The organism is Candidatus Krumholzibacteriia bacterium, assembly GCA_029865265.1.
GTDB lineage: Bacteria > Krumholzibacteriota > Krumholzibacteriia > WVZY01 > JAKEHA01 > JAKEHA01.
Window position 1 is genome coordinate 1 of record JAOUHG010000012.1, and the last position, 94,483, is coordinate 94,483.

73 protein-coding genes and 6 tRNA genes are annotated in these 94,483 nt (G+C 66.9%); 68 read left to right on the plus strand and 11 right to left on the minus strand.

Annotated elements, in window-relative coordinates:
• Positions 1 to 115: 115 nt before the first annotated feature.
• Positions 116 to 835: a hypothetical protein gene (locus tag OEX18_07535; GenBank protein MDH4337119.1), complete on the plus strand. Its 720-nt coding sequence runs from the start codon at positions 116 to 118 to the stop codon at positions 833 to 835.
• A 15-nt stretch (positions 836 to 850) separates the two neighbouring features.
• On the opposite strand, the gene OEX18_07540 is transcribed toward OEX18_07535, so the two are convergent.
• The 3 genes from OEX18_07540 to OEX18_07550 all read right to left on the minus strand — a co-directional run bounded on the left by OEX18_07540 (position 851) and on the right by OEX18_07550 (position 4,221).
• Positions 851 to 2,026 (minus strand): tetratricopeptide repeat protein, encoded by a 1,176-nt coding sequence (locus OEX18_07540; GenBank protein MDH4337120.1) that lies wholly within the window; start codon positions 2,024 to 2,026, stop codon positions 851 to 853.
• 91 nt (positions 2,027 to 2,117) lie between these two features.
• Complete coding sequence (locus OEX18_07545; GenBank protein MDH4337121.1) at positions 2,118 to 2,849, minus strand: slipin family protein; 732 nt, start codon at positions 2,847 to 2,849, stop codon at positions 2,118 to 2,120.
• Between the two features lie 49 nt (positions 2,850 to 2,898).
• Entirely contained in the window at positions 2,899 to 4,221 is a 1,323-nt protein-coding gene (locus OEX18_07550) for a nodulation protein NfeD (protein MDH4337122.1), read from the minus strand.
• 234 nt (positions 4,222 to 4,455) lie between these two features.
• Here OEX18_07550 and OEX18_07555 point away from each other — a divergent pair, with 234 nt between their 5' ends.
• Complete coding sequence (locus tag OEX18_07555) at positions 4,456 to 4,941, plus strand: HNH endonuclease (protein MDH4337123.1); 486 nt, start codon at positions 4,456 to 4,458, stop codon at positions 4,939 to 4,941.
• Between the two features lie 20 nt (positions 4,942 to 4,961).
• Here the strand turns inward: OEX18_07555 and OEX18_07560 are convergent.
• Positions 4,962 to 5,048 (minus strand) — tRNA-Leu (locus OEX18_07560).
• 96 nt (positions 5,049 to 5,144) lie between these two features.
• On the opposite strand from OEX18_07560, the gene OEX18_07565 reads away from it, so the two are divergent.
• The 10 genes from OEX18_07565 (at position 5,145) to OEX18_07610 (ending at position 15,743) form a co-directional block, all read left to right on the plus strand.
• Positions 5,145 to 5,220: transfer RNA gene (locus OEX18_07565), tRNA-Ala, on the plus strand.
• A 108-nt stretch (positions 5,221 to 5,328) separates the two neighbouring features.
• Positions 5,329 to 6,771 carry a putative sugar nucleotidyl transferase gene (locus OEX18_07570; GenBank protein MDH4337124.1) on the plus strand — a complete coding sequence of 481 codons (1,443 nt, stop codon included), beginning with the start codon at positions 5,329 to 5,331 and terminating at the stop codon, positions 6,769 to 6,771.
• A 628-nt stretch (positions 6,772 to 7,399) separates the two neighbouring features.
• Complete coding sequence (locus tag OEX18_07575) at positions 7,400 to 7,684, plus strand: integration host factor subunit beta (protein ID MDH4337125.1); 285 nt, start codon at positions 7,400 to 7,402, stop codon at positions 7,682 to 7,684.
• Between the two features lie 186 nt (positions 7,685 to 7,870).
• Positions 7,871 to 8,224: a PilZ domain-containing protein gene (locus tag OEX18_07580; protein MDH4337126.1), complete on the plus strand. Its 354-nt coding sequence runs from the start codon at positions 7,871 to 7,873 to the stop codon at positions 8,222 to 8,224.
• A 231-nt stretch (positions 8,225 to 8,455) separates the two neighbouring features.
• The gene (locus OEX18_07585; GenBank protein ID MDH4337127.1) at positions 8,456 to 10,084 is read left to right on the plus strand and encodes an ATP-binding protein; all 1,629 of its coding nucleotides are present in this window, start codon (positions 8,456 to 8,458) and stop codon (positions 10,082 to 10,084) included.
• A gap of 12 nt (positions 10,085 to 10,096) precedes the next feature.
• Entirely contained in the window at positions 10,097 to 11,500 is a 1,404-nt protein-coding gene (locus tag OEX18_07590) for a sigma-54 dependent transcriptional regulator (GenBank protein ID MDH4337128.1), read from the plus strand.
• Between the two features lie 175 nt (positions 11,501 to 11,675).
• A complete protein-coding gene (locus tag OEX18_07595) occupies positions 11,676 to 12,476 on the plus strand; it encodes an ATP-binding protein (protein ID MDH4337129.1) in 801 nt (266 codons plus the stop codon).
• Positions 12,467 to 13,039, plus strand: a complete 573-nt coding sequence (locus OEX18_07600; GenBank protein ID MDH4337130.1) for a hypothetical protein — start codon at positions 12,467 to 12,469, stop codon at positions 13,037 to 13,039. Before OEX18_07595 ends, OEX18_07600 begins: the two co-directional genes overlap by 10 nt.
• Before the next feature lie 74 nt (positions 13,040 to 13,113).
• The gene (locus tag OEX18_07605) at positions 13,114 to 14,592 is read left to right on the plus strand and encodes a sigma-54 dependent transcriptional regulator (protein ID MDH4337131.1); all 1,479 of its coding nucleotides are present in this window, start codon (positions 13,114 to 13,116) and stop codon (positions 14,590 to 14,592) included.
• A gap of 131 nt (positions 14,593 to 14,723) precedes the next feature.
• Positions 14,724 to 15,743, plus strand: coding sequence for a PorV/PorQ family protein (locus OEX18_07610; GenBank protein ID MDH4337132.1), 1,020 nt, complete (start codon positions 14,724 to 14,726; stop codon positions 15,741 to 15,743).
• A gap of 7 nt (positions 15,744 to 15,750) precedes the next feature.
• Here OEX18_07610 and OEX18_07615 read toward each other — a convergent pair whose 3' ends face one another.
• Positions 15,751 to 17,661: a LysM peptidoglycan-binding domain-containing protein gene (locus OEX18_07615; GenBank protein MDH4337133.1), complete on the minus strand. Its 1,911-nt coding sequence runs from the start codon at positions 17,659 to 17,661 to the stop codon at positions 15,751 to 15,753.
• A 202-nt stretch (positions 17,662 to 17,863) separates the two neighbouring features.
• On the opposite strand from OEX18_07615, the gene OEX18_07620 reads away from it, so the two are divergent.
• The 20 genes from OEX18_07620 (at position 17,864) to OEX18_07715 (ending at position 47,264) form a co-directional block, all read left to right on the plus strand.
• Positions 17,864 to 19,225 carry a GGDEF domain-containing protein gene (locus OEX18_07620; protein ID MDH4337134.1) on the plus strand — a complete coding sequence of 454 codons (1,362 nt, stop codon included), beginning with the start codon at positions 17,864 to 17,866 and terminating at the stop codon, positions 19,223 to 19,225.
• Between the two features lie 50 nt (positions 19,226 to 19,275).
• The gene (locus OEX18_07625) at positions 19,276 to 20,760 is read left to right on the plus strand and encodes a ComEC/Rec2 family competence protein (GenBank protein MDH4337135.1); all 1,485 of its coding nucleotides are present in this window, start codon (positions 19,276 to 19,278) and stop codon (positions 20,758 to 20,760) included.
• A 58-nt stretch (positions 20,761 to 20,818) separates the two neighbouring features.
• Positions 20,819 to 21,478, plus strand: coding sequence for a phosphoribosylglycinamide formyltransferase (purN, locus tag OEX18_07630; GenBank protein ID MDH4337136.1), 660 nt, complete (start codon positions 20,819 to 20,821; stop codon positions 21,476 to 21,478).
• Between the two features lie 7 nt (positions 21,479 to 21,485).
• A complete protein-coding gene (locus tag OEX18_07635; protein ID MDH4337137.1) occupies positions 21,486 to 22,382 on the plus strand; it encodes a phosphoribosylaminoimidazolesuccinocarboxamide synthase in 897 nt (298 codons plus the stop codon).
• The gene (purH, locus tag OEX18_07640) at positions 22,379 to 23,941 is read left to right on the plus strand and encodes a bifunctional phosphoribosylaminoimidazolecarboxamide formyltransferase/IMP cyclohydrolase (protein MDH4337138.1); all 1,563 of its coding nucleotides are present in this window, start codon (positions 22,379 to 22,381) and stop codon (positions 23,939 to 23,941) included. The genes OEX18_07635 and purH overlap by 4 nt, the downstream gene beginning before the upstream one ends.
• A gap of 9 nt (positions 23,942 to 23,950) precedes the next feature.
• On the plus strand, positions 23,951 to 25,489 hold the full coding sequence (gene guaA / locus OEX18_07645) for a glutamine-hydrolyzing GMP synthase (GenBank protein MDH4337139.1): 1,539 nt from the start codon (positions 23,951 to 23,953) through the stop codon (positions 25,487 to 25,489).
• A gap of 155 nt (positions 25,490 to 25,644) precedes the next feature.
• Positions 25,645 to 27,867 carry a transglycosylase SLT domain-containing protein gene (locus tag OEX18_07650; protein ID MDH4337140.1) on the plus strand — a complete coding sequence of 741 codons (2,223 nt, stop codon included), beginning with the start codon at positions 25,645 to 25,647 and terminating at the stop codon, positions 27,865 to 27,867.
• A gap of 73 nt (positions 27,868 to 27,940) precedes the next feature.
• On the plus strand, positions 27,941 to 28,567 hold the full coding sequence (locus OEX18_07655; protein ID MDH4337141.1) for an SEC59/DGK1/VTE5 family protein: 627 nt from the start codon (positions 27,941 to 27,943) through the stop codon (positions 28,565 to 28,567).
• A gap of 3 nt (positions 28,568 to 28,570) precedes the next feature.
• The gene (locus tag OEX18_07660) at positions 28,571 to 29,515 is read left to right on the plus strand and encodes a tetratricopeptide repeat protein (protein ID MDH4337142.1); all 945 of its coding nucleotides are present in this window, start codon (positions 28,571 to 28,573) and stop codon (positions 29,513 to 29,515) included.
• A gap of 28 nt (positions 29,516 to 29,543) precedes the next feature.
• Positions 29,544 to 30,305 carry a DnaJ domain-containing protein gene (locus OEX18_07665; GenBank protein ID MDH4337143.1) on the plus strand — a complete coding sequence of 254 codons (762 nt, stop codon included), beginning with the start codon at positions 29,544 to 29,546 and terminating at the stop codon, positions 30,303 to 30,305.
• Between the two features lie 78 nt (positions 30,306 to 30,383).
• On the plus strand, positions 30,384 to 32,309 hold the full coding sequence (locus tag OEX18_07670; protein ID MDH4337144.1) for a PQQ-binding-like beta-propeller repeat protein: 1,926 nt from the start codon (positions 30,384 to 30,386) through the stop codon (positions 32,307 to 32,309).
• Positions 32,310 to 32,397: 88 nt separating this feature from the next.
• Entirely contained in the window at positions 32,398 to 35,499 is a 3,102-nt protein-coding gene (gene secA, locus OEX18_07675; GenBank protein MDH4337145.1) for a preprotein translocase subunit SecA, read from the plus strand.
• A gap of 134 nt (positions 35,500 to 35,633) precedes the next feature.
• Positions 35,634 to 36,080 carry a DUF494 domain-containing protein gene (locus OEX18_07680; GenBank protein ID MDH4337146.1) on the plus strand — a complete coding sequence of 149 codons (447 nt, stop codon included), beginning with the start codon at positions 35,634 to 35,636 and terminating at the stop codon, positions 36,078 to 36,080.
• A gap of 78 nt (positions 36,081 to 36,158) precedes the next feature.
• Positions 36,159 to 38,363: a type I DNA topoisomerase gene (gene topA / locus OEX18_07685; GenBank protein MDH4337147.1), complete on the plus strand. Its 2,205-nt coding sequence runs from the start codon at positions 36,159 to 36,161 to the stop codon at positions 38,361 to 38,363.
• 22 nt (positions 38,364 to 38,385) lie between these two features.
• Complete coding sequence (gene trmFO / locus OEX18_07690; protein ID MDH4337148.1) at positions 38,386 to 39,702, plus strand: methylenetetrahydrofolate--tRNA-(uracil(54)-C(5))-methyltransferase (FADH(2)-oxidizing) TrmFO; 1,317 nt, start codon at positions 38,386 to 38,388, stop codon at positions 39,700 to 39,702.
• Positions 39,703 to 39,824: 122 nt separating this feature from the next.
• Positions 39,825 to 40,742 (plus strand): tyrosine recombinase XerC, encoded by a 918-nt coding sequence (locus tag OEX18_07695; GenBank protein ID MDH4337149.1) that lies wholly within the window; start codon positions 39,825 to 39,827, stop codon positions 40,740 to 40,742.
• Positions 40,739 to 41,863 carry an Ig-like domain-containing protein gene (locus OEX18_07700; protein ID MDH4337150.1) on the plus strand — a complete coding sequence of 375 codons (1,125 nt, stop codon included), beginning with the start codon at positions 40,739 to 40,741 and terminating at the stop codon, positions 41,861 to 41,863. The genes OEX18_07695 and OEX18_07700 overlap by 4 nt, the downstream gene beginning before the upstream one ends.
• Positions 41,860 to 42,690: a diaminopimelate epimerase gene (gene dapF, locus OEX18_07705; GenBank protein ID MDH4337151.1), complete on the plus strand. Its 831-nt coding sequence runs from the start codon at positions 41,860 to 41,862 to the stop codon at positions 42,688 to 42,690. The genes OEX18_07700 and dapF overlap by 4 nt, the downstream gene beginning before the upstream one ends.
• Before the next feature lie 9 nt (positions 42,691 to 42,699).
• On the plus strand, positions 42,700 to 45,504 hold the full coding sequence (locus OEX18_07710) for a hypothetical protein (GenBank protein MDH4337152.1): 2,805 nt from the start codon (positions 42,700 to 42,702) through the stop codon (positions 45,502 to 45,504).
• A 50-nt stretch (positions 45,505 to 45,554) separates the two neighbouring features.
• Positions 45,555 to 47,264 carry a proline--tRNA ligase gene (locus tag OEX18_07715; protein MDH4337153.1) on the plus strand — a complete coding sequence of 570 codons (1,710 nt, stop codon included), beginning with the start codon at positions 45,555 to 45,557 and terminating at the stop codon, positions 47,262 to 47,264.
• A gap of 102 nt (positions 47,265 to 47,366) precedes the next feature.
• On the opposite strand, the gene rpsT is transcribed toward OEX18_07715, so the two are convergent.
• Positions 47,367 to 47,615 carry a 30S ribosomal protein S20 gene (gene rpsT / locus OEX18_07720; protein MDH4337154.1) on the minus strand — a complete coding sequence of 83 codons (249 nt, stop codon included), beginning with the start codon at positions 47,613 to 47,615 and terminating at the stop codon, positions 47,367 to 47,369.
• Positions 47,616 to 47,679: 64 nt separating this feature from the next.
• On the opposite strand from rpsT, the gene xerD reads away from it, so the two are divergent.
• The 23 genes from xerD (at position 47,680) to OEX18_07835 (ending at position 72,995) form a co-directional block, all read left to right on the plus strand.
• Positions 47,680 to 48,579, plus strand: coding sequence for a site-specific tyrosine recombinase XerD (xerD, locus tag OEX18_07725; protein MDH4337155.1), 900 nt, complete (start codon positions 47,680 to 47,682; stop codon positions 48,577 to 48,579).
• A 118-nt stretch (positions 48,580 to 48,697) separates the two neighbouring features.
• Positions 48,698 to 49,693: a tryptophan--tRNA ligase gene (trpS, locus tag OEX18_07730; protein ID MDH4337156.1), complete on the plus strand. Its 996-nt coding sequence runs from the start codon at positions 48,698 to 48,700 to the stop codon at positions 49,691 to 49,693.
• A complete protein-coding gene (locus tag OEX18_07735) occupies positions 49,686 to 50,603 on the plus strand; it encodes a segregation/condensation protein A (GenBank protein MDH4337157.1) in 918 nt (305 codons plus the stop codon). The genes trpS and OEX18_07735 overlap by 8 nt, the downstream gene beginning before the upstream one ends.
• Positions 50,581 to 51,435, plus strand: coding sequence for an SMC-Scp complex subunit ScpB (scpB, locus tag OEX18_07740; protein MDH4337158.1), 855 nt, complete (start codon positions 50,581 to 50,583; stop codon positions 51,433 to 51,435). Before OEX18_07735 ends, scpB begins: the two co-directional genes overlap by 23 nt.
• A complete protein-coding gene (locus OEX18_07745; GenBank protein ID MDH4337159.1) occupies positions 51,413 to 52,225 on the plus strand; it encodes an rRNA pseudouridine synthase in 813 nt (270 codons plus the stop codon). The genes scpB and OEX18_07745 overlap by 23 nt, the downstream gene beginning before the upstream one ends.
• Positions 52,215 to 53,324, plus strand: coding sequence for a histidinol-phosphate transaminase (hisC, locus tag OEX18_07750; GenBank protein ID MDH4337160.1), 1,110 nt, complete (start codon positions 52,215 to 52,217; stop codon positions 53,322 to 53,324). The genes OEX18_07745 and hisC overlap by 11 nt, the downstream gene beginning before the upstream one ends.
• Entirely contained in the window at positions 53,321 to 54,697 is a 1,377-nt protein-coding gene (gene cmk / locus OEX18_07755; GenBank protein ID MDH4337161.1) for a (d)CMP kinase, read from the plus strand. The genes hisC and cmk overlap by 4 nt, the downstream gene beginning before the upstream one ends.
• 181 nt (positions 54,698 to 54,878) lie before the next feature.
• Positions 54,879 to 56,666 (plus strand): 30S ribosomal protein S1, encoded by a 1,788-nt coding sequence (gene rpsA / locus OEX18_07760; GenBank protein MDH4337162.1) that lies wholly within the window; start codon positions 54,879 to 54,881, stop codon positions 56,664 to 56,666.
• 158 nt (positions 56,667 to 56,824) lie between these two features.
• On the plus strand, positions 56,825 to 57,145 hold the full coding sequence (locus tag OEX18_07765) for a hypothetical protein (protein ID MDH4337163.1): 321 nt from the start codon (positions 56,825 to 56,827) through the stop codon (positions 57,143 to 57,145).
• 13 nt (positions 57,146 to 57,158) lie between these two features.
• Complete coding sequence (locus tag OEX18_07770) at positions 57,159 to 58,316, plus strand: tetratricopeptide repeat protein (protein MDH4337164.1); 1,158 nt, start codon at positions 57,159 to 57,161, stop codon at positions 58,314 to 58,316.
• On the plus strand, positions 58,288 to 59,340 hold the full coding sequence (locus OEX18_07775) for an SPOR domain-containing protein (GenBank protein ID MDH4337165.1): 1,053 nt from the start codon (positions 58,288 to 58,290) through the stop codon (positions 59,338 to 59,340). The genes OEX18_07770 and OEX18_07775 overlap by 29 nt, the downstream gene beginning before the upstream one ends.
• The gene (mutS, locus tag OEX18_07780; GenBank protein MDH4337166.1) at positions 59,337 to 61,940 is read left to right on the plus strand and encodes a DNA mismatch repair protein MutS; all 2,604 of its coding nucleotides are present in this window, start codon (positions 59,337 to 59,339) and stop codon (positions 61,938 to 61,940) included. The genes OEX18_07775 and mutS overlap by 4 nt, the downstream gene beginning before the upstream one ends.
• Before the next feature lie 141 nt (positions 61,941 to 62,081).
• Positions 62,082 to 64,349: a GAF domain-containing protein gene (locus tag OEX18_07785; GenBank protein MDH4337167.1), complete on the plus strand. Its 2,268-nt coding sequence runs from the start codon at positions 62,082 to 62,084 to the stop codon at positions 64,347 to 64,349.
• Between the two features lie 138 nt (positions 64,350 to 64,487).
• Positions 64,488 to 66,296, plus strand: a complete 1,809-nt coding sequence (mutL, locus tag OEX18_07790) for a DNA mismatch repair endonuclease MutL (GenBank protein MDH4337168.1) — start codon at positions 64,488 to 64,490, stop codon at positions 66,294 to 66,296.
• Complete coding sequence (gene miaA, locus OEX18_07795; GenBank protein MDH4337169.1) at positions 66,278 to 67,252, plus strand: tRNA (adenosine(37)-N6)-dimethylallyltransferase MiaA; 975 nt, start codon at positions 66,278 to 66,280, stop codon at positions 67,250 to 67,252. The genes mutL and miaA overlap by 19 nt, the downstream gene beginning before the upstream one ends.
• A gap of 50 nt (positions 67,253 to 67,302) precedes the next feature.
• Positions 67,303 to 67,378: transfer RNA gene (locus OEX18_07800), tRNA-Gly, on the plus strand.
• Between the two features lie 14 nt (positions 67,379 to 67,392).
• A complete protein-coding gene (locus tag OEX18_07805; GenBank protein ID MDH4337170.1) occupies positions 67,393 to 68,109 on the plus strand; it encodes a hypothetical protein in 717 nt (238 codons plus the stop codon).
• Complete coding sequence (locus OEX18_07810) at positions 68,099 to 69,427, plus strand: DUF512 domain-containing protein (protein MDH4337171.1); 1,329 nt, start codon at positions 68,099 to 68,101, stop codon at positions 69,425 to 69,427. The genes OEX18_07805 and OEX18_07810 overlap by 11 nt, the downstream gene beginning before the upstream one ends.
• The gene (gene der / locus OEX18_07815) at positions 69,424 to 70,815 is read left to right on the plus strand and encodes a ribosome biogenesis GTPase Der (GenBank protein MDH4337172.1); all 1,392 of its coding nucleotides are present in this window, start codon (positions 69,424 to 69,426) and stop codon (positions 70,813 to 70,815) included. Before OEX18_07810 ends, der begins: the two co-directional genes overlap by 4 nt.
• On the plus strand, positions 70,812 to 71,444 hold the full coding sequence (plsY, locus tag OEX18_07820) for a glycerol-3-phosphate 1-O-acyltransferase PlsY (protein ID MDH4337173.1): 633 nt from the start codon (positions 70,812 to 70,814) through the stop codon (positions 71,442 to 71,444). The genes der and plsY overlap by 4 nt, the downstream gene beginning before the upstream one ends.
• Entirely contained in the window at positions 71,441 to 72,481 is a 1,041-nt protein-coding gene (locus OEX18_07825) for an NAD(P)-dependent glycerol-3-phosphate dehydrogenase (protein ID MDH4337174.1), read from the plus strand. The genes plsY and OEX18_07825 overlap by 4 nt, the downstream gene beginning before the upstream one ends.
• Entirely contained in the window at positions 72,478 to 72,876 is a 399-nt protein-coding gene (locus OEX18_07830) for a MerR family transcriptional regulator (protein MDH4337175.1), read from the plus strand. The genes OEX18_07825 and OEX18_07830 overlap by 4 nt, the downstream gene beginning before the upstream one ends.
• A 42-nt stretch (positions 72,877 to 72,918) precedes the next feature.
• Positions 72,919 to 72,995 (plus strand) — tRNA-Pro (locus OEX18_07835).
• Between the two features lie 70 nt (positions 72,996 to 73,065).
• Here the strand turns inward: OEX18_07835 and OEX18_07840 are convergent.
• The 3 genes from OEX18_07840 to metH all read right to left on the minus strand — a co-directional run bounded on the left by OEX18_07840 (position 73,066) and on the right by metH (position 82,400).
• Positions 73,066 to 75,366, minus strand: coding sequence for a hypothetical protein (locus OEX18_07840; protein MDH4337176.1), 2,301 nt, complete (start codon positions 75,364 to 75,366; stop codon positions 73,066 to 73,068).
• Between the two features lie 228 nt (positions 75,367 to 75,594).
• The gene (locus OEX18_07845) at positions 75,595 to 78,600 is read right to left on the minus strand and encodes a T9SS type A sorting domain-containing protein (GenBank protein ID MDH4337177.1); all 3,006 of its coding nucleotides are present in this window, start codon (positions 78,598 to 78,600) and stop codon (positions 75,595 to 75,597) included.
• Positions 78,601 to 78,686: 86 nt separating this feature from the next.
• Positions 78,687 to 82,400 (minus strand): methionine synthase, encoded by a 3,714-nt coding sequence (gene metH / locus OEX18_07850; GenBank protein ID MDH4337178.1) that lies wholly within the window; start codon positions 82,398 to 82,400, stop codon positions 78,687 to 78,689.
• 125 nt (positions 82,401 to 82,525) lie between these two features.
• Here metH and OEX18_07855 point away from each other — a divergent pair, with 125 nt between their 5' ends.
• From OEX18_07855 to OEX18_07900, 10 genes are all read left to right on the plus strand, one after another.
• Positions 82,526 to 83,425, plus strand: coding sequence for a lysophospholipid acyltransferase family protein (locus OEX18_07855; protein ID MDH4337179.1), 900 nt, complete (start codon positions 82,526 to 82,528; stop codon positions 83,423 to 83,425).
• Positions 83,418 to 84,107, plus strand: coding sequence for a glycosyltransferase family 2 protein (locus OEX18_07860; protein MDH4337180.1), 690 nt, complete (start codon positions 83,418 to 83,420; stop codon positions 84,105 to 84,107). Before OEX18_07855 ends, OEX18_07860 begins: the two co-directional genes overlap by 8 nt.
• A gap of 59 nt (positions 84,108 to 84,166) precedes the next feature.
• Positions 84,167 to 84,916 carry a 5'/3'-nucleotidase SurE gene (gene surE / locus OEX18_07865; protein ID MDH4337181.1) on the plus strand — a complete coding sequence of 250 codons (750 nt, stop codon included), beginning with the start codon at positions 84,167 to 84,169 and terminating at the stop codon, positions 84,914 to 84,916.
• Positions 84,913 to 85,611 carry a protein-L-isoaspartate(D-aspartate) O-methyltransferase gene (locus OEX18_07870; GenBank protein ID MDH4337182.1) on the plus strand — a complete coding sequence of 233 codons (699 nt, stop codon included), beginning with the start codon at positions 84,913 to 84,915 and terminating at the stop codon, positions 85,609 to 85,611. The genes surE and OEX18_07870 overlap by 4 nt, the downstream gene beginning before the upstream one ends.
• Entirely contained in the window at positions 85,604 to 86,110 is a 507-nt protein-coding gene (locus tag OEX18_07875) for a small multi-drug export protein (GenBank protein MDH4337183.1), read from the plus strand. Before OEX18_07870 ends, OEX18_07875 begins: the two co-directional genes overlap by 8 nt.
• 97 nt (positions 86,111 to 86,207) lie before the next feature.
• Positions 86,208 to 86,285: transfer RNA gene (locus tag OEX18_07880), tRNA-Pro, on the plus strand.
• 31 nt (positions 86,286 to 86,316) lie between these two features.
• Positions 86,317 to 87,177, plus strand: a complete 861-nt coding sequence (locus OEX18_07885) for an RNA polymerase sigma factor RpoD/SigA (GenBank protein MDH4337184.1) — start codon at positions 86,317 to 86,319, stop codon at positions 87,175 to 87,177.
• Positions 87,178 to 87,194: 17 nt separating this feature from the next.
• A complete protein-coding gene (locus tag OEX18_07890) occupies positions 87,195 to 87,716 on the plus strand; it encodes an adenine phosphoribosyltransferase (GenBank protein ID MDH4337185.1) in 522 nt (173 codons plus the stop codon).
• Between the two features lie 32 nt (positions 87,717 to 87,748).
• Positions 87,749 to 87,825, plus strand: a tRNA-Arg gene (locus OEX18_07895).
• Between the two features lie 54 nt (positions 87,826 to 87,879).
• The gene (locus OEX18_07900) at positions 87,880 to 89,514 is read left to right on the plus strand and encodes a tetratricopeptide repeat protein (protein MDH4337186.1); all 1,635 of its coding nucleotides are present in this window, start codon (positions 87,880 to 87,882) and stop codon (positions 89,512 to 89,514) included.
• Between the two features lie 135 nt (positions 89,515 to 89,649).
• On the opposite strand, the gene OEX18_07905 is transcribed toward OEX18_07900, so the two are convergent.
• On the minus strand, positions 89,650 to 90,522 hold the full coding sequence (locus tag OEX18_07905; protein ID MDH4337187.1) for a hypothetical protein: 873 nt from the start codon (positions 90,520 to 90,522) through the stop codon (positions 89,650 to 89,652).
• Between the two features lie 178 nt (positions 90,523 to 90,700).
• Here OEX18_07905 and OEX18_07910 point away from each other — a divergent pair, with 178 nt between their 5' ends.
• The 3 genes from OEX18_07910 (at position 90,701) to OEX18_07920 (ending at position 93,348) form a co-directional block, all read left to right on the plus strand.
• Positions 90,701 to 91,537 (plus strand): MBL fold metallo-hydrolase, encoded by an 837-nt coding sequence (locus tag OEX18_07910; GenBank protein MDH4337188.1) that lies wholly within the window; start codon positions 90,701 to 90,703, stop codon positions 91,535 to 91,537.
• Between the two features lie 87 nt (positions 91,538 to 91,624).
• Complete coding sequence (locus OEX18_07915) at positions 91,625 to 92,521, plus strand: proline dehydrogenase family protein (protein ID MDH4337189.1); 897 nt, start codon at positions 91,625 to 91,627, stop codon at positions 92,519 to 92,521.
• Between the two features lie 2 nt (positions 92,522 to 92,523).
• Entirely contained in the window at positions 92,524 to 93,348 is an 825-nt protein-coding gene (locus OEX18_07920) for a methyltransferase domain-containing protein (protein MDH4337190.1), read from the plus strand.
• On the opposite strand, the gene OEX18_07925 is transcribed toward OEX18_07920, so the two are convergent.
• Positions 93,345 to 94,483 (minus strand): membrane dipeptidase (locus OEX18_07925; protein ID MDH4337191.1); only part of this gene is annotated, 1,139 nt, incomplete at its 5' end. The genes OEX18_07920 and OEX18_07925 overlap by 4 nt on opposite strands.

The following is a 94,483-nucleotide window of genomic DNA, read 5'->3' on the forward strand; positions in this document are numbered from 1 at the left end:
AATCCCCATGCTTCCCATTCGCCTTGTGGGCGACGGGGGTGGCTTGTATCATGGCGCGCGACAACGCCCCCCGGCTGCGGCCTGCAAATGGACCTGTGAGAGGATGGACACAACCATGAGAATGAATCGTCTGGCGGTGCTCGCCCTGGCGGGCGTAATGCTGCTCCCGGCGCTGGCGTCGGGCGAGATGGTGCGACTGCGTGACGGCTCGTCGCTGCGAGGCCGGCTGCTCGCGGTGGAGGGGGACAGCCTCATCCTGCGGCTGGCAATCGGGCCCCGGGTGAAGGTTCACCGCGCGCAGGTCCTGGCCATCGTCTTCGACGATTCGCTGGCTGCGGCGGCAATGGCTTCGACCCCGGCGGGGCCGGGGGTGGCAGGAACGCCCGAGTATCAGGGCATGGGGAACATCTCGGTCGCCTTCAAGGATCGCCGCGTCTCCAGCAAGATATCCATCAAATACAAGAAGGACTGGGATGCGCACGTGCGATCCAACGACATCGTCATGGAACTGCTGCTGGATGGCGAACGGGTGTATAGCGTGACCGACAGCACCACGGACAAGACCATCTACCAGGGACACATAACGCAGTTGAAGAACGATATGACGCTGGAGGATTTCAGCGTGGAGGTGCCCGCGGGGCGTTACCAGTTGACCGTCGTGGTGCGCAACGCGGACGAAACTTCCTTCGCCAGCGCCTTCGACCCGGCGCCGCTGCACGCGGCGATGGTCATCGATGAACTGGAGGTGCGGACGGATCGGGGGGCGCGTGTGGAGGTGGGGATCGACCGCGGGCTGTTGAAGGCGGGCAAGGCCAGGCTGTACCGCGTCGAGTGACGGGGCCGCGGGCGTCTACTCGCCGGCGGGCTTCCTGATGTCATCGAGGGCGGCACGGATACGCGCGTTGAGCGCACGATCGCTTCCCACCACGTCGAGCGCCATTTCGTAGTAGGACCGGGCCAGGTTTGGGTCGTTCTTCTGGGCCTGAACCAGTCCCAGGCGGTACAGCACTTCGGGATCGCGCGGCGCGTGCAGCAGCGCGTTCTCGAGCGCGGACTGCGCCTGGTCAAGATCGCCCGCCGCCTCCAGCGCGGTGCCCAGCCCCAGCCACGCGGCGGCGTACTCGTCGTCGAGCTGGGTCGCCATGCGGTAGTGTCCCACCGCCTCGACGTTTCGTCCCTGGCCGGCGAAGGCGTCGCCGAGGCACTTGTGGATGCGGGCGTTCTCCGGCTGATACTCCAGCGCGTGCCGCAGCATGGACTCCGCCTGCACCCAGTTTCCCCTTCGGACCTGGCAGTCCCCGATGCCGATCATGGCCGCGACCACGGTCGTGTCCGCCGCGTAAACCTTCTGGAACTCGTTCAGCGCGTCGTCGGGCATGTCCCGCGCCAGGTAGGATTCCGCCAGGCCGAGCCGGCCGTAGCGGGAGTCGGGATCGCTGCGCAGCCCGCGGATGAAGTAGTGGCTGGCGTCGAGGTAGCGGCCGTTGTCCATGTACAACCACGCCATGTGAAACTGCGAGGGCGCGTAGCTGGGCCGCAGCGTGATGGCCTTGAGCAGCGCGTCGGACGCGGCCTGGTACTGTCCCGCGTCCAGCAGCAACTGGCCGTAGCCGGCGAGTGCCTCCACCATCTGCGGGTCGCGCTTGAGCGCGTACTCGTATTCCGTCTTGGCCGCCTGGTAGCGCCCCAGGGTCTTGTAGGCCTCGGCCATGTTGAGATGCACGACCACGTCCGCCGGGTCGGCCTGGGCGGCGATCTGCAGGTGCTCGAGCGCGGCCTCGGGCTGCCCCGCGGCCAGCAGCGCCACCCCCAGATTGATCTGCGCGTCGTTGTCGCTGGGACGCTCGCGCACCGACGCTTCGAAGTGGCCGACCGCCTGGGTGGTGTCGCCCCGCTCCATGGCTTCGATGCCGAGGTTGTACTGATCGATGGCGGTGTCGCGGCAGCCGGCGGCGGTCAGCAACGCGAGCGCACAGGTGATTGCAACGGGTAGCAGTGGTGGCTTGGGCATGGGTTTGCGGGACATTCCGGCCCCGCGTCGGGGCATCATAGCCAAGCCCGCGCGGCGATGTCAAAAGCAACCGGCGCCCGCGTGCTGCGGGCGCCGGTGTGCGGTCTCAGGATAGGGGGCCGCCGCGCTCTTTGGCGGACTTGCGCAGAAACGGCTCGAACAGGTCGATGGGGACGGGGAAGACGATGGTCGAGTTCTTCTCCGTGGCCACCTCGGTGAGCGTCTGCAGGAAGCGGAGCTGAATGGTGGTCGAGTTCTGGGAAATGATCTCGGCGGCGTCGCGCAGCTTGACCGACGCCTGGAACTCGCCCTCCGCGTGGATGATCTTGGAGCGGCGCTCGCGTTCCGCCTCGGCCTGGCGGGCGATGGCGCGCTGCATCTCGGCCGGGAGGTCGACGTGCTTGACCTCCACCAGAGAAACCTTAACACCCCACGCGTCGGTCTGCTCGTCGATGATCTTCTGCAGCTGTACGTTGATGACCTCGCGCTCGGACAGGAGCTGGTCGAGTTCGAACTGACCCACCACCGAGCGCAGCGTCGTCTGGGCGAGCTGGGTGGTGGCGTAGAGGTAGTCCTCGACCTCGTTGATGGCGCTGTTCGGGTCCATCACCCGGAAGTAGACCACCGCGTTCACCTTCACCGACACGTTGTCCTTGGTGATGATGTCCTGTGGCGCCACGTCCATGGTGACGACGCGAAGGCTCACCTTTACCATCTTGTCGACGACCGGAATGAGCAGAACGATGCCCGGCCCGCGCGCCCCCATCAGGCGCCCGAGGCGGAACACCACGCCGCGCTCGTACTCGCGCAGCACGCGCACCGCGCTGGCGATGAGCATGATGCCGATGATGATGATTCCAATCAGTGAGAATTGCACGACAACCTCCTTAACGATCAGCAGGGCGCACGGTCACGGTCATTCCGTCCACGTGCTCAACCACGATCCGGGTCCCCGCGGGGATGGGCTGCTCGCTGCGCGCGTTCCAGTACTCCCCATGCACGAACACGGACCCGCCCTCGTGCACGTCGCTGCGCGCCGTGCCCACCGCGCCCAGCAGACCTTCGTTGCCGGTGGTGACCTTGCGGCGTTGGGCCCGGATGCCCATCCCCACGGCAAACAGGAAGAACAGCGCGGTGAACAGCACCGACGGTATGATCACGGCCAGCGATACCCGCATGAACGGAAGCGGGGAATCTATGAGCATGATGGATCCCACGAACATGGCGGCGATGCCTCCAATGGTGAGCGCGCCGTGCGACGTGATCTTCACCTCGAGGACGAAGAGCACGATGCCCAGCAGGATAAGCGCGATGCCGGTCCAGTTGACCGGGAGCATTTGCAACCCGAACGCGGCCATGATGATGGCAACGGCACCGGCCACACCGGGCAGCACCGCGCCGGGATTCTGCAGTTCGAAGAACAGCCCAAAAACCCCGATCAGCATCAGGACGTACGCGATGTTGGGGTCGGATATGCGCGAGAGGAAGCGCTCACGGAACGAGGGCGGCAGTTCCACCACCGTCGCACCCGCCGTGTGCAGGGTCACCTCTCCCTCTCGAACCTCGACCGTGCGACCGTCGATCGCTTCCAGCAACTGACGCATGTCGCCCGCAACCAGGTCGACGACGCCTTCCTCGACGGCTTCCTCGGCCGTCGATGAGATGCTCTCGCGAACCACGCGCTCGGCCCACTCCACGTTGCGGCCGCGCCGGGTGGCCAGGCTGCGCGCATAGGCGGCGGCATCGTTGGTTATCTTTTCGGTCATGACCCCGCTGGTGTCGGCGCCGCCGCCACCGAGGGCCACCGGGTGCGCGGCGCCGATGTTGGTCCCGGGTGTCATGGCGGAAATGTGCGCGGCGAGCGCGATTACAGCGCCGGCGCTGGCGGCGTGGGCCCCGCCCGGATGGACGTAGACCACGACGGGCACGGGGCTTGCGAGAATGGCCTGGATGATGTCGCGCATGGCGGCGGACAGGCCCCCGGGCGTATCCATGCGGATCACCAGGCAGGCGGCGCCGCGATCCGAAGCGTCGCCGATGACGCGCTGCACGTACTCGGTGGTGGCGGGGCCGATGGGTCCGTCGATATCCGCCGCGACGACCGGCGCGCGGTCCGCCGGGGACTGCGCGAGGGCGCTCGAGGCGAGCAGGGCGAGCATGAGCACGCCGAAGAGTCGGGATCCAATGGGTGTGTGTGTCACGGCTGGCATCTCCATCGCGCCGCGCGGCCGCTGGTGGCGCCGGTTGCCGGACGATCCGGTGCCCGAATGGTATGACAGCTGCCGCGGCGGTGAAAGCGCAATCGCGGGCGGCGCGGGATTGGATTTGATATAATGCGGGATGCTTTGCTAGATTTCGGGCACGAGGGTGGTCCCGCAGCGCCCCAAGGAGAGGGTTCCTTCGAACATGTCCTGCTGCTCAACGCCTCGTTTGAACCACTGAACGTGATCGGCTGGCGCCGGGCTGTAAAGCTCATCGTCCTGGACAAGGCCGAGGTCGTGGTGGCTTCGGAGCGAGAAATCCACAGCGTCACCCGGCGGATGGCGGTGCCGTCCGTGGTGCGCCTTACGACCTTCGTGCGCTTTCACCGGCGCGAAGCCAAGTTCTCCCGACGCAACATCTACACGCGCGACGGTTTCGTCTGCCAGTACTGCGGCGACCGTCCGCCGGTGAGCGAACTCACCTGTGACCACGTGGTGCCCCGTTCCCGCGGCGGACGCACTGAGTGGTCCAATATCGTCACCTGCTGTATCCCCTGCAACCGGCGCAAGGGCGGGCGAACGCCCGCCGAGGCAGGCTTGCACCTGGTGAAGAAGCCGGCGCAGCCCACCTGGCTGTGGGGCGTGCAGCACCGCTTCGCCAATCGCCGCCCGCCCAAGGCGTGGCACGCGTACCTCTACATCGCGCGGGATCGGGAAGTCGTATCGTGAGGATGGGGGCAGGGGGGAGCTGGTGCCGGAGGTCGGAATCGAACCGACATGGAGTTGCCTCCGGGGGATTTTGAGTCCCCTGCGTCTACCAGTTTCACCACTCCGGCACCGGGGAATTTCCCCCGCATTATCCAGACAAACGCCCGGCAAGTCCAGATATTCCGCTTGACGATGCTGCGCATTCTGTTACCGTTTTCGCCCGCGGGGTTGTAGCTCAGCTGGGAGAGCACTTGACTGGCAGTCAAGAGGTCACGGGTTCGATCCCCGTCAACTCCACCAACTTTCCGGCGACCCGCGTGTCGCCGCCTCGATGGAACGACCGGGAAACGCCCGCGCACGCGCGCGGGCGTTCCGGTGCAAGGACCCGGTCCGGAAGGCAGTCACGAAGTGTCCGCGGTCATCTGCATCTTCGAGGACAAGAAGTACTCCAACTTCTTTCCCCTGTCCCTCTGCCAGCCTCTGTTCGACCTGAGGCTCGGCTGTGGCACGCTGCGGTCGCGCCTGCTCGACGGCATGCCCCGTGCGCGCATTTCCCTGATCTGTCGCGAGTACCTGGCCGATGTGGTGCGCCTGGCGGCGGCCCCGGCCACGGTCAACGAGCCGGTGGCGGGAGCGACCCTGTTCCTCAACGGGCGACTGTTGTGCACCGGCGAACAGCGCAAGCGCCTGCTGGAGCGCCTGGAAGAAGACACGGTGGCGGTCAAGGGCGGTTTCGTGGTGGCCGCCCGGCTGGGCAAGGCGGCGTCGGCCGACTTCTCCGACTACCTGCGTCGCCGCGTCGCCGACGAGACCCTCGACGGCGTGTGCGATGCGCTGCTGGAGGCCGGCCGAGCCTCCGCGTCCGCCGAGCCGTCCGCACCGCGCAAGCGCAAGTCGAGCCGTGCGTCGGCACCCTCAAAGGGTTCCCACGAGGACGAGCACGTGCTGGGTCAGGACAGCATGGAGGAAAAGCTGTCGCTCGAACTGGAGGCGCTGATCGAAAAGGCGGGACTGAGGCGCGTCGAGGTCCCCGAGGCGCGGCTGTTGTCCTTTCCCTGGCAGCTCATTGAATACAACGCCGACGTGATCGCGGATGACTTTGCGCGTTCCCCGGTGCGCGGCCAGGCGGAGGACTGCGTGGTCTACGCCGGCGTGCAGATCGTCAACCCGGAGCTGGTGGTGATCGGTGAGAAGGCGGTGATCCGGGCCGGTGCGGTGCTCGATGCCAGCGCCGGACCCATCGTCATCGCAGACCGCGCGGAGGTAATGCCCAACGCCACCATCGTGGGGCCGGTCTCGGTGGGCGCCGATGCGATCGTGAAGACCGGGGCCAAGATCCTGACGGGAACGTCCGTCGGACCGGTGTGCAAGGTGGGTGGCGAGGTGGAGGAGACGATCTTCGCCGCCTACGCGAACAAGCAGCACGACGGATTCCTGGGGCACTCCTACATCGGCGAGTGGGTCAACATCGGTGCTGCGTCGAACAACAGCGATCTCAAGAACAACTACAGTGCCGTGCGGATGTGGTGCGCGGGTGCGGAGCGGGAGACGGGGAGACAGTTCCTCGGCCTGCTGATGGGGGATCACACCAAGACCGGCATCAACACGCTCTTCAATACCGGCACCGTGGTTGGTTTCAACTGCAACGTGTTCTCCAGCGAGATGCCGGCCAAATTCGTGCCGAGCTTTTCGTGGGGGCACGGTTCCGAGATGACCCGCTACGAACTCGACAAGGCCATGCATACCGCCTCGGTGGTGATGGAACGCCGGCAGGTCAGGTTCACGCCCGCCCATCGCGCCCTGTTCGAGAAGATTTTTGAGCTTCGCGAAAGAACCAACGGAAACATCTAGCGCCGTCCGGCAGCAACCCGCCCCGCTTCGACCCTGACGGGAAGCAGGGGATGTGCTGTTCCCTCACGCGGCCCCACGCGCCACCGGCCGGGTTTCGGCGTCGTCACCGCGCCCAGGGTCGCGGACCGGGTAATCGCATACACACCAACGAAAGCGACCGCGCGCGGCGGATCCGTTGCGCCGGGGCGCGCAGCGCCGCGGTGCGCGATTGGCGCGGGCGCCTACCCGTGCGTCGTCATAACACACTGTAATGAAATGCGTTATGGAGCCCGTCGGGGGATGGCGCCGCGGCCGGGCACGTGCCTTGATAGGGCGAGGGTGGTTGCTGCCCCGGCCGTGTCTTGCTTCGGCGTGGGCCCATTCCTCAAGAATTTGCGTTTCCCGAGACCAGGCACACGACGGGGCGGCAACCACCTTCTTTCTCCCCCAAACTCCCGTTTCCAATTCTGTAAGGTCTTATTTGACAGCGGTTCCGTGGTGTGCTACGTTGGGCGCCGTTCGTGTGCCGCCGGGCGCCGGCGGGCCGGTCGGGGTCCGCGGGTTGAACCAGCCGCCACGGCGCGATAATACCGACCACGAGGGAAGGGCTCGTTGACGGGCCGCCCTGGGAATTAACCGGGAGAGAGCCATGACGAAAGCAGACTTGGTCGAGGATATCTCGAGGGTCACCGGGCTCAACAAGAAGGACACGAGCATCATCGTCAATGAGGTGATCAATAACATCTGCCGTGCACTCGCGGAGGGTGACAAGGTTGAACTCCGCGGCTTCGGCAGCTTCAAGGTGAAGGAGCGCCGTGCCCGCCAGGCGCGCAACCCGCGCACGGGTGCAGGCGTTCAGGTTCCGGCCAAGCTGGTTCCGTTCTTCAAGGCCTCCAATGAACTCAAGTCGCGCGTCAATGGTTCAGACAGCTGATATCGGCGAAAGGGAGTAGGAACGAATGCCCTGCGGACGCAAACGCAAGAAACAGAAGATCAGAACACACAAGCGCAAGAAGCGCCTGCGCAAAAATCGTCATAAGAAGAGGATTCGCTAGAGCATGAATGACACGGCGGCTCCCACGGGGCCGCCGTGGTCTTCTTCCAGGAGGTCCACGGGCCGATGACACACGCAGAACGACGTGCAGCCTCGCGGGTCAACGCCAGGCTCGCGATGGAGATCACGCTCGGGGATGGCCGCGCGAAAGCGGAGAGCCTGAACGTGAGTGCCAACGGGGTGTACTTCGCGTCCAGCAGGTTCATCGCGCCGCTGACCCGGCTGCGCATCACCCTCGAACTCCCCAACGAGTCGGGGGGCAAGGCGCGCGTGGCCTGTGACGGGGTCGTGGTGCGGACCGAGCCGGAGGCGGAACTCGCCGGCACCGGCGAGTACGAGGTTGCCTGCTACTTCACCGAGATCTCCGAGCCCGACAAGTCGCGCCTGGAGAAGTACATTCTGGCGCATGTGCCGTTCTAGCGCTTGCCCGCGCAGACGATTGATCGGCGGCCGCCCCGCGGGGCGGCCGCCCTTTTTTTTGTTTGCCGGATTTTCGGGGGGTGTGGTAAGCATCTTTCCACCGTGGCCGGAGCGGCCCCGTAACTAATTGTGAAACGTAGAATTCCGAAATCAGCCCCGGCCCCGGCCGGGCGCGCTCGCACCCGCGGAGCCGCCCCCGGCGGGGCATCCGCGGCCCAGGCCGCGCGTGCCGTGCCCGATCCCGGGTCGGAGCGCGAGCGCCTGCAACACGTGGCGGCACAGCTCAAGACGCTCTACCACATGGGGCGCGACCTCGGGGAGGACGAGAACTGGAGCGACTCACTCGACCGCTTCCTGATGGCGCTGGTGAGTTTCCTGCGCGCGGAAGGAGCGGCGTTGTTGCTGTTAAGCGACCGGGAGCGGTCGCTCGCCGCGCGGGCCCGCTTCCACCTGGACGACGAACTGCTCGTGCCGGCCATCGCGACCATCCGCGACGCCTGGCAGCGCCACACCCGCAGTGCCGAGATCCACAGCCTGGAGAGCTACTCGTCGGCGCGCGCCACCTCGTGCCTGGAGCGCAGCCAGCCCTGGCGGGTCACGCTGATCCCGCTGCGGCACCGCGGGCGCTCCCTGGGGTTTCTGCTGCTGGACAAGGTGTATCGGGGCGCCGCGGCATTTCAGGACGACTATCACTTTCTAAGCGCACTGCAAACGATCTTCGCGGAGGAGATCGCCAACGCGTCCTACATCAGTGAACTGCGCCAGTTGAGCCGCTTCAACAACAAGGTGCTCGACAACATCCGCAGCGGGGTGGTGACCACCGACCTCGAGGGCAACATCCGCTACGTGAACGCGCTCGCCGGCCAGATGTGCCCGCGGGTACGACGGGCCGGCATGCAGCCGGCGGTGCACTTCGACGAGTTGTTCCGCCTGCCCATGCAGGAGAGCCTGTTTCGCAGGTTCCTGGATGCGGGTGAAGACGCGGACGTGCTCGAGGTGGAATGTCACGCCGGCGCGGACGCCATCATCCCCGTGCGCCTGCGCCTGACGCGCATGCACGACGACCTGCTCAATGGCACCGTGGTGGTTGCCATCTTCGACGACCTCTCCGAACACAAGCGCATGGAAGAAGCGATCCGCCGCAACGACCGACTGCGCTCGCTGGGGCAGCTTTCGGCCAGCGTCGCCCACGAAATCCGTAACCCGCTCGCGGGCATTGCCACCACCGCCGAGGTGCTGGGCGAGAAGCTGCGCGGCGACGAGAGCACGACACCTTATATACACAACATGCTCGACGAGATCAGCCGGCTGGACGGGATCGTTCGGAACCTGCTTGCATTCGCGCGGCCTCCGCGGCCGCAACTGGCGCCGTGCGATGCGCGCGAACTGATCGATCGCGTGTTCGGCATGGTGGCCGAGCAGGCGTCCGCGCGTTCGGTGCAGATCTCCGCCGCTGGTGCGGGTCCCGACCGCCCCTGTCACGCCGACCCGGCCCAGCTCACCCAGGTGCTGCTCAACCTTGCGCTCAACGCGGTGCAGGCGTGCGGCGAGGGCGACCGGGTCACGCTGGACGCGTGCTTGCTCCGCGACGAGGGCGGCGAGTGGATCGAGTTTTCCGTGGTGGACACCGGGCCGGGCGTGCCGCAGGCGGTGCGCGGTTCGTTGTTCGAGCCCTTCGTGACCACCAAGGCGCAGGGGACCGGACTGGGGCTGGCGATATGCCGGCAGATCGTGGGCGACCACCGGGGCAGTATCGCGTGTGAGTTTCTCGACCGGGGGACGCGCTTTGCGGTGCGCGTGCCCGCGTGGAAGGATTCCGCGGCGCGGGCGCGAGCGGCGCAGCCGTCGCACGTGCAGTAGAGAGGAGAGGAAATGCCGAAGACGATTCTCATCATCGACGACGAGAAGACCATCCGCTGGTCGCTGGGCGAGGCGTTGTCCACGACCGGCTACGACACCATCGAGGCCGACACCGCCTCGGGGGGAATTGCGAAGTTCCGCGAGGCGTCACCCGACCTGGTCCTGCTGGATATGAAGCTGCCGGATGGCTCGGGACTCGACGTGTTGAAGACGCTCAAGGCGGAGGATCCCGCGGTGCCGGTAATCATGATGACGGCCTACGCGGAGGTGGAGACGGCGGTGGAGGCGATGAAGAGCGGCGCCTACGATTTCGTGGCCAAGCCCTATGCGGCGGAGAAGCTGCGCGTGACCATTGCCAACGCGCTGGAAACGGATCGCCTCAAGAGCGAGATCGCGTACCTGCGCTCCAGTTCGACGGGCACCTCGTTCTTCAAGCAGTTCATCGGGCGCAGCCCCGCCATGACCGAGATATTCGACAAGATCCGCAAGATCGGACAGAGCAAGGCCAACACCATCCTCATCACCGGCGAGAGCGGGTCGGGCAAGGAACTGGTGGCCCGCGCCATCCACGCGTGCAGTCACGACGAGCCGCGCGCCTTCATGGAGATAAACTGCGCGTCGGTTCCGGAGACGCTGCTGGAGAGCGAACTCTTCGGCTATGAAAAGGGTGCATTCACCGACGCCAAGACGCGTAAGAAAGGCCTGGTGGAGCTGGCCGAGGGTGGAACGCTGTTCCTGGATGAAATCGGCGAGATGGGTATCACCCTGCAGTCGCGCCTGCTGCGCGTGCTGGAGAACAAGACCTTCCGCCGCGTGGGCGGGGTGAAGGACATGACGGTGAATACGCGCATCATCTCGGCGACCAACCGGGACCTGCAGGAGGCCATCAAGGACAAGCTCTTCCGTGAGGATCTCTACTATCGCCTCAAGGTGATTCCGTTGCACATCCCGTCGCTGCGCGAGCGCCGCGAGGACATTCCGCTGCTCGTGAACCACTTCATCGAGCGCTTCAACCGCGAGCTGGGCAAGCAGGTCGCCCCGGCGGGCCCCGACGTCATGGGGCTGCTGGTGGCCTACGAATGGCCGGGGAACGTGCGCGAGTTGCGCAACGTGATCGAGCGCGCCATGCTGTTGGAGGCCCAGGACGCGTTGCTGACCTCTCACCTGCCGCCGGAGATCCGCGGCAAGGCGGGCGGGGAAATTCCGTCGGTGCGTTCCTCGGCGAGCATCGCCGAGGCGTTCTTCCCGATGACGCTGCGTGACGTGGAGCGCATCCAGATCGAGCGGACCCTGGAGCAGACCAACGGCAACAAGTCGCGCGCGGCGGCCATCCTGGGCATCTCGCGCCAGACCTTGCGCGAGAAGCTCAAGTCGTTCAACGGTGGTGAGCTCCCCGGCCCGGGCCCCGCGGCCTAGGTGGTCAGAATCTTCCCGTTCGGTTCCCACCGGGGGCCGGGAGGCGGCCATATGTGCCGCGTTCCGGCCCCCGTGTCTTTCCCCGCCTGACAGTGTAACAAACGCAATAACAATCGGTTAGGAGATGCGATGGCTCCGGCCGCTCCCGCGGCACGTGGATTGCCGGGTGGGAGGCATGAACCCGTCCCGTCCCGATCACACCCCGGCGTCCACGGAGGCCACCGCTCGCCTGAGCGCGCTGCTGCGCTCCCGTCTGAACGCGATGGGCGTCGTGACGGCGCCGGAACCCAGCGCCGCCGACGTGCGCCGCGTGCGCGACGCCGACGCGTTGCTCGCGCAGTTCGTGCGCGCGTCGCGGCATACCTCGGGCACGGTGCGGGCCTTCTCATCGTTGATCGCGGATGCACACGAGGATGACGGCAACACAATGCACTGGCTGTCCCGCGTGGAGCGGGCGGCCGCGGAGCTCGACGTGTTCAGCGCGCGCCTCTGCGCACTGCGCCTGAACGACCACGAACGACCGGTATCGGCGCGATGGAGCGACGTGTTCTCGCGCGTGGCGGCGCGCTGCAGCCATATCGCGCCGTGCACCATCGAGGCCATCGACCGGTCGCGGGCGCCGTTCACCCAGCGCGGCGAACTGCTGGGGCGCATGATCTTTCAACTGGTGCGCAACGCCATGGAAGCGTCGCCACGCGGCGGCATGGTGCGCGTGCGCGTGGACGAATTCCGCCGGGATGCGCTGCGTCAGTTCCACGTTCGCGTGAGTGATGAGGGGCCGGGTCTGGACCCGGCGGTGGCGGCATCGGCATGGGAACCCTATGTGACGACGCGCCGCGGGCACGCTGGCCTGGGCCTGGCGTTCGTGGCCGCGGCGGCACCGGTGGTGGGTGCGGCGGTAGGAATGCGCCGGGAAGCGAGTCGAACCACGGTGCACATGATGGTTGGAGAAGAAGGAGGTCTGCAATGGGAGTAATTTCAATTGGCGTCGACATACCGGCGCGTATCGGAGAGATCGAAGTCGTCAGCGTTATTACCGGCACCGAAGCCATGGCCAACCTTGCGCACGCGGCGTGCGAAGCGGTGGTCATCGGGCCGCGCGTGCCAGACATGCAGGTGAGCGCGATCGTGGACGAGATCGTGCGCCGCTACCCGCGTGTGCCGGTCATCCTGGTGGCGGATGCGCCGCGCCCGGGCGTCTGGGAACACGTTCCGTTTGCCGGCGAGCGTCTCATTTCTGCGATCGTGCGTGCCGTCGAAGTCGGACTGCTACGACGCATTGCCGCGGAATCCCGCGACGCGTTGCCGGTTGCGCCGTCGGCGCTTTCCGGCGGGGGCAACGAGGTTGAGCAGGCTTTCCGCAAGGGCACCATCCGCGAGATGGAGCGCCTCATGATCTTCGCGCGCCTCGACCGGCTCGACCAGAATCGCACCCGCTCCGCAGCCTCGCTGGACATCAGCGTGCGCACGTTACGCAACAAGCTGCGCGAGTACCGGGAGTCCGGACTGCTGGCGGCACCGTCGCCCGAGCAGGTCTGAGCGGGCGCCGCGCGGGGCGATCCGGATTGACAGAGTGGCAGGAGGGAGATAGGTTTACTCACGGGTGAAACCGATTGAGTTCACAGCAAGTAACCTTCCTGGTGCTCAGCACCGATGCGACAATCCGCCAGTCTCTGGATCGCCTGTTTCCGCGTGAGGGCTGGAGGCTCCAGACACTGGAGACGCCGGGCGACCTGGTGGATGCGCTCGGCGACTCCACCGCGGCAGTGCTGATCGACGAGTTCCTCGAGCCCGCATACCTGTCGCTCATCCGGCGCTGCCGCCGGGCCGTACCCGGCCTGGACGCGACCGTCGTGGGCGGGCCCAAGTCCGAGAGCGTCCGGCGCGGTGAGCGCGCGGACGGTGTCGACCACTACATCGAGCGCCCGCTGGAGGCGGCGCCGTTGCGCGCGTCTCTCGACCACCGGCTCGCGCTGGTGGGCGTGAAGGCGGGTGTCGGGCTGGTGGGGCGATCTCCCGCGCTGGAGGAACTGCTCGAATCGCTGCTGCTGGTGGCACCCACCGAGGTGCCGATTCTGATCCAGGGTGAAAGCGGCACCGGCAAAGACCTGGTGGCGCGCGCCGTCCACCAGTTGAGCCGACGCCGCGATCAGCCCTTCGAGGCCATCAACTGCGGGTCGCTGGCCGAGGGTGTCCTGGAAAGCGAGTTGTTCGGACACGAACGCGGTGCGTTCACCGGGGCGGTGTCGCGCCGCGCAGGGATGTTCGAACGCGCCAATGCAGGCACCATCTTCCTCGACGAGGTGGGCGAGATGAGCGCGAACATGCAGGTGCGCCTGCTGCGCGTGCTCGAGACCGGCGAGGTGTTGCGCGTGGGCGGCGCCGCGGGACTGACCGTGGACGTCCGCGTGGTGGCCGCGACCAACCGCAACCTGGGGGAGTTGGTGCGCGCCGGCACGTTCCGCCAGGACCTCTACTACCGCCTCAAGGGCGTCACCCTCTATCTCCCGCCGTTGCGTGAGCGGCGCGATGACATTCCCGTTCTGGTGCAGCACTTCATCCGCCTGGCCAACCGGGCCAACCGCAAGAGCGTGCGCGGCATCGAGGCGGACGCGCTGCAACGCCTGCAGGAGTACAGCTGGCCCGGGAACATCCGCGAGTTGAGAAACCTGGTGGAAACGCTCGTCGTCTTGACGCCGGAACCGCGAATTGCCCGTGCGCTGGTGGATGCGCACATCGGGGATGCGGGGCAGTCGCCGCCGGGGCCGTTCCTGCCCGTTCCGGTGGGGCGCAGCCGCGAGGACACCGAGCGCGAGGTGATGTACGGCCTGATTCTCGCCCTGCACCGGGACGTGCGCGAGATCCTTCGCCACCTTCGCGAGGAGCCGGCGGGGACCGCCGGGGGGTGGAACGACATGCGGGAGGTGCCGGCATCCGAGGACGGGGCCCACCTGAGCCTTTCCACCATGGAGCGCGTCGCCATCAAGGAGGCGCTCAACCGCGCCGGGGGCAACCGGCGCAAGGCTGCCCAGGCCCTCGGGATCTCCGAGCGGACCCTGTACCGCAAGATCCGGGAGTTCGGTCTGTCGTGACCCGCAAATCGGCCTTTGTGGGGAGTGGCGCCACGGGTTATACTCTTCCGGAGCCCCTCCCCTGGTTGTTTATCCCGATCTGAATGACTGATTTGTATTCTTCACCACCCCGATCCGGTCTGAGGGCAACCATGCGTTTTGTATCCGCCGCCGTCCTATCCGTCGTGTTGATGGCTTCCACCGCCCACGCCACCAAGCTGGCAGGCGAGTTCATGGCCCCCGGCGGGGGAGCCCGCGCCCTCGGGATGGGTGGGGCGTTTGCCGCCGTGGCCGCGGACGCGTCCACCGTCTACTGGAACCCAGCCGGGATCGCCGGCATCCAGAAGCGCCAGGCGCTGGCCATGCACGCCGAGCAGTTCGGCGACCTGGTGAATTACAACTTCGCCTCCTACGTGCAGCCCTCGGGGCTGATGGACGAGGCCCGCAAGCCGGCCTTCGGCTTTGCGCTCATCCACCTGGGCGATCCCGACCAGATCCTCACCAGCCAGCTGGTGCACAACGACCTCAACGGAGACGGGCAGATCGACCCGGGTGAACTGGTCGACGAGAACGGCATTCCCTTCGACGAGGCGACGCTGCCGCGGGAGTCAAACAACAGCTTTGCGGGATTCGCCACCTTCGCCATCGAGACCGGAGCCGGTGCGGTGGGCGGGTCGCTGAAGATCATCTACCAGGACATGATCGCGGGCGAGTCCAGCATGGGAATCGGCATCGACCTGGGTTACCTCAAACGCGACTTCCTCACGCGCAACCTTTCGCTGGGTGCGAAGCTGCAGGACGCGACCGGCACCTACATCAGCTGGAGCACCGGCACCAACGAGTTCATCATTCCCGCCCTGAAGGTGGGGAGCGCATACAAGATCGAGTCGGAGGAGCTCAACGGAGCGCTGCTGCTCGCAGTGGATGCCGACGTGTTCTTCGACAACCGCCAGGCAGCGTCACAATTCTGGGTGGAGACGATGAGCACCGACGTGCACGTCGGTGCGGAGCTCAGTTTCCAGGAGAGAGTGATGATCCGGGGCGGACTGGACGCCAACAATTACACCGCCGGCGCCGGAATCTACTTCAGTGTGATCGGTCTGGACTACGCCTACCTGCACCACGACGCCTTCGAGGCCACGCACCGCGTTTCGGTGCTGGCCAACTTCTGATCCTGCGCTAGCGACCGCCGGTCTCGTCGGCGGCGCGTGGCTGCCACACCACCAGCACATCACCGGGGCGAATGATGGAACGCGACCGGCCGTTCCACGCCATCAGGTCGTTCATGGAAACATTGTAGCGGCGGCTGATGGAGTAGAAGGTCTCGCCCGACGCCACCACGTGGCGCGTGCGTTCGAAGCGCGTCTCGTCCACGGTGGGCGACGGCCCGGACGCGACCGTGGTGTTCTGCGGCGCGGAACCACCAGGCACGTAGATGGCGAGCTTCTGTCCGGGGTAGATGTGCCGGCGGCGGCTCAGGTTGTTCCACGAGCGGATCTGGCTCACGCCCACGCGATGCGTCTCGGCGATCTCGCTCAGGGTGTCGTTGCGACGCACCGTGTACACCACGCGCGTGCGACCCGCGATGGGCGCGCCGGCAGTGGCCCGTTCGGCGTAGCGCTCGAGCGCGTCGCGATCGATGGTCGAGGTGTGTGTGCGATAGGAGGGCTGCGAACTGGCCGCCTGGGCGTAGGTGCCGCCCGGCACCGGAATGACCAGGCGCTGCCCGATCTGCAGCAGGCTCTTGTTGCGCAGGTTGTTGGCGTCGCGCAGCGCGGCTACCGAGGTGTCGTAGCGGCTCGCGATCCCGGACAGCGTTTCGCCCTTGCGCACCGTGTGTTCGCTCCAGGTGACGCGTTCCTCTGGCGGCAGGGCGGCGATGTTCGCCGTGGCCAGATCGCCCGCACCCGAAGGAACCTTGATGTGCACCACCATGTTGGGCGGCGTGGCTCCACGGCGCAACTGCGGGTTGAGTTCCTTGATGGTCTCGGTGGTGGTGCCGGCGCAACGCGCGAGCACGTCCAGTTCGATGGCGTACTCCACCGTGATGAGATCGAACGAAATGGGTTCCACCTGCGGGATGGTGAACCCGTACTTCTCAGGCTCGCGCATGATATACAGCGCGGCGAGGAATTTGGGAACGTAGCGCTCCGTCTGCAGGGGAAGATCGAGCTCCCAGAAGTTCTTGGTCTTCTGGCGCGCCACCTGCCGCGCCACGCGGTACTCGCCACAGTTATACGCGGCGAAGGCGAGGAACCAGTCGCCCCAGATCGAATAGAGGTCCCGAAGATAATTGCCCGCCGCGTAGGTGGAAGCCACGATATCGCTGCGTTCCTCGTACCACCACGTGGAGCGCAGACCGTAGCGGCGCCCGGTGCCACCGATGAATTGCCAGGGCCCCACGGCACGCGCGCTGGAAACCGCCTTCATGGCGAAGCCGCTCTCGATGAAGGCGATGCAGATCAGTTCCTGCGGCAGGTCCATTTCGTCGAGGATGCCCTCGACCGTGGGGCGGTTGAGTTGCATGCGATACAGCGCGCGGTCGAAGCGGTCGCGGCCTGGCCCGGTGAAGTAGTTGATCCAGAAATCGATGCGAGTGCTCTCGATGACGGGGAACTGGGTGTTCTCCATGCTGAACAGACGGCCATCCGACGCCGGCAGGTCGGCCTGCGGCCAGTCGGCGCTGGCCAGTGCCAGGCTGTCATCGATGGCGGAATAGCCCTCGTCCTCGAGTCCGCTGGTGACCAGCGTGTCCATCGCGCTCAGAGCGTTGAGGATGGAGATGAACTCAGGATCGTCCTCGGCGTGGGGGTGGTTACGGATGAACGCGTTGACGTCCGCGATCAGCGAATCCCGGGTCGACTCGAAGCGCGCGCCGTTGCCGTCTTCCTGGAAGGCCCGCGCATAGTCGATGCGTGCCTCGAAGCGGTCCAGCGCCGCCAGGTACGCCTCGTGCGCGTCACCGGGCTCGGAAGCGGCGCGCCCGGCGCTCTCTCGGCTGCCGCTGCCACAGCCCGCGAGAAGCAGGGTCAGGGTGGCCGCGAGCACGATGCGGGCAATCAGGCCGGACTTGCGAACGTTGGAATACACGGGAGCCTCCTGGAGGTGCACGGGGAGTCGGATGGGGTTGGGGGCAATATGGATCATGCCAAAAGCAACTTGCAAGCCAAAATCGGGACTCCCCCCCCGACCCCGGGATGTTGGCGTGGGAAAGCCCTGGAAGCCGCCTACCCACATAGTTTACAATAAAAGTGGCCAGAAATCGACCGTCGGCGGCGAAGGTACCGACGCAATGCGCATCTACGATCAGGACTTCCGATACCTTCTCGTCCACCTCGTGCCGCAGCACCGCCTGCCCGCCGACCTCCGGCGGGATGTGAGCGAGGCGCTTCGGACAGGTGAACCAGGGGCCCTCAGGCGCGAATCCATACGCGCCCTGGAGGCCCTGTGCGACGCGTCCTACTTCCGGCGAACCGGCGTTGCCGCCGACAACGGCAACGTGGTGCTCGAGTACCGCAAGAGCGGCGGCCGCTACAACGTGAGTGTGGCTGTGCCGCGGGACGAGTGGGAGGTGTGGTCGGAGGCGGCCCCGCCGCCGGCCACGGAAGCCACCCCGCCCGCCGATACCCCGCCCCGCCGGGAGGACGCCGTGGCACCCGCGCTCACCGACGCCGTCGAGCCGGGGGAAATTCTCCCCGATATCATCCGTTCCTTCGCCATCGCCGACCGCGCCGCCCCGGTGCTGGAAAGGCTGGACATCCTGCTGGCCACGCTGGAGCGCTGGCTGTCGTTCGAGGCCGCGCGCCTCGACGTCATCGACGACGCGCTCCTGCCCGGCGATGCCACCGGGACCCGGGTGCGCGTCGTGAGCGAAAGCGAGCTGCGCTCCACCGAGTCCGTGCGGCATGCCATCGAGACCGGCGCGCGCCGCCTGGTTCCCAAGGCCAATCTCGACACGCCGGGGCCCGAGGGCATGGCGAGCTGGAGCGTGCTCGGTGTGGCGCCCATTTTCGCGCAGGGCCGGGTGGTGGGAGCGCTGCGCTGTTACCTGCGACCGGGTCCGGACCGCGACACCATGGAACGCCGCATCGAGACCGCTGCGTCACTGGTGCGCAACGTGATCGAGTTCAACTACCACTTTGAGAACCTGACCTCGATCGACTCGCTCACCGGCGTGTACAACCGGCAGTTCTTCGATCGCCAGATGCCGGTGGAGATCGAACGCGCGATGCGCTCGGGTGCCTCGCTGTCGATGCTGGTACTGGACATCGACGACTTCAAGCGCGTGAATGACGAGCTCGGGCACAAGAAGGGGGACGAGGCCCTGGTGGCGGTGGCCGAAATCGTGCGGCGCAACCTGCGCAAGGTCGACCTCGCGTTTCGTTACGGCGGCGAAGAGATCGTGATCCTGCTGCCCGGAACACCGGAGTTCGAGGCGGTGCACACGGCGGAACGATTGCGGCGCGTCATTCACCAGTACCGGGGATTCCGCGACCACCGAGGCGGTACGCGTGAGATCACGGTGAGCGTCGGCGTGGCGGTCTATCCGGACACGGCCAAGACCGCGGACGAGTTGTTCGTTCAGGCGGACGAGGCCATGTACCGCGCCAAGCAGCGCGGTAAGAACCAGGTGGTGCTGTACTCGAATCCGTAGGGCAAGGACCGGCCGCGCGGGCGCGGCCGGCGCAAAGCGGGGTGGTGGCGGTGGTGTGGTTCCTGACCGCGGCGATCGTCGCGGGCGTCTATCAACGGCTTTCATTGATTCTGATCGTCACGGGCGTGCTGGTGGCGCGCTCGCTGTGGGTTCGTACGCGTGCGGCCCGGCTGTGGCCGCTGCTGGCGGCGGCCTGCGCGCTGATTGGCTGGAGTGCACTGAGCACCGTGCGCCGCGGCGCCGACGAGGTGGCGCGCGTGGCGGCCGGTCGTGGCGCGGCGCTGGTGGCGCTGGAAGGCCACGTGGCATCGTTTCCGCAGGCGAGCCCCTTCGGCACGTCGTTCCTGTACGAGACCTCTATTGAAGGACGGCGGGTGCGCCTGGTCATGCGCGCGGCGTTCTTTGACGCCAACTACGGCGATGCGTTCGCGTGCCGTGCGCGCCTGGGTGGGGGCGGCAACACCGACTACCTGCTCGCCAGGGGTGCCGCGGGTACCGCGCGTGTGCGCCTGCGCGATACGCGGGAAATACGCCCTGCGTCGCGCGGCCGCCTGCACCAGCGTGCGCTGTGGTCGTGGCATCGGACGGTGCGCACGCGGTTGTCGCGTGCGATGTCCGGCGATGCTGCGCTGGCGCTTGCGCTACTGCTGGGTGAACGTGGGTTCCTGGATCACCGCGTTCGCGACGCGGTGGTCAGGCTGGGGATTGCGCACCTGCTCGCTTTGAGCGGCATGCACCTGACGACGGTGGCGGCACTGGCCCTCGTCGCCGCGCGATCGTTTGCGCGGGGTCGCGATCTGCTGGTGCTCGCGGCGCTTTCGGCATACGTCGGCATGGTGGGTGACGTGGCGTCGCTGACGCGGGCCTACCTCATGGCAGTATTCATCGTTCTGGCGCGCGCGGTGGCGCGGCCCGTGAGTGCGATCGACGCGCTGGGCAGGGCCCTGCTGGTGATGCTGCTGGTGTCTCCGACCGCCATCCTCTCGGTGGGGCTGCAGTTGTCCTTTGCGGCCACGGTCGCCGTGCTGGCCGCGCTGCAACGCTTTCCGCTGCTCCGTGCGGGGATGCGCGGCCGGGGGGAGGGCGGGGGGCGGATCGCGCGACGGGTCGGGTGGGTGCTCCTCGCGGCACTGCTGATCAGCGTAGCCGTTGAAGTGGTGATCGCCCCCCTGCAGTTTCACCACTTCGGCCGCATGAGTGCGGTCGGCCCGCTGGCAACGGCGCTGTTCGTGCTGCCGGTGACGTTTCTCCAGGTTCTGGGCATGGCCGTGGCCGCGCTCGCCGGGGTGCCGCTGATGGGGGACGCACTGGTGGCGTGCCTGGGCGCGTGCTCCCGTGCTGCCACCGAAGCGGTACTGACCGCGGCCGCCGTCGCTCCGCAACCACTCGCCGGCGACGGGCCGGCCGCGCTGCCGTACTACGCGGCGCTGCTGCTCGTGTGGCGGTTTTCGCGGCGGCGATGGGCGTGGGTGGCAGCGGCGACGCTGCTCGTCGTCGCCTTCCGGGGGGTGCTGGCGGGGATGGATTTTTGGTGACAGCCTGGCGTGCCCGGATGCTATAGTCCGGCCTAACTGACGACGCGGAAGGGTGTACGTGACCTCCGTCAAATGCCGAGTGGCCGTGCTGGCCTCCGGACGTGGAAGCAACTTCAGAGCGCTCGCTGAGCGCTGCCAGAACCCGACGTTTCCGGCCGAAGTGGTGTGCCTGGTGACCGACGACGCCACCGCCAATGCGGTGTCGATCGCCGGTGAGTTTGGCATTGCCTGGCACACCGTCGAGCCCGGTGAACGGCGCGGGCGCCTTGCGGACGGCGCAGAAGCTCGCATCGTGCGGCTGTGCCGGGACGCCGGCGTCGGTCTGGTGGTGCTGGCCGGCTTCATGCGCATCCTCGATGGCGAACTGCTGGAGCAATTCGCCGGGCGGATCATCAACATACACCCTTCACTGCTCCCAAGCTTCCGAGGATTGAATGCGCAGCGCCAGGCGCTCGAGCACGGCGTCAAGGTGGCGGGTTGCACAGTTCACTTCGTCGATGCGTCACTCGACGGTGGACCCATCATCCTGCAGACCGCGGTTCCCGTGCACGACGCCGACGACCTCAGCGTGTTGCGCGCACGGATCCTGTCCGAGGAGCACCGCATACTCGTTCGCGCGGTGGAGCTGTTTGCGCTGGGACGCCTCCGGGTGGAGGAGCGGCGCGTGCTCGGCACCGAAGCGACGCCAACGGCGCCCACACGGCGCGAAGAAGGGTGAATCCATGATGCAAGCACTCGTGAGCACCAGCGACCTGGGATTGACGCCGGATCGCACCGGCAAGGTGCGCGATGTATTCGACCTCGGCGACCACCTGTTGATCGTGTCCACCGATCGTATCAGTGCCTACGACGTCATTCTTCCCTCGGCGCTTCCAGGCAAGGGAATCCTCCTCACGCAGATCACCATCGGCTGGTACGAGCACTTCGGCAGGGAGCTGCGCACGCATTTCGTGAGCGCGGACATCGACGAGTATCCCGCGCCCTTCAAGGGGCGGCGCGAACTCGCGGGGCGCAGCATGCTGGTGCGCAAGGCGGATCGCTTCGACGTGGAGTGCGTGGTGCGCGGATACCTGAGCGGATCGGGCTGGAAGGAGTACCGCCGCAACCGCGCGGTGTGCGGCGTGTCTCTGCCCGAAGGGCTCACCGAGTCGGCGGAGCTGCCGCAGCCGATCTTCACGCCCGCCACCAAGGCCGACGATGGCCACGACGAGAACATCCCGTTCGAGGAGATGTGCAACATCGTGGCCCGCGCAGACGCAGAGCAGCTGCGCAGCATGAGTATCGATCTCTACCGGCGCGGCCGTGACTACGCGCGCGCACGCGGCATCATCCTTGCCGACACCAAGTTTGAATTCGGGCGCATCGATGGTGAGATCACGCTCATCGATGAGATGCTGACGCCGGACTCGTCGCGTTTCTGGCCCGCCGACCGTTACGCGCCGGGCGGACCGCAGGAGAGTTTCGACAAACAGTTCGTGCGCGACTACCTCGATGCCAGCGGCTGGGATCACTCGCCGCCCGGCCCGCAACTTCCCGCCGATGTCGTGAACAAGACCATCGCCCGCTACCGCGAGGCACACGACCGGCTCTTCCCGGGCCGCAGCCTGGAGAGATACCTGTGAAAAGGACACCGAAGGCTTCCACGGCGCTGATCAGCGTGACCGACAAAACGGGTCTGCCCGAGATTGCGGCGGCGCTCAACGAAAAGGGCATCCACCTCATCGCCTCCTCGGGCACCAAAGCGTTTCTCGAAGAGAACGGCATTCCGGTGGAGGAGATATCCGCCTACACGGCGAGCCCCGAAATCCTGGGCGGGCGCGTGAAGACGCTGCACCCGAAGATCCACGGCGGCATCCTCGCCGACCGCGACAACCCGGAGCACATGCGCACGCTTGCCGAGCAGGGCACGTATGCGATCGACTACGTCATCGTGAACCTGTATCCGTTCGAGGAGAAGCTGCAGGCGGGTCTAACGCCCGAACAGCTGATCGAGTACATCGACATCGGTGGGATCACACTGCTGCGCGCGGCTGCCAAGAATCACCGCCACGTGACCGTACTCACCAGCCCGGCCCAGTACGCGGCGGTGATCGGGGAGGTCAAGGCGAAGGGAAGCACGTCGCGGGAGACGCGCGCGCACCTCGCGGCGGAGGTATTTGCACTCACCGCCACCTATGACGCCGCCATAGCGCATTCCATGCGCGGCGTGTCTGGCGCTGAAGGGTTCCCGGAGCGCCTGCCCATCGGACTGAGCAAGGTGACCGACGTTCGCTACGGCGAGAATCCGCACCAGCGCGGCGCTCTCTACCGGACGGCGGCGGCGTCGCCTTTTACCGCCATGACCCAGCACCAGGGCAAGGAACTCTCCTTCAACAACTACCTCGACATGATCGGCGCTTTCACACTGGTGCGAGATCTCGGGCCCGACAGTGTCGCCATCATCAAGCACAACAATCCGTGCGGCGCGGCCTGGTGCGGCGACATCATGCGCTCGTGGAAGCGCGCCCTGAAGACCGACACGGTGAGCGCCTTCGGTGGCGTCGTGGCCGTGCACGGGTCCGTGTCCGCCGATCTTGCCACGGAGATGGGGCAGCTGTTCCTTGAGGTGGTCATCGCGAGAAAGATCGAACCGGCGGCGGCCGCGCTGCTCGCCAAGAAGAAGAACCTGCGCGTGGTCACGGTGCCCGACGCGTACTGGGGTGCGCCGACGGGTGGGCGCCTGGCGGTGGTGACCAACGGCGTCGCCCTGGTGCAGGACGAGGACGCCGGCTTCCCCGAGCTGGAGCGCGTGGAAACCGTCACCAGTCGCAAGCCGGGTGACGCCGATATGGTTGCGCTCAAGATGGCGTGGAAGGTGGCCAAGAACGTGAAATCGAACGCCATCGTGATCGCCGACGAAGAGGGAACGGTGGGCATCGGCGCCGGCCAGATGAGCCGGATCGATTCCTCGCACATCGCGGCGCGCAAGGCCCGCGAGGCGGGTCTCGAGGTGAAGGGCGCGGCGGCCGCGTCGGACGCGTTCTTCCCCTTCGCCGACGGCGTGGTGGAACTGGCCCGCGCCGGAATCGGCGCGCTGATCCAGCCCGGCGGCTCCATCCGGGACGAAGAGGTCATCGCCGCCGCCAACGAGGCCGGGCTCGCGATGGTGTTCACGGGGCGGCGTCATTTCCGACACGTATAGCGGGGGACCATGCCGGCAAATGGAATAGTCATACTGGATTACGGATCGCAGTTCACGCAGCTGATTGCCCGCCGCATTCGCGCCAAGGGGGTCTTTTCGGAGATCCTGCCCTGGAACACGGCGCGCGCGCGCGCGATGGAGAATGCACCGCGCGGCGTGATCCTCTCCGGCGGGCCATCCAGCGTTTTCGAGACCGGGGCGCCCGCACTGCCGCCGGATCTGTGGGGCTGGGGCCTGCCGGTTCTGGGCATCTGTTACGGCATGCAACTGGTGGCGCGCGACCTGGGCTTCGGGGTGGAGCGCGCCGGCGCGGCAGAATATGGACACGCGCGCATCCACGCCAATCCCGAACACGTGCTCTTTCGCAAGACGCCGGCGGACCAGTCGGTGTGGATGAGCCACGGCGATAAGGTGACCGGTTCCGGCGATGGTTTCGACGTGCTGGCCCGTTCCGACAACAGCGAGATCGCCGCGTTCCACTACCCGCCGCGCAACGTGTATGCGGTGCAGTTCCATCCGGAGGTGCAGCACACGGCATACGGCGACACGATCATCGAGAATTTTGTGTTCGGGGTGTGCAATTGCGAGGCGAGCTGGTCCACGGGGGCCATCGTGGAGCAGATGATCGGCGATATTCGCGAACGCGTGGGTGATTCGCGCGTAATCTGTGCGGTCAGCGGTGGCGTGGACTCGTCGGTGGTCGCGTGCCTGATCGATCGCGCCATCGGCAAGAATCTGTTCTGTGTATTCGTTGACAACGGCCTGCTGCGGGCCGGGGAACGCGACGGTGTGGTGGAACTGCTGGGCTCGCACCTCACCGCGCCGCTCGAAGTGGTCGACGCGCGCGCGCGCTTTCTAGAGCGCCTGCGCGGTGTCACCGACCCGGAGGAGAAGCGCAAGCGCATCGGAAATCTCTTCATCGAGATCTTCGAGGAGGTCAGCACCGCCCATGGGCCCTTCGATTATCTCGCGCAGGGCACCCTGTACCCGGACCGGATCGAGAGCTTGTCCACCGGCGGCCCGTCGGCCACCATCAAGACCCACCACAACGTGGGCGGGCTTCCCAAGGACCTGCGCTTCAAGCTGGTGGAGCCGCTGGCACTCCTGTTCAAGGACGAGGTGCGCGCGGTCGGCGCCGAACTGGGGCTGCCCGCGAGCCAGTTGCGCCGGCACCCGTTTCCGGGGCCGGGCCTGGCGGTGCGCGTGCTTGGCGAGGTCACCGAGGAGCGTCTGGAGATCCTGCGCCAGGCCGACAGGATCTTCATCGACGCGTTGCACGAGTGGGGCGTCTATGACCGCGTGTGGCAGGCGCTGGCGGTGCTGCTGCCGGTGCGCAGCGTGGGCGTGATGGGTGACGCGCGAACCTACGCGTTTCCGGTGGTCCTGCGCGCGGTGACCAGCACCGACGGCATGACCGCGGACTGGGCCGAACTTCCGGTCGAGTTGTTGCGTGTTGTTTCCAATCGTATCATCAACCAGGTCGAACACATCAACCGCGTCGCCTTCGACATCAGCTCCAAGCCCCCTTCCACCATCGAGTGGGAATAGCTCGCCTTGCCGACCGCGGCAACGCGGCGTATACTTGTTACATGATTCGGCGTTACCCCCTCGCGGTCCTCGTGGCCGCGCTGCTTTTTTCTGGAGTCGCGGACGGGCCCGGAACCCGCGCGGAGCGGTCCGCGTCCCGGTCGGAACGTGCGGTTGTGGCCGCCGGTTCTCCGGCGCGTCTCCTGGAACGCCACGGGGAGCCCGCGCTCGCGTGGGACGTTTTGCGGCGTGGAGGAGGGCCCCGCGACGACGCCGAGAACCGGCTCGCGGTGCGGCTCCTCACCGAGCTCGGCCGCTACGCCGAAGCGGACAGCATTCTCGCCCGGATGCCGCTGGCCGGTGACTTCCTCGTGCGGCTGCAGCGCGCCCGCCTCAATTTCGAGGCGGGGAATCCCGCCGGTGCAATCGCTCTTCTCGACAACGCCGCCACCGCCGAGCCGGCGCTCGGCGCCTACGCAGACTACCTGCGGGTGCGTTGCCACCTCGCGCTGGGCGACGCGGCGGCGGCCGCGGCGTGCCTGGAGGGGATGGACGCGTCCTCGCTGCCGGAGGCGCTGCGCGCGCCGCTTGCGGAGGAGCGCGTCAACGTTTACCGCGAGCTCGGGCGGCCGTGCGATGCGATGGAGAGCGCGGTAGCGGGGGCGAAGCTGGTCGCCGATGGCGACACACGGCGTGAGTTGCTGCTGGCCGCATACCGGATGGCGTGGGAATGCGGGGACGGCGCCGAGGCGGTGCGCGCCGCGCGTGCGTTGTGCAGCAGCGCGGCCCGTTCGCCGGAGGCGGGTGAGGCGGCGGCGGACCTGGTGGCGCGCCCTCACACCGCGAGTCTGTCGTCGGGAACGCTGCTGGCGTGCGCGGACGTGCTTGCGGTGCAGGGCGACGAGAAGGCCCTGCGTCAAACACTTCGTATCCTGGACGGGCGGCGGTTGGGTGCGCACGACGCGGAGTATCAGCGCCTGTTGTGGGCCGAGTACCACTATGCGACCGGTGACTACTCGCGTGCCATCGCGCTGGCGCGGCCTTCGTACTCCGACAGCGGGCTGCGACGCCGGTCGATGCTGGTGATGGCGCGGTCGTTGCGCAAGCTGGGCAAGCCGGGTGAGGCGGCCGCGATGTACGAGACGTTCGTGCGGGCCTATCCCAACGACCCGCTCGCGGCGGAAGCGCTCTATGCCGCGGCTTCCCTCTACCGCCAGGAAGACCGCGCCGCGGACTCGGCGCGGGTGCTGGACCAGGTGCGCCGCGCGTACCCGTCCACGTTCCACGGCTGGGCGGCCGCGATGCGACGGGCGGCGGAATTGGCTCAGGCAGGACAGGGCACCCAGGCGGCCGCCATCTACGAGCAGTGGCTGGCGCGCTCGCGGCGCACCGATGAGGCGGCGCTGTACTATCTGGCGCGAGAACGAGAACGCGCGGGCAGCAGCTCCGGCGCGTTGATCCTGGACGAACTGCGTACCCTGAACCAGTATTCCTTCTACGTCGCCCCGGACGTGCTCCCGTCGGTGCGCGGGCCGTTGCGTGATTCCAGTGGGGGCATCCTGCGCGAGGGCCCCGGGTCGCTCACCGACTGGCTGGCGCGGGTGGAAGACGGTCGCGCCCTGGCCTATGAGCGTGTGCTTGCTGCAGCGTCGTCGCCGCGTTCGCCCGCCGGGGGAGCGGCCGACGCGGCCGTCGAACGCGGCCTCTTCTTTCTCGAATCCGGATTACGCGACTGGGCGGAGCGCGAACTCGACGCGGCCCGCCGGAGCGGGCGCACGTCTGCGCACAACAGTCTCATCCTTGCGCGCATCTACGACGATTACGCGATGCCCTGGCAGAGCGTGCGCCTGTACGAACGCGCGCGGTCGAGCCTTCCCTGGCAGGAACGGCGCTCGCACGGGGATGACTTCCGTCTGCTCACCTACCCGTTGCCGTACCCGGCCCAGGTGCTCGACAACGCGTCGCGCAACGGCGTGCCGGCGCACCTCATCTACGGCATGATCCGCGAGGAGAGCCGCTTCGAAGCGGACGTGGTTTCGCGTGCGGGGGCGGTGGGTCTCATGCAGCTCATGCCGCAGACGGCGCGGCGGGTGGCCACACAACTGGACCTGGCGACGGAGATGGGGGACCGCCTGGACGAGCCCGCGGTCAACGTTTCGCTCGGGGTATGGTACGCGGCGGATCTTCTGCGCGCCGGCGAGGGCAGCGTGGCATGGATGCTGGCCGCGTACAACGCCGGCCCGGGGGCCGCGGGTCGCTGGATCGAACCCGGGACGGCGGGTGCGCCCGCCATCGACGCCGTGGAGTCCATCGACTACAAGGAAACGCGTGGTTATGTGAAGCGGGTGGTCGAATCGGCCAACGTCTATCATTCCCTCTACTTCAGCGGTGCACGCTGATTCATCGCCGCCACCGCCCGCCTCGTTTTTGCCCTGTTCATGACGGTGGACACTCCGCTACCATCGCCCCGGAATGAGCCAGAAGACACCTCCCCCGGGGGATGATACCCCGCCAGCAGCCCAGACACTGACCGCCGAGCTGCAACGTAAGTCCTTTCACCTGGCCATGATCGCGGTCCCGGTGTGGGTGTACCTCATGCCGCCCACCCCGGCTCTCCTTGGCCTCATACTTGCTACTTTCATCACGGTCGCGGTCGATTTGCTGCGTTTGAGTGATCACCGGCTGAGGAGCTTCTTCCTCCGACTGTTTCGGTCGCTCATCCGGCCCCACGAGCAGGAGCACCTGCTCGGGTCCACGCACTACATGATCGCGGCGCTCTTGAGCGTCATCGTCTTCGATCACGAGGTGGCAATTGCGGCGCTCGCATTTCTGGTCCTTGGAGACGCCGCCGCGGCCATCATCGGAAAGCGATTTGGAAAGCCGCTCTACTGGGGCAAGAGCCCGCAGGGAAGTATCGCGTGCTTCGTTGTGTGCCTGGCGGTGGGAATTCCGCTGCTCGGCTCACTCTCGGTGGCGCTGATCGGGGCACTGGCCGCGACACTGGCAGAGGCGCTGCCATCGCCGCTGGACGACAATATGCGGGTGCCGATCTTCAGTGGGATCGTCATGCAGCTGGTGTTGAGACTTTTTCAGGGGTAGGCCATGTTTCTAAAACGACTGTTCGCTTTCATTCCGAAGGACGAGTTCTCGAAGGCGTTGAATATGTTCAACTCCGGCGAGCACCGCAAGGCGTTGGCCAAGTTCGAGGAACTGAGGACGCTGGCGGGCCCGGCGGGCGACGTCGATCGCGGCACGCTGGACCTGTACACCTGCGAGGCCCACGTGGCGTTGTCGCGCGAGTTCCTGGACGCGGAGGATCGGGATGCGGCCACCCGGGAGATGGAAACGGCCGTCAAGATCAAGCCCCAGTTTGCCGACCTGCACTACAAGCTCGGTGTTCTGTACGTGGATGCCGAGCGCCTCGCCGAGGCGGCAGCGTGCTTCCGGACCTCCCTCGGCATCAACAACAAGTTCTTTCGCGCCCGCATCAACCTGTCGTCGGTTCTCCGGCGGGCGGGCGACGCCGACGCCGCCATCCAGGAAGCGCAGGCGGCGCGTCATAGCTGCCCGAATTTCTACCGGGAGGCGCTGGACAGCCTGATTACGGCGTTGCGCACCGGTGACGAGGCGGACGTATCGCGCCTTTACAGCGAGATGATCGATGAACGCCCCAGCTCCGCCCAGATCAGCAAGGAACTGGCGGTGGAGGCCATTCAGAACGGAAACTCCGACGAAGCCATCCGCGAACTCAAGAAGGCGCTGGCGCTCAAGCCGGACTACCCGGATCTGCATAACTACCTGGGCATCGCCTACGGCAACAATGGGATGGTGGATGACGCGGTTCACGAATTCGAGATCGCGCTCAAGATAAACCCGTACTACGCGAAGGCACGGCTGAACCTGGCGTTGCTCTACTACGAGAACAATCGTTTCGACGAAGCGCAGGCGCAGCTTGACCAGGTATTGAGTGTTCAGCCCGAGAACCAGCTCGCGAACAATCTTCTGCGCGAGTTGAAGATGGTTTCGGGCGGAAAGACCGCCGAGTAGGCGCCCCCCAACCAACGCGAGAGTCGCAATGGAACAGAACGTAAAATTCATCGACTACTATGAGGTGCTCGGCGTATGGCCCACGGCCGACACCGAGGCGATCAAGAAGGCGTACTTCAAGCTCGCCAAGCTGCACCATCCCGACGTGGTGGGGGAGCAGAGTGCCGGCGACATTGACTTCAAGTTGATCAACGAGGCCTTCTCCATTCTCAACGATCCGCTCTCGCGCCGCGATTTCGACGAGCGTCTCAAGCGGCGCAAATCGACCACCGGATCGCCCACCGAGCGCCGGGAAGCGGACAAGCGTTCCGCGCAGCTCTCCTACGATCAGGCGCGTGCGGCCATGCGCCAGAATCGCTACGACAAGGCGGCGGTGCTGCTCAAGGCCGCCATCAAGTTCGACGACTCCAATCCGGCCTACTACAGCTGGTACGGTTTCTCGCTTGGCGTTCTGCGCACGCAGCTTCACGAGGCACGCGATGCCTGCAAGAAGGCACTGGAAATAGAGTTCTACAACGCCGACTACCACTCCAATCTCGGCTTCGTCTACATGCAGGCGGGGCTGACCAGCACCGCCATGGAGTGCTTCGACGAGGCCCTGAAGTGGGACCCGGATCATCCGATGGCGATGCGCTACCGCTCCGGCGGCCGAATCGGCGGTCCCAACGGCGAGAACGGCGGCAAGGGCAAGGGCGGGCTGTTCGGATTCCTGCGCCGTGCAACGGACCCACCCGCGAAGAAGAGCCCTGCCGGTGGAAAGCGCTCCAGCTCGGGCCGCCGCCGCTCCTGACCCGGTTTCTTTCGTTGACACCCGCCGAGGCGGGTGCCTACCCTCGCGACGCAGCGCGCTCCGGCGCGCCGCGAAGCCATGATACGACCCACGCTCTTCACACCTGCCTCCGGTGACGCGGCCGCGGGCTACTGCTATGCCGAACGGGCGCGTTTGGGCGGTGGCCTGTTCATGGTGCTGCAGGAACTGCCACCGCGCGCCGGGGCATCGCGGGATGGGTTCCTGCGCGCGGCCTACCGCTCCATCGTGGCGCGCTACCAGTCCGCGCAGCAGCCGGAGACCCCGGCCACGCTGCTGCGCGGCGTGGTGCTGGCACTGGACGACGCGGCTCGCCAGGTGGACACGCGGGTGGACGACTTTCGGGGCCTCGGCATCTACGTTCTGGTGATCGATGGCCGGCATGTCTTTCTGCTGTGCGGGCGCGATCTGCCCGCGCGGGTACGCACCGCCGGTGTGCTGCTTCCGGTGGCGGGGGGCACGGCGGGTGCGGAAGAACTGAGCATCGAAACCGCGCGCTCCCAGCACGATCTGTTTTCGCAATCACTGACCGATTCACTCGCCCTGTTCCGCTTCGACCTTGCGACGGCGCTGCAACCCGGCCTGGAGTTCTTCCTCGGCGGCCTCGCCGATGACGCGGCGGCCGTCATGGATGCGCTGGAGGTCGAGCGCGGCGCCGGGGGAAGGGTGATGCTGGAGCGCTCGTCGGGTGCGCTGCTGCACGTGGTGTGCGGCGTGGCGCCGGGACGCGAGGCGTCTGCGCATGCGGGAGCCGCCGTGGGCGCGCGTGGCGCGGCCATGCACCCGGCCGCGCGCCGGGCCGCACTGGCGCTTTCCGTCGTGGTGGTTCTGGTGGGCGGATACCTCGGGGTGCGTGCGGTGCGCGGCAGGCTTGCCGGCGACGGGACCGCGCGCGAGGCACGTGCCACACAGGAGCGAACGCATCCGCAGAACGTGCGCAACGAGCCGGAACCCGCGCCGGGCGATGCGCAACAGCTAGCCGCAGTCACCCGCGAGGAGACGCAGAGCACGCCGGCCCGCGGATTTGCCGAGGCGTGGCGCCAGACCTACCGCGAGGCCGTGACCTCGTCGCCGGCGGCGGCCGAGGGCGCGGTGGTTTTCGGCGCGCGCGACGGCAACGTCTATGCGCTGGAGCCCGCGACGGGCGCCACGCTGTGGACCCATCACGCCGCGGGTGGCGTGGGGGCGTCTCCCATGGTGACGGGGGACGCGGTGATCGTGTGTGATTACGCGGGCAACGTCTTCCGGCTTGCGCGCGGCGACGGCAAGCCGGTGTGGAAGCGGCAGCTCAAAGAGAAGATCGTAAGCACGCCGGTGGCGACTGCGGAGCGCGTCTTCGTGGGCACCGTGAAGGGCAACGTCTACGCGCTTTCGCGTGATACCGGGCGTGTTCTGTGGAAGTTCCGCACCCGCGGACAGATCCGGGGATCGCTGGCCGCGTCGCGGGGGCTGGTGCTGGTGCCGTCGCACGACGGCCGGCTGTACGCGATCGGCGAGAGCACCGGGGCGCGCGCCTGGGCGGTTTCACTGGGAGGGCCGGTGACGTCCTCGCCGGCCAGCGATGGCGAGCGCGTCTATGTCGGCACCGCCGGGGGAACCGTCGTGGCGCTCGACGTGGCCACAGGCGAGAAGCGCTGGTCCTATTCCACCGGTGCCGCGGTCAACGCATGGCTGCGGGTGGTGTCGGGGCGGGTATATGCGGGCAGCGGCGACCGTTCCCTCTATTGTATAGCGGCCGACGAAGGCGCGCTGGTCTGGAAGTACGCCACCTCGGGCGCGATCCTCTCGCGCCCCGGTGTCACCGACGACCAGGTGGTGGTGACGTCGTACGACGGGGCGATCTACTGCCTCGACGCCGGGACCGGCCGGCTGGAGGGCCGTTTCGACACCGACGAGGCGATCTTCTCATCGCCACTGGTGTTGGGTGGCCGGGTCTACTTCGGCAACAACGCGGGCCGCTTCTACGGGCTCGACCTGCCGCGCTAGTGCACGGCGCCCACCGCCGGGCACCTTGCGCTCCGCCCCCCCCATTTGCTACCTTGCATGGACTTCAAGCGAAAGGCCCATTGATCCCATGAAGCTGATCGAGAAACTGTTCAAGCCCAAGGCAACGCGCGACTTCAAGCGTCAGCAGCCCATTCTGGACGAGGTCAACCGCCGCGCGGAAGAGTACGCCGCGTTCACGCCGGAGCAGTTTCGCGCCAAGACGGACGAGTTCCGCGGGCGCATCGCCGCGGGGGAGACCACCGACGACCTCCTGCCGGAGGCCTTTGGTCTGGTGAAGGCGGCCTGCCGGGCCCTCATGGGTACCACCGCGGACGTGGTGGGAATTCCCACCACGTGGGAGATGGTGCCCTACGACGTGCAGATTGTCGGTGGCATCGTGCTCCACCAGGGCAAGATCGCGGAGATGGCCACCGGTGAGGGCAAGACGCTGGTGGCGACGTTTCCGCTGTACCTGAATTCGCTCACCGGCAAGGGTGTCCACCTCATTACCGTCAACGACTACCTCGCCCGCCGCGACTCCGAGTGGATGGGACGGGTGTTCGAGCATCTCGGCGTTTCGGTGGGCTGCGTGCAGGGCGACGTTCCCAACGATGAACGCAAGGCGTCCTACGCGAAGGACATCACCTACGGCACCAACAACGAGTTCGGTTTCGATTACCTGCGCGACAACATGAAGACACGCGCGGAAGATCGCGTACAGCGCGGCCACCACTACGCCATCGTGGACGAGGTGGACAGCGTCCTCATCGACGAAGCGCGCACGCCGCTCATCATCTCGGGGCCGGTGTCCCACAGCAAGTCGTCAGACCTGTTCGCCAAGCTCAAGCCCAAGGTGGAGCGGGTGGTGTCGCTGCAGGCGCGGCTCGCCAACGACCTGGTGTCGTTTGCCGAGAAGCACAAGGACGACGAGGACAAGGAAGAAGAGGTCGCGCGTGCGCTGCTCAAGGTGAAACGCGGCGCGCCCCGGAACACGCGTTTCATGAAGCTGGTGGGTGAGACCGGCATCGAGAAGATGATCCAGCGCATGGAAGTGGTGCTCATGCGCGACAAGGTGCTCACCGACCTGGACGAGGAGCTCTACTACGCCGTCGATGAGAAGGGGAGTTCGCTGAACCTGACCGACAAGGGGCGCGACGCGCTCTCGCCCGAGGATCGCGAGCAGTTCGTGCTGCCCGACCTGAGCGAGGAGATTGCATCCATCGACGAGGACGAGTCGCTCACACCCGCCGAACGGGTGCAGAAGAAGGATGAAGCCCACCGGCACTACGGCGAGCGTTCGGAGTCCATCCACAATTTCAGCCAGCTGCTGCGCGCGTACACGCTGTTCCAGAAGGACGTCGAGTACGTGGTGCAGGAAGGCCGCGTGATCATCGTCGACGAATTCACCGGCCGCCTCATGCCCGGGCGCCGCTTCTCGGAGGGCCTGCACCAGGCGCTGGAGGCCAAGGAGGGCGTGCGCATCGAGGGCGAGACACAGACCCTCGCCACCATCACCCTGCAGAACTACTTCCGCATGTACGAGAAGCTGGCCGGCATGACGGGCACCGCGGAAACCGAGGCCGAGGAACTGCACAAGATCTACAAGCTCGACGTGCAGGTGGTGCCGACCAACGAGCCGGTGCGCAGGGTCGACTACGAGGATCTCATCTACAAGACGCGGCGCGAGAAGTACAACGCTATCGTGGATGAGATCGTCCGCCTCCACGAGCAGAAGCTCCCGGTGCTGGTGGGCACCATCAGCGTGGAGGTGTCGGAGACGCTGTCACGCTTCCTCAAGCGTCGCGGCATCGCGCACAATGTCCTGAACGCGAAATACCACCAGCAGGAAGCGGAGATTGTCTCCAAGGCGGGCCGGGCGGGTGCGGTGACCATCGCCACCAACATGGCGGGCCGCGGCACGGACATCAAGCTGGAAGCGTCGGTGATGAAGTGCGACGAGTGCGGCATCGGCACCGGCAAGAAGGACTGGAAGACCAAGGACGGCGGCACGGTGGACACCAACGCCTGCGCGGCGGACGTCCCCTGCGGCCTGCACATCATCGGCACCGAGCGGCATGAGTCCCGCCGGATCGACCGGCAGCTGCGCGGACGCGCTGGACGCCAGGGCGACCCCGGCGCGTCGGTATTCTACATCTCCCTCGAGGACGACCTCATGCGCTTGTTCCGGCCGGAGCGCATCGCCGGCGTGATGGATCGCCTGGGCCTGCAGGAGGGCGAGGTGATAACCCACTCGCTGGTCACCAAGAGCATCGCCCGCTCACAGAAGCGGGTGGAGGGCTACAACTTCGAGATCCGCAAGCGTCTCATCGATTATGACGACGTGATGAACAAGCAGCGCGAGGTGATCTATGGTCGCCGCAACGAGGTGATCGACGCGCCCGATCTGCGCCCGATCATCGAAACCATCGTAGACGACTTCGTGGAAAGCGCCATGGCCACCACCATCAACGCCAGCGAGTTGCCGGAGAACCAGCGCCGGGGCGACTTCCTCGCCCAGATGGAGAGCATTTTCCTGCACCCCTTCCCGGCGGAGGAGGCGGAGGGATCGCTCGACGACCTGCGCGAAGCGGTGGGCGCGAAGGCGCGCGAGGCGCTGCGCGCGCGCGAGGACTTCCTGTCGCGCCAGTTGAACAATCCGGAGCTGGTCCGGGAGTTCGAGAAGTTCGTGCTCCTGCAGGTCATGGATGAGAAGTGGATGGATCACCTGCACGAGCTGGATTCGCTCAAGGAGGGAATCCACTACCGGGCCTACGCGCAGAAGGACCCGCTGGTCGAGTACAAGCGCGAGGCCTTCGGGCTGTTCGCGGACCTCAACGAGCGCATCGATCGCGATGCGCTCCACGCCATCTTCCACGCCCGCATCGCCGCCGCGCCGCGACAGGTGGCCGACCTCAGCCGCGCGCGAGCCGTCCACCAGGAGGCCGCCCCCATCGGGGCCGCGCAACCGGCGCCGGCTGCATCGGTCTCCGGCGGTCCCGCACCCATCTCCGGACCGGTTCCGGGGCCCCTCGGGGGACCCATGGGTGCCACGGAAGCCACCAGCCGGGTGCTCCAGGATCGACCGACCGGAAAACCGGTGGTCCGCGGAGAGGAGAAGGTGGGGCGCAACGACCCGTGCCCCTGCGGGAGCGGGAAGAAGTATAAAAAGTGCCATGGGGCAAGCACTTAGACGATTCGCCTTACCTTCTTTCCAGCCATCTATCCACAATTGGTGTTGCCGCCCGGCAGGGGCTGGTATATGTTTCGGGCCCGTTTGGCGGCGAGCACGGGACTTGCTGAAGGCGGTTCCCGGAGGGAAAACCGATGTGGACACGGCTCATGGACCTTGTGGTGCTCGTGGCGGAGATCAGCCGGAGCGCCGACCGCAGCAGCGTCGAGCTCGACAAGGAGTTGTTGAGCCGGGGCTACTCAACAGATGAGATCGAGCATGCGGTTTTCTGGTTCTCGTCGCGGCCCGGCCAGGGCGGCGTGGAGCGCCTGCGTACCGGGTCGTTCCGCGTGCTGAGCGATTTCGAGCGCATGAGCTTGAGCACCGGCGCCTTCGATTATATGTTCCGCCTGCTCAACCTCGGGATCATCGACGGGCGGCAGTTCGAGACCATCGTGGCCCGTGCCATCCCGGTGGGGACGGAGAAGGTCGAGGTGGAGGACGTGAAGGAGATCGCCTGCGCGGTCATTTTCGACCGTGACGCGGGTGACGCCGACGAAGACGTGTTTGACCATTTCGATGCCGGCGGGGCCCCGGTTTGACGGGGCGGGACCGCCGACAGAATCTTTTTTGACAACGCAAGACTCCCATCTTGCGATTCGTGTTTTTGGGAACAACATATGCCGAACAACGCACTGGTAATCGTCGAGTCGCCCGCCAAGGCGAACACCATCAAGAAGTTCCTCGGTAAGGGCTACAAAGTGGTGGCCTCGGTGGGACACGTGATGGACCTGCCCACCAACCGGCTCGGGGTGGACCTCGACGACGGATTCGCGCCCGAGTATGTGGTTTCACGGGGCAAGAAGAAGGTCCTCGACCAGATCAAGAAGGACGCCAAGACGGCCGACCTTGTCTACCTGGCGCTCGACCTTGATCGCGAGGGCGAGGCCATCGCGTGGCACATCCGCGAGTACATCGCTCCGGTGCAGAAGAACGTCAAACGCATCATCTTCAACGAGATCACCAAGGCGGCCATCCAGGGGGCCATCAAAAACCCCATGGAAGTGGACATGCAGAAGGTGGATGCGCAGCAGGCGCGGCGCATCCTGGACCGCCTGGTGGGCTACAAGATCAGCCCGGTGCTGTGGCAGATCTTCTACTACGGACTCTCGGCGGGGCGCGTGCAGACGGTGGGGCTGCGGCTGGTGTGTGAACGCGAGAATGAGATCGAGGCGTTCGTTGCGGTGGAGTACTGGACCGTCGAGGGCCTGCTCGGCGCGGCCAACGGCGAACTGCCGGTCAAGCTCATCGAGAAGAAGGGCAAGAAGGTCGACCTGAAGACGAAGGAAGAGACCGACGCGGTGGTGGCCGACCTGCGCAAGGCGTCGTACCAGGTGACCTCCGTGGAACGCAAGGAGCGCAAGCGCAACCCCCAGCCGCCGTACATCACCAGTACCATGCAGCGCGACGCCGCACGCCGCCTGCGCTTTTCCGCCAAGAAGATCATGATGCTGGCGCAGCAACTCTACGAGGGTGTCGACGTCGGCAACGGCGACCGCGTGGGTCTCATTACCTACATGCGTACCGATTCGGTGCGTGTGTCGGATCAGGCGCTGGGTACGGCGCGGGATTACATCGCGAGCACCTTCGGCTCTGAGTATCACCCGGACAAGCCACGCGTGCACAAGACCAGCACCAAGGCCCAGGACGCGCACGAAGCCATTCGCCCCTCGGACGTGACGCGCACCCCCGAGTCGCTCAAGGGGACCATGGCCAAGGATCTGCACGCGCTCTACGAGCTGATCTGGCGGCGCTTCGTGGCCTCGCAGATGGAGAGCGCGCGCTACGACACCACCGAAGTGATGGTGAAGGCCGGCGACTACACCCTCAAGGCCAACGGGCGCGTGATGACGTTCCCCGGTTTCCTCTCCGTCTACGAGGAGCAGTTGCAGGAAGAGGGGGGCGAACTGCCCGCGGTGAGCGAGGGCGAGAAGCTGGAACTGAAGAACATCGACGGCACCCAGCACTTCACCGAGCCGCCGCCGCGCTACACCGAGGCCACGCTCATCAAGGATCTCGAGGACAAGGGTATCGGCCGGCCCAGCACCTACGCGAACATCGTGTCCATCATCCAGGACCGCGAGTACGTGGAGAAGCAGGAGGGGCGACTCAGTCCCACCACCCTGGGCCGCCAGGTGTGGAAGACGCTGGAACGCTTCTTCCCGGAGGTGTTCGACACCTCGTTCACCGCGCAGATGGAGCAGGAGCTCGACCGGGTGGAAGGCGGGGAGTTCGCATGGCAGGCGGTGGTGAAGGATTTCTACGGACCCTTCAAGGAATCGCTCGACCATATCGACGAGAAGAAGGCGCTCCTGAAGAGCGACCTGCAGGAGGAGACCGACGTAAAGTGCGAGAAGTGCGGCCGCAACCTCATCAAGAAGTGGGGCCGCAACGGTCAGTTCCTCGCCTGTCCCGCGTACCCGGAGTGCAAGTTTTCGCGCCCGCTCACCGAGCAGATGCCGAGCGTGCACATCGAGGGCAAGTGTCCCAAGTGCGGTTCGGACCTGGTGGCGAAGACCGGGCGCTACGGCCGCTTCGCCGCCTGCTCGCGCTACCCGGAGTGCAAGCACACCGAGGCGTTCCCCATCGGGATGAACTGCCCGCGCGAGGGCTGCAAGGGCAAGGTGGTCGAGAAGGTCACCAAGCGCATGAAGGTATTCTACGGGTGCAGCGCGTACCCGGAATGCGATTGGGCCAGCTGGGACAAGCCGGCCGAGGAAGAGTGCCCGTCGTGCGGAAACCCCTACCTGGTGCACAAGTCGTCCAAGTCCCGCGGCGAGTTCCTCCGCTGCCCCAAGTGCAAGGAAGAGTTCGCGGGCGAGTAGCCGGAGCCCGCGTGCGCCGTCCATGAAGGAAGTGACCATCGTCGGCGGCGGGCTGGCGGGTTGCGAGGCCGCCTGGCAACTGGCCGATCGCGGTGTTCCGGTACGCCTGTTCGAGATGCGCCCGCAGACCCCGACCGGCGCCCACAAGACGGATCGCCTGGCCGAGATCGTCTGCTCGAACTCCTTCAAGTCCACCCTCATCGACACCGCCTCCGGTCTGCTCAAGGCGGAGATGGACATCCTCGGATGCAGGCTGCTGGGTGTCGCGCGCGAGAGCGCGGTGCCGGCGGGGCACGCGCTGGGTATCGACCGCGATCTGTTTGCCGCCGGCGTTACCCGGGCCATCGAAGATCACCCCGGCATCCGCGTGGAACGTTCCCGCGTGGACACGCTGGAATTGCCGCGCCCGGCCATCATCGCCACCGGTCCTCTGACCGGTGAAGCCCTGTCCGGCGCGCTGCAGACCCACTGCACGAGCGAGCATCTCTATTTCTACGACGCCATCGCACCGTCGCTGGATGGCGACAGCATCGACCCAGGCGCGGGGTACTGGGCCAGCCGCTACGGGAAGGGCGAGGCCGACTATCTCAACATCCCCTTCGACCGCGAGCAGTACACGCGTCTTGTGGAGTTCATCCGCGGCGCCGAGTACGCCCAGTCGCATGAGTTCGAGGAAGAGAAGTACTTCGAGGCCTGCCTGCCCATCGAAGTGCTGGTGCGGCGCGGCGACGATACGCTCCGCTTCGGACCCATGAAGCCGCGCGGACTGCCCGATCCGCGCACGGGACGCGATCCCTGCGCGGTGCTGCAACTGCGCCGCGAGAGCCGCGCGGGAAGCCTGCTCGGGATGGTGGGCTTCCAGACGCGAATGACCTGGGCGAGCCAGAAAGAGATGATCCGTATGATGCCCGGCTTTGCGGATGTGTCCGTGCTGCGTTTCGGGACCATTCACCGCAACATATTTCTGAACATCCCCCGGCTGTGCCAGCCGTACCTTCGCGACCGGCGCCTCGGCGATGTCTACTACGCGGGGCAGATCTGCGGTGTGGAGGGGTACGTGGAGTCCATCGCGAGCGCAATCGTGGTGGCGCTGTCCATCGTGGCCGGGCAGCACGGGCGGCGCATGCCGCCGTTGCCGCCGGAGACGATGCTGGCCTCGCTGATGTCCTACGTGCACACGCCCACCAGTCAGTTCCAGCCCATGAACGCCAACTTCGGCATCGTTCCGCCGCTCGCAGTGCGGCCGCGGAGCCGCACGGCGCGCAACGAGGCGGTGGCGCAGCGGGCGCTGGCCTCGCTACGGGACTATCGCGCGGGGCACGCCTGGCTCTTCGCGTGACGCCGGGGCCGGTGCCCGGCGGCGGCAGCAGCGGGGAGACCTTGGAGATTTCGCTTATCCGCTTCTAAGTTGTTTGGCTATATTGGAGTCCGGTCGGCCCCGCGGGGTGCGGCCGGAACACCATGCTGCTCGCCGCCGCCATCGAACGCTTCCGTGTCCACCTGGAGCACGAGCGTGGGCTCTCCCCGCGCACGGTGGAGGCGTACGCCAGCGATCTGGCCCGCATGGCGGCGTTTCTCAGCCGGCGGGCCGGAAGCAGCGGGACGGTGGACGCAATCACCACCGCGGACCTGCGCGCCTTTCTGGCGGGAGAAGTGGGACGCGGCATGGCGAGCCGCTCCATGATGCGGCGGGTGGCGGCCATCCGCGCGTTGTTCCGGTATCTGCACGAGCGCGATGAGATCACGAACGATCCCACCCTGCACCTGGCGCAGCGTGCCGCGCGGCGTTCGGTCCCCACCATCGTCAGCGAAGAACGGCTGCGCGACATGATGGATCTGCCCGACGTGTCGTCACCGGCCGGCCTGCGGGACCGTGCCGTGCTCGAGTTTCTCTACGGGACGGGCGTGCGCCTGCGCGAACTGGTCACGCTGGACGTGGGGGACTTTCTGCCGCTGGGGGAGCGGGTGATTGTGAAGGGAAAGGGTGCAAAGTCCCGCGTGGTCCCGTTCGTGGGGCGGGCGCGCGAGGCGCTGCTGGCGTACTGGTGCGACCGGTTTGCGCTGACCGCAGCGACCGACTGGAAGCTGCGGGCGGTTTCCCGCCAGCCCGCCTTCGCGGGGCGCGGCGGGGCGCGTGTGAGTCCGCGGACCGTACAGCGCATCGTCGCGCGCCACCTCCGCCTGGTGGCATCGGTCGCCAAGGCGTCGCCGCACGCGCTGCGCCACGCCTTCGCCACCCACATGCTCGACCACGGCGCCGACCTGCGCAGCGTGCAGGAACTGCTGGGTCACGCGAGTCTCTCCACCACGCAGATCTACACCCACGTTTCCGTTGAGCACCTCAAGCGCGTCCATCGCAAGGCGCACCCCCGCGCATGACCGGCCGCGAGTCCAGAAGCAATCTCCCGGCTCCGCCGCGCCGCAGGGCGTGGCGCGCGGGCGTGTTTGCGGCCGCGATGATCGCCGGCGCGCTGGCCTGTGCGGTGCAGGTACCACCCTCGGGAGGGCCCGAGGACACCAACCCGCCCCGTGTGGCGGGGACGGTCCCCGCGAGAGATTCGACCGGCGTGGCGGTGAACAGCCCCATCGCCATCACCTTCAGCGACGACATGACCCGCGCGCGCGTGGAACGCTCCGTGCTCGTGCAGCCGCCCGTCAGCTTCGAGCGGGTACGCTGGGACGGCCGCACACTCATCATCCAGACCGGCGATATGCAGCGCGACACCACCTACGTGGTGCGTGTGAAACCCGGGTACCGCGATAATCACAACGTGCCCGCCAAGGCGCAATTCGAGTTTGCCTTCGCGACCGGGGCCTCGCTGGACACGGCACGCGTGGAGGGCGTTGTGTACTTCAAGCACGAGCCCTCCGGACGCGCGCTGGTGCGTTGCTTCCGGCTGCCGCGGGAAGAAGACTTCGACCCGGTGGCGGCGCGCCCCGACCGCGAGTCGCCTACTGCCAAGGACGGCACCTATCGGCTTCGCTACCTGCCGGACAACGACGCGCGCTTCCTGGTGCTCGCGTTCATCGACGTCAACGGCAATGGCGCGCTCGATCCGCCCGGCGAACCGATGGTGGTATACCCCGACACCGTGTTTCTCACCGCTGCGGTACCGGTGGTGCAGGGGCTTGATCTGACCATCATAGACCCCAACGAGCCCGCGCAGGTGAGCGGACTGGTGAGCAACGAAACCGGAATCGACAGCGTGCTGGCGTCGGTGGTGCTGGAGCCGGTGGCGGACAGCACCCTGGCGCGCGTGTACACGTTGTGCAACGAGGCGGGCGCGTTTGAATTCAGCCGTGTGCGGGCGGGGGAGTACCTCCTGCGCGCGTTTTTGGACCTGCGGGCGGACAGCCTGTGCGGGGCCTACGATTGTCCCGACAGCGCGTTGACGGCCTGCATGGAACCCTGCAGCGAGGCGCCGGACACGTTGCGCCTGGAGCCGGGGGCGACGGTGAAGGTGCCACCGCTGGCGCTGCGCAGAAAGGAGTCTCCATGAAACTCGGATTCATGAAGATGAACGGATCCGGAAACGACTTTGTAATCATCGATAACAGCAAGCGCGAGGTTGCGCTGGACGGCAGCCAGATTGCACGCTTGTGCGACCGTCGTGTTGGTATCGGCGCGGACGGATTCATCATGATCGAGCCCGAGGAGGGGTTCGACTTCTTCATGCGCTTCCACAACTCCGACGGCAGCCCGGCGGAGATGTGCGGCAACGGTGCCTGCTGTGCCGCCCACTTCGCGGCCGCCATCGGCCGTGGCCAACCCGCGCCTGAGGGGGGCATGCTGGTGCGATTCCTCACCGGTTCGGGAGCGGCGCGCGCGCGCGTACAGGGCGACCGCGTGACCATCGAGCTGATGGACGCCGAGGGAATGCGCCTGTCGGTCCCGGTGCAGGTTGCGCCGCCGGAATGCGAGGTGCATTTTATGACGGTGGGCACCCGCCACGTACTGGTGCCCGTGCCCGACGCGGGCGCCATGCCCTCCGAGGACGTGGTGCGCTGGGGACGCGCGTTGCGCAACGACCCCGCGTTCGCCCCCCAGGGCGCCAACGTGAATTTCATGTCGGTGGGCCGGGATGGACGAATCGTGCTGCGCACCTATGAAAAGGGCGTGGAGGCCGAGACTCTCGCCTGTGGAACCGGGTCGATTGCCGCTGCCGTGTGGTACGGGCACCTGGGGCTGATGCGCAGCCCGGTGCGGATACTGCAGCGCAGCGGCGACGAACTGCGCGCGTCGTTCGAATTGACGCGGCACGGCGCGTGCAACGTCGTCCTGGACGCCCCGGTCGCGGTCAACTTTGTGGGAATCACGGACGTCTGACAGGAATTGATGCGAAGAAAGCGGCTCGTCACCTTCTTGCTGGCGGCGGCGGTGCTGGGTTGTGCCGCGGCGGCGCGGGCGCAATACCCCTTCGGGAAGAACAAGGTCATCTATCACGGGCGCGACTGGCGCGTGCTCGAGACGACGCACGTGGACATATACCACTACGCGCCGGACTCCACCCTCATCCTGTATCTCACCCCCCTGGTGGAGCAGACCTATCGCGAGTTCAGCGAGACGTTCCAGGTGGACTTCGACCATCGCCTTCCCTTCGTCTTCTACGCCACGCACTACGATTTTCAGGAGACCAACATCCTGCCCTCACTGATTTCGGAGTACACCGGCGGCTTCACTGACCTCATGAAGGGCCGCGTGGCGGTTCCCTTCAACGGCTCATACGCCGCCCTGCGCCACGTGGTGCGCCACGAAATGGTGCACGCCTTCATGCTGGAGAAACTCAAGCAGTCCATGCACGACCGCGGCAAGTACACCTACGGGGCGCCGCCGCTGTGGCTGGTGGAGGGGATGGCGGAGCACTACGCCAACAAACCCCAGAACACCCAGGGCAACATGTTCGTGCGCGATGCGTTGTTGAACGGCCGCCTGTACGACCTCGACCAGATATGGCGCATCCAGGGCTCTTACATGATGTACAAGCAGGGTGAGGCGGTGGTCGATTACATCGCCACCAACTTCGGCGAGGAGGCGGTGGTCCAGATACTGGAAAACTGGTGGACCTCGTCGGAGTTCACGCTGGTCCTCAAGAACACGCTGAACATGGACCTGTTCGAACTGAACGACGCCTTCCTGCGCTACGCCAAACGCCGCTACTACCCGTCGGTGCTGAAGTTTGATTTCGCCGCGGCGGAGGGGGAACGGCTCACGCCGCCGCGCACGTTCCACAGCCGCTCGGCGGCGGCGGTTGAACCCGACGGCGTGACCACCATCTATTCGCTGTCGGCGCGCGACGGCAGGGTGGTGCTCAGCGCGGGGCGTGGCAGCCAGCGTGAGGGCTGGCAGGAAAAGGTGATGGCGGCCGGGGGGCGTTCGGGAGACATGGAGTCCATCCCCGCCTTTCGCAGCAAGATCGAGGCGCACGGTGACACGTTGCTGTTCGTGTCCAAGAGCAACCAGCGCGACGTCATCTATCTGTGGAGTGCCTCGCGCGGAAGGAAGATCGATGCCTTCCAGTTCGCTGGGCTGGCGCTCATCCAGTCCCCGACTCTGTCCGGAGACGGCAAGCGCATCGTGTTCAGCGCCATTGACACGCGCGGACTCATGGACCTGTTCCTCGTCCACCTCGACGACCGCCGCCTGGAGCGCCTCACCGAAGACGGTTTCAGCGAGGACGAACCGGACTATCACCCGTCCGAGGACCGCATCCTGTTTGTTTCGGACCGCGCCGCCGGTGACAACCGGGACCGCACCCACATCTACCAGATGGATCTCACCACCCGGGAGATCAGCCCGGTGGAAGGCGGGCCCTTTGCGGACACGAACCCCGAGTGGGCACCCAACGGCAGGGACTTCCTGTTCACCTCCGACCGCGAGGGCACACCCAATGTGTACCTCCACCGCGGCGATCGCGTGCTGCGTCAGACCGGTGTCGTCACCGGGGTGAGTTCGCCGTCCTTCCTGCCGGGCGGCGAGGAGTTCCTGGCCACCGTGTACGAGGCCGGGGAGTTCCAGCTCTACCGCTTCCCGCTGCGCAACGGGCGGACCGTGGTGTTCGACCCAACGCCGCCCGACACCACGCTGATCCCGTGGTCACGATACCTGGCCTCCGAGGAGGAGTTTGTAACCAAGCCGTACGAAACGAAGTTCAGCGTGGATTTCGTAGGCGCCGGGGTCGCCATCGACCCGCAGGCGGGCGATGTGGGCAACGGCGGCCAACTGGTGATGACCGACGTGCTGGGCAATCACCAGATCTCGTTTGTGTTCGGCACCACCACCCAGGACTTTGGCAATTTTTGGAAGGACTTCAACGCCGCCGCGTCCTACATCAACCTGTCGCACCGGATGAACTACTCGTTGAGCGTCTTCCACCTCAACAGCTACGGCATCGAGCCCATCCTGTCGCAGCGGGAGCGGCGGGCGGGCGGGGCACTGGGGTTGAGTTATCCGCTGAATCGGTTCGAGCGGGTGGACGGGTCGGTGGTGTTGCGCTGGATCGAACAGGGCGACGCCTTCTCGTTCCTGGGCGGCTTTCAGGAGAGCCTCACCGGGTCGTTGTTCACGAGCTACGTGCGCGACAACACGCTGTGGACCATCGGCGGGCCCCTGCTGGGCTGGCGTTACTACGTCACCGGGGGCTACACCGCGGACTTCCTGGGGCGCGGATTCGACAGTACGCTCCTGCAACTGGACGTACGCAAGTACATCAAGTTGTCATCGCGGGTCGTGTTTGCCACCCGGTACGTTACGCGCAACATGTGGGGCGGCGACAACCAGGTGTTCTACCTGGGTGGACCCTGGACCCTGCGCGGCTATGACTACCGCCAGTTCTTCGGCCGCACCACGCACCTGATCAACACGGAGGTCCGTTTCCCGCTGCTGGATGGCCTGAATATCGTGCTTCCCTTCGGCCCCATCGAATTCCCCATGTTCCGCGGGGCGCTGTTTCTCGACGCCGGCCGCGTGGACCGAAACGACTACCCGGTCTTCGATACCGACTGGCTGGGGTCGCTGGGAACGGGTGTGGAGCTGAACCTGGGATACGCACCCGTCATCCGGGTTAACTTTACATGGAAGACCGATTTCGATAAGATATACGGCGATACCGGGTTCGAGCTGTTCATTGGATACAACTACTAGTTCCGGCCGGCGTGTCCGTCGGCTGTTTCGTTTTCAAGAATCGGAGAGTCATGCGCTGGTCGAAGTCCTATCTGCCCACCTACAAGGAAGTGCCCCGCGACGCCGAGATTCCCAGCCACCGGCTGATGCTGCGAGCGGGCATGATCCGCATGCTCACCTCCGGCGTGTACTCGTTCCTGCCCGCCGGGCTTCGTGTCCTGCGCAAGATCGAGACCATCGTGCGCGAGGAGATGGATCGCACCGGCGCGCAGGAGGTGCAGATGCCCATCCTGCACCCCGGCGAGCTATACGAGGAAACCGGCCGGCTGGCCAATTTCGGCGACCTGCTCTTCAAGCTGCGCGATCGCAAGGAGCGCTTCTTCGCACTGGGTCCGACGCACGAAGAGGTGGTCACCGACATCGCGCGCGCTGAGATGAAGAGCTACCGGCAGCTGCCGCAGTGCCTGTATCAGATCCTGGTGAAGTTTCGCGACGAGTTCCGGCCCCGCTTCGGGGTGATGCGGGCGCGCGAATTCATGATGAAGGACGCGTACAGCTTTCATGCCTCCGCGGAGTCGCTGCAGGAGACCTACGACGCCATGGCAGAGGCCTACCGGCGCATCCTGCAGCGCTGCGGCCTGGAGGCGGTGATGGTGCAGGCGGAGTCGGGTGCGATCGGCGGCGACGTGAACCACGAGTTCATCGTTCTTGCGGACCAGGGCGAGAGCGTCATGTTCCGCTGTCCCTCGTGCGGATACGCGGCCAACGACGAGCGCGCGGAGAGCGCGGGCCCGGCGCAGCGCGAGCGGGAGCCGTCGGCGGGCGCGACAGAACACGCCACGCCGGGCAAGCACACGGTGGACGAGGTGAGCCTCATGTTCGGGGTGTCACCCATGCGCCTGGTCAAGACACTCCTGTTCAAGAGTGGCGAGCGCTTCGTGGCCGCGCTGATCCCCGGCGAACGCGAGCTCAACGAGGTCAAGTTCGCCCGGGCGCTGGGTGACCCGGAGGCGCGCCTGCTCAACGACGAAGAGATTCTGGAGCTCACCGGGGCACCGGTGGGATTCGCGGGCCCGGTGGGGTTGCCGGGAACGGTTGAGATCGTCGCCGATACGCTGCTGGATGCGTACGACGGGATGGTGGTGGGTGCGAACAAGGCCGACGCGCACCTGCGCGGCGTCAAGATGGGGCGCGACTTCAAACCCGCCCGTACCGCCGCCATCGCGATGGCCGCGGCGGGCGATCGTTGTGTGCAGTGCAACGATGGCGAACTCGTGCTGCAGCGCGGGGTCGAGATCGGCCACATCTTCAAGCTCGACGTGAAGTACAGCAAGGCCATGAAGGCCACCTACCTCGACCGCGACGGCACCGACAAGTTTTTCATCATGGGTTGCTATGGATTCGGCGTTTCGCGCGCGGTCGCGGCCGCCATCGAGCAGCACCACGACGAGAAGGGCATCCGCTGGCCGAAGGCGCTCGCGCCGTACCACGTCATCGTAACCCCCCTCAACCTGTCGGACGCGGGCACCGTCACGGCGATGGAGACGGTCTATGCGGACCTTGCCGCGGCCGGCTACGACGTCCTCCTAGACGACCGCGATCTGCGCCCGGGACCGAAGTTCAAGGATGCGGAACTGGTGGGGGTGCCGCTGCGGGTGACGCTGGGAGAGCGAAACCTCAAGGACGGGAACGCGGAGGTCTACTATCGCCTGGAAGACCGGAACGAGATCGTACCGCTGGGCAACGTCGTCGAGGTGGTGCGGGGCTATTACGCCGGCTGACGCCGGGGTAGTGTTCGCGCGGGCGGCGGGCAAAAAAAATCGGCGCCTCCGTGTGGAGGCGCCGAAGCGTTTTCAGGCCCGGGATGGCCGGGCCGTACCCCGCTAGGCCGAGGCGGCCGAGGGCGAGAGACGCGACTTGAGCCGCGCGGCGCGGTTCTTGGAGATGATCCCGCGCTTTACGGCCCGGTCGAGCAGCGACTGCAGCGAGGCATACTCACCCGCACGCTGCGTGATGTCCAGTTCCCGGTACTTGCGGACCGAGGTGCGCAGGTTGCCGCGTGCGGCGCGGTTGCGCTCGTTGCGCCTGACGTCCTGCTTGAGCCGTTTCTCGCACGATTTATGTTGTGGCATTCGAAAGTCCTCCTGGAGAATAACCGCGGAACCATAACAAGTTGCAGGACAGACGTCAAGTGCCATGAAGCTGACTCTCGACGGGGCGGTGGACTCCTTCCTCGACTACCTGGTGATCGAGAAGGGGCTCGCGCCCAACACCATCAGAGCCTATGCCCGCGACCTGCGGGCCTATCACGAGACCCTGGAGGGCCTCGGGATCGATGTCCCCGAGCGCCTCACCCGTGACGCGCTCGAGATCCACGCCATCCGGCTGTCCCGGCGCGGCCTGACGCCTGCTTCGCGGGCCCGGATGCTCTCCACGCTGCGGCATTTCCACCGTTTCCTGGCCCGGGAGGGGAGCGGCCCGGAGGGTGTGGGGGACCGCGTGAGCCGCCCGAAGCTTCCCCGGCGGCTGCCCGCGGTGCTGACCATCCAGCAGGTCGAGGTGCTGCTGGAGCAGCCGGACGGCACCCCGCTGGGCCTGCGCGACCGTGCCATGCTGGAAATGGCGTACGGGGCCGGGTTGCGGGTGAGCGAGCTGTGCGGGCTGGGGCTGGATTCCATTGTTGATGCCCAGCAGGTGGTGATGGTGACGGGCAAGGGAGGCAAGCAGCGTGTGGTGCCGTACGGCCGCGCGGCGGCGAAGGCCCTCACCCGCTATCTGGCCGCGGGCAGGCCGTTTCTCGCCTCCGGGCGGGTGACGCCGCACGTGTTCCTCAACGCCCGCGGGGGACCGCTGTCGCGCGTAGGGTTCTTCAAGCGTCTCAAGCAACACGCGGCCGCCGCCGGGATCGAGCGCCGGGTGAGCCCGCACGTGCTGCGGCACTCGTTTGCCACTCACCTGCTGGAGGGGGGTGCCGACCTGCGCCTCGTGCAGGAGTTGCTGGGTCACGCCGACATCTCCACCACGCAGATATACACCAACATCGACACGCGCCACATCCTCGAGGCGCACCGGGCCTTTCATCCGCGCGCGCGCTGAGCGGACTGTTCGCGCCCGACAATACCGGATACTGGCATTGACACCCGCCGAAACGGGCGAATAGAATGCCGCAAACCCCGGATTGCACCGTAACTTTGGCCATTGGTGGAGTCTCTTCGTGACCCCCGAGCAGAAGATCATCCTGAGTGGAAACCGCCCCACGGGCCGGCTGCATCTCGGCAACTACACCGGGGCGCTCGAGAACTGGGTGGCCCTGCAGGAGGAGTACCGCTGTTACTTCATGGTGGCGGACTGGCACGTGCTCACCACCGACTACGAGCACACCGGCGCCATCGCCGGCAACACGCGTGAGATGGTGCTGGACTGGATCAGCGCCGGGATCGATCCGGAACGCTCCACCGTGTTCGTCCAGTCGCATGTCAAGGAGCACGCGGAGTTGTACCTGTTGCTGGCCATGCTGATCAGCACCGCCCGCCTGGAGCGCAACCCCACGCTCAAGGAGCAGGTGCGGGATCTGGACATGGACGAGGGGGAGGGCGTTACCTACGGCCATCTGGGCTACCCGGTGTTGCAGGCGTCGGACATCCTCATGTACCGGGCCCACGTGGTGCCGGTGGGCGAGGACCAGCTGCCGCACATCGAGATCACGCGCGAGCTGGCGCGGAAGTTCAACCGCCTGTACGGCGAGGTCTTTCCGGTGCCGGACGGAAAGCTCACCAAATTTGCGCGCTTTCCCGGCCTGGATGGCCGGCGCATGAGCAAGTCGCTCGGTAATACCATCGAACTGGCGGACTCGCGCGAGGACATCCTCACCAAGATCAAGACGGCCTTTACCGATCCGGAACGAAAACGGCGCTCGGATCCCGGCCGCCCCGAGGTGTGTCTCATCTATACTTACTGGCAGAAGTTCGCGCCGCAGCGCGCCGCCGAGGTTTACGAGGGTTGCACCACGGCCAAACTCGGCTGTGTGGACTGCAAGCGAATGGTGGGTGAGGCCATCGCGGACCATCTGGCACCGCTGCGCGAGAAGCGCGCGGCGCTGGAGGCGCGCCCCGGCGCGGTGGAGGAAGTCATTCGCGATGGTGACGGGCGCGCGCGCAGCGCGGCGATTGCCACCATGGAGAAGGTCCGGGAGGGGATACACATTGGCTGAAGCGAAACCGGTGCAGTACACCACCGAGCTCGAGGGACTGCGCGCGCCCCTGGGCGTGATCCTGTATCTGATCCGCCGCGACAACCTCGACATCTACGACATTCCCATCGCCCGCATCACGCGTGAGTACCTCGACTATCTCAACATGATAGAGGGCACGCAGATCGAGCTGGCCGGCGAGTTCTTCGTGCTCGCCGCAACCCTCATGCGCATCAAGGCGCAGATGCTGCTGCGGCGCGACGACGACACCGATGAGGACCCGCGCCAGGAACTGGTGCAGAGCCTGCTCGAATACAAGAAGATGGTGGAGGCGGCGCGTACCTTCCGGGAGATCGAGGAACACCGGGCGAGCATCTTCACGCGCCCCGTGTCGGCGGAAGAGAAGGAATCCACCGTGGAGCCGGTGATCGACCTGAGCCTGTTCCAGTTGATGCGCGCGTTCCAGGACGTCATGACGCAGTTCGAAGGCGCCGACGTTCGAGAGGTGGAGCTCGAGCAGTTCACCATCGAGGAGAAGATTGCGGGGGTCGAGGAGGCGCTCGCGGCGCGTGAACCGGTTTTGTTCGCGGATCTGTTCGCGGGCAGCCGCACCCGTCTCGAGGTGATCGTGACGTTCATGGCGATGCTCGAACTGCTCAAGCACGGCCACGCGCGAGTGCAGCAGGATGCGTCCTTCGGGTCCATCTGGATCTACAAGGGGGCGAACTTCGGGCGCCCGATGGGGGAAGTGAGCGATTGGAGCGCGGAGGCCGCCGAACCGGTCGAGGTTGCGGTGGCGTCGCCGACGGAGACACCGGACGGCGTGTTTGCGCAGGAAGAAGAAAGAGCGACGGCGCCCGAGCCCGAAGGCGGCCCCGTCCCCGAGAACAACGACCTGGAGCCAGACCATGGAGAATCCGAACCTCGATAACATCGTTCTCGCGCTCCTGTTCGCGTCGGACGAGCCGCTTTCCGCCCGCAAGATCGCTGCGCTGGTGGAGGATGTGACCGTCGCCGATGTGAAGCAGGCCATCGACGCGTGGAACCAGCGGGCGGACGCGGAGGCGTGGAGTATCGCCATCGAGCAGGTCGCCGGGGGCTACCGCCTGGCGACGCGAGCCGAATACGCTCCCTACGTGAGCCGGCTGTATTCCGGACGGCGCAAGCTGCGCCTGTCGCGCGCGGGGCTCGAGACGCTCGCGATCGTGGCCTACAAGCAGCCGGTGACGCGCGCGGAGATCGAATCCATCCGCGGCGTCGGGTGCGGCAGCGTGGTGGCCAACCTGCTGGAGCGCACGTTGATCCAGATCACCGGGAAGGCCAGGGTTCTTGGCGCGCCGTTTCTCTACGGCACCACACCCGAGTTCCTCGAGTACCTGGGGCTGAACTCCATCAAGGACCTTCCCAGCCTCGAGGACCTGGAGGCGCTGCTGGCCACGGAAGCCGCCGGGGAGAGTGCGGTGGAGGGTGAGTCCATGGCCGCCGCGAGCCGGGACCTCGAAGCCGCCGATGACGACGACGATGACGCCGCCGCGGCGCTGGCGGCGCTGGCGCAGACGGTCGAAGACACACTGAGCCCGGCGGATGAGACCTACGAGGACGGTGACGCGGCGCCGGTTGCCTCGGGGGCGCGTCTCGGGGCGATGGTCGACGAACCCGTAAACCGGCCCCTCTATTCGGAACCACAACCGGCGCCGTCCCCGGAGGGGAACGCGGCCGAAGACCATGAAGCGGACGACGATGCACAAGCCCACCGCGAGTGACGCGGACTCCATCCGCCTGAACCGCTTCCTGGCACAGCTCGGTGTTGCTTCGCGGCGCGCGTGCGATTCGCTGATCGCTGCGGGGCGCGTGCGCGTGGACGGTCGCGTGGTCAGGGAACCGGGCACGCGCGTCAACCCGGGTGAGAGCAGCATCGAATTCGATGGCGCGCGCCTCGGGCGGCCGCCGAAGCGCGTGGTGCTGATCCTCAACAAGCCCAAGGGGTTCGTCAGCACGGTGACCGATCCGGAGGGACGCCCGACGGTGCTGGACCTGTGCGGCCCGCTGGGCAAGCGCCAGCGCCTGTTTCCGGTGGGGCGGTTGGACGTGAACACCACCGGCGCGCTGTTGATGACCAACGACGGCTTTCTCTGTTTTCGACTCACCCATCCGCGCTTCGGGATTGCGCGTGTCTACCAGGTGCGCGTGCGCGGGCAGCTGGATGAGGCCCGGGTGCGCCGGCTGGAGAAGATGGCGGCGTCGGAGGCGCGGGTGGCGCGGAAGACGAAGCCGGAACCTGGAAGGCGACAGGCGCCAAAGCCGCAGCCGGCGGTGGAAGTGGTGGCACGCCTGGAAAAAGAGGCGGTGATGCGCGTGACACTTCTGGAAGGACGCAACCGCCAGGTGCGGCGCATGTGCGAGGCGGTGGGACTGCGCGTGGTGGCGCTCAAGCGCCTGAGCTTCGGCTCCATCTCGGTGCGCAAGATGCCCGTCGGCGCGGTGCGTGAGCTGACCACGCGTGAGTTGTCGCGTCTCGATCAAGCCACCGGAGGTTCCGGGCGTGGACATTGAACGCTTCGTAAGACCGGGCATCAAGGAAATCCAGCGCTACGAGCCCGGCCAGGAACAGGCCGGGGCGGTCAAGCTTTCCTCCAACGAGAATCCGCGTCCGCCGCACCCGAACATCGTCGCTGCTGTAACCGCGGCGCTGGCGGAGGCGAACCGTTACCCGGCCTCGGGCAGCCCGCAACTGACCAGCGCCATCGCCACCCGCCACGGCGTGACACCGGATGAGGTGATGGTGGGGAACGGCTCCAACGAGATCATCGATCTGCTGGTGCGCGCATTCGTGGCCCCCGACGAGAATGTCGTGTTTCCCGTTCCCAGCTTCATTGTGTACGCGCTGATCGCGAAGATCTGCGGCGTGCGCGGGGTGGGGATACCCTGCAGCGACTACCGCCTGGACCTGCCGGCGATGCAACGGGCCATCGACGCGAAGACGCGCATGGTGTTCGTGTGCAACCCCAACAATCCGACTTCCACCTACGTGAACGCGTCCGAGGTGGACGCGTTTCTTGCCGCGGTTCCCGACGACGTTTTTGTGGTCATGGACGAGGCGTATATCGATTACGTGGATGCGCCCGACTTTCCGGAGTCGCTGAAGCTGCGGCGTTCGCGAGAGGGGCTGATCGTGCTGCGCACCTTCTCCAAGTTCTTCGCGGTCGCCGGCATCCGGGTGGGCTACGCCATCGCAGATCCGCGCGTGATCACGACACTGCACAAGGTCCGCCAGCCCTTCAACGTGAGCCGGCTCGCCCAGGCCGCCGGCATGGCCGCTCTGGGGTGCGCGGCCGAACTCGAACCGTTCGCGCGCGAAACCGTCGCCGAGCGCGCGCGCGTGCGCGATGCGTTGCTCGCCCTGGGACTCGCCTGTCCGCCGTCGCAGACGAACTTCGTGTTTGCGGATCTCGCCGAGAGCGATCTCGACCTGTTCGGCGAGCTGGCCCGGCGCGGCATCGTGGTGCGCCGGCTGGGGCAGTTCGGCGCCGCGCGCGCCATGTATCGCATCAGCCTCGGAACCCCCGCGGAGAACGATCGCCTCATCGAGGCGATCCGCGACGTCTTTCACCACCATCCCGCCGCCGGACGCGGGCGGCCCGGCCGGAATTGAAACCAACCCCCCAGGCGCAGGACGCACTGGCCTCCTTCAGCATCGCGATCGACGGTCCCTCGGGTTCGGGTAAGACGACGACGGCCAAGCTCGTCGCGCGCGCGCTCGGCTTTCGGCATATCGATACCGGAGCGATGTACCGCGCGGTCACCCTGCTGGCGGCCGAGCGCGGCGTGGATACCGGCGACGGTGCGGGCCTCGGGGCGCTGGCCGCGGGGCTGGAACTTTCGTTTGGCGAGGCGGAGGACGGAACGCAGCGGGTGTTCGCAGGCGGCCGCGACGTCACCACCGCCATCCGCGCACCGGAAGTTACCGCCGCGGTGTCGGCGGTGAGCGCGCATCGCGCGGTTCGCATGGCGCTGGTGCGGCGGCAGCGGGAACTGGCGGCGGCGGGTGGCGTCATCCTCGAGGGGCGCGACATCGGCAGCGTGGTGCTGCCGTGGGCGGACGTGAAGGTGTACCTGGACGCGTCGGTGATGGTGCGCGCGGAGCGCCGCCGCGCAGAACTCGCTGCGACGGGCACTGCACTGTCCATCGACGAGGTGGCGCGCGACCTCGAACGCCGCGACACGCTGGACGCTTCGCGGGGCGAGAGCCCGCTCATACGGCCCGTGGGTGCCTGGGTGGTGGACACCTCGCACATGACCATCCCGGAACAGGTGGCGCGCGTCGTGGAACTGGCCCGGGAGGAAGCACAGCGCCGCGCCGAGGCGCTGGCGGGAGACGGCCGCGCACAGCGCAAGTGCTTCAAGTGGCGGGCGATCACCGGCGCGGTGGGAACCATGTACGAGGTGGTTTTCGGCATGCGCGTCGTGCGCCTGTACCGCGGCGAGCCCGCGCAGAACTACCTCTTCGCCTCCAACCACCTGGCCTACGCGGACCCGCCCGCGGTGAGTTCGCGGTTGTTCCGCGAGGTGCATTTTGTCGCCAAGGCGGGGCTCTTCCGCATTCCCATCCTAGGTCCGATCATCCGCTGGGTGAACGCATTCCCGATCCGGCGCGGCGTGTTCGACCGCGAGGCGATGGCCGAGGCGCTGCGCCTGCTCCTTGCGGGGCGCAATGTGCTGATCTTCCCGGAGGGTGCGCGCGTGAGCGGCGAAGAGCTGGGCCCGCCGCGCAGCGGGGTGGGCTACCTGGCGGTCCAGTCCGGGGTGCCGGTGGTTCCGGTCTACATCGAGGGGAGCAACCGTCTGCGCGAGTGCCTGCTCCGCCGCCGCCGCTTCCGGGTGCTCCACGGCCGCCCCATCCGTATCCCCCCGGGGCTGCTGGCGGAAGTGCAGGCCCAGGGCGACCGCACCGCATACCGGCGCCACAGCGACATGGTCATGGCCGCCATCCAGGCCCTCAAGGAGTCCCGCCCGGCCCGGGGTTGAAGGCCCGAAGTCCTTTTCCAGTTTCCGGTTGCGGTCATAACCCCCAGCGGTTATGATGCCGTAATCCCATTTTCCCGGTTATTACATGACCTATAGGAGGCGAAACGGTTTGATGATCGATGAATCTCAGGGGACCGCTGCGGCGGCCCACTCAGAAAATTACACGAAAGGAGGTGGGGGATTGCGCTCGCCGGCGTACGCGCTGTTCGAGCATATGGACACCGAAGCGGCGGCGGTGGAAGCCACCGGCCGGTCAGCTTCGACTGCCATCGCGTACGAAGACACGATTACGACCTTCGAAGAAGGCCAGATCGTCAAGGGTCACGTCACGGAGATCCGTGAGAACGAAGTGATCATCGATGTCGGCTTCAAGAGCGAAGGATCGATACCCCGCGCCGAATTTCGCAGCATCGAGAATCTGGCCGTGGGCGACCCCTTCGACGTTTACCTCGAGAAGCTGGAGAACCAGGAGGGCCTGGTCGTCCTTTCCAAGGAGAAGGCTGACTTCTTCAAGGTGTGGGGACAGATCAAGGACTTCCACGACAACAACGAGGTCGTGCAGGGCCGCGTCAAGCGCCGCATCAAGGGCGGGCTGGTGGTGGACCTGTTCGGCGTGGACGCATTCCTCCCCGGCAGCCAGATCGCGCTGCGCCAGGTTCCCAATCTCGACGACCTCATGGGTCAGACGCTCGACTTCAAGATCATCAAGATCAACAAGCGGCGCCGGAACATCGTGGTATCGCGCCGCGTCGTTCTCGAGGAGAAGCGCGAGGAACTCAAGCGCGGCCTGATGGGCGAGCTGGAGTCGGGACAGGTTCGCGAAGGTATCGTGAAGAACGTGACCGATTTCGGCGCCTTCGTCGACCTGGGCGGCGTGGACGGGCTTCTGCACCTCACGGACATGACGTGGGGACGTGTGGGGCATCCGTCGGACGTCGTCCAGATCGGCCAGAAGATCGCCGTCAAGGTGCTCGACTTCGATCGCGAGAAGGAAAAGATCTCGCTGGGCCTCAAGCAGCTCACCCCGCATCCGTGGGAGGGCGTGAATGAGCGCTATCCGGTGGGCACGCGCATCAAGGGACGCGTGGTCAGCATCACCGACTACGGCGCCTTCGTCGAGCTGGAGAAGGGCGTCGAGGGGCTGATCCACATCTCCGAGATGTCTTGGACCAAGCACGTCAAGCACCCCTCGAAGATCCTGTCCGTGGGACAGGACGTCGAGGCGGTCGTGCTCAAGGTCGACAAGGATGCGCAGAAGATCTCGCTGGGCCTGAAGCAGACCGAGCCCGATCCGTGGACCACCATCGAACGGCGCTACCCGGGCGGCACGCGCCTGAAGGGTATTGTCCGCAACCTCACCAATTTCGGCGCCTTCGTCGAAATCGAGGAGGGCATCGACGGCCTGCTGCACATTTCCGACATGTCGTGGGCCAAGCGCGTGCGGCATCCGAGCGAGGTCGTCAAGAAGGGTGACCTGGTCGATGTGATCGTCCTGGAGATCAGCCAGGACAAGAAGCGCATCAGCCTGGGCATGAAGCAGCTTACGGAGAACCCGTGGGAACAGCTGGCCGTCGACTACGCGCCGGACGTCGAGACCACGGGCAAGATCACGCGCATCCTGGACCGGGGTGCCGTGGTTGAGCTTCGTCACGATGTGGAAGGGTTCGTGCCCGTGGGACACATGGGCATGGAGGACATCCTTCACCCGGAACAGTACTTCCAGGTGGGCGAGGAGCTTCCGTTGCGCGTCATCAAGGTGGATCCCAAGAGCAAGCGGATCGTCCTCAGTGTGAGTGCCTGGTTGCAGGGCCGCTCCGAGGAGGAAGTCGCTGCGTTCATGGAAGCCCACCCCAAGCGCGACATCGAAATTCCGGTGTCCACATTGTCGTCTTCGGACGTGGATGATATCGACGACGTCGATCTCTCCCCGCCGCTGGATGCTGAGAGCACGGAAGCGGTGGAGGAGTAGCCCACCGGTCGTGTTCGGGTTTTGCCATGCGCACAGGGCCGGTCCTCACCCGACCGGCCCTTTGCATTTGCGCCGACTGCGCCCTTGACGGGCGCGGCCCGCGCCGTCCATGATCGAAGCCGCGCAGGGGCTGTTTTACCAGTGAGGAGGCCACGATCGTGTGGTTCATCAGGTCATTTCTCATTTTTGCAGGTGTGGTGGGGTTTCTGTGGATCGGCATGGAGAACGCCGATCAAACCATCGATTTCACCCTGTTCACGCGGGACTACCCGGGTCTCGCACTGAACGTGCTGATGCTGTTCGTGTTCGTCACCGGCATGGCCTTCTCGTTCGTCATCTCGGTGCTCAACGAACTGAGCCTGCGCCGCCAGCTTTCCCAGGCGCGCCGGGCGCTCACGCACATGGACCGCGAGATCGCCACCCTGCGCAGCCTCCCGCTCGACGACGGCGACAGCGCGCACGGCGGGCAGGAGCGCTGAGGCGGACGGGGCCATGAACGATACCACGGCACTCCAGTTTCTGGCCGGCGCCCTCGGCGTCCTCTTCATCGCGGGGGCGGTGTGGCTGCTGCGCGGCCGCCAGGAACGCGTGGTCGAGCGCGTGGCCGACCCGTACATCGAGGGCCTCAAGCTGATGATCGACGGGCGTGGCGAGGAGGCCTTCCTGCGCCTTCAGCAGGCGATCGTCGCCGGCACCGCCCCCACCGACGCCTACATCCGAATTGGCAAGATGCTGCGCGAGCGCGGGGATGCGGCGCGCGCGCTGCAGATCCACCGGAGCCTCACCGTCAAGTCGGACCTCACCCGCCAGGAGCGCATCAACGTGTTTGTCAACCTGGCCGAGGACTACGTTGCGCTGGGCCGCGCGGATCGTGCGCTGGAGTCGGTGGAGACCGCCATGCGCCGCACCGGCCTGCGCGACCCCGCGCTCATCGGGCTGGCGGCGCGTGCCTGTCACAGCCTGGAACGAACCGAGGAGGCCTACGAGTACTTCAAGGAACTCAAGAAGGCGGGTGGCATCGGCAATCGAGAGATCGCCCTGTATCTCGCCAGCGTCTCCGAGGGGGAGATCGAGAAGGGCCGGACCCGGGACGCGCGCAAGACCCTGATCCGGGCGCTGCGTCACGACCCCGAGTGCGCGCCGGCCCTGCTCGCGCTGGGCCGCCTGGAGGAGAAGGCGGGCGAGATGGGCGGTGCCATCCGCTACTGGCGCCACGCGGCCACGATCTCACCGGAACTGGCGCCAGTCGCGTTGCGCAGTCTGGAACGCGCGCTCTACCAGAAGGGAACCTTCAACGACATCGAGGCCGTGTACCGTGACGTGCTCGACAGCCGTCCCGGCGACGAACACGCCGCGCTCGCGCTGGCGTCGTTCTACCGCAAGCAGGGGCGCACCGGGGATGCGCTGCATCTGCTGGAAGACTACGGCCATTCCCATCCGGGCTCGGTGGCTAGCACGGTGCTGCTCTCCTCGCTGTACGCGTCGCGGGGCGACTCCGACGAACTGGAAGACTTCCTGGACCGCAGCGAGCGCGCGCTGGAACGCGAGACGCAGTTCCGGTGCGGTTCCTGCGGCCACCTGTCCGGCGAGATGCGCTGGCACTGCCCGAGGTGCAACCGCTTTGATACCTTCTCCCGCAACACGAAGTAGCGCGCGCCGCAACACATGGCTGCTGGTGATGGTGGCGTGCGCCGCCCTTGCCGCGGATGCCGCCGCGCGCGAGGACGCCGGCGACCTGATCCGGCGCGCGCGCCGCGAGGCGGCCAACGGGCGCTACGCGGAAGCCGAGTCCAGCTATGCGCGTGCCGCACGCATAGCGCGGGGGGAGGAGCGCGCAGAAGCACTGTTCTCTCAGGCGGGACTGATGCGTTCCGCGCGGGACGCGGCGGCGACTTACGAACGCCTCATGGGTGACGGCCGCGCCGGGGAGTGGAGCCAGCTGGCGGCGCTGGAGCTGGCCAAGATCCACTACGCGATGGGACGCTACGAAGCGGCGCGCGAGACCCTTCGCGTCGCGCGCCTGTCGGGATCCTCCGATGAGGCCGCCCTGTTCGAGGGAATGTCCGACGTGATGGCGGGCGATTTCGACGCGGCCATCGCGCCGCTGGAGCGTATCCGCCGGGGCCGTCACCGCACGTGGGCAATGGTGACGCGGGCCGAGGCCGAGGCCGGTGCGGGACGAAACGCGGCCGCCTGCGACATCTACGAATCGCTCGCGCGGGCGCGGGTGAACCCGGCCGCCTGGTACCGGTACGCGGAGTGCCTGGAGGCGGAGGGCGACATGGCGCGCGCGCGGGAGGAATACGCTGAACTGGCCGAGGAGTACCCGCAGACGCCGGAGGCCATCCGTTGCGCGGGCAAGCTTTCGGCGCAGGTGGAAACCCCGCCGCCACCGCGCGGGGAAGAGCAAGCCGCGGTCATTCCGCCGGGAAAGGGCTACACCATCCAGTTCGGGTCGTTTACCGATCGCGCCAACGCCATCCGGCTTTCCTCCCGCATCAAGGAGACCTTCCCGGGCGTGCGCATCGACAGCGAGCTGGTCAACTACCGCGAGGTGTTCCGTGTCCGCATCGGCTACTACGCCTCACGCGAAGAGGCCGACGCCGCCGGACGGGACATGGCACAACGCCTCGACGAGCGCTACACCATCATGCCGGTTCGGCCGAATCCATGAGCGACACCACCACGCCGCTGATGTCCCAGTACCGCGACATCAAGCGAAGCCACAGCGACTGCATACTCCTGTTCCGCGTGGGCGACTTCTACGAGACGTTCTACGAGGATGCCGTGGATATCGCCGGTATTCTCAACATCACCCTGACGACGCGCGACAAGAACAAGCCCAACCCCATCCCCCTGGCGGGGGTTCCGTTTCACGCCGCGGAGACGTACATCACGCGCCTGCTTGCGGCCGGGCGGAAGGTGGCGGTCTGCGAGCAGGTGGAGGATCCGGCACTGGCCAAGGGACTGGTGCGCCGCGAGGTGGTGGAGGTCCTCACCCCCGGCACCGCGCTCAACGCGCAACTGGTGGCCGACGCCGACAACAACTACTGCCTGGGCGTGTTCCCAACCGAAGACGGAATGCGTGCGGTGGCACTGATCGATGTGGGGACGGGTGAGTGCGCGTGTGGTGAGGCGGACGGCGACGCCTACCTCCACCTCATCCAGGGCAAGCGCATCCGCGAACTGGTGGTGCCCGCGGCGGCGGCGGACGAGTTGCGCACGTCGCTCGCGCCGCATCTGGGCAATCCGTTCCTGACCGCGCTCTCCGACGATGAATTCGACCTGGCGCCGGCGCGTGCCGCGTTGGCCGCGCACTTTGGCGACGGAGCGGAAGCGCTCGTGGGCGCACTCACCGCGGGGGAGGCCGCGGTCACCGGCGCTCTGGTGCGCCATTGCCTGCGCCTGCGCGGCGGGGTTCTGCCCCAGGTGGTCACGGTGACCCGGCTGGGCGCGGCGCCGTTCCTGTCGCTGGACGAGGAGACCATCGCCAACCTCGAGTTGTTCGAACCGTTGCGGGGTGGAGTGCAGAGTGCCACCCTGCTGCGCACGCTGGACCGGACCCTCACACCGATGGGGGCGCGGGCGCTGCGCCACTGGATCCAGCGGCCGCTGTGCGACGTGGCGCGAATCGACGAGCGCCTGGACGCGGTGGCGCGCGTGCACAGCGACGCCGGGATGGCCGAACTGCTGGTGCGCGCGCTCAAGGGGGTGGCCGACGTGCAGCGCCTTTCGGCGCGCATCGCGTCGCGCAAGGCGATCCCGCGCGAGCTGCACGCGTTGCGCGAATCCCTGGAGAAGATCCCCGGGCTGGCCGGGGTGGTGGGAACCTGCGGCACCCCGCTGCTGGAATCGGCGGGCACAATGCTGGGTGAGCACGCCGCGTTGTGCGGCGAGATCGAACGGGCCATCGTGGTGGAGCCCCCCTCGCATCTGCGGGAAGGGGGCGTCATCCGCCGTGGGTTCGACGCCGACCTCGACCGGCTCATCGATGAGAGCGAGTCCGCCAGGAAGTGGATTGCCAGCCTGGAGGCGCGCGAGCGCGATCGCAGCGGCATCGCGTCGCTCAAGGTGGGCTACAACAAGGTATTCGGCTATTACATCGAGGTGTCCAACGCCCACGCGAAGGCGGTCCCCGCGGACTACGTCGGCAAGCAGACCCTCGTCAACGCCCAGCGGTTCTTCACTTCCGAGCTCAAGGAGAAGGAGGATCTTATCCTGAGCACGGAGGAGCGGCGTGTGCGCGAAGAGCAGCGCGTGTTCGACGGGCTGTGCGCTTCCATCGCCACACGCGCGGCAGCACTGCAGCGCACCGCGCAGGCGATGGCCACCATCGACGCCGTCCAGTCGCTGGCCATGACGGCGCGTGCCCACGGTTACCGCCGTCCCATGGTGGACGATTCGCTCGCCCTGGAGATCGTGGGCGGGCGCCACCCGGTGCTAGAGCGGGTGGTGTCCGAGGCGTTCGTTCCCAATGACCTCGATCTGGACGTGGAGCGCCGACAATTCGCGCTGATCACCGGACCCAACATGTCGGGCAAGAGCACGTTCCTGCGCCAGACGGCGCTTATCGCGCTGATGGCGCAACTGGGCTCGTTCGTCCCCGCGGAGCGCGCGCGCGTGGGGGTGGTGGACCGCATCTTCACCCGCGTGGGTGCCGCCGACCGGCTGTCGCGGGGCGAGTCAACCTTCCTGGTGGAGATGAACGAAACCGCGGCCATCCTGCGCCACGTGACCAACCACAGCCTGGTCATCCTGGACGAGATCGGCCGCGGTACGTCGACGTACGACGGCCTCTCCATTGCCTGGGCGGTGACCGAACACCTCCTGCAGGGAGGCGTGGCGCGGCCGCGCACGCTCTTCGCCACGCATTTCCACGAACTGACGCAGTTGCGCAGTTCGTACCCGCGCCTCGTCAACCTGAAGATTGCCATCCGCGAGTGGGAGGGCGGCATCGTGTTCCTGCGCAAGATCGTCCCGGGTACCAGCGACCGCAGCTTCGGCATCCACGCCGCGCGGGTGGCGGGGCTGCCGCCGTCGGTGATCCGCCGCGCCGAGGAGATCCTGGAGTCGCTGGAGTTGCGCCGCAACCTGGTGGCAAAGGGGTTCGACCTGGCCGAGTCGCGCGACCAGATGAGTCTCTTCACGCCCCCGGCCGCGGGGCCCGGCGACGGGTCGGAACTCCACGACCGCATCGACGCCTTCGACGTGGACAACTCCACCCCCCTCGACGCGCTGCAGTTCATCCGCGATCTGAAGAACCGCCCCCGCTGACGCCCCGGCCGTCGGCCGAGGCCGTATCCGCCCTCATTCGACCGAACCGGAAACCGTGGTCCGCGAATTGCTTACCCGCCTGCGGGTGCTGCGGGCGCGGGCTGCAGCTTTTGCAGTGCCTGCAGTGATCGCTGTAATCAGATGAAAAAGAAAAAGATACGAGTTGCCATCCTGGGCGGCGGCGAGGCGGACCTCTACGTCATGGGCGAGTTGCACAAGCAACGCGACGTGGAGATCGCATTCGTCTACGACCGCTACCCGGCGGCCGTGGCGGTAGAGATAGCGGAGATCCTCGGCATTCCCCGCGTGACCAGTCCGGAGGGGATCGCCGATCACCTGCCCGTGGACCTCGCCATCGCGGGCGAGCCGCGCGATCGATTCGAGCGCGAGATCGAGAAGCTGGGCAAGGCGGAGGTGCTGGATCACAGCGTGGCGCTGTCGCGCCTGTGCCGGCGCGAAGTGCCCGCCGCCCCGCCCGCGCCACCCGACGATGTTCCCTACACAATCGACGATGCCATCGAGGGCTTCGAGCGCCTGTTCGACCGGGCGCGCCTGCTCCGCTTCCTGCTCGATGTGGCGGTCGAAACCACCGCCGCCTCCAACGGGTCCATCATGCTCTACTCGCCGGAGGCGCGCGAGCTGTTCATCGCCCACGCCACCGGGCTCAGCGAGCGCGTCATCCGCAACACGCGCCAGAAGCTGGGCGAGGGCATCTCGGGATCGGTGGCCGCGGAGCGCAAGGGCAAGCTGATCCGCCAGGCCGCGGTGGGGCGCTCGTATTCCTCGCAGCTCGATCGCGTCAACATCGGTTCGGCATGTTCGGTGCCGCTCCTGGATGGAGAGCGCCTGCTCGGCGTGCTGAACGTCTCTTCCATGCCCACCGGCCGCGAGCTCACCATGCCCGACCTGCACACGCTGGAGCGCCTGAGCCGCCGCATCGCGCGCGTACTCTCCGAGTCCATCCGCCTGCAGGAGCTGCAGGTGCGGGCGGGGGAAATGGAACTGCGCCAGTCGGTGGGGGAACTGGCCGACAAGCCCGGCTCCACCGCGGAGCGGTTTTCGCTGCTCACGTCGCTGGTGTGCGAAATGACGGGTGCGGAGTCGGTGGAGGTGTTCGTCAGCACCACCGGTGGTGAATGGCTGGTGCTGGGTGGATCGAGCTACCGGGTGGCAGTGGAACCGGACGTGGTGCGCGTGGGACGGGGTGCACTGTCGCGGGCCTACCTGGAGCGGCGCACCATCATCCTCACCGAGCCGGTTGATCCGCAGAGCGAGCAGATTGCCTCGTCCTTTGCATTCGTTCCGCTGGTGATGTCGGAGGTGCTGGGTGTGGCGGTATTCGAGTTCGCGGAGCGCCACCGCCTGGACGAATTCATGGCCGCCAGGAACTCCATCACACTGGAGCTGTCGCGCTTCATTTCTTCGGAGCGGCGTGAACGCAGGCTGCGCGCGGAACTCGCGTCGCTGGCCAAGATCTCGGAGGCCGTCCCGGCGGTCATCTCGTGCCGCTCGCTCGAGGAATTGTCGGAAACGCTCGCGCGGGTGATTGCCGACGCGCTGGGCTGCGAGCGCGTGTCGGTGCGGCTGCGGCCCGGCAAGGATGCGCCGTGGACGCCGTTCCGCTACGACGCGGCGGGAAAACCGGACACGGCGTGGCCGGCGGAGGACGAGGAGCGTTTTGCGCGCCTCGAGCGCCGTCGCGAGTCGTTCCAGATGGCCTTCGTCGACTTCGGCCCATTGACGCCCGGCGGCCGCGCCACGCGCTCCATGCTCGCGGTACCCGTGCGCGAGGGCGGGGAACTGGTCGGCGGCATCCTTGCCTACGACAAGCGGCCCGGAACCGCGGTGGAAGAGACCTCGTTCTCGCCGCATGACGAGTCGGTGGTGGAACAGGCGCTGGCCATGGCGCGGCCGGTGGTGAAAGCGCTGGTGACGCCGGGCAAGGGCGCGCGGCCTTCATACGACGACGTGCTGGCGGGCAATGCCCATCGCATGGCGCGCATGATCGACGCGGAGACGGCGCGCGCGGACCGCTACCACCTGCCGTTCTCGTTGCTCTTCATCCGCGTGCCCGCCCTGGAGGGGCTCTTTGCGAGCGACGAGCCGGCTGCCATGCGCGTCGCCGAGGAGATCCAGCGCGGTTTCCGTACCCGAACGCGCAACAGCGACTTCGGCTGCTGGATCCGGCGCGACGCGTATGCACTGCTCTCCCTGGAAGGCACGCGCCGCATCAAGTTCCTCATCTCACGGCTGGTGGCCTACCTGCAGAAGGACGTCGCCGCCGCCGGCATCGCCGGGGAGGCGGTGGAGGTCGCGGTGGGTGTCGCCACCTACCCGGGCTCCTCGCGTACCGCCGAGGCCCTTCTCGAGGAAGCGGAGCGCGTCTCGCGCGCCAAACCCGCCGAGTAGCGCCCTGGGCGCTCCCGCCGCCGCCGGCGTCTGCGCACGGTTATCCCCACAAATCACCGCCGCACCAGGAAGCTTTCGTTGCCCGCCCGCGGGGCGCGTGCTAAGGTCTTCCCCGATAACCCGCAATGAGGACCGCAAATGCCTGTCATTAGAACACTTCCAGATGACGTCGCGCGCCGCATCGCCGCCGGAGAGGTGGTCGAGCGGCCCGCCTCGGTGGTCAAGGAACTGGTTGAGAACGCCGTCGACGCGGGCGCGCGCAGCATCACCGTGGTGACGGTCGGGGCGGGCGAGGCGCTGATCGAGGTTCACGACGACGGGGCCGGAATGGGCCGCGAAGACGTGGAACTCGCGCCGCGCAACTTCTCCACCAGCAAGATCCACGACGTCGACGACCTGCACCGGATCACCACCTACGGCTTCCGCGGCGAGGCGCTGGCGAGCATCTCGGCGGTGTCGCGCTTCGAACTGACCTCGAGTGACCGGGCGGGCGGGGAAGGTTGGCGCGTGCGGGTGGAGGGCAAGTCGATCGTCAGCAGCGAGCCGGCCGCCCACGATCGCGGCACCACGGTGCGCGTGCGCGACCTGTTCTTCAATACGCCGGCGCGCAAGCGCTTCCTCAAGTCGACCGTCACCGAGCGCAAGCGGATCCTGGAGACCATCCTGTCCTTCGCGTTGATTCTGCCCGAGGTGGAGATGCACTTCGTCGATGACGGGCGCCACGTGCTGGATCTGCTGCCGGCCCCGAGCTGGCGCGAGCGTGTGGCGGCGGTGGTCGGCGCGGACGTGATGCGGCACATGGTGGACGTGGACGCGCAGTCCGGTCCCATGCGCGTGACGGGATTCGTGAGCCTGCCCTCGCACACCCGTGGCAACCGTTTCAGTCAGTTTTTCTTCGTCAACAACCGTGCCGTGCGCGAACGCACCCTGGTGCACGCGGTGCAGGACGCCAACCGCAACGTGATTCCATACAAACGCTATCCGGTGGCGGTACTTTCCGTGTCGATGCCCGCCGACGAAGTGGATGTGAACGTGCATCCCAGCAAGCTCGAGGTGCGCGTGCGCAACGAGCGCGTCGTGTTCGGCACGGTGCGCAACGCCATCAAGTCCGCCCTGTCCGCGCGCAGCGAACCCGCCATGGCGGTGGGCGCGGGCTATTCGCGTGAGGCGGAAGAGGCGGCAGCGGGCGCCCAACCGGCGTGGCCGGCGGGTGCACCGGGCAACGGCACCGGGATGGGGCCGGCCGCGGGCGGTGCCAGCATCCGTGACGCCTTCGAGGACTACCTGACCCGCAAGCCTCCGCTGGCCGGCGCGACCGCACCGCTGCCGTTTCCGACGCAGGCCGCCGGTGCCGACGAGGTGGCGCGCATCGCCCCCACCGACGACGCGCTGTTCTGGCAGTTCAACAACACATTCATCTTCATCCAGGTGCGGGGCGGTGTGGTGGTGATCGACCAGCACGCGGCGCACGAGCGGATCATCTTCGATCGCGGTATGCGCCTGCTGGAGGATGCCGCCTCGCCCTCGCAGCAGATTCTGTTCAGCATTCCCATCGACCTGTCGCTGCGCGAACTGGAGGTGTTTCGCTCCTCGCGCGAGGTATTCCAGAAGCTGGGCTTCACCCTGGAACCGTTCGGGGGGACGAACATCCTGGTGCGCGGCTACCCGCAGGGGATCCGTAACTGGGCGGATGGTCGTCTGCTGCTGCAGATCTTCGACGATATCCTCGCCGACCGCGCACCCGGCAATACCCACACGGAGAAGCTGGTGGCGAGTTATGCCTGCCGCAGTGCCATCAAGGCCGGGCAGCGCATGTCGGTGGAGGAGATGAAGTTGCTCGCCGACCAGCTGTTCGCCGTCGAGAACCCCTACTCGTGCCCCCACGGGCGCCCCACCATCCATCGCCTCTCGCTCGAAGAGATCGAGAGATGGTTCCACCGCCGGTAAGCCCACCCGCGGCCGTGCGCTGCGTCGCCGTGATGGGCGCGACCGCCACCGGCAAGAGCGCGCTCGCCATGCAGCTCGCGGCGGAGTTCCGCGGCGAGATCATCTCCATGGACTCGCGCCAGGTGTACCGCGGTTTCGACATCGGCACCGCGAAGCCCACCCCGGCGGAGCGCGAGCGCATACCTCACCACCTCGTCGATACCCTCGAACCGCACCTGGTCTCCAGCGCGGGGCGCCACGCGGACGCGGTGCGCGCGTTGCTGCCGGAGATCGTCGCGCGCGGGCACGTGCCGTTTCTGGTGGGGGGGACCGGACTTTATTTCCGCGCACTGTTCCACGGCCTGGGTCCGGTGGCGATTCCGCGCGAGGAGCAACAGCGTATCCGCGCGGGCTTCGCGGGCCGCGCGACCGAAGACATGTACGCGGAGTTGCAGGCGCGCGACCCCGAGCGTGCCAGCGCGCTTTCCCGCAATGACCGGGTTCGTATCGCACGCGCCCTGGAGATCATTGCGTTCACGGGGCGTCCGGCCAGCGAGGCCCTGCGCCAGTCCAACGGGAACCCGGAAGTTGCGGTCTATCTGAAGCTCGTGCTGACCATGCCGCGCGGCGCCCTTCGCTTTCGCATCGCGGAGAGAACGCACGCGCTGTTTTCGGCCGGTTGGCCGGAGGAGGTGGACCGGCTGATGCGCGCGGGTGTCGCGCCGGATGCCCCCGCCATGCGGAGTCTGGGTTACGGGGAGCTCGCCGCCGCCATCGTGGCGGGAGCAGACCCGATATCGCGGCTCGACGAGGTGATCACCCGCACCCGCCAGTACGCGAAACGCCAGGAGACGTTCTTCCGCCGCGAGCGCGATGCGTTCTGGCTGGACGTGTCCAACGCGGGCGCCCCGAGCCGTGCGCGGGGCCTGGTTGCCGCGTTCCTGGCGGCGCAGAGCGGCGCGTCCGGGCCTCAATAACAACTTGACACTGGTGGCCTAAGGTGTTTACATCCCAATCTGTTAGGGGGGCGGGCATAACTCAGTTGGTAGAGTATCAGCTTCCCAAGCTGAAGGTCGCGGGTTCGAGCCCCGTTGCCCGCTCCATTCATAAACTCCCCATGAATCCTGGCCACCGCAACTCACCGGTTCGCTGGATCATCGTCCTGGCGGCCGTGGCATTGGCGTGCTCGCCGTCCGCCAGCGTGGACAAGCGGAGCGACCTGGACCGGGCGGTGGCGCTGTACGTGACCGGCGATTACCGCGGCGCGGTGGACCGCCTGCAGAACATCGCCCGCAGCGCGCCGGACGATGCCACCCGGCGCGAGGCGTACACCTACCTGGGGCGTTCGTACATCGCGCTGGGCGACACCCAGGCCGCCATCGACGCGTTTTCGCTCGGGGTGGAGTACGGCGACCGGGGGCCGTGCGTGGAGTACCTGGAGGTGCTCAAGCGCTACCAGGAGGGCTCGCCGGAGGGGCTGCACATCCTGGCGACGATCACCCGCGGGGAACTGGCGGGAGCCGCGGTGCGGGTGCTGGGCGACGGCAGGCCGCTCGACCCGGGCGGGCCCACGCCGATCGAACTGGCGGAGAAGCGGGGCTGGTTTCCGGCGCTGCCCGACGGCGGGGTGCATGCGGACGCGCCGGTGACGCGCGCCGCGCTGTACGCGTTCGTGGGGCGGGTGCTGGCGGGAGCGGGTCTGCCGGAACGCGCCGACCAAGTCATGCCGGGCGGTTACCGGCGGGCGATGAACGATCCCGAGCCCGTATCGGGCAGCGATGCGATGGCGGTGCTGGAGCGCGTGCGCGCGCTGAAGGAAAAGAATGGCCGATAAGGCGCTGGAAATCGTCTCAATGAAAGACCCCGCGGAATTCGGGCTGGCGCCCGACGTGCTCGCGGTGGGCGACCGCATTCTCGAGGTGGCGGGCAAGCCGGCCGAGGATCAGATCGACTTTCACTTTCACACCTCGCGCGGCAAGACGGTGAGCATCCGCGTGCAGCGCAAGGACGGGCGGGTGGAGAACATTGCGCTGCCCACCGCCACCGTGGCCGGGCTGGAGATCTGGTTCGAGGCGATGGACTTCCGGCGCTGCCGCTGCAAGTGCCCGTTCTGTTTCGTCGACCAGATGCCCGCGGGCAGGCGCGAGACGCTGTACGTGAAGGACGAGGACTTCCGCCTGAGTTTCCTCTACGGCAACTTCACCACCATGAACGACATGACCGACGCCGAGCTGGCCAAGATCATCGAGCAGCGCAACTCGCCGCAGTGGGTGTCGGTGCACGTGATCGAAGAGGGCATGCGCCGCTTCATCTTCGGGCGGCCGATGAAGCGCCGCATCACCGACACGCTTCGCACCCTGGCCGCGGGTGGCATCACCGTGCACACCCAGGCGGTCATCGTGCCGGGAAAGAACGACGGTGACTACCTGCGCGAGACCATCGAAACGCTGGAGGGGATTCACCCCAACATCGCGACGCTGGCGGTGGTGCCGGTCGGGCTCACCCGGCACCGTGCGGGCCTGGCGAGCATCCGCTCCTACCGCGACGAGGAGATGGGCGCGGTCCTCGACCTGGTGGAGCCGTTCCGGGAGCGTTTCCTGGTGTCGCGCGGCAGCCGTTTCGTGTTTGCCAGCGACGAGTGGTACGTGGGCGCCGCGCGCGAGGTGCCCGCGATGGAGGCGTACGAGGGCTTCCCGCAACTGGACAACGGGGTGGGCTCCATCCGCCACTTCCTCTCCGAGATCGAGGCGGACCTGGACGGCTGCGATCTTCCGGAGGATGCGGGCATGATCCGCATCGCCACCGGTTCGCTGGGCGCGCGCGTCTTCGAGCGCTACGTATTCCCGAGGCTGCGCGCGGCGGGAATGCGCGTCGTGCCCGAACTGACGAACGTGGACAATGCGTTCTTCGGCGAGGGCGTCACCTGCTCGGGGCTGCTGGTGGGGGCGGACATCGTGCGCGCGGTGCGCGCGGCCGGCGAGCCCGCAACGACGTTCATCCCGCCCAACTGCCTCAACTACGAGGACGTCACCATCGACGAGATGTCCATCGACGATATGGCGCGCGAAATGGGCGCACCGGTGGTTGCACCGGGCGACTCCTTCGTGCAGGCGCTGTGCGACCACGCCGCCTCGGGGTCGGCCCGCAAATGAAACGCCCGCCCTGTGTCGCCATCGTGGGGCGCCCCAACGTGGGCAAGTCCACGCTGTTCAACCGCATCGCCCGGGGGCGGCGCGCCATCGTGCACGCCACACCGGGTGTTACGCGCGACGTGCAGCGCGGCGTCGCGGAATGGACCGGCGCGTCCTTCGAGCTGATCGACACCGGGGGACTGTTCTCCGGCATCGACGATCCGCTGGTGGATCGCGTGGAGGCCATCGCCATCCGCGAGATGAGCGAGGCGGACGTGATTCTGTTCGTGGTCGACGCCGCCGCCGGCCTCCTTCCGTCCGACTACGACGTGGCCAAACGGGTGCGCGACACCAACCTGCCCGTGCTGCTGGTGGCCAACAAGGCGGAGCGCGACGCCCGGCGCCGCGACGCCTCCGACTTTCATCGCCTGGGCTTCGACGCGGTGTACGAGGTGAGTGCGCTGCACGGCGATGGCACCGGCGACCTGCTCGACGACGTGGTCAAGCTCCTGCCGCGCTCCGCGCAGCGTGAGATACACACCGATCTGCGCCTGGCCATCTCGGGCGTGCCCAACGTGGGCAAGTCGAGCCTGGTCAACGCCATCCTCGGCCAGGAGACGCAGATCGTCGATTCACGGCCCGGCACCACCCGCGACAGCATCGACGCGTCGGTCACGTGGCGCAAGCGGCGCGTGACGCTGGTGGATACGGCGGGTATCCGCCGCAAGGCGAAGACCACCGAGGAACTCGACGTGCTCAGCACCATCAAGAGTATCGATGCCATCGACCGCTGCGACGTGGCGGTGGTGATGCTGGACGCCTCGCGCGAGATCTCCAACCAGGATATCAAGGTGGCGAGCTACGCGCACCGCGCCGCGCGCGGGGTGGTGGTGTGCTTCAACAAGTGGGACCTGGTGGCGCGCAAAACGCTCACCTCGGCCGAGATGGAGAAGGAGTTCCGCCGCCGGTGCGGGTTTCTGGCTTATGCGCCGGTGCTGTTCATCTCGGTGCAGGAAAACCAACGCGTGGCGAAGGTGCTGGAGACGGCGTGGCGGGTCAAGGAGGAGCGCGAGCGGCGTGTTTCCACGGCGGAGTTGAACAAGTTCCTCGCCGTGCTGGTGCAGAAAAACCCGCCGCCTTTCTACGGCGGCGGCAACGGGAAGATCTTCTACGGGACGCAGGTCGACGTGTCGCCACCCACCTTTACGCTGTTTGTGAACCGCGCGACGCACTTCGGGCGCTACTACCTGCGCTTTCTCAACAATCGCCTGCGCGAGAAGTTCGGCTTCGAGGGCAGCCTGATCCGCATCGAACTCACCGAGCGGCGCAACGCCCGCAAGGACTCGCTCAAGGTGCGGCCCACGCGCCGTGCGCGCATGAAGCGCAAGAGCAAGAAGGTGGCACCATGATGGGGGTGGCCGCGGCCGGGATCGGCGCCTATCTGACCGGCGGCATTCCGTTCAGCTATATCGCCGGACGCCTGGCGCGCGGCATCGATCTGCGCGAACACGGCAGCGGCAACCTGGGTGCCTCCAATACCTACCGCATCCTCGGCGCCCGCATGGCGCTGGTGGTGCTGTTGCTGGATGTAGCCAAGGGGCTGGCGCCGGTGCTGGTGGCGTCGCGTTTCGACACGCCCGGTGCCGCACCGCTTCACGCGCTGGCCGCCACCGCCGGGGCCATCCTGGGGCACCTGTTCTCGCCCTACCTGGGTTTCTCCGGCGGCAAGGGGATTGCCACCTCTGCGGGGGCGTTCGCCGGCCTGGCGCCGCTGCCGTTCGCGTGCGCCCTGGCCGTGTTTGCGCTGGTATTCGCCTCACGGCGCATCGTATCGCTCGCGAGCCTCTCCGCCGCGGTCACCCTGCCGGCCGCGGTCTACGCCCTGGGACGTCTGGGCGTTGCACCACAGCACCCCGCGGTGCTCTGGGTGACGGTTGCGGTGATGCTGGCCGTCGTGGTTAAGCACCGCGGAAACATCCGCCGCCTGGCGGCGGGAACCGAGCCGGCCCTGGCGCGGCGCAGGGAGGGAAGTTCGTGAGGGCGGCCGTGCTGGGCGCGGGGAGCTGGGGGACGACCCTGGCCATCGTCCTGGCCGAGAACGGCCACGATGTCGCCCTGTTCGACCGCCGGCAAGCGCGCGCCGACGCCATGGGTGTCACCCGCGAGAACGCCACCTTTCTGCCCGGGGTGGCGATTCCCGATGCGGTACGGATTACGCATCAGCTGGAAGAGAGCATTGACGGCGCCGGACTGATCGTCTTCGTCACCCCGTCGCACGTGGCGCGCGAGACGGCGCGCGCGGTGAAGGCAACGGGGAGGTTGTGCGCCGACGCGGTCGTGGTGACGGCGAGCAAGGGGTTCGAAGAGGGGTCGCTGGCGCGCATGAGCGAAGTGCTTGCGCAGGAACTGGGGGTGGGCCCGGGACGCGTGGTGGTGCTGGCCGGTCCCAGCCACGCGGAAGAGGTGAGCCGCCACGTTCCCACCTCCGTGGTTGCAGCCGGGAGCGGGGTCGAGGCGTGCGACCTGGTGCAGGAGGCGTTCGTGCGCCCCTACCTGCGCGTGTACACCAACCCGGACGTGCTCGGCGTCGAGCTTGCCACCGGGCTCAAGAATCCCATCGCCATCGCCGCGGGCATCCTGGACGGACTCGGTTGTGGCGACAACACCAAGGCGGCGCTCGTCACGCGTGGGCTCGCCGAGATCGCACGGCTGGGGCAGGCGATGGGGGCCTCCGCGGATACGTTTTCGGGCCTTGCGGGGGTGGGGGACCTCGTGGTTACCTGTTTGAGCCGTCACAGCCGCAACCGGCGCGTCGGGGACGCGATCGGCCGCGGTCAGTCGCTGGAGGAGGCTCTCTCCGGCATGGTCATGGTGGCGGAGGGCGTTCGCACCACCCGGGCGGCCGTCGAGATGGGCCGGCGCCACGGCGTCGAACTGCCCATCATCGAGATGGTCCACGCGGTGCTGTTCGAGGGCCACGATCCGCGCGAAGCCGTGCAGATGCTGATGATGCGCCCGCCGCGTTCGGAAGCGCCGCGCGGGTCCACGGACAGTGCGAAGGGAGGACGCGCATGAGGTACAAGACGACCACCGGCAAGATGTACTACACCATCGGTGAAGTCAGTGAGGTCACCGGGGTGAAGGCCCACGTGCTGCGCTACTGGGAAACGGAGTTCCCCAGCCTGCGTCCCAAGAAGAACAGCGCCGGCAACCGCAGCTACCGCCCGCGCGATATCAAGGCCATCCTCGCCATCCGCGACCTTCTCTACAAGGAGAAGTTCACCATCAACGGCGCGCGCAAGAAGCTGCAGGAGAATTTCGGCAACCCGGATCCCATCATCAAGCAGATGCAGATCCCGTTCAGCGATCCGCAGGCGCGCCACGTCCTGCTCACCGTGCGCAAGGAACTCGAGGAGATCCGGGCCCTTCTGGACGACGTTCCGGACGAGGTGGCCGGCGAGAGCGCTTGAACGCACCCGCTTCCTTCTGTTAATCTACTGTACTCTTTCGGTCGGGGCGTGGCGCAGTCCGGTAGCGCACTTGCATGGGGTGCAAGTGGTCGCTGGTTCAAATCCAGTCGCCCCGACCATCTCTCACGAAAAACGGGGCCCAAAAGGGCCCCGTTTTTTAGCATGTAGCCACGCGCACAAGCCGCCGCGTTACTCAGAAGCCCGGGCGCTTAATGCAGACACCTTCTGCGGCAGCTGCCACTCGTCGAACATGATGTGCTCGATGGCGGGTTTCACCTTGACCGGGTCGAAGAAGACCGGCGCGAACCCGAACACCGCACTGCGTGCCGCCACCGCCCCGGGAACGTCGGCCACCCGGTCTGCGAAGACGCTGGTCCAGAAGGCGGCGGGCTGCGCGTAGGTGGCCTCGCCGGTGTCCTTGCAGCCCACCCCGTAGATGGGCTGGAAACAGGTGCGCGGGTTTCGTGGCACGAAGTTGCAGCGCTCGCCGAAGTACTGCGGGTTGTAGACCTCCACATCGAGACCGCGCAAGGACTCCTCGAAGAAGGCGCCCGGCGCGGCGGCCTCCACGCGCAGGGTCAGCGGCGGGAACGCCGGGTCGAGGGGAATGGCCTCGCGCATGGTGTCGTCGCGCAGCGAGAGGTTGTTGGGGCGGCGGACGGCGGTGACCGAGCAGTAGCGGTCGTTGCCGCGGCGGCGCTGGTTGCTGGTGAGTGCGAAGTCGATGGTTTCCAGGCACAGTTCGCGGTAGGCGAACGACTCGTCGCCCACGGGCGCGGCCGGGTCGGGTTCGGCCGTCTGCGAGCCCTCGAGGTCGTATTTGAAGATCAACGGGTAGCGCACGTTGGACGCGAACTGTCGGTTGACGACGTTCTGCACCGGCTGCGCGCCGGTGATGAGCACGTGGCTTCCCGCCGCCATCGCCAGGGCGATCAGGTTGGGCGTTACCTTGCCACTGGTGGACGTGCTCTGCGGGTTCTTGGCGCGGTGCTGGATGAACGCGTAGAGCTGCGGGAAGGTGCCGCCGTTGGGCGTGCCCACGTCGCCGTAGGCGCTCCAGATGATGGACTTGTAACGCGCGATCACACTGAGCGGAATCGATCCCCCCGGAGAGGTAACCAGGACGTCGCGCTGCGGATCGAACCCGGCCACGTTGGACGCCATGTCCAGCCAGAACGCATCGTGCTCGGCGTCGTTGGGCAGCGAACCCTTGCCCAGCGCGTTCTTCCACCCGGCCTGCACGCTCTCGTCCGCCTTGAAGTCATCCACGATGAGCAGGTTGTGCTCCAGGGTGAACTGGACGATGTTCACCTTCACCTCCACCCGGCTGCAGAAACCCGAGTTGTCGATCACCTCGGTGGTAAGGGTGTGCGTTCCAAAGAAGAAGCGGCGCGATGTCGTCTTGGCCTCGCTGGCCACAAACGGGGTGAAGTCGATCTCCCATTGCTCGGGGTCGTTCAGGTCCACGATGTCCCATCCGTACCGGTAGCCGGAGACCGTGCCCCCGTAGTGATCGGCCCGGGCGCTCAGGGCGAACTCGATGGGAATGCCGGCCGGGAGGTCGAGGATGGTGATGGGGCTGCTGCACGAACTGGTGATGACCTGGCCCATGTACGCGTTGCGCACCACGAACAGGGGACCGGTGCTGCGTCGCGACACGCGGACGCGGCGCACGTTGGAGATCTCATCGAGCACCGGGGTAACCGCGCCGGCTTCGTCCTTGGCGCGCACCGCGAACACGTAGGTGCCGAACTCCTGCGGCGGGGTGGTCCAGGTGGTGCCACTGTCGCCGCGCGCCTTGTAGTACACCCACGGCCGCCATTCCTTTGCCCCCGCGACGGAACCCATGTAGTCGATGGTCCTGCTGAAGTCGCCCCCGAACGGAGCGGTGCTGGTAAGCGCGTACTGCACGGACTCCGGTTCCTGCGAGGTCATGCGGTCGTCAATATAGTCCGTGGCCTTCCACTTGAAGGTGGCGATGGGCGGAAAGTCGGCCGGGTTGAGCTGGTTGCGGACCGGAATCAACACCGACACCGACGGGGAAAGCGTGCGCGAGGTGAACGACCGGTATGCCGGCTGCAAAGAACGCTTGCCGAACTCGTCCACCGCACGCACAAAGAAGGTGTGGGAGCGGGTAAAGACCGTTACCTGATCGGTGGTATTGGTGTCGGCCAGGATGTCGGCCGTGAAGGTGAAGGTGGAGTCGTTGGACAGCACGCGGCTCCAGTCCGCCCCCACCGTGTCGGCGGGGACGAAGACGCCGGTCTCGTTGTCGGTCACGAGGTACTCGTAGTGGGATATCTCGCCGTCCGGATCCCAGCCACCCCAGTATAGATGGACGGTGTACTTGCTGGTGGATCCCTCCGGGGGTGCGGCCGAGAGCCACACCTGCGGCGGCTGGTTCTCCAGCAGGTCGCCTTCGAGGTTCTGCGATGCGCACGCCGGCAGCAGGATCAGTGCTGCCAGGAAGAACACATGGTACCGGTTCACGTCCTCACTCCATCGTGTCGCGTCGTTGCCGTGTGTAGTCGGGCGCCCACCGGCATGTATACGCTTGTTTACTGTCTGGTTTCGCCCGTTGTGAGGTGTACGGCGAAACCTGCGCCCCTGTTCCATTCCCGTGCGCGAAGGAAAGTTAATAGTGCGATGCAAAAAAGGAAAGCCGCAGACGTTTGAATGCATCCGCGGCTTTCTGTGCCGAGTCGTTGCGGGTGGTGGTTACTTGAGGAGAACCATCTTGCGCGTCCGGGCGACGCCGCCCGTAACGAGCTTGTAGAAATACACGCCGCTCGCAACGCGCGCGCCGCTCTGGGCGCGTCCGTCCCAGGTGACGGTGTGCGCGCCGGCCTCGCGCGTCTCGTCCAGCAGTGTACGCACGAGGCGGCCGGCCACGTCGTAGACCGCCAGCGTCGTCGCCCCGCGTTGCGCCAGCGAAAACGCAATGCTGGTCTGCGGGTTGAAAGGGTTGGGGACGTTCGCATCCAGGCGCGTGACCCGGGGAGCACCGCTGGCCGGCGTGGGAGCGCCCACCGCTCCGAACTGGCTGAGGATGTCGTAGAGCAGGTCCGCCCGGTCGGAGACCCCGTCGTTGTCGTCGTCGCGCACGTAGATGAAGCTGAAGCCGCTCATCGTCACGCGGGCATTGCCCACGATATTGCGCAGCAGGGCGCCGTTGGCCGACGCGGCGGTGCCGGCACCATAGGTAATTTCGTTCACGGTGGTGCCCTGGGGCGCCATCACGTCGAAGTCGTTCAGGAGCGGACAGCTACCGTGGATGACGAATGTGGGGTCGCTGGCGCCGCCGCCACCCCACGCGCCCGCCACCGCGCTTCCCACGGGCGAGATGCCATAGGACGGCCAGTGGTTGCCGGTGGTGAGGTTGAAGGGCAGGTAAGTGCCACGGAACGTCATCGCATCGCCACCGCTGTAGCCGGAAAGCTGCGATGGGACATCGTCGCCGCACAGGTACATCCCGCCGTTGGGCGTTAGATTGGCGAGGAACAAATTGATCAACCGGTAGTCGTTGGTCTTCTCCGGGAAACCGCTTCCGTCGCCGAGTGTGGTCGGGAGATCACCGCAATCCCACAGGATGATCCGGTAGGAGGGAACCAGCTGGGAAATGTCTCTCACGCGCCCGGCCGGCCGGTTGGATACCTGCGAGGTGGGCCCGCGGATGTCGTAGCGGTCGATCTGCCGGCCGATGTGCATGGCGGCGAACGCGGTCTCCCAGTAGGGTTGCGCGCCGCGGCCGTCCATTCCGTCCACGTAGAGGATGTCGCCGCCGTTCGCCACCCCGCCGGCGGGGAGAATGGTGAACTCGGAGGGGTCCGCCGCCGCCTGGTTGCGGTCATCGCTGGCGAGCGCCAGGTTGGAGCCGAACGCCACCGTCTCCTGGCCGATGGCATTCTTTGCCGAGTAGAAGAAGAATATCGTGTCGCCGGACTCGAAGAGGTTGTCGTTGAGATCGACGCAGTAGCGGTCGGGCGCCGGGTCACCATTCACGCGGCAGGAGTCCAGGCGCACGCATGTCCATGGCGTCCCCTTGCCGTCCGTCCATGAACCCACCACCGGCCAGCGCGTGCTGTTCTGCGTGAGGCCCGCGCCGACCTTGGCGGATTGCCCCTGCGGAAACACCGAGACGTAGCAGTACACCGCCGGGCCGCCCGCTCCCGCATCGAGCCCCATGCCGTGGGTCAGGTCATACACCGTCACCACCGAGGAGTCGCCGGGGATGATGCTGTTCACGTGGTTGCCGGGCGCGATGTCGTTGGCCATGTCGGCGCGCGCGCGCCCGGCGCCGGGTCCCACGATCTCCTCGAAAGCATCCTGGAACTGGTCGATGTCGCGAATACTCCACTGCGGGCCGTTGCTGTCCACGCGGTACACCTTGACGTTGTCGTAGAGCGGCGCGTGCGAGTGGCACTGGCCCGAGCCAAAGGTGCCGCACCACACCCGGCACATGTCGACCGCACCCAGTGAGACCTGCATCTCGGTGGCGGTGCCGGTATTGACGAAGGGCGCAATGAACTCAATCTGACGCGTCCACCCGCTCGGGTAATAGAAATACACAATGGGATCGATCCAGGGCCGCGGACATCCCTCCACGATGGGACGCACCGACCAGGTGGGAAACACCAGCGCCTCACCGGGGAAGTCGTTGTACTGCAGGTATTCGAGGATCAGCGTACTGCCGGATTGAGACAGATCGATGGGCGGCGACCAGATCTCGTTGTGGAAGTACTGACCGGCCGCGTTGACATAGGGAATGGTCTTCTGCGACGGGAACCCCGCGCAACTGTAGTCGGACGTGGACCCCACGAAGAACGCCCACATGCAGCTCACGTCGAGCGTGCAGCCGTCGCCCTGGTTCTGCAGGACGCCGGCGCCACTTACCAGGCTGGCGAACAGCCCGTAGGCGGAATTGCAGGAGATCCAGTCATCGGACGATGTGGCGCCCACCGCCTCGTCCTCGAAGTCCTCCAGTGCGAGGCCCTCAACGTCCAGGCTGTCGATGTGCACGGCACCCTCGGTGTCCCACAGGCCGTCCTCGTCGGACCAGGCGCCGTCCGACCAGAAGCTCAGGCGCACGCGCACACTCGACGCGCCACCCACGTCATAGGCCTGGTTGATGGACAGGCTCTCAGTGCCGTCCCACACCTGGATGCCGCCATCCAGGTGCACCCACCCCGCGTCGTTGTTGCAGTCGGTGGTGTAGTGGAGGAGCACCGCGTCGTAGGACGGCTCGGTGTCGAGGCGCATCTGGAAGGACACATCGAGATCGCCGCTCACGGGGATGCACGTCTTCGTGCACCAGGCCTGGACCCAGTTGTTTCCGTAGCCGGGGAGCGTCTGGTACGAGCAGAGTGGCCCCGTCGACGCGGGACGCGCACCGCACCACAGCGACTTGCTGCCGGCAAGCGGCCCGAAAAACAGCCCCGCATAGTCGTCCACGTGGAAGTACTCGCCGGTCTGGGCGGTCATGTCGACGGCGGTCCAGCCCTGCGAGGTACATCCGCCCGGACCGTCGAAGGTGGCGGTATACAGGTAGGTGGTGGACGCCGCTGCGGGCCGGAAGGGCGGCAGATCGGGTGAACGGTCGCTGGTGTAGGGTGCCAGCGGTGGAGCGCTGGATCGGGTTGGAAGGGGTGGTGGAGACGGCCTGCGCGCGAGAGCCGCCGCGGGCAGTAGAAGAGCGGCCACCAGGAGCCATGCTGTCTTTTTCATGGCACACCTCCAGGTCGGCTGGTTGCGCGGCGCTCGGTCGGCTGGAAGAATTGTACACCCGTTGCGGGTGGGTGTGAAGCGCGGAATCAGGTGCGGTAGGCGAGGCTGGAACCGAGCCAGCGCTCCGCTTCGGCCAGGGTGATGCCCTTCCTGCGCGCGTAGTCCTCCACCTGGTCCTTGCCGATGCGGCCGACACCGAAGTAGTGCGCATCCGGATGCGCAAAGTACCAGCCGCTCACCGAGGCGGCCGGCCACATGGCGAACGACTCGGTCAGGGTGACGCCGGCCGCGCGCTCGCCGTCGAGAAGGTCGAACAGCGTGCGTTTCTCGGTGTGGTCGGGGCAGGCGGGGTAGCCCGGCGCGGGACGGATGCCGCGGTAACCCTCGCGGATGATGTCGTTGTTGGAGAGCGACTCGTCGGGCGCGTAGCCCCAGAACTCGCGGCGCACCCGCTCGTGCATGCGCTCGGCCAGCGCTTCCGCGAGACGATCCGCGAGCGCCTTGGCCAGAATGGCGCGGTAGTCGTCGTGCTCCCGCTCGTAGCGCGCCACGATCTCGTCGAGGCCGATACCCGCGGTGACGATGAACGCGCCCACGTGGTCGGGCGTTGCCGAACCCTGCGGCGCCACGAAGTCCGCCAGGCAGAAGTTGGGGCGCGAGTCGGTCTTGGCCGCCTGCTGGCGCAGGAAGTGTAGCGTGCGCGGCGTGCCGTTCACGTCCAGCACCACGTCGTCGCCGCGGCTGGCGGCGGGGAAGAAGCCGATCACGGCGCGCGTTTTCAGACTTTGTTCGCGCACGAAATCGTTCAGCATGAGGCGGGCGTCGTCGAAGAGCGAGCGCGCCTGCTCGCCCACCACCTCGTCGTCGAGAATGGCCGGATAGCGCCCGCGCAATTCCCAGGTCTGGAAGAACGGCGTCCAGTCGATGCGCTCCACCAGTTCCGCCAGCGGATAGTCATCGAAGATGCGCGTGCCCAGGAAGGTCGGCACCGGTGCGGCCTGCGCGGTGTCCAGCCGCTCGCGCCGTCCGCGCGCATCCTCGAGGGGGAGCAGGCGCGCCTCGCCCTGCGAGGACTCGCGCGCAACGCGGATGGTCCGGTACTCGTCGCGCGTGCGCGACTCAAAAGGCGCGCGGGTATCATCGCCCAGCAGCTGATTCACCACACCCACCGCGCGCGACGCGTCCAGCACGTGCACCACCCCGTGATCGTACTCGGGGTCGATCTTTACCGCGGTGTGCGCCACCGAGGTGGTGGCGCCGCCGATCAGGAGCGGGGTGGTGAAGCCCTGGCGTTTCATTTCGCGCGCCACCGTGACCATCTCGTCCAGCGAAGGCGTAATCAACCCCGACAGCCCGATGACGTCCGCGTTCTCGCTCTTCGCGGTGTCGAGGATGGTCTGGAAGGAAACCATCACTCCGAGATCTACGACATCGTAGTTGTTGCAGCGCAGCACCACGCCCACGATGTTCTTGCCGATGTCGTGCACGTCGCCCTTCACCGTGGCCAGCACGATCTTGCCCCGGGCGCGCACAGCGCCCGCGGCGGACTGCTCCGCTTCGATGAACGGCACCAGGTGCGCCACCGCCTTCTTCATGACGCGCGCGCTCTTGACCACCTGAGGCAGGAACATCTTGCCGGACCCGAACAGGTCGCCCACCACGTTCATGCCGTCCATGAGCGGCCCCTCGATGACGTGGATGGGGCGCTCGGCCTCCTGGCGCGCCAGTTCGACGTCGTCCACGATGTGCGCGTCCAGCCCGTGCACCAGCGCGTGCTCGATGCGCTCGCGCACCGGCAACGCGCGCCACGCCACGTCCGTCGCCGCCTTCTTCGCGCCGCCCGCCCGCATGGACTCCGCCACCTCCAGCAGGCGCTCGGTGGCGTCCGCGCGGCGGTTGAGCACCACGTCCTCCACGCGCGCGAGGAGATCGGCCGGGATGTCCCCGTAGACCATGAGCTGGCCGGCGTTGACGATGCCCATGTCCATGCCGGCGCGGATGGCGTGGTACAGGAACACCGCGTGGATGGCCTGGCGCACCGGTTCGTTTCCGCGAAATGAGAACGACACGTTGCTCACCCCGCCGCTCACGTGCGAGCGCGGGAAGCGCTGCTTCAGTTCGCGGCAGGCCTCGATGAAGTCGAGCGCGTAGGCGTTGTGCTCCTCGATGCCGGTGGCGATGGCGAACACGTTGGGGTCGAAGATGATGTCCTCGGGCGGGAAGCCGATCCTCTCCGTGAGCAGGCGGAAGGAACGGTCGCAGATGTCCACCTTGCGCGCCACCGTGTCCGCCTGGCCCTGTTCGTCGAAGGCCATCACGATCACCGCGGCGCCGTAGCGGCGCACACGCCGCGCGTGGTCGAGGAAGGCGTCCTCGCCTTCCTTGAGCGAGATGGAATTGACCACGCACTTGCCCTGGGCGCACTGCAGACCGGCCTCGATGACCTCGAACTTCGAACTGTCGATCATGATGGGGACGCGCGCGATATCTGGTTCGGTGGCAATCAGGTTGAGAAAGCGCCGCATCGCACCCACCGAGTCGAGCATGCCCTCGTCCATGTTCACGTCGATGATCTGGGCGCCGTCCTCCACCTGCTGGCGCGCCACCCCCAGCGCCGCCTCGTAGTCGTCGGACTGGATGAGCTTGCGGAAGCGCGCCGAGCCGGTGACGTTGGTGCGTTCGCCCACATTGATGAAATTCGAGTCCGGGCGGATCTGGATGGCCTCGAGCCCCGAGAGAATGGTGTAGCCGCGGCTCTCCGGGAGCCTGCGTGGCGGGAGACCGTGCACCGCCTCCACGATGGCGCGCGTGTGTGCCGGGGTCGAGCCGCAGCACGAGCCGACCAGGTTGGCGAGGCCGTCGTCGGCCATGTCGCGGATGGCGGCGGCCATGGCCTCGGGGGACTCGTCGTAGCCGCCGAAGGCGTTGGGCAGCCCCGCGTTGGGATACACGCTCACCGGGAAGCGCGAAATTGAGGAGAGCGCGGCCAGGAACGGTTTCATCTGCGTGCTGCCCAGCGCGCAGTTCAGGCCCACCGCCAAGAGCGGGATGTGCGAAACCGACGCGTAGAACGCCTCCGGTGTCTGTCCGGAGAGTGTGCGCCCGCTCAGGTCGGTGACGGTGCCCGAACAGATGACCGGCAGGCGCATCCCGCGCGCCTCGAACTCTTCCGCGATGGCGAACAGCGCCGCCTTGGCGTTGAGCGTGTCGAAGACGGTTTCGACCAGCAGGATGTCGGCGCCGCCGTCTATCAGGCCCCGCGCGTTCTCGCGGTATCCGGCGCGCATCTCGTCGAAGGTCACATTGCGAAAGCCGGGGTCGTTGACCTCGGGCGATATCGACAGCGTGCGGTTGGTGGGCGGCAGCGACCCCGCCACGAAGCGCGGCCGGGACGGGTCGCGCGCGGTGAAGGCGTCCGCCTCGATGCGCGCAACGCGCGCCGCCTCGCGGGAGATCTCGTAGGCGAGGTGCGACAGCCCGTACTCGTGCTGTGAGACCGGCGTGGCGTTGAAGGTGTTGGTGGTGAGGATGTCCGCACCGGCCTCGAGGAAGCGGCGGTGGATCTCGGCCACGATGGCCGGCTGGGTCAGGCACAGGATGTCGTTGTCGCCCTTGAGGTCGCTATGATGATCGCGGAAACGAGCGCCGCGGAAGGCGGCCTCGTCCAGGCCATAGCTCTGCACCATGGTACCCATGGCACCGTCGAGCACCATGATGCGCCGGGACAGTATGGAATCGAGTTCAGCGGTGCGGTCGCGCGCCGGAGCGGCCGTTCCCTGGGCGGTGGGGGAGAATGTCACGCGGTGGATATTCGGATCGAATGCATTACCTCGGTTGGGACCAGCAGGGTCCGTGCCATCTATTCTAGGGGGCCGGTGGCGGCCCGTCAAGAACGGGTGCTTGTTCCCCCGGCCCGGGGCGGGTAATGTGGTGGGGCTCCTTCCGTCACGGACCCATGATCCAGGCCATTCCTTACCATCTGGGCGCGTTCTTCGCGCGTTTCCTGCCCGACGCCATCAGCCGGGCCATCGCCTGGACGCTGGGTGAGGCCAACTGGCTGCTTCGTCCCCGGACGCGGCGCCTGCTGGACGAGAATTTCCGCATCATCCACCCGGAATGGACGGCGGCCCAGCGCCGGCGGGCGGGGCGGCGCACCGTGCACCACTTCGCGCAGAGCATCCGCCTCTTCCTGCAGATGCCGTTCCTGGATCCGGACGCGCTGTTCGCCCGTTGCGACGTGAGCGCGCTGCGCGCGGAGATCGACCGGCTCGGGGGCGACCGGCCCTTCATCGTGGCGTCCGCGCACGTGGGGCCGTGGGAGTTGGGGGGCTACTGCCTGGCGCGCATGGGGCATGCGGTGCACACCGTGGCGCTGGACCACCCCACGCGGCAGGTGACCGACTTCTACAGCGCACGCCGCGAGTACCTGGGTATCCACGCGCACCCCATGGGTGAGTCGTTCATGACCCTCAAGGAGGCGATGGACCGCGGGGAATCCGTCGCACTGCTGGTGGACCGATCCTACGGGAAGGCCAAGAAGCGCTTTGCCATTTTCGGGGTGGAGAGCGAGTTTCCCCTGGGGCACCTGGTGCTGTCGGCGCGATGCAACGCACCGGTGATCACGGGCGCGCTTGTGTTTGACGGGCGTGACCGCTTCAAGTACGTTCACGGCGGCACACACCTCCCCGAGGACAACGAAGACGAGTTCGAGAAGCTCGAACGCCTGCAGGAGCGGTGTCTGCGCGATCTGGAGCGGATCATTCGCGACTACACCGATCAGTGGTTCCACTTCATCCCGCTGGAGCGAACGGAAAGCAGTGGATAGCGCCGCACCCCTCGACGACCTCGCCGCCATCATCCCGGCCTACAACGCGGGCGCGCATCTCGCCGCCGTGATCGACACGGTGTCGCGCTACGTGCCGCGCGGACGCATCGTGGTGGTCGATGACGGCTCTTCCGACGACACCCGCGCGGTGGCACAGCGCGCGGGCGTGGTGGTGGAGGTGCACCCGCAGAACCGCGGCAAGGGCGCGGCCATTCGCAGCGGTATTGCGCGTGCCGCCACGCTGGGCGTGACCTACGCCATCCTGCTCGACGCCGACGGGCAGCACAACCCCGACCAGATTCCCGCCTTCGTGGCCCGGGCGCGCGAGACCGGCGCCGACATGGTGGTGGGGAACCGGCTGGTGGATACCGGCAACATGCCCTGGCTGCGCCTGGTCACCAACCACGTGACCAGCGCGGTGGTGTCGGCCCTCGCGGGACAGAAGGTGCCGGATTCCCAGAACGGCTACCGCCTCATCCGCCTGGCGCTCTTCGCCCGCATCCCGCTCACCACCTCGCGCTACGAGATCGAGTCGGAAATGATCATCCGCGCCGGCCGCGCCGGGGGCAAGATTGCCTCGGTGCCGGTGCAGACCATCTACGGGGCGGAGAAGAGTTTCATCAATCCGTTTATCGACACGGGACGGTTTTTGCGGATGGTCGTCAAGTCGGTGTTCTGGTAGACTGCGGTCTCCGAAGACGAGAATCGAGCACGGCCGCCCGGGGTACGGCCGATGTCACGATGCACAAGCGAATCCTCATTTCGAACGACGACGGTTTTGACGCGCGCGGCATCCAGGTGCTGGAGCGTGCGCTGCAGCCACTGGGAGACGTGTTCGTGGTGGCGCCGGACAGTGAGCAGAGCGCGAGCAGCCATTCGCTCACCATCCGGCGGCCCATCGATGTCAAGCGGGTGGACGATCATCACTACCGCGTCGTCGGCACGCCCACCGATTGCGTGGTGCTCGCGCTGCAGGTGATCCTGGACCGCCCGCCGGATCTCATCGTCTCGGGCATCAATCACGGCCCCAACATGGGCGAGGACGTGACCTACAGCGGAACCGTGGCGGTGGCGTTCGAGGGCACCATTCTGGGCGTGCCGTCGGTGGCCATCTCGGCGCTGCAGCGCAGCGTCGAGGACGAGGACGTCAATGGCCGGGTGGCGCGGCGCGTGGTGGAGCGCGCGCTCGAGTACGGGGTCCCGGCCGGAGCGCTGCTCAACGTGAACATCCCCAACCCGGAGAAGTCCCCGGTGAAGGGGCTGCGTTTCACCAAGCTGGGCTCGCGGCACTACGAAAACTTCATCGAACCGATCACGGCCGAACTCAAGACGCAGTACACCATCGGCGGCCGCGACCCGGTGTGGCGGGCGGATGACGGGACGGATATCGCAGCGGTGCGAATGGGGTTCGTGTCCATAACACCGCTGCACCTCGATCTCACCCACTACAAGGCCATCGTGGAGATGGAACGCTGGAGGTTCGAGCTATGAGGTGGCGCCAGTATCGAATCGCCCGGGAACGTATGGTGAGGGAGCACGTCTATGGCCGTGGGATCCGCGACCCGCGCGTGCTGGAGGCGATGCTGCGCGTGCCGCGGCACCTGTTCATCGACAAGGACGCGGGCAGCGAGGCCTACGCCAACCACTCCTACCCCATCGGCTTCCAGCAGACGATGTCACAGCCCTACATGGTGGCCTACCTCACCGAGAATCTCCGCCTGGAAGGCGAGGAACGCGTGCTCGAGGTGGGCACCGGTTCCGGTTACCACTGCGCGGTGCTCGCCAGCCTGTGCGCCGACGTGTACAGCGTCGAACGCGTCCCCGACCTGGCCGAGCGCGCCTCGTTTGCACTGCGCGACCTGCTGTTCCAGAACGCACACATCCGCGTGGGTGACGGCGCCGACGGCTGGCCCGATGCCGCACCCTTCGACCGCGTGCTGCTGACCGCCGCCGCGGCCAGCGTGCCCAAGGCCCTGCTTGCGCAGCTGGCCGACGGGGGATTCCTGCTGGGCCCGGTGGCCCGCGGCGACGGCACCCAGGAAATCGTGCGCCTGACGCGCGAAGGCACCCGCTTCTCGGTGGAGCGCCTCATCGAGTGCTCGTTCGTGCCGCTGGTGCGCAGCGCCCGCGCACCGTCGGGCAGCATGCGGGAGCGGTCCGCCGTCGAAGGGGAGGCGCGTGGATAAACTCCTCGCGACGCTCTCCGGGTCCCCGCACGTCCTCACCACCTTCGTCCTGGCCATGCTGCCCGTCTCGGAGCTGCGGGGCGCGATTCCCTATGCGATGACGGTGGGGGGGATGTCCTGGCAGGAGGCGTTCGTGATCTCGGTGATCGGCAACTTCGTGCCGGTCATTCCCATTCTCCTGCTCATCGGGCCCGTTTCGGAGTGGACGCGGCGCTGGCCCGCCTTCGATCGCTTCTTCACCTGGCTCTTCGAGCGGACGCGCCGCAAGGGGAAGATGATAGAGCGCTTCGAGGCCGTCGGGGTGTGCCTCTTCGTGGCCATTCCACTGCCCATGACCGGCGCCTGGACAGGCGCGGCGGCGGCGTTCGTCTTTGGCGTGCGCCCGCGCCTGGCGATTCCGGCCATTGCCGCCGGCATTCTGATCGCGGGGACCATCGTGACCCTCGTGGTGAACGGGGCCATCAGCTTCGTCGGGGTGCACGCCCCGGCGGCTCCGTGAGACGGGGAAGTATTGTATTGATTCACCCACAAAACGTGTTAGTATGGCCCCACTTAGGTTGACCCGGGAGCGCCCCGGGCGGCCACCGGCAACGTGTCGGGGCGTAGCGCAGCCCGGTTAGCGCGCCTGCTTCGGGAGCAGGAGGTCGGAGGTTCAAATCCTCTCGCCCCGACCATTTCTTCTTCCCACCCATGAGCGACGAACGCGTGAATCCGGCACCGTTCGACGACGAGCGCGCCGAGCCGTCTTACGACATCCAGGCGCGGTACCTCGCGGAGATCGGCCGCTACCCATTGCTCACTCCCGAAGAGGAGATCGAGCTGGGCCGCCGCCTTGCCGAGGGCGACGAGGAGGCCAAGCGCCGCCTGGTCATCTGTAACCTGCGCCTGGTGGTCACCATCGCCAAGCGCTACTCGCGCGGCAGCCAGACGCTGCTGGACCTCATCGAGGACGGCAACCTGGGATTGATCCGCGCCGCGGCAAAGTTCGACTATCGCAAGGGTTTTCGTTTCAGCACCTACGCCTCGTACTGGATCAAGCAGTCGATCAAGCGCGGTATCGCGAGCCAGTCGCGCGCCATCCGCATCCCGGTGCACATCTACCACCTGATCAACCGCTACATCCGCGCGGAGGAGGCACTGCGCAAGGACGGCAAGCCGACCGACGACGAGGCGATGTCCGAGGCGCTGGACGTGAGCGTGCGGCGGGTGAAGCTGGTGCGCACGCTGATCGTCGGCATCCGCGACGCGGACCCGGGGGCGAGCGCCGACGCGTTGCAACGCCTGGCCGCGGACCCGCAGAACCGCGGGCACGGCTCGCCGGAATCGATGGTCACCATGCAACTGGAGAACGAGGAGATGTCCAACCTCTTCGACCGTTGCCTCAACGCGCGCGAACAGGAAGTGCTGACGCTGCGCTTTGGCCTGGATGACGGCGAACCCAAGACGCTGGGCGAGGCGGGGCGGCAGGTGGGTGTCTCACGCGAGCGCGTGCGTCAGATCGAGAAGCGCGCCCTGCAGAAGCTAAACCTGGTGCTCTCGGGCAAGCGCCGCGCCGCGGACAACTAGCATCCATGGAGACGGAGATGATCGAACGCATTCGCGCCGCCATCCGCGACGTGCCGGACTTTCCCAAGCCGGGCATTCTGTTCAAGGACATCACCCCGGTGCTGAACGACCCGGCGCTGTTCGGCGGCATCGTGGACGCGCTGGTGGCGCGGTACCGGCCCATGGGCATCGACCGCGTGGCGGCCATGGAGTCGCGCGGGTTCATCTTCGGCGCACCGCTGGCGACACGCCTCGGAGCGGGCTTCGTACCGCTACGCAAGTTCGGCAAACTGCCGCACACCACCGTGGCAGAGACCTTCGACCTGGAGTACGGTACCGAGACGCTCGAGATCCACACCGACGCGGTGCGTCCCGGCGAGAAGGTGCTGGTGGTGGACGACCTGCTGGCCACCGGGGGAACCGCGGTCGCCGCGATCAAGCTGATCGAGAAGACGGGCGGAAGCGTGGTCGAGCTGGCCTTCCTGGTGGAGCTCGCCTTTCTCGGTGGGCGGAGCCGCATCGACGGGGTTCCCGTTTATGCGATGATCCGTTACGATTAGCGCCCGCCGGGCGCGATGCATCCGGATCCGGTGGCCCCGTAGCTCAGATGGATAGAGCAGCGGTTTCCTAAACCGCGTGTCGGACGTTCGAATCGTCTCGGGGCCACCATTTCTTTCTTGTTCCCATGGGTCTCTCTCAACACTGACCAAGGAGGTCTCTGCAATGCGCCGCACGTTGTGTTTGATCTTCCTCGCGGCCGTGTGCACGTTTGCGTCCGCGCCCACCCGCGCCGCGGATGCGCCGGTGCTCCGCGCCGATCTGGATGTGTACGGCCGTTCCGTGTCCACGCAGTCGAAGGAGGCGCAGCGCTACTTCGACCAGGGGGTGGTGCTCCACTACGGTTTCAACCACGAGGCCGCCATCGCGTGCTTCGCGTACGCCGGCGAACTGGACCCCACGCTCGCCATGGCGTGGTGGGGACAGGCAATTTCCGCCGGCCCCAACATCAACAACCCGCACATGGATGACGCCGCCGCGCAGGCCGCGTACGCGTCCGCGCAGCGGGCGCTCGCGTTGATTGCCACCGCCTCACCGGTGGAGCAGGCGCTCATCCGTGCCATCGCCACCCGCTACGCCTGGCCGCAGCCGGAAGACCGCCGTGCGCTCGACGTGGCTTACGCAAAGGCCATGCAGGATGTCTGGGAGGCGTTCCCGCAGGACGCCGACGTGGGCGCGCTGTGCGCAGACGCGGTCATGAACCTCTACCCGTGGGACCTGTGGTCGATGGACGGCGAGCCACGCCCGGAGACGCTGGAGATCATGGCGATCCTGGAAGCAGTGCTGGCCATGAACCCGACCCACCCCATGGCCAACCACCTCTACATCCACACCATGGAGGCGTCGCCGATGCCGGAGAAGGCGCTGCCGTCGGCCAACGTGCTGCGCGACCGCGTCCCCGGCGCCGGCCACCTGGTGCACATGCCCGGGCACATCGACATCCGCCTTGGCCATTATCAGGACGCCATGACCGCCAACCAGAAGGCCATCGAGGTGGACCGGTCGTGGGCGGCGCAGGGTGGTTTCTACACGCTGTACCGCGCACACAACTTTCACTTCCTCGCCTACGCCGCCATGTTCGACGGCCAACGCGACATTGCGGTGGCGGCGGCGCGCGAGATGATTGAACAGATTCCGCTGGAGGTGGTGCGCGCGTATCCGGACTTCCTCGACGGGTTCATGGCCGTGCCCACGCACGTGCTGGTGCGCTTCGGCATGTGGAACGAACTGCTGTCGGAGCCGGCACCGCCGGAGGATCTCGTGGTCACCGTGGCCTTCTGGCACTACGGGCGCACGGTGGCGTACGCGGCCCTGGGCCGTGTCGAGGAAGGGACGCGCGAATTCGCGGCCTTCCAGAAGGCGGTGGCGGCGGTGCCGGAGAGCCGGCTGATCGGCAACAACACGGCACTCACCGTACTGGATGTGGGGCTGCCCATGGCCGAGGGAGAGCTCGAGTACCGCAGGGGGAACGTTGAGCGCGCCTTTGAACTGCTGCGCACCGCGGTGGCGCGGGACGTGGCGCTCAAGTACGACGAGCCGTGGGGCTGGATGATGCCGGTGTCGCACTCGCTGGGCGCGCTGCTAGTCGAACAGGCGCATTATGAAGAGGCCGAAGCAGTCTACCGGGCGGACCTGGCCATCCACCCGAACAACGGATGGGCGCTGTACGGCCTCGCCGAGTGCCTGCGCATGACGGGCAAAGCGGACGAAGCCGCGCAGGTGGATTCACGCTTCAAGACGGCGTGGTCGCGATCCGACATCACCATCAAGGCGTCGTGTTACTGCCGAAGGGGAATGTGACGAAAGCGCAACGCGCCGGCTGCGCGCCCGGGGCTCTCGAAGCAACCTTCAAGTATCAAGTTAACTCGTTGGGGCGGATCATGTTGGAAGTGTCCGCGCTGGGCCCGGTCTGGTACAATCAAGGCTCACTCACGCTTAGCGAGCCACGGCCCCCGGGGTCGCGGTGAAGTGACTCCCGGCGCGATCACCGTCGGACGGAAGCGGGGCGCGCTTCGGTCCAGCGGCCGCGCCGGGTGGCTTTTGGGAGTACCCCGGCCGGATCGACGGGAACGTCGCTTCGCGCAGGGCGTTCGTCTCGGTGTTCTGGATGACGATCTTCTTGCCGGTTCCGGCGTCGATCGCCACCACCTCCCGGTAGACCTCGCTGGCGACGAGGCCACGCTCCGAGTACCAGAAGAGACGTCTATCCGGAGGGTTGTCACCCTCCAGCTGATAGACCACGGCAAAGGCGGTCTCGGTCCTGCCGGGCGTCGTCAGGGTGTCCAGGAAGGCCACCGTCGCGTCCTCGGCCGGGTTCCCGTCGTGCAGGAGCCAGGACGCGCCCGGCGAGAGGGGATAGGCCAGCCTGCGCGCGGCGGTGACGCTGTCCAGGCCGGCGGCCGCGCCCGGCGGCAGCCGCACGGGGAGATCGGCCCGGTAGAGGCCGCTGGCGTCCTGGCGGTAGCGCCGCCAGGAATACGTCGTGTCGGGCGCTCCGGAGAGCATGAAGCGCTCCTCCTCCAGCGCCCATACCGTGCCGTCGATCAACTCATCGGCCACGATTTCGCGCACCACCGTCGCGCTCTGATCGACGGGTGGCAGGGCGTCGCTGCCGTCCTCGGCGATGTAGCGGACCATGCGTTGCGCGTCGTAGGTCCAGGTGGTGCCGACGTCCAGCGGGTAGAAGGCCGTATCGCCGGGTGCCGGGAGCGGGTCCGGATGCATGCCGTCGTCGGCGCAGGCGAACGTCAGCAGGAGGAGGATCGCCGCCAGGGTGGGGGGGTGGGATCGTGTCGGGATGGCTCTCATCGGTCCGGACGGCCCGGGGCGACGGCCGTACCCATCCAACGGTAGCACGCAGGCCGCGTGGCGGGTGGAATTTCTTGCGCCTGCGCGGCCGTCTCCCTAAAGTAGGCCCTGCCGCCACGCGCACAAACATGACTGACCCCAGCGCCACCCCATTCCCGTGCCCGGCTTGAGACGCTCCTTGCGGCAGCACTCCTTTGGCGCCGTGGTTGCGGCGGTGTGCCTGCTGGCGGCGGGTTGCAGCGGGCTCGCGCGCACCGACGGCGGGGTCTTTCCGCCCCCGGAGCGCAACACCATCACCTTCTGGGGCCACGCCTGCAGCTATATCGACATCGAGGGCGTGGGCGTGGTCACCGACCCGGTGTTTCGTTCCACGCTGATCTCGCGCCACCACCGCGGCCCCGTGCCGCCGCCGTCGTCGTACGCAGGTGCCCGCGTTATCCTGATATCGCACGCCCACCCCGACCACCTGGATCCGCCCTCGTTGCGCACCTTCCCGGATGCGGCGGTGATCCTGTGTCCGGAACCATCCGCAAAGTACCTCGAGGACGCGGGACACGAGGTGCACGTGATGCGCGCGGGCGAGGTCTACCTGTTTGCAGGCGGCACCATCACCGCCATCGCCATGCAGCACATGGGCAGCCGCTGGGGCGTGCGCGCCGCCACCGACGGGCGCGCGCTGGGGTATGTGATCGAAACCCCTGCCGGAACCATCTTCTACACCGGCGATTCCAACTACTTCTCCGGCTTTGCGGAGGTGGGCTGGACGTACGACCCCGACGTTCTCCTGATCAACGTCAACGGCCACCTGGTCGGCGCCGACGCGCTGCGCGCGGCGTGGGCCACGCAGGCGCGGGTGGTGGTGCCAATGCACTGGGGGACGTACCCGTACTGGATCTTCGGGGGCAACAACCGTCCGCGCGACGAGGACATGATGCGGCGCGCGATGGGGGAACGGCTGAGGATTCTGGAAGTGGGGCAGAGCATGGCGTTGTGGCGGAGCGATTCGCTCCCGTAGCGTCCGCAACCCGGACTTCCGGCGCGGGGCCCCGGGCACGTATAATTGCGCATCAATCTTATCACCTGGAAGGAAGCGTCTTACACCATGAGCATTGTCGACCGTGTCGTTGCATCCTCGCTGCCGCTCGTCCCCAGACCCATCGTCCGCAGGGTGGCGGATCCGTACATCGCGGGTGAGACCATCGACGACCTGTTGCGCGTGTCCAGGGAGATGAACGCGGACGGCTACATGGTGGCCGCCGCGATCCTCGGTGAGTTCGTCTCGCGGCGTGAGGAGGCGGACGAGGCGGTGCGCGAGTATCAGGGCCTCCTGAAGAGCCTGAGCGAGCACCAGGTGGACGCCTACATCCACGTCAAACCCACCCACCTGGGGCTGACTATCGACCACGATCTCTGCGTTCAGAACGTGCGCGCGGTGCTGGGGTTCGCGAAGCCACTGGGCCTGTTCGTGCGCCTCGACATGGAGGACTCCCCCTGCACCGACGGCACGCTGAAGGTGTACCACGCGGTGCGCGGCGAGTTCGACAACGTCGGCGTCGTGATCCAGTCGCGCATGCGCCGCAGCCTCGACGACGTGCGCGCGCTGGCCGCGGTGAAGGCAAACGTGCGGGTGTGCAAGGGGATCTACGTCGAGCCCTACGCCATCGCCTTCACCGATCCGGAACTGATCAGCCGCAATTTCATGGTGCTGGTGGAGGAGTTGCTGGGTGCGGGGTGCTACACCGCCATCGCCACCCACGACGAACGCCTGGTATTCGAGTCCGAGCGGCTCATCGATCGCATGGGCATTCAGCGCAACGCCTATGAATTCCAGATGCTGCTCGGGGTGCTGGAGCCGCTGCGCACCCAGATTCGCGCGCGCGGACACCGCTTGCGGGTGGCGGTACCGTACGGCCCGCACTGGTACGCCTATTCGGTGCGGCGCCTGCGCAAGAACCCGGCGCTTGCCGGCTACGTGCTCAAGGCCATGTTCAAGGGCTGACCGTGACCCGCGGCCGCGACGAATACATCCACGGTACGGCGCCCGACGAGCAGCGCCGTCTTTCGCGTCTCAACGAACTCATCAACCGCCAGTCGCTGGAACGCCTGCGCATCACCCGTGGCGAACGCGTGCTCGACGTGGGGTGCGGCATGGGGCAGTTGACGCGCGCCATCGCCGCGGCCGGGGGTGTGGTGACCGGCGTGGAACGCAGCGCGGAGCAGATTGCCGAGGGCGTGCGCCAGGCGGGGAGCGCGGCCAGCGCCGCCGAGATCCGCCAGGGGGACGCAATGGCACTTCCGCTGCGCGACGACGAGTGGGGCACCTTCGACGTGGTTCACACGCGCTTTCTCCTGGAGCATCTCCCGCAACCGCAGCGCGTGGTGGACGCCATGGTGCGCGCGGCCCGTCCCGGGGGACGCGTCGTGCTCGAGGACGACGACCACGATCTGCTGCGACTGTATCCCGCGGTTCCGGCGTTCGAGGAGATCTGGCGCGCGTATATGCGCAGCTACCAGGCCGGCGGGCGCGATCCGCGCATCGGCCGGCGGCTTCCCGAACTGCTGGCGCGCGCGGGCGCGAACCCCGTGCGCTGCGACTGGCCCTTCTTCGGCGCGTGTCAGGGTGGGGAGGACTGGGATATCATCGTGGATAACTGCCGGGCCATCGTGACCGGCGCGCGCGAGGCGATCCGCGCGTGTGGAATCAGCGAGGAGGCCTTCGACACCGGCCTTTGCGACTACGACGCGTGGCGCGTCCAACGCGGCGCCGCCTTCTGGTACTGCACCTTCTGGGCCGAGGGTGTGAAGCCCGCCGCCGCGCGCGATTAGCCGCGGGGCAGCGACTCCGCGAGGAAGCGCAGGGCGTTTCCGCCGAGGATCGAACCAATCTCACCGTCACTGAAGCCGGCCGCTTCCAGCGCGGGAACCAGGCGCTGAACGCCGGACGCGTCGAAGGGCATGGCGACGGCGCCGTCAAAGTCGGAACCGAGTGCCACGTGATCGACACCCGCCACGTCCGCCGCGTGACGGATGGCGCGGGCGACGGCCGCCGCGTCGTCACCACACACCGCCCCATCCCAGAAGCCGATTCCCACGATTCCACCCGCGGCCGCAATGCCGCGCAGTTCGTCATCGGAGAGGTTGCGGTTGCCCGGGCAGGTGCCGTCCACACCGGCGTGCGAAACCATCACCCGGCGGACACCGCCTGCGAGCACATCGCCGATGGTCGCGGATGATGCGTGGGCGAGGTCCACGATGCCGCCCAGGGAATCGATGCGCGCCACCGCGCGCCGCCCCAGCGTGGTGAGTCCTCCCTTGTGCCAGCCGTGCGCGGAACCGGCCAGCGCGGTATCGGTCATGTGCACCAGTCCGAAGACGCGGAAACCGGCGGCAAAGAGCCGGTCGATGGCGAAGAGATCGCCGTGGAGGCCGTGCAGGCCCTCGACGAGAAGAACCCCGCCGGTTGTCCCCGACATTCTTTCCTCACGGATCATTTGCACGTCTGATGCGCGCAGCACGGGGACCAGCCGGCCACCGGACGCCAGTGCGGTGCGGTGGAACGTCTCCGCCTGGGCGAGGGCGCGCTCCACCGGGGAGCGCCATGCGGCCTCGGGCCAGCGGTTGCACACGGCCACCAGGGTGACCAGGTCCGGGCCCTGCGGCGTGCGCCGGTAGTTGGCGCCGAGGGGGAACGCGTTGGTGGCGGAGAAGACCTGAATGACCACGCCCCCGTCACGTAGCCGCGGCAGATCCACGTGGCCGCGGCGGGAGCGTTCCAGCAGGGGACGGTTCCACAGGAGCGCGTCGCTGTGCAGATCGACCACCGGCAGTGTCGTGGGGGGGACACCGCCGCGCGCGACCCGGGTCCGGTTGGCAGCGCGGTCCACCACAGCAACGCCGAACAGGAAGGCCAGCACAGCGAGGACGAACAGGGGGACGAATGCGGAGATGAATCGCATCGGCC

Coding starts and splice junctions, on each gene's coding strand:
- OEX18_07535 (MDH4337119.1), top strand. CDS start 116: ATGAGAATGAATCGTCTGGCGGTGCTCGCCCTGGCGGGCGTAATGCTG.
- OEX18_07540 (MDH4337120.1), bottom strand. CDS start 2,026: ATGTCCCGCAAACCCATGCCCAAGCCACCACTGCTACCCGTTGCAATC.
- OEX18_07545 (MDH4337121.1), bottom strand. CDS start 2,849: ATGCTCATCGCCAGCGCGGTGCGCGTGCTGCGCGAGTACGAGCGCGGC.
- OEX18_07550 (MDH4337122.1), bottom strand. CDS start 4,221: ATGCCAGCCGTGACACACACACCCATTGGATCCCGACTCTTCGGCGTG.
- OEX18_07575 (MDH4337125.1), top strand. CDS start 7,400: ATGACGAAAGCAGACTTGGTCGAGGATATCTCGAGGGTCACCGGGCTC.
- OEX18_07580 (MDH4337126.1), top strand. CDS start 7,871: ATGACACACGCAGAACGACGTGCAGCCTCGCGGGTCAACGCCAGGCTC.
- OEX18_07590 (MDH4337128.1), top strand. CDS start 10,097: ATGCCGAAGACGATTCTCATCATCGACGACGAGAAGACCATCCGCTGG.
- OEX18_07595 (MDH4337129.1), top strand. CDS start 11,676: ATGAACCCGTCCCGTCCCGATCACACCCCGGCGTCCACGGAGGCCACC.
- OEX18_07600 (MDH4337130.1), top strand. CDS start 12,467: ATGGGAGTAATTTCAATTGGCGTCGACATACCGGCGCGTATCGGAGAG.
- OEX18_07610 (MDH4337132.1), top strand. CDS start 14,724: ATGCGTTTTGTATCCGCCGCCGTCCTATCCGTCGTGTTGATGGCTTCC.
- OEX18_07620 (MDH4337134.1), top strand. CDS start 17,864: ATGCGCATCTACGATCAGGACTTCCGATACCTTCTCGTCCACCTCGTG.
- OEX18_07635 (MDH4337137.1), top strand. CDS start 21,486: ATGCAAGCACTCGTGAGCACCAGCGACCTGGGATTGACGCCGGATCGC.
- guaA (MDH4337139.1), top strand. CDS start 23,951: ATGCCGGCAAATGGAATAGTCATACTGGATTACGGATCGCAGTTCACG.
- OEX18_07655 (MDH4337141.1), top strand. CDS start 27,941: ATGAGCCAGAAGACACCTCCCCCGGGGGATGATACCCCGCCAGCAGCC.
- OEX18_07660 (MDH4337142.1), top strand. CDS start 28,571: ATGTTTCTAAAACGACTGTTCGCTTTCATTCCGAAGGACGAGTTCTCG.
- OEX18_07665 (MDH4337143.1), top strand. CDS start 29,544: ATGGAACAGAACGTAAAATTCATCGACTACTATGAGGTGCTCGGCGTA.
- OEX18_07670 (MDH4337144.1), top strand. CDS start 30,384: ATGATACGACCCACGCTCTTCACACCTGCCTCCGGTGACGCGGCCGCG.
- secA (MDH4337145.1), top strand. CDS start 32,398: ATGAAGCTGATCGAGAAACTGTTCAAGCCCAAGGCAACGCGCGACTTC.
- OEX18_07680 (MDH4337146.1), top strand. CDS start 35,634: ATGTGGACACGGCTCATGGACCTTGTGGTGCTCGTGGCGGAGATCAGC.
- topA (MDH4337147.1), top strand. CDS start 36,159: ATGCCGAACAACGCACTGGTAATCGTCGAGTCGCCCGCCAAGGCGAAC.
- trmFO (MDH4337148.1), top strand. CDS start 38,386: ATGAAGGAAGTGACCATCGTCGGCGGCGGGCTGGCGGGTTGCGAGGCC.
- OEX18_07695 (MDH4337149.1), top strand. CDS start 39,825: ATGCTGCTCGCCGCCGCCATCGAACGCTTCCGTGTCCACCTGGAGCAC.
- OEX18_07700 (MDH4337150.1), top strand. CDS start 40,739: ATGACCGGCCGCGAGTCCAGAAGCAATCTCCCGGCTCCGCCGCGCCGC.
- dapF (MDH4337151.1), top strand. CDS start 41,860: ATGAAACTCGGATTCATGAAGATGAACGGATCCGGAAACGACTTTGTA.
- OEX18_07710 (MDH4337152.1), top strand. CDS start 42,700: ATGCGAAGAAAGCGGCTCGTCACCTTCTTGCTGGCGGCGGCGGTGCTG.
- OEX18_07715 (MDH4337153.1), top strand. CDS start 45,555: ATGCGCTGGTCGAAGTCCTATCTGCCCACCTACAAGGAAGTGCCCCGC.
- rpsT (MDH4337154.1), bottom strand. CDS start 47,615: ATGCCACAACATAAATCGTGCGAGAAACGGCTCAAGCAGGACGTCAGG.
- xerD (MDH4337155.1), top strand. CDS start 47,680: ATGAAGCTGACTCTCGACGGGGCGGTGGACTCCTTCCTCGACTACCTG.
- scpB (MDH4337158.1), top strand. CDS start 50,581: ATGGAGAATCCGAACCTCGATAACATCGTTCTCGCGCTCCTGTTCGCG.
- OEX18_07745 (MDH4337159.1), top strand. CDS start 51,413: ATGCACAAGCCCACCGCGAGTGACGCGGACTCCATCCGCCTGAACCGC.
- OEX18_07770 (MDH4337164.1), top strand. CDS start 57,159: ATGAACGATACCACGGCACTCCAGTTTCTGGCCGGCGCCCTCGGCGTC.
- mutS (MDH4337166.1), top strand. CDS start 59,337: ATGAGCGACACCACCACGCCGCTGATGTCCCAGTACCGCGACATCAAG.
- OEX18_07785 (MDH4337167.1), top strand. CDS start 62,082: ATGAAAAAGAAAAAGATACGAGTTGCCATCCTGGGCGGCGGCGAGGCG.
- mutL (MDH4337168.1), top strand. CDS start 64,488: ATGCCTGTCATTAGAACACTTCCAGATGACGTCGCGCGCCGCATCGCC.
- miaA (MDH4337169.1), top strand. CDS start 66,278: ATGGTTCCACCGCCGGTAAGCCCACCCGCGGCCGTGCGCTGCGTCGCC.
- OEX18_07805 (MDH4337170.1), top strand. CDS start 67,393: ATGAATCCTGGCCACCGCAACTCACCGGTTCGCTGGATCATCGTCCTG.
- OEX18_07810 (MDH4337171.1), top strand. CDS start 68,099: ATGGCCGATAAGGCGCTGGAAATCGTCTCAATGAAAGACCCCGCGGAA.
- der (MDH4337172.1), top strand. CDS start 69,424: ATGAAACGCCCGCCCTGTGTCGCCATCGTGGGGCGCCCCAACGTGGGC.
- plsY (MDH4337173.1), top strand. CDS start 70,812: ATGATGGGGGTGGCCGCGGCCGGGATCGGCGCCTATCTGACCGGCGGC.
- OEX18_07830 (MDH4337175.1), top strand. CDS start 72,478: ATGAGGTACAAGACGACCACCGGCAAGATGTACTACACCATCGGTGAA.
- OEX18_07845 (MDH4337177.1), bottom strand. CDS start 78,600: ATGAAAAAGACAGCATGGCTCCTGGTGGCCGCTCTTCTACTGCCCGCG.
- OEX18_07855 (MDH4337179.1), top strand. CDS start 82,526: ATGTGGTGGGGCTCCTTCCGTCACGGACCCATGATCCAGGCCATTCCT.
- surE (MDH4337181.1), top strand. CDS start 84,167: ATGCACAAGCGAATCCTCATTTCGAACGACGACGGTTTTGACGCGCGC.
- OEX18_07870 (MDH4337182.1), top strand. CDS start 84,913: ATGAGGTGGCGCCAGTATCGAATCGCCCGGGAACGTATGGTGAGGGAG.
- OEX18_07890 (MDH4337185.1), top strand. CDS start 87,195: ATGATCGAACGCATTCGCGCCGCCATCCGCGACGTGCCGGACTTTCCC.
- OEX18_07900 (MDH4337186.1), top strand. CDS start 87,880: ATGCGCCGCACGTTGTGTTTGATCTTCCTCGCGGCCGTGTGCACGTTT.
- OEX18_07905 (MDH4337187.1), bottom strand. CDS start 90,522: ATGAGAGCCATCCCGACACGATCCCACCCCCCCACCCTGGCGGCGATC.
- OEX18_07915 (MDH4337189.1), top strand. CDS start 91,625: ATGAGCATTGTCGACCGTGTCGTTGCATCCTCGCTGCCGCTCGTCCCC.